This is a genomic window from Bradyrhizobium sp. SZCCHNPS1003, assembly GCF_032381555.1.
Lineage (GTDB): Bacteria > Pseudomonadota > Alphaproteobacteria > Rhizobiales > Xanthobacteraceae > Bradyrhizobium.
The window spans coordinates 158,607-268,012 of record NZ_JAUHIU010000009.1; the positions used below are offsets into that span (position 1 = coordinate 158,607).

Consider the following 109,406-nt stretch of genomic DNA (forward strand, 5'->3'; position numbering starts at 1 on the left):
CAGCGCTTCGAAGACCTCGACCGCCGAATCAACTCGAACGAAGACGGTCTTGCTGCCATCGGCGGCTTGACCTCTTACGTCGAGGGCCTCGCGCTCAACCGTCTCGATCTCGTTCTAGCGCCCGCGCTCGACAAGATCGCGCTGGTGTCCGAGCAGGGCTTCCTGCTGGCGCACGCCAACAACTCGGTGACGCTGAACGTCGCGACCACCCAGACCTTCGCGATTCCTGATGAGGCAGAGCGTGACCTCTTCGCGCCATCGCCGTTCGTCACGATCGTCAGGCAGGCCAACACCACCGACTATGCGTTCGCAAAGCTCGTCAACTGGAACCGCAGCAGCGGCCAGTTGACCCTGCAGCCTATCCAGACTTTCGGCGATGCCGGACCGTTCTCGGACTGGATCATCTACGTTGGCACCGCGCTGCCGCAGGTGGTGACGCAGACGTTGATGGATGCTCAGGCAGCCCGCGACGCAGCGAAGGGCTATCGTGACACGGCTTCGACGTACGCGACCCAGACCGGTCAGGACAAGTCCGCGGTCGCTCAGATGAAGTCGGATGCTCTTGCAGCTCGCGACCAGTGTGCGACCTATGCGGCGAACGCCCAGATCTTCGATCCGTCATTCTACATCAAGAAGGACGTCGGCGGCACGTTCAGCGCCTCCGTCAACTTCACGGTCAGCCCGACCGTCCCAACAGTCACGGCTGGCGATAACTCGCTGAAGGCGGCATCGACCGCCTACGTCAAGAACGCGATCGACGCTCTGGTCAATGGTGCTCCCGGCACCTTGGACACGCTTAAGGAGATCGCAGATCAGCTGGCGTCCGACGAGAGCGCTGTCGGCGCACTGACAACGTCTGTGGCTGGGAAGCTGCAGAAGGATCAGAACCTCGCGGACGTGCCGAACAAGGCCGCGGCTCTGACGAACCTCGGCATCTCGTTCGCGACCCCGACTGGGGCTGCAACGATGAATGCTTCGGCCGGAACGGCAACGACCTACATGCGGTCGGATGCGAGCATCAAGCTCGACATGTCGATCCAGCCGACGTGGACCGGCAAACACATTCACCAGTTCAGCTCCGGACAGACATACGGCTTCAACCACAACACCTACGGTGGCCTGACTGTCTATGCGCCTGACCTGGGTGCCGCATTCGTCACCTACCACCGCGGTGCCTATGCGGTACAGGCCGGCCTCGATGGCGATAACTGGTGGCGTATCGGCGGATGGTCGGATGGGGCGAACTGGCGGTTCGGCGTTTCTGGCGTTGGCGACGGCTACCTGCGAGGATCACTCGGCGTAGGAACCTTCGCATCGACGCAAAGCGGTTCGATTGTTGCTACTGGCGATGTCGTCTACGGCGCCTCTGACATCCGTCTGAAGGACGAGATCCAGGTGATCGAGGACGCGCTGGAGAAGGTCAAGAAGCTGAGAGGCGTGACCTGGATCCAGAGCGATCTTGCCAAAGAGGTCGGGGCCCCTGAGCAGAAGTTTCGCAAGGCTGGTTTGCTTGCGCAGGAGCTGCGTGAAGTCCTTCCTGAGGCTGTCGGCATTGCGCCGTTTGACCGTGACGAGGACGGCAACAGCAAGTCAGGGAGCGAGTTCCTGAACATCTTCTATGAGCAGGTCACTGGTCTCCTCGTCGAGGCGATCAAGAGCCTGGCGACCAGGGTGGAAGGGTTGGAGGGCGCATAATGGCCGTACCATCAACAGGCGCGGTCGGATTTTCGACCGTCAACTCTGTGTTCGGTTGGGGCAATCAAATGAGCCAGTACGCCGGAAGAACGTACTACAGGGCAGGTGGCGGCGGGACGTTCCCGACGGCCAACTTCCCAATGTCTTCGTTCTACGGGACTTCCGGACACGATGAATGGAACTGTGCGTGCGCTTGCGATTGCGGCGCATGCGGTAAGTGAGGACATGATGGATCAGGTGCCGAGCAGCACGTTTAGCTACAAGATATTGGACGTCAGCCAGGATGGTTGGGCTCGTGTCGAGTATAAGCACGGGCTGCTCGGCAGCATGATCAAGAACGTCCTCGTTCCTCTCCACTTCTCCGCAGATGAGCAGCGGGGAGCCATCGTGATGCAGTTTCCGTCACAGCCCTTCCTTGCGCGGTGGATGTCGATCTTGTCGCGCAGCTCGCCATTGGCCCCGGCGGCCATGGAAGGGCAGTTCACATACCGAATTGACCGTCCGATGGAAGACCCTGTCGGTCTGCCTCTGGAAACGCACAAGGTGTGACGATGCAGTTCAGGCGCATCCGTTTTGAGAATTTCACGATCACGATCTTCACGGCCCATGCCGGAGAAGAGCGCATCTGCCCTCCAGTAGAGCTGACGCGCGGATTGACGTGGGCAGACGCTCCGTCGATCGCCCATCTGCTCGAAGGCAAGCCTGATGCTTATCCGCTCTACACGATCCCGGTCTACACGAAGGGCGGATTTGAGGCGCTCGGCGGCGATCACGCGCCTGACCCGCGGCCGGCTGGGAGCGGCGCGACCCAGTTCGTGCGCGGCATTGACAACTATCGCCTCCGCGCCACGGCGGAAGGCAGCGAGTACCACTGCATAACGCCGAAGAGCAAGGTGCCGTTCTTCTGGCAGCGCGCTTTCGTGTCCGGCCAGGCCGGCGAGACGTTCGATGTGGAACCAGGCAACTTCATCTACCTCGCCGAGGGCCTCATCGAAATCTCCCATAGCCAGTTCCGTGGCGCGACGATGCTGGAGATCTCCAGGCCGCTCACGGCCAAGATCATCGAGCCTGTGATGGGCGCCAAGCTCTGGCGCTGAAAGGAGCCAAATGCCCAAGATCCGCTTTCTGACGCCGGCTGACTTTGGCGACATGTGCGACATCATCGACAAGCACAGCAGCGGAATGGGTGCCTGGTGCAATGACCCTGAGGCACCCACAAAGCAGAACTTCCGCCAGCTCGCGAAGGACCATGTGGACCTTTGCTTTGAGCACGCGATGTCGAGCTTCTGGGGGTATTTTGACGGCTCTGGAAAGCTTGTCTCCTGGGTCAACTTCACCCGCTGGGCCGACAACGACAACATCACGATCCGATCCGTCATCGAAGATCCAGAGGCAGCACTGCCAAGGCAGGACGGCGCCGCATGGTCAGACGCCGCGGTCGATCTTGTGAATTGGGGCATCGGCTTCTTCTGGACCGATGGCATCTCGACCTTCTGGAGCCGGCTGTTCGCCGGCAGAGAGGATCGGCACATCTCGGCGCATCCGAACTGCATGCTGACGCAGTACGCGCGGGAGAAGGTCGTCGACATCCCGGGAGGCCAGCGGCCCCCGCAGGAATATCAGAGGGTCACGTGGTCATCGTTCGACGACGCCACGGCGATCTATCGGTTCAATGACCCGCTGCCCATGGCGGCATACCTGCAAAGTGCCAGATGATCCGACTTGAAATGCTGAGTAGCGATGGAGAGGTCGTGCCTCTGTTCTACGATCAGCACGCCTCACGGCTGCTCGACAATAATGGCTTCAGGGCCGTCGATTTCTCCAATAACGCGATGCTTGAGCGTGAGCCTGTGCAAGCTCGCCCGTTCATCGCGGTCGATTATGACCAGCCTGGACGCAAGGTGCGTCAAGTGAAGAAGCTGAAGATTCAGCTCGGTCTCGGATGCAACAAGGCCTGCTCCTATTGCCTTCAGGCAGCCCAGATCAACAAGGCCGCGGCGTCGTCGACGCGCGATGCCAGCGAGTTTTTGGCGAACATCGATGGCTGGATCGAAGCTCCTGAGGGGATGGAGAAGGTCGAGTTCTGGGGCGGCGAGCCGCTACTCTACTGGAAGAAGATCGAGATCCTCGCACCCGAGCTGATCAAGAAGTTCCCGAACGCGCGGTTATCGATCATCACGAACGGCGAATTGCTGACGCGGGAGATCGTCGACAAGCTGAAGGCCTGGAACTTTTCGATGGCGATCAGCCACGATGGACCGGGCCAGGCGGTGCGCGGGAGCGACCCGTGTGAGGATCCGCACCAGTTCGCGATGATCCAGTATGCGCAGAAGACGTTTCACCCGCGCTTCTCGTTCAACGCGGTGTTGACGCCGGCAAGCAACGATGTCAACGCCATCATCGATTGGTTCCAGGATTGCATCCCGGGCTGCAATGTTGGTTTTGAGGGCGTGGTTCACAGCTATGCCGGCGATCCCGCCTCGATCTTCTCAGAAGAGAAGCTCGGTCAATTCAGCGACGTTCTGTCGAGGCAGCTGATCGATGGGTCCGCGCTCCGTTCGTTCATGCTCCACGACAAACTGCGGCGTGCCGTCAGGTCGATGGTCAACGAGCGCTCCTCGGAGTCTCTCTTCCAGAAGTGCGGCATGGACATGCCGGAATATCTGGCGGTCGACCTCAAGGGCAATGTCATGACCTGCCAGAATGTGGGGGCCAACGGCAACCACAAGATCGGGCACGTCAGCGAGTTCGAAGACATCGCGCTCAACACCTCTCGCCACTGGAGCAAGCGCCCGGAGTGCCAGAGCTGCCCCGTGCTGCAGCTGTGCCAGGGTGCGTGCATGTATCAGGGCGGCGACAACTGGACCCACAGCTGCAACGCCGAGTTCTACTACAACCTGGCCTTCTTCAGGGCGGCACTGTTCATCCTGACGGGTCGCTGGATGGTCGGCTTCAGCGGGGACATCGTGAGGCCAAGGCTCAAGAAGGATCGATATGTCGAAGTTCGCTGATCTCGTCGAGAAGCTCGATAGAATCCCGCACCTCGACCTCGGTAAGAAATACGACACGAATCTCTTACAGTCGGAACTGTCGAAAATAGACCCAACGATGTTCGCGTCGTTCAGGTCCAAGAGCCGGAATGCACAGCATATCGGAAAGTTCTGGAGCGGCCTCTCGTTGGTTGCTCCTGACGGGGCGATCCACGACGACCTGACCGAGGCGCCATACCAAGGCAGGACAGGATATGTGTGGACGCCTGTTGCGGAGGGTAGCCCCTACATCAAGCAGGTGGTCACCGAGCTTGGCGGAGAGGGGCAGCGCGTCAGGCTGATGCGCGTCAAGGCAGGCGGAAGCCTGACCTGGCACCGCCACGGGTCCGAGCTGTCGATGATCATGGGCGTCAATGGCAAGCGTCCAAACTGGTACGAGCTGATCGTCCACGTTCCGATCCGGACCAACACGGAGTTCAGCTACGAGGTCATCGAGACCAGGATCTTCGAGTTGGCCGACTATTCGGCTGGCCAGCTTCAGATCCATCAGAAGAACTATCCTGCTGGAGAGGCCTGGGCCTTCAACGGCGCGCACTATCATAACGTCTTCAACCGATCGAGGACGGATGACAGGTACGCCATCATGCTCACCCTCGACATCAGGATGAGAAAGACCTTCGATATCGTCTCCGCTGCCGTCGAGCGTTACCTCGCCAACGGCGAAGGACCACTGATGCCGGCTCTGTAGCCGCATCCCACCAAACACCAACACCACCCTCCACCAGGCCGCCCCTCACCGGGCGGCTTTTTTCGTTTGGGAGAACCATACGTGACTGTTCAATATCTCCACGGCATCGAGACGATCGAACTCAATAGCCCCTCGGGTCCGGTTGAGACCGTCAAGTCGAACGTGATCGGCTTGGTCGGAACCGCCCCGAACGCCGACCCGGATATCTTCCCGCTCAACACTCCGGTCCCGGTGTTCGCCGACGCCCTGAAGGCAGGCCAGCTCAAGAGCGATGGCACCCTGCTCGACGCCGTGGACGCCATCTACAGCCAGAAGTCGGCAGTGGTCGTGGTGACCCGCGTGGCCGAAGGCCAGAGCATGGAAGGGACCTGGTCGAACGCGGTTGGCTCGCCGACCGGCAAGACCGGCATCTGGTCGCTCCTGAAGTCGCGTCCGACGCTGCAGGTCATCCCGAAGCTGCTCTGTGCACCCGGCCTCACCTCCGGTCGCCCGACCAATGGCGTCAAGAACCTGGTCATCGGCGACGTCGGCCAGAACTACGTGCTCTCCACGACCACGATCATCATCGACGCACCTCCGGCCGGCGGCCGGCAGGCCAAGGCGGTGCCCCAGGTTGTTGGGGGCAAGCTGACCGGCGCGATCATCACCGACCCCGGCTATGGCTACGTCGCAGTGCCCAGCGTGACCGTGACGGGCGCCGGCACTGGCGCAACCCTCACCGCAACCCTCGGCCACGTTGCCAATCCGGTTGGCGTTGCCTTTGCGTCGATCGTCGATCGCCTCCGCGCGGTGGCATTCCTCGACGGTCCCGGCACCTCGTATGAGGACGCTGTCGAGTACCGCGGTGACTACGGCAGCCAGCGCATCTCGATCGTCGACCCCGGCGTCCTGTCTTGGGACACCGAGAACTCGGTCTACGTGCAGAAGCCTGCTTCGGCCTACGCGGCCGGCATCCAGGCCCGCGTCGATGAGGAGAAGGGCTTCTGGTACTCGTTCTCGAACGAGCTGATCCAGAACATCGGAGGCCCCGCACGTCCGGTCGACTTCATGCCGAACGACCGCGACAGCGAAGCCAACATGCTCAACTCCAACCAGGTCACGACCATCATCCACGATGATGGCTTCCGGTTCTGGGGTCTGCGCAACACCGGCACCGACCCGCTCTGGGCTCAGCTGTCGGTCCGCCGCACCGCGGACATGGTGTACGAGAGCCTGGAGCGCGCCGAGCGCGTCCGGCTCGACAAGCCGTTCAGCTACCAGCTGCTCTCCGGCATCCAGGGCGACGTCAACGCTTACCTCCGTCTGCTCCGCTCGCGCGGCGCGCTGATCGGCGGCAAGTGCTGGATCGACAAGTCCATCAACACCCCGGCGACCTTCGCCAACGGTGAGCTGACGGTGGACTTCGATCTGGAGCCCCCGGCCTGCTTGGAGCACCTGCAGTTCCGCGCCCGCCGCAACCCGAACTACTACACGGACTTCATCGAGGAGTTTTCGCGGCAGGTTGCGACCAGCTAAGCGCTGCTTCGCCTCCGCAACGATCACATCACCAAGAGCCATCGCGGGTCGCTCGGTCCTTCCTGGGCCGGACGCGCTCCGTCATGGCCGGAGAGTTAAATGGCAAACAACAACCTTCGCGACTCCAACATTCTCCAGGACTTCACGGTCTGGATCCAGGACATCGGCAAGATCGGCGAGTCCCCCGAGTTCCAGCCCCCGGAGATCAACATCGAGGTCGAAGAGTATCGCGGTGGCGGCATGGACGGCACCGTCGAGATCCCGATGGGCATCGAGAAGATCGAGTTCGACTTCCAGCTCCACACCTGGGACGAGCAGATCTGGCAGAACCTCGGCTATGGCCCTGGCTCGCTCGACGTTCCGGTCACCTTCCGCGGCTACATGCTGACGGCTGCCGGCGGGGAGAAGGGCGTGATCATCGAGACCCGCTCGCTGATCAAGTCCATCAAGCCCGGCAAGGCCACGCCCGGCAAGAAGGTCGAGATGACGATCAATCTGTGTGCGAATTACTACGCGCACTACATCGACAACAACCTCGTCACCGAGATCGACGTCTTCAACAAGATCACCAACATCGGCGGCGTCGATAAGACCGCCAATGCCCGGCAGATCTTGGGCTTCACCTACTAAGCCCGAGATCTCCCGAACTTCAGGCCTCGCCATCCGGCGGGGCCTTTTTCTTTCCCTGTCACATAGGTGTGCAAGCCAATGACGATCAAAGTGTTCAACCTCACCCATCCCTTCGAGTATCGCGGCGCGAACTACATCGAGTTCAAGGCTCGCCGGCCGAAGGTGCGCGATCTCCGCAACTTCGTGAAGAACGTCGACCGCGACAGCGTTGCGGCCTTCGAGAAGGCCCTCGCCGATCTGTGCGAGGTCGACGAGAAGATCATCGCCGAGATCGACATCGAGGACTTCGGTCCGATGAAGGCGTGGTTCGAGGGTTTTTTGAAGCCCATGCTGAACGGATCGGACGAATAATCGAGGACTCGTTCCCAATCTTCGAGCGCTTCCACTGGACGCTTGACGCCGTCGAGGCGCTCGAATGGGACGACTTCCTCTTAATCGCCGATGGCGTTCAGTTCCTGAATAAGCGCGATCAGGAAGCGATGGAAGCCGCGCAAAAGGCCCGGGGGCGTTAACCCCGGGTCGCCCTTTCCCTCTCCAGGAGCGGTGATGGCCGACGAAACTCTCGACATTAGGGCCAGGCTTACGGCCGAAGACCAGGCCTCTGCCAATATCAAACGGCTCCTCACCCAGATCAAGCAGCTCGAGGCTCAGATCAAGAAGAGCTTCGCTGCAGCCCCGATCAAGGGATCAATCGTCGATCCCGAAGTCCAGAGCAAAGCGCAGAAGGCGCTCAAGGTCACCGAGAAGGGCTTCAACCGCCTGACCGAAGAACAGAAGCGTTGGGCTCGCGAGCAGAAGATGCTCGGGCGGATGAACACCACGGTCTGGACCAAGATCACCAACGACATCAACAACTCGGTCAGCGCTTTCCAGAAGTCGACCGGCAAGAAGCGCGCCGAGCTGGCGCGTCAGCTCCGCGACCAGGTCGGATACGCACGAGCGTTCCGATACGTCTACATGCAGGAGCACGAGAGACATCAGCGCGCTGTATCCCGGCATCATCAGGCTTTGAGCCGGCTTGAGCTGGCAAAGCAGCGCCGCGACGAGGTGATGGAGCGAGCCAAGAAGCGGCTGTCCGATAGATCCGAGGCTGAGAAGAAGCGTGCGCTCGCTAAGGCGGCCAGGGAGCAGAAGCAGCACCTGGAGAAGCTGGAGCGCCAGGAGCGCCAGGCAGCCCGTGAGCGGGCTCGTGCTGAGAAGCAGGCGCTTGAGGAGCGCGCTCGCGTTCGTCGTGGCCTGAGGCGTGGCTTCAACCGTGTCCGTGAAGTCCCGGGCAGCCTGTCCAGCATTGGACGGACGGTCGGCATCGGAGGCGCGCTGTCTGCAGCCGGCCTCGCCATGGGGACCAGGTCAGCGGTCCGCGCCGCAGTCAACGTCGACGCGGCTGAGACCTCCGCGCGCATGAACATGGACCAGTCCAAGCTCAATGCACGAGACCTGCGTGACAACTGGGCGCTCCCCACGGCTGTCAAGATGGGTATCGACCCTGGCACGCTGATGGGCGGAGCAGTCGAGGCGTCGAAGGCTGGCGTCCCTGAGGGGATGTCCAAGGCTGCCGCGGAGATGTCGTTCAAGACCGCCAAGCGCTTCGGCATCGATCCCAGCGAGATGATGACGGCCATCGGCCGTGCGGTTGCCCAGGAAATCGGCTCCGGCCGCATGCAGGGCAACGATATCACGGGGCTGACCCGCAAGTTCAACATCGCATCGACCCTCGCGGCAGAGACCGCGACCGACCCCGCTGAAACCCTGTCGTTCCTGCGATCTGGTCTCGGTGCTGGTGCATCGGTTGGCATGTCCGACGTCGGCACCATGGCATTCGGCAACGCCGCAATCCTGGCCGGCGCTCAGGCACGTCAGGCGTCGCGCTTCCTGTCCCACCTTGGAGAGCAGTTCTCCGAGCTGGAGATGAAGCGCAAGATGATCAACAGCAAGGGTCATCGGACTGAAGAGGATCGCCTCTTCATGTCGATCCCCAACAGACTCGGCTTCGGCTCGCTCGGAAACATGCGTGCGATGCTGAAGGACAACCCCGACGAAGGTCTGTTCAAGATCATCGAGTCCTTCCGCAACATCAAGGATCTCGAAAAGCGCAGCCAGGCGCTGCATGCCTTCTTCGGTTCTGAGTTCGGACCGATCATCAAGAACATGATCGACGCTCCGGGCAACATGTGGGAGAACCTGAAGATCGCCCGCAGGGCGGCGGCCGAGAACCCAGAGAACAACGGGATCACCCGGGCCTGGGCGGAATACCAGAACGGCCTTGAGAACATGATGGACCGCCTCGGTGCGGTTTGGAAGGTTCTGAAGGCCGAGATCGGTGACACGCTGAAGCCGTTCATCGAGCAGATCAGCGTCTGGGCTGGCGACATGTATGAGTCGCTCAAGACCGGCGGCATGAAGGAGCGCCTGAGGGCGTTCATCAATGGTCTGATCGAGGGCTTCACCGGGAAGAAGGGAGCGACCCTCCGAGATCTCCTGGATCAGGTCTTCGGAAAGCCTGGCAGCCAGAGTGGCTGGAGCGCCGAGAACATCGGAAAATTCGGCAAGGGCCTCGCTGAAGGAATCACCTCGATCATTTCGGCGATCGGATCTGCCGGAAAGATTATCCTCCAGATGTTCGGACAGAACTCGTCCGATCCTGAGGTGATCGGCAAGTTCGCCGGCCGTATCACCGCATTGGTGGTCGCACTGACGGCGCTGGCCCCGGTGATGAGCGTGTTCTCATCGCTGGTCGTTGGCATCGTCGCCATCGGCGCTGCGCTCAAGGGCGTTGGCAAGGGCGTGGTCAGCAAGGCTGTCTTGGCGATGCTCGCCAAGCTCGGAGTTGGTGGCCTCACCGGCGGCATGCTCGGCGGCATCGTGATGGGTGATGGCCGCGCGGACAACAGCGCCGAGGACATGGACGCCCTCCAGAAGGAGGCCGGCAAGAGCAGGGGTCAGCCCAAGGGCGAGAACAAGTTCAAGGGCAAGGGTTGGGTGCCGCCTCCGGCGATGAAGCCCGGAGAGAGCACCGAGGAGTACCTCAAGCGCCTGGAACTGCTGAAGCGGTCGAGCTACACCGGCCCGACCGACTTCTCCGGTCGTCGTCGCACCAGCCAGGTCGACGATTTGACGGACCAGCTGAAGAAGCTCGGCGGCAACGTCGAGAAGGCTGCCTTCATCGGCAGCGGCATCGGCTCAACTGGCAGTGCTGTTGCATCGTCGCTTGGAGGCGGTGGCTCCGGCGGTCGCATCATGGCCCTCGGATCTGGTAGCGGCAGCCCTACCGCGCTGTTCAGCAGCACGCCTGGCCGCATTCTGCCTGACTTCGGTGTCGGCTCCAGCGGCTCGATCCTGCATCGTGGCGGCGGACTCATTCGAAACGGTTCGAACGGGCGCATCATCAGCCCGAGCAACGTCCCCAGCTTCAGCGGCGGAGGAGGATCGTCAGCCGACGACGGTGTCGGAGCTGGCCTGGCCGGCTCTGAGTTCTTGCAGGCAAGGCGCGCTCGGTTCGCTGAGGAGCTGAAGAACGATCCGACCCTGAGGATGCACCTCGCGGCCATGCAGATGACCGAAGGCGCGAGCGGCGGCGGAACGATTGAGGCTCTGATGAACCGCATGGACATGACGGGGCAGTCGCTTCGTCACGGCCTCGGTGCAGGCCAGGACGGTCTTCCGAACACGAAGTTCCAGTTCTACGGGCCGATCAAGCGTCATGAGCTGCCGGGGGCAATCCGGAAGCTTCAGAACGATCCGAAGCTGTTTGCGAAGTACGATCGCTATACGCAGCAGGCGCTCGCCGGAAGCCACAAGATCGGTGGCTTTACCGACCAGGGACTGCCGACCGACCCGAACGGCACCGTCACGCGGCGTCGTAAGGGGTTGCCCGCGCTGCCGACCGTGAACTACGGCGGCAACGAGTTCACCGAATGGCTCGGAAATAAGCGGTCTCGCGATTATCGCCAGATGATCGAGAAGGGCATCGCTGGCGAGACCTCCAAGGTCCCGTCTGCCGGCGCAGCCACGAGCAAGGTGCCGATGCCCGCTACTCCGGGTGCTGGCGCTGGTGATGTTCGCATGGGCGGAGGCGGTCAGGTCGCGATCCACATCAACGGTGGTTCGCATGATCCTGAATCTCTCGCGCTTCTGGTCCAGCGCCGCATCGACGAGTCCATGAACTACCGCGCTCACGACAGCGAGTCCGAATACACCTAATGCGCCTGGCCCTACGGGGCCGGGACATAACTTCCACTGATAGAGGCCTCGCCATCCGGCGGGGCCTTTTCATTTCGAGAGGGTTCTATGGCCTCTGTGCTCATGGGTTTGGGTTCGCTCGAACCCAACGCGAGCGACAATGTGATCCTTTTCTACGTCCCCCTGCCGAACAACGACACTCCCGGCTTCGAGCAGCTGCAGCGCGATCGACAGTTCACCTGGGTTTCGAACGACCGCCTGTCGCGTGATCCCGCGATGCAGTTCACTGGGCCTGGAGAAGAGAACATCGTCGTCGAAGGTCGGATGTATCCGTATCACTTCGGCGGCCTCTCAACCATCAAGCTGCTCGATCAGGCCGGCCGATCAGGTAAGCCTTACATTCTGGCGCGCTTCTATCCGCTGTCGCAGCCTGGCGGTTCTCTTTCGTATGGCAGCGAGAACCTTGGCAACTTCGCCATCAAGCGGCTTCGCACCGTGGAGTCCAAGATCGGCACGATCGGCATCGCGCACAAGATCGACTTCCAGCTGGAGTTGACGCGGTATGGCGACGACCTAAACACTGCAGCTGCTCAAGATTTCTGGGCCACCTGATGTCGATTTACGTCACCAAGATGTTCGACCGGCTCGACCGCATCGTCTACGCACGATACGGCTCGACCAGCAACCGTCTCGTGGAGTGGGTCATCGAGCAGAACGACGGCATCGAGCTATATGGCATCGTTCTGCCAATGGGCGTCAGCATCAACCTCCCGGAGCCTCCGGTGAAGGTCACCGCGGTGCCTGTCCTTCCGCAACTCTTCCTCTGGAACTGAGACATACGCAGTCGCGTATAGCGGCTCAATATACGCAATCGCGTATCAGAACGAGCTTCTGATGCGCCATGAAAGATCAAGGCCGTCCTTCGGGGCGGCCTTTTTGTTTGGAGGCGTGCGTGGCTACTGGCTACACCCCGATCTACCGCATCTACAACGGCGGGGTCGACATCACCGATCACTTCAATGATCGGACCACCAAGATCAAGGTTGACCTGACGTCCGGCGGGGGCGAGGGCGACCGATGCGAGATCGAACTCGATGACCGTGACTGGCGCATTGCCAGGCCGTTCGGTGGAGAAATGATCCAGGTCTGGTTGGGCTACAAGGAGATCGGCCTAGCCTATCTCGGAACCTATACGATCGACGACGTCATCTTCGAAGGTATGCCGCGGAGCATCCAGCTCACCGGCACATCGACCGGGTTCAACGATATCAAGAAGGCCCCGCAGATCGCCAACTTCAGCAACAAGACTGTTGGTGACATCCTCGGCGAGATGGCCTCGCAATCCGGACTTCAGCTATCAATCCCAAGCGACCTGGCCGGCCGGCAGATCCCATTCAAGAATCAGCAGGTCAGCAACCTGCACATGATCCACGAGCTGGAGCGCATGTTCGGCGCCGTTGGCAAGGTGGCTGACGGCAACCTGGTCTTCGTCCCGCGCGACTCGACCGAGAGCGTCAGCGGCGTCGCATTGCCGACATTGGTGCTGCATCCCGAGCACTTCGGAACGTGGCGCGTCCGCTACGCGGGCCGCAATGATGCGTCTGAAGTGAAGGCTGCCTACTGGGATAAGGATCAGCACATCCGGAAATGGATCTCGTCCGCGCTTCCCGGCGGCGATGGCGATCCCTTCACGATCGGCCAGATCTTCAACTCTCAGATGGAGGCTGAGGCTGCCGCGGCTGCCAAGGCCGGGGCGATCAAGCGCGCCTCCGTCGAGGCGATCTTCGATCTCGCGAAGGGGGATCCCTGGATCCGCGACGCGCAGACGATCCTTGTGACCAACATGCGGGACGGCATCAACGGCTCCTACGTCGTTGAGAAGGCAACCCACACGTACATCAAGAGCACCGGCATCCGCTCCAGCCTGCAGTGCCGAGCCCCCGGCGACGGTGTCGATTACAGCGACCGCGCCGACGACCTTTTCCTCAGACCCATGCCCGGAGAGCCGATGGGCGGTGTGCTTCCCGGAGCGCCCGGAAGCGGCAACGAGGCTCCCTAAACCACGGAATCCAACATGTTCAGTCAAGAGATCATCGACGCCATCGTGGCGGCGGCGAACCAGCACGGCTGGCCGGCATCTTCGCTGCTGGCCGTCGTCGAGTGCGAGACCTCCGGAAAGCCGTTCGAGGAGGACAATCACACCCCGACGCTGCTGTTCGAGCGCCACAAGTTCTATTCCGAGATGCAGGCTCATCAGCCGAGCAGGCTGAAGACCGCGATCGCCGCCGGCCTCGCGATCCCGAAGTGGTCGCCGAAGACCCAGTACAAGGATCAGGGCAAGTCCGCCGGCCGTCTGTCGCTGATCGCCAAGGCGCGTCAGATCGACGAGGAGGTCGCCAACCGGGCGGCGTCCTGGGGTCTCGGCCAGACCATGGGCTTCAACGCTGAGGGCCTGAAATACGAGAGCGCCACAGCGATGGTCGCCGAGCTGTCGAAGGGCATCGCCGAGCAGGTCGACGCGCTCTGCCGCGAGATCCGGCACGCGAAGCTCGACAGGTTCCTGGTCGCCAAGGACTTCACCAGCTTCGCCCGGGGGTACAACGGTCCCGGATACGCCCAAAACCACTACGACACCCGCATGCAGGCCGCTGACATCGCCTGGGCGCGGCGCCTGGCGAGCGGGGATTACGAGGCCAAGCCCGGCAAGTCGATCACGCTGGTCTACCAGCAGAAGCTGAAGGGCCTGAATTACAACGTCGGCAAGGTCGACGGCGACTGGGCAGACCTCACCACGGGCGCCTGCGCGGCGTTCCAGCGGCGCGAAGGCCTGAAGGTCACTGGTCACCCGAACGCCGAGACCACGGCGGCTCTGGATAAGGCCATAGCGCCCCGTCCGGCCTCGCCTGAGCGCGCAACCGCCACGGCTGGTGATCTTGCCGCCGCTGGTTCCAAGACGATCAAGGCGGCCCAGAAGGGCTCCACGCTGACCAAGGTCATCGTCGGCGCCGGCGCGATCGGCGGAGCCAACACGACCGGCGTCCTCGACAAGGCCAAGGACGTGGTCAGCCAGGTGCAGGTTGCCAAGGGCATCCTGGACTCCGCCCAAGACGTTGTTGTCGGGCTCCTGCCGTACTGGTGGGTCGGTGCGATCGTCGTCGGGTTCGTGCTGTGGCGCTGCTACGGCGATGTCATCGAGGCCCGTCTCAAAGACCACCAGACCGGCCAGAACCTCAACAGGTAATCATGTCCATCATAGAGAAGATCGTGGGGCTCATCCCCACGGTCCGGGAGAAGGCGAAAGCCGTCCTGGACATCATCACCTCGAAGGAGGGCCAGATCAGCCTGGCTGCTCTGCTCGCCATCTTAGCGCTCGCCGCTGCGCATTACGTCGGCGCCGCCAGTCGGCATGGAGCCATCGAGTCCCTGAGGCGGGAGCTTGGAGCATCAAAGCTTCAGCTCGCTGCTGCCGAGCAGGAGAGGTCCGCAGCCCCTCAATGCCCATCGCCGCAGCCTGAGCAGCCGACCGCGCAGCCTCAGCCGGTCCCTCAACCCAAGGCAAAGATCCATGCACCACGTCCTGCGAAGCGCCCTGCGAGTAGCGGCGCTCGTCTCTCTCCCGCTGACTCTCGCTGGCTGCTTGACATCAGGTGACCTCGTCCACGGGGCGCCGGCCGGCCTGGCTGAGTGCCAGAAGGTCGCTCACAAGGTGGCTCTGCCGCCGATCGCTCCAGGCTTGGACAAGGTCGCGGTCATTGCCCGCTACCAAGCTGCCCTCATCACCGCGAACAACCGTATCGACGGCGTAGCCGAGTGTCTCGCCCAGATCGATGCTCTACAGATTGGAACCAGATAATGGTCGCGCCGACCCCTCCCGTTGACGCCATCACCATGGAAGGCATCGTCAGCGTTGCCGGCCCCTTCATCGCTGCCGTTGGCCTCATCCTGGGCGTCTGGTGGCGCGTGGACGGGAAGATCGACGAGGCTGCCAAGAAGGCCCTTCAGAACGAGCGGGAGCTTGCAGCTTTCAAGCTGAAGGTCGCCGAGGAGTACGCATCCTGGGAGACCGTGCAGGCGATCGAGAGTCGTCTGACCGCCCGGATGGACGACATCTCAGATCAGGTGATGAAGCTTCCCGACGTCATGGTCGATAGGATCATGAAGTTCCTGAATTTCAAGCCGGGCAACTAAGAACCCGGCACTTGGCCCCAGTTCAGTCCTCAGTGACTGGCTGGGCCTCCGCTTCGCTAGGGGTACACTATTCCGTAGAGGTACGTGCTTCGGGCCGAAGGTTCAGACGTTTGAACCAGATCTGCGCGATACACGAGCTTCGCTGATTCGATTGCGTGGTATCCGGGCAACTTGTTGTAGAACCCGCAAATTGGTGCTCTAATCGAGATGGCATCGCCCGGTCTGATATCAACAGATGGATATGTAAAGCTTCTACCGCTTTCCAAATCTTTGAACTGAGGCGCCATAGTGTACGCGGCAATCGTCTTCCCGTCCTTGGTTGCAAGGCATGTTGCATACGTTTCGAACTGCTTTTTCGAGCGTTTAACGGGAGCAGGCGCGGGCCCAGGTTCGGGTAGTGGGGGTGACTTCCTCCCAGACTTTTTCAGCAAAACGGTTGCCACCGCATCAGCTCCGACCAATTCTAGACTTCCGCCGCTCACGAGGATGAGAATCCCCCGCCCGACAATCTCATTCGCCAGATCTTGGTCTTGTTGACTAAGTAGGGTTCTAGCAACTTCACCGCATCCTAGGCAGGTTGGGCTGTTGAGAAAGGCTTTTCCAAGCTCTTGAGTGAGATTCTGCACGTTGCCAGTACGAGCAGCCTGTATGACGTCTGCGGCGCTTTGGAAGGTCTGCTTAGCAGCGCCAGCCGCCTGCTCGGTGGCATGTTCCACTGTCCGTTGACCTCCTCCAACGAAACCTCCTCCACCGTCATCGCAGATCCCGATGCACAAAGCGTTAGCGGACGAGACAATGCAAACAAGCGACGCGGCAAGTATAAACCGAAGAACTGCAATCATAGCTAGCCTCATGGCGAAGAGGTTGAAAAGGAAATCGTACAAAGCTAAAAGTTGAAGTCAAGGTCCGCGATGTTGGGCGTGTTGTCGGTAGATCACTGTGCGGTATTACGCTGCGGTGGTACCAAGGCAGTGATGTCTCGTTCTCTCGCCGCGCCGAGCGGCCCGTCTAAGAAGACCGCGCTACCGGCCCCTGGCTCTCTTCGGAGCTGGGGGCCTCTTTTTTTGTGCCCAAAATCCGCGACTGCCCTCTTGGGCGCCTGTTGTCAACCTGGAATTTGCATGAATGCAAGTGATGTGCTAGTGCAAATCCACAGATATTCCCTCCGAAGTGGGGTTCCATGATACTTTCGAACGAAGAGCGTGCGCGCAGAAAGAAGGTCGTCGAAGACCTGCTGCGGCTCGGCTATCACCCTCAGGGGTCGCGCGGTGGACTGGCTTCTGCCACAAAGACCGCGGAGCGCCGCGAAGGCATCAACTATCCGAACTGGGTTCGCGCCGAAGAGGCCTTGAAGCGGAAGCGCAAGCCGCATTTCTCCGTCGACTGGTCTCTCTACGTTGCGCCGCAGCCCGCCGCCACCGTGACCCGCGGCTCGGACGAGGCTGGCGAGGAGCTGTCTGCCGAGGATCACGCGCATATGCGTGCCCAGGATCTGTCGATGGAGGTGACCAGCCTTATCACCGGGTCACGCTATCCCGTCGTTAATCCCGACGCCATCATCATCGACTCCTACATGGTCCGAAAGTACGACCGCAATCTGCGCGGCTACATGACTAAGGAGGGGACTCCGCGAACCTGGATGACCGACACCCTGCGTGTCGCTCCCATCAAGGACTCCCGCAACCGGAACTTCATCTTCACGGGCGCGCAGAACGATGCGCTGCTGCACGAGGAGTTCTGGGCCAACCTGCTGGCCTATGCGGCATTCATCAACGCCGAGATCGTCGTCGGTCCCTGGACCTACGAGACCCAGTGGTGGGCCGAGAACAACCCGACCGCACGCGCGTACTCGAACGAGCTGACCGAATATCTGTGCTTCGGCCAGATGAAGATCGGCGACAACTTCATGTTCTGCGGCGAGATGAACACGCTGCCGACCGCGTCGCAGCCGATCTCGGATCTCGTGACCTACAGCCGGGGCCGTTGGGCCGTTTTCCCGCACGCCAAGCGTCAGCTGAAGAGCGTTCCGTCCACCGATCCGAACATCCAGGCGCATCAGGTCATGACGACCGGCGCGGTGACCCGGCCGAAGGTGATCCCCCGCAAAGCGGGCGTGAAGTCCATCTTCCACCAGGTCATCGGGGCGACCGTTGTTCAGTTCGACAACGACGGCGATGTCTTCTGCCGCCAGATCACGGCGAACGAGGACGGCTCATTCTACGATCTCGATGCCCATGTGGCGGATGGCGAGGTCACGACCGGGCACCGCGCTCGGGCGGTCACCTATGCCGACATCCATGTCCGCAAGCTCGACGCCGCCAACACTATGGCGACCTTCGGCTGGGACATGCGCGGCAACATCGCCCGCTATCGCAACAGCCTGACCGATGTGCTCAATCCCGAGTACCAGATCTTTCACGACATCTTCGACAACGAGCCGGGCAACCATCACCACGTCCACGACGTCGCCTACCAGTACGAGATGGCGTTCCGCGGTCGCGACAATGTGGCCGACGAGGTCAACCAGTGCGGCGACTTCCTGTACCGGACGATCGGCGAGGACCGCAACGGCATCATCGCCGAGGGCAATCACGACATAGCGCTGGAGAAGTATGTCCGTGAGGCTCGCTATCGCGGGCACGGCACCAACCTGCGTTTCGGCCTGCAGCTCGAAGACGCCTACATGGCTCATGTCGAGAAGCGGTCGTTCGCGATCGACAACGACCTGCCGATCCCACGCTTCTCACTGCTCGAATATGCGATCCGCCAGATGTGGCCGCAGATCGGCGACAAGATCGAGTGGTGTCACGACGGCTATAGCAAGCTGATCGACGGCATCGAGGTCGGTAACCACGGCTTCCGCGGCGCGAACGGCGCCAAGGGCACTGTGGCTGGCTTCGCCCGCATGGGCCGCAAGATGACGATCGGCGACAAGCATAGCCCCGAAATCAATGAGGGCGTGTACGTGGCCGGCGCGATGAACCTGCGGCACGGCTACAACAAGGGGCCGTCCGGCTGGACTGTCTCGCACGTCGTCCAGTACCAGGACGGCAAGCGCGCTCTGATCACGCTGCAAAAGGGCAAATGGCGTCCGGAGAAGCCCGTCATCCGTATGCCGGCGGCTTCTGCTGCCTAGCGATTTGCATGAATGCAAATGGAGAATTGAACCTATGAGTTTCCCGTATCGTATGATGGTCGTCGGCCACGGTCGGCATGGCAAGGACACCGCAGCCGAGATCCTGCGTGACGATTTTGGCGCGACGTTCGTCTCGTCGAGCTGGTTCATGGCCGAGCGTGTCGTGTTTTCGTGGTTCGAGGAGAAGTATCCCGGCAAGTACGCATCGGTGCAGGAGTGCTACGACGACCGGGCGAACCACCGGTCAACGTGGTTCGATCTGATCGCAGAGTCCAACAAGGCCGACCTCACCACGCTGGGTCGCGCAATCTTCAACGAATACGACCTCTATGTCGGCAATCGAAACGCCAGGGAGTTTCACGCTCTGCGAAATGCCGGCGTTTTCGACATCTCGATCTGGATCGATGCATGCGAGCGCCTGGAGTATCGCGAGCCGCGAACCTCGCTGACGATCGAGCCCTGGATGTGCGATTTCGTAATCGACAACAATGGGACACTGGATGAGCTGAAGCGGAACATCGCTTCGTTCATGCGCGGTGCCCTGAAGCTCCGGAAGGCAGCCTGATGGAGCAGTCCCGGGTGATGTCCCTGGTGGAAGTTGTGACGAATGCCATGGTCGGCTTCGTCACCTCCGTTCCGGTGAACTTTGCGATCCTTCCGCTATTTGGCGCTCCGGTGAAGCTCGGTGCCTCCATGGGGATCACGTTGGCGTTCACGGTCGTCTCGGTCGTGCGCTCATACCTGGTTCGCAGGTTCTTCGCCATCCACATCAAGAGGTTCGCTCACTGGTGTCAGGACTTCCACGACGGGATGCGCAGTCTTGGGAGCATGACCTGATGGCCGAGCAGGTCGAAATCCGAGACCTCTATAAGCGCCGGGAAGAACTCCGGCGCGAGCTGGAGGCCGTCAATGTCGCGATCGAGCGCTGCAACCACGACTTCGCCTGGACGCCGGACTCCGCCTTCGAGGACAGGGGTGGCGCCTGGGCTCAGGTCTCCTACCGCACATGCAAGCGATGCGGGATCATCCACGAGAGGGTCACCACGGCGCCTCGCGGTCCTCTCGGTGAATGGGAACGCACAGCAAAATTCAAAGCTGAGGCGTGATGGCAATCGATCTGAAGGAACTGGTCAAGGGCTTCGGTTCTTAGGCAAACGCTTGGTGGGACTGCCGTTCTCCAGATTTCCGAGCCAGCCGTTTCGTGCAGCGAGAGTACAGCCACCTCACGACCGACGATCTTGACTGGAGCAAATGCACACACGAAAATCCTCAGATTTAGGGAGGAAGAAATGCGCGGCTGCTTGGTCCTACTCGCTTGTATGCTCGGTGCGGTCACGACTGCTTTAGCAGATATGCCAAACGACAAAAGGGTTCACCCATGGACAATGGATAAACCAATTAAGATCGGCGTTGATTTCCAACCCCAGCATTTTGCGACCGTCGAGATAAACCCGCAAGGCGGGAATGCGTTTCAGCTTGTCTGGACTTGCGAGAATGGCGAACGAGGCAGCAGTCATGATGCGACTTACCACCTCGACTTCATGAATGGTGACCAGGTCGCAGATACATGGTATCGGACATGCCATCTCGGTCGGTCCGCAGTTCAGTTCAAACAACGAAGGGACACGGTCGCGCAAATAGTCGATCTTTCCAACCTCGCCGGGAAGGTGACCGGCGTTAGAATCTGGGCAGAAGGTGCGCTTCCGGTAGCAAAACCATATGAACGTTGCCCTCCAGGAACTGAGCGTCCCGGAGGGCCGTGGGGACCTGTTTGTCACTAGAGTGGTGCGATTTGAGGCTTAGCCCAGTGCGCCGCCATTGGGGCGGGTGCTTTGTTCAGCGCCTTAGCCTGCCTGTCGTGCCGGCAGTCATCGCAGCACTCGCAGGATGGCGCTGTGGATGGTCTGAGTGACAATCTCGCCGTTCTCGAATGCGGTCCCAGGGCTGGCGATGAAGTCGAGGTGATCCTCTGTGACCTGCCGGCGGATGTTCATGATGGCCTCCTTCCGGAAGTCTGTGCAGGGCGGGAATGGCTCGATTCGATTCCAGGACAGAACCATGCGTGCGCGGCTCTTCGGGAGTACCCTGTATTCGCGCCGCTCCAGCTCCTTGATCAGTGCCTCATCGCTTTGGAACATCAGCTCGTGGGGGTAGCTCATTTCAGCTCAGCCTCCTTATCCCCATCTCGTACAGCTCACGCCTGTCCATGCTGTGGTGGACGAAGACGCCGCATTCCTCCGTTGGATTGCACCAGCACGGCTTGTCGGAGTCCGTGCTGTGATCGCGATAGTCGTTGATCGGGACGACGTGGTATTTCTCGACTTCCCAGCTCACAGCTTCACCAGATCGCCATCGCACAGAATGGTCAGGAACTCGCTCGGCTCCGCGAAGTACGGGTGGTCATAGTAGAGCTTCCCGCAGGTCTCGCAGACGCAGCCGCCGCCGGCCCTTTGCCAATCACCTGCGTCGATCTTTGCGAGCTGTTCAGGCGTTGGCGTCGGTCGTGGTCGCAGCGGCATCACATGCCCCCGAATACGCGCTTCTGGACCGACAGCTTCTTGTCAGCCTCCTCGCGAGCCTCCTTCATCACCTCGGCGACATAGTCTCGAACGTCGACCGGCGGCTTGCCTGAAGATGCCGGAGCGCCGGAATCCTTCGGCGCATCCCACATATCGAGTATCGCGGCTGCCTTCTCCTCGATCGGCAGCTCATGCCAGCGCGAACCAGTGGACCAGCTGAAACCGGTGCAGCCCTTCTCGATCATGTCGATGATCCGGTCTTTCAGACGCTCAACCGCGCTCATTTTCTTCCTCTCTCTCGACTTCCGTGCTGCCTTCTTCCAACCATTGTGCGGCTGCCCTGGCTTTAGCCTCTGCAATGCAGGCTCTCCTGATGAAGTTGACCATCTTGATCCGCTGTGCCCTGCGCCTCACCGCTGAAACGTCGATGACGGATGGCTGTGACCATCGATGCAGATCGTATTGCCGTTCGGCCGCTTCTCCATCATGTGGCCAGGCTCTCCACAGGTCGGGCAGCGACCGAGTCCGATCTTCTTCTCACGCCCCTTGAACCAGCCCTCGATGAAGTGGTGGAGGTGTGGCGCACGCCGCGGCAGCTGCGACAGGCCTGTGCCGATGCCGTCTGTCGGAACCACAACAGTCCTGCCGGCGCGCAGCAGCTCATCTATCTTCAGCAGGTCGCGCTCGACGATGGCCCTGCATGCGGGGGTCTCATCGAAGAAGGAGCGAGGATCCATGCTGGGAGACCACTTGGTGGCGACTCCGATGGCATTTTGCTCGCCACGCATCTGCTTCGCCTGGCCGCCATAGCCGGAGCGCTGCACGTTATCGCCGAAGACGTAGAACTGGCTGGGATTGTCCCGGAGGTCCTTCCGAGATATGAATTTCTGTCGGACGATCGGCATCAGGGGTGCTCCTTCGTGCCGTAGGCGCAGTCGGCGCAATGGATCGCACCCTTGTCGCCGATAAACTGCTCGTCGCAGATGAAGCAACGTGAGATGTAATTGCCGGGCGCCCAGCCGTTCAGCTTCGGCCGCTTGTCGCCGTTCCAGTTTCTGATCTCGATTTTGTTCAGCTTCTCGGCTTGTTCAGTGGCGTAACACATGCGATCTCCCTTTCAGAAAACGTCGGCCTCTGATGCTTCTTCGGTCTCGTACTCAGGAATGTCGGGCACGATGATCGGCTGGCGGCGGAGCAGGCTGACAACCAGCTGCCAGGAAGGTGCGTCCTTCGATCGGATCGGCGCCGGCACGATGGTCTTGAAGGTCGGCCAGTTGCCCCAGAAGTGCGACTCCTGGGGCTCCAGCAGGCCTGCCCAGTCCGGAATCTCTTCCGGCTTGAGGAGGCCCGGTGGCGTCACGAAGAAGAACTGATCCGAGAACAGGCGAGCGCCGCGCTGCTTCAGCGGCTGCTGCACGTCCTTCAGGAAGTCGGAGCGCGAGACCTTGATCTCGTAGCTCGTCGCCGTGCAGCCCTTCGTCGCGTTGGCTTCGATCACCCACAGGTCGATCGAGCGCTCAGCTCCGCCGGCATAGCCGCAGCCGACGCGCAGCTCGGGGATGGCGATACAGCCCCGGCTGTGACGCCGAGGCAGCTTCTGCTTGAACACTTGAGCGGTGTACTTCCGCTCGGTCGACTTGATGGGCATCTGGTGCTCCTCAGGTCGGCGAGACCCAGGCGCGGATGCGGTGGCGCGGATAGACGCTCTCCGCCACGCGATGGCCGTGGTTGCCGCTGATGACGATCGGGTCACCCTTGGCGGTGAAGCCAGAGACGATGCCGACGTGCCCACCGCCGCGGCGACCCATGGTCACGACAGCTCCGACCTGCGGCGCAATGTGGCGATGGCTCTCCCAGGACAGGGCGCGGTCATCGACGCCCGTGGCGCCTGTGATCTTGCGCAGGAATGCGGAGCACCACAGGGCGCTACGGACGCCGACTTGATGAGCCGTCTCACCAACGAACTGGCGAGCACGTTCGACGAAGCCTGTGCCAGCGCTGAAGCCCTGCTGGAGTCCGCTCTGGATGCCACCGAACAGGATCGGCTGCTCCTCCTGCACGGCAACGGCCTGATGCAGGTGATGGTGGCGATGATGGCGATGGGGACGGGCTTCAGCCACACTGATTGGCGCGGCCAAGGCAGCGGCGCAGAGCAGCGCCGAGATTGCTCTCTTCACTTCATTCTCCTGACTAGGCGGCTAGGATTGCTGGTTCGCCAGCGACGTTCAGAACCGGCTCAGCGGCCGACTCGGAATTGAATTTCTCGATCTCGTTGCCCCAGGCATCCCAGCCTGGGCGCACCTGACGGCTGAAGATGTCCGCCTTCGGATACGGGCCTGCCATCTTGGCTGCGTTGAAGTAGCCTTCCTCGGGCTTGCGCGAATGCTCGCGGCGAGGCTGCAGGATGGCGGAACGGACATCACGGGCATGCACGCGCGGCTTGCCGATTTTGCCGATCAGGATGGGTTCATGGCAGTTGCGGAACACATATCCGGTCCCGAACGTCGGGCGGCTGTTGTCCTTGGTCATCTTCACCCAGACGCCCTGGGTGACGTACTTCACGTCCCAGCGGCGAAAGGCCTCGCGGGCCTCGTCGTACATGACGCCTGTGGCGTAGAGCCAAACCCACATCCCATCTGGATGCGCCAACTCGGCGATCGGCAGCTCGTAGATGTCTTCGAGCGTCATGCACTTGTAGTGACGCTCTGCAGACTTGCCTTTGCCCTTTTGAGAATAGGTCTGGAACGTCCACGGCGGGTCGATCTTCGCCAGGCCGTAGTGACGTCTGAGCAGGGGGGCGAGTTGGAACTCTGTCATTTGCATTTTCGTCATTTGCATTCATGCAAATGCCAGAGCAAGCCAAGGCTGTCAACTTTTGGTCGTCAATCGATCAGACGCAGCTGCTCAGGATTGTAGATGTGAAGCGCGCCTGCGACTTCAGGGACGGTACACTCGACAACCAGACGTGGCTCGCCCTTGAGTGTCGAGAACGTCGAGACGACGACGCCGGGCCACTTGTAGCCCTTGATCTTCTCGACCTTGTCACCGACCTTCATGTTTCAGCCTCAGCGAGCGCTGAGCGGCCGGCATCGGTGATCCGCCACTGCATGCCGTAGCCGCTCAGATTCTCCTTGATGAAAAAGCCGCGCTCCGCCAGCTTCGCGGTCGTCTTCGGGTTGAAGAGTCCCCAGCCGCCGGGCCGCTCAACAGCGTCCTTCAAGGCCAGCTTTTCCCTGCTCGTCAGCTTCATCAGTCCTCCTTCTTCAGCCACCGCGGCTGATATTGCATCGCTTCCTCGATCAGCTCTGGTTTGAGCACATCTTCCTTGCGCTCTGCGAGGATCGCCTGGACCAGCATGGCATCCGGCAGGATAGACATGCATGGCTGCTTCTTGTCCTTCCGATCGCAGGTCGGCTCCGTCAGCTTGGCTCTGACCACGAACATCTCGCGGTCATGACCGAAACGCTCCAGCAGCTTGACCTTGCTCGCACGACCCTCGCGGTCGCACTGCGTGCACTTCACGCGGACATGTGCCAGGGGCCAGTCTTCAAGTCGCATCGACGCGCTCCGTAGCTGCCTTCACTCGGATGCGGGGCTTCGTTTTAGGAGGCCCCCAGTTCTGGACGAGATGGTAACGGTAGCAGTCATCGCCCTTGCGGATGGCGCACTCACGAAAATCCCATCGCTCGTTGCCGCACGGGCAGCCGCGGTCATGCGACATCTTCGTCCTCCGGCAGGTCGATGATGTCGCACTGGATGCCGCATTCGTCGTAGATCGAGCGTGACTTTGCCATCGAGTCCTTCCACCGTTCGCGCTTGTCTTCCGGCAGCCCAGGCGCGACGACGCGCTTGATGCCTGCCTGCACCATGTGGAGGGCGCAGCGGTCGCAGGTGAGGAACGGCCAGGTGTAGAGCGTGTAGCCGTGGAGCGGCTCACGAGCAGTCAGCACCGCGTTGATCTCAGCGTGGATGACCAGGGCGATCTTGGTGTCCCGGTCATGCAAGCGCTCGAAGGTGTCAGCGATTCCGCGCGGGAAGCCGTTGTATCCCGTTCCCGCGATCGTTCTGTCCGGTCGGACGATCACCGCGCCGACTTGCGTGCTCGGGTCCTTCGATCCGCTGGCGATCTCGCGAGCCACGCGCAGGTGGTAGCGATCCCAGTCGAGGTTGTTGCGCTTGATCTCGGTCCTAACTGGCGCAGCGACCGGAGCGATTCGGGACGCCTGGCAGCAGATATCGCAGATCGAATTTGGATTGCGCTGCTGATGGGAGCAGGGACTCACGGCGGAACAGCAACCCAGCATCAACCGGCTAAACACCTTGCCTCTCCATTTGCGTTGTTGATTTGCAATACAATACAAAATGCAAACAAGCAAGTTTTGGGTTGGAACCCAATGAAGGAGCTTTCAAGCCGGAAATGTTGGGTTTTGGATGTTTTCAGTTCCTGCCGGAATAGCATTGTGGTCGCGGTGAAAACTTGCATTTTGCCGCAAGCCTAGCTAATGCAAACGACGGAACCGGGACGTTGGCGTCTCGGCTATGGTCTGGCGGCGGAACACCATGAAGCGTTCTTTTTGTTATCGGGGTTACGAAATTTCGGCTGAAGACGGCCGTTACCAGGCGAAGTCCTTGGATGGGGATGAGTTTTTGATGACGTCCAACCACCTCTTGCGGGTCCTGAGAAGCGTGGATGCGCTCTGGGTCGCCACTGAAGAGCTTCTCGACCAGGGGATCTCCAAGAGCCAAGCGCCGTCATGGATTCGGGATCTGCTGGAGAAACCGATCATCCACATCGACCTCGATCTCGCTGATGGCGTCGCTCCGTCGAGCAATCCGGCAGGTGTCATCCAGTTCCGCCGCCGCTTCAGCATCATGGCGTCAGGGCCCTCGGCAGCAACAGCCTAAGACACGGCGTGCCAGATCTGATCAAGATGGCTTCGGAAGCCAAGTCGAGAGTCCGAACTCCAAGCACCTGACGGTCATGTCGCGGGTGCCGGTGCCGCCCGGAAATCCGATTGCGAGCTGGGGCCGCCCTACGCGGAGCATCAGCTCATTCCGGACATGGCCGGCGAGAGCATCATAGAGCTTCCCTGCCTTGTTGCGGCGAACCAAAGCGCCGGGACGCTCGATGTTGCTCCAGTCTGCGGGGTAGGGGTCGACAGCAACGCCTCGATCCTTCGCCCATAGGCGGGCCAGGGTGTCTGCTCCTGAGGCTTCGCCCTCGATGATACAGGTGATGGCACGGCGCGTGTGGACGCGGTCCAGAGCGCGATAGAGCCATCTTCTGTCCGAAAACTTGCGGCCTCCGAACACGACCACCCTGTGATTCGCCTTCAGCAGAATGTCGTCGCCGTGACAGCGGTGCGGCGCACAGAAGCAGACCAGGTCCTCACCGGTCAGGCCGGACACATCCATCTCAGGCAGCTGCTCGCAGGCGAAGCGGTTGCAGACCTGATCTCGATCGCCGTGCTCTCCGATGACGAATCGATTGCCCCATGGCGAGCCGCGCCCGATGTAGATTGCACCAGGGGGAGCGTCCCCATGGTACTGGTTGTAGACCCGAGGTGCTGGCATCATCACCTCTTCATGTCGCAGTCGTGGCTAACCCCGTCCAGTTCGAAGTCCGCAACGCCCTGCGTGGCGGTGCAGAAGTCGAACCCCACACCATCCTTCTCGGCGTGCCAGCCGTACCTACCACAATCCTCCTTGACCTTGATGCTGTAGGTGGTGCCCTTCCAGGTCAGGGTGTTGTTCGTCTCGTCGATCTTCACCGGCAGTTTGCGGCCATGATCCTTGCACATGTAGGTGTAGGTGGGGGCGGCCTCTGCCTGGGTGATGCCGAGAGCAAGAGCAATAAGCAAGAGTTTCTTCACGTTAACCTCCAAGCAGATTCTTCATCCAGCTGAGCTGTTCGCCCATCTGAAGGCCTTTCATCGGAACGTCAACGGTGTCGAATCTCGCAGTCAGCGGATTCATCAGGAACTCCCTGTAGTTCTGTCCGGCCAGGACGACCGCACGGGTGCCGCGCAGATCCCACTCGGCGATCTCGCGGATGACGCGGGCGGCCCATTTCTGTCGATCGGCAACGCGCATGTGGTTCAGCGTCGTCTCATACGGAGCGATCAGTCGCCCAGGCTCGACCAGCCATGCTGAGCCGCCAGGATGAACCATCGGTTGGCATTGCGCCTGGCGTATTCCCTCGCCATCCGAAACCACGGCGAGATGTAGAGGCTCTCCGCAAGCTCGGGAGTTGACGACTTTGTCTTCACATAGGATACGAACGCAACCTTCATTTCACACTCGGGTCACTTCTGCAGCGCGGTCTCAAGTTCCTTAGCGCAAACCGGAGCTACCGCATTTATCACAGGCTGCATACGCTTGATGCGATCCGCGGCGGGTATTCCCTCGGCGGATTTAAGGTCAGAGTCCGAAATTCTGTCGGCCATGCCGTTAGCGAAGCAGACGCAGTAGCTCGTGAGCAGGGCTTTTGGTATCGATGCGTTCTCTGGTGCGGCGGTCTGGGTCTGAACGCACGTTCTCACGGCGCCTCCGACAAAGCCGTCCCTGTAGCCGCTGCTCAAACCAGGCGCCGTAGGAGACGTTTGAGCGTCCGCGGCCCGAAAATAACGAACACCATCGCGGGCCGCCCAAAACGCGATTGCGAACGCGATGATGTATCCAGCCGATCCAATAAGTTTTTTCACCACACCCCCCTCAGTTGTAGGAAAAACTTGCCGCAATTTGGCAGGGAATGCATCATCGCCCATGCCGGATTCCCCATGTTCCGACTGTCGGCGGGGATAATTGAGCTGATGATCAATTTCTCCCCAAATTTCCTCGAAGAGTGTTCTGACCTGAATTTCGCAAGAAAGCGGGGAATCCGGCCGCGCGACGCGCGTGGATGGCGTCGAGAACGGCGTAGAGCTATCTTCTGTCCTTGAAGTCTCGGCCATCGAACACGAGCACCCGCATTAGGGCTTGTCCTTCTGGGGGCCGACCGTGAAATAGCTCTCACCATTCGGATCAATGACCAACACGCCTAATTCCAGAAAGCGCGTTCCAAAAACTGCCTGATAGGACCTCTCGCCAGGCGCATAGTCGGACGAAATGACTTGCGTTCGAAGTCCAAGTTGAGCGGCCGGGAAGTTGATAAAGGCTTCGTAGACGGCATGATCCTTGGTGCCGTGCGCTGATCGAACGCTAGTTCTATCGGACGCAACCGGGCAGCCACACTCAATCAGGACCGACTCATCGACAAAAATGTCATCCGCTCCGGTATCAATCAATGCGCGAACTGTCTTTAGCTTCGGGCCAGCTTGACTGACATAACCGATCTGGACCTCGACGACAGGCGATTTCTCGCTCAGATATTCGCTAGTGAAGCCAGGGCGGTCGACGTAGTGAACTGGAATCTTCATTTCAAATCCTTGCTGTCAACCAGCTCAGCTGGTTGCCCATCGCCAATCCCACGATCGGCAGTGCGACTCTCCGAAGGGGTGCAGCAGATTACCATGAACATGTTCGCTGATCCCTCCGCTTTGGTCTTCACTGGGGAGACGAACGCGACCCGCGTCATTGGTCTTTCCGCCAAGGGTTCTGCTTGCCTGTGCCGCCGTGCGCTTTGTCCCAATGCCAAGCATTGACGGCGCGGCTTTCCGCAGCCGCGATCGCGTCCTTGACCTTGGTGTAGATGTCCCGCTCCTCGTTTGAGAAGGACCGATACGCTTCGTTGCGGGCTTCAGCCTTGGCGTGATACAGACTCTCGTCGTCTTGTTCCTTCCGCCGCTCCTCTTCGGTCAGTTTGGACAGCCGCGCGTTTTCGCGGGCGATCTCTCGACGGGCTCGACCCGGATTGTTGTGACCCATCGTTATTCTCCCTTGTCTGATTCAACCATTTGGTTTGCCGTGGATTTCTACAACAGACTTCATCGGAATGCCTTGCAGGCGTCGCCGCTACGGAAGGTCCCGGAGGGGCAGGCGGTGCCCGGGATGTAGGGGTAGGCGCGGGGTGTGTCCTGGTGAAGCGCCTCGCACTTGTCGCCCTTGCCTACGTAGCCGGTCGGGCAGGTGCCGGTCCGCTGGATGCGCTCCCTGCCGTCGCGGGTGGGCGTGGGATACTGGCTCTCAGCGTGGGCCGTCGTGGCCACGAGCATGACAATTGCCACCATGGTTTTGGTCATGATCTACTCCATAGAACGGATACAGGACGGTGGGGATGGGGTACAGATTGGGTACAGAATGAACGTGAACAAACATAGAATATCACGGCCAAAAGAAGCCGAAAAGCTCAATGATTTCAATGGATGACAGGAAGGCCCTCAAGTTCGGGACGCAGGGGTCGCAGGTTCGAATCCTGCCGCTCCGACCATTTGTTGGCGTGACAACTCACGCTTTTCCCGATGTCACCTTGCGCCTGCTACGCTGGTCCAGCGTAGCTCGATGAAGCGAGGTGTTCCCGACATGACAGCGCGATCTCCACGCACGGCGCCGCTTGCGGGACGAACCGGAACGGCCTGGCGGCACGCCAATGTCGGCCGGTTGCTCAACAATGCGGTGCGCCGGTTCGAATCCCGGGTTCTCCAGCTGATGGCGGAGAGCGGTCACGGCGAAACGCGGATCGCTCATGTCAGCCTCACGCGAAATCTCGACGTCGAGGGCACGCGGCTGACCGAGCTCGCGCGGCGGGCCTCGATGAGCAAGCAGGCGATGGGCGAACTGGTCGATCAATGCGCCGAGCTGGGACTGGTGTCGCGCGAAGCCGATCCGAGCGACCGGCGCGCGCGCCTCGTCCGCTTCACGCCGGCCGGACTGAAATGGCTGGAGGCGTTTGGCGATGCCGTCGATGTGGCCGAAGCCGAGATGCGCAAGGAGCTCGGCAAGGCGGCGATGGACGCGATCCTGCAAGGATTGCAGGCCTACGGCGCCCGCTTCGATACGCTCGACGACACCAGATAGTCAGGTTGCTTGACTATTTTGCGGGGCGCGGTAGCATTCCTCCATTGCGAGGAGAAGCGCCGTGATCGAACGTCTGAGCGCCTCGGTGCTGATCGCGGGTGGCGGGCCGTGCGGGCTGATGCTGGCCAACGAGCTTGGCCGCCGCGGCGTGTCCGCAATCCTCGTCGACGAGAAGCCGGGAACGGCCTTCAACCCGCAGGCCAACGCGACGCAGGCGCGGACGATGGAGCATTTCCGCCGGCTCGGCTTCGCCGACGAGGTCCGGCGCGCCGGCCTGCCCGCGGACTACCCGACCGACGTCGCCTATTTCACGCGCTACACGGCGCATGAGCTGGCACGTTTTCAATTGCCGTCCGCAGCACGCGCGACGGAACTGGTGAAGGGTCTGTCCGGCTCATGGAGCGCGGCCGAGCTGCCGCATCGGGTGTCGCAGAAGTTCGTCGAGGCGATCCTGCGCCGGCACGCAGCGCGGCTTGCAGGCATTCAGCTGCACTACGGGCATCGGTTGATCGGCTACGTCGCCGATGACGGCGGCATTGCCGCCGAGGTCGAGCGTGTCAGCGACGGTGCGCGCTGCGAGGTCGCGGCTGATTTCCTGATCGGCGCCGACGGTCCGCGCTCCCGGGTGCGACAATCGCTCGGAATCTCCTATGGCGGAACGACGGGAATAGAGCGCGATTTCATGGGCGGCCGCATGCTCGCGGTCTATCTCCGCTCGCCGGAGTTCTACGCCAGCATCCCCCATGCGCGAGCCTGGATGTATGTCTGCTTCAACCGCGACCGCCGCGCCTTCATGGCCGCGGTGAACGGCCGCGACGAGTTTGCCTTCCACACCCAGCTGCGGCCGGGCGAGGACGAACGCGCGATCACCGCCGATGATGCAAGGACAGCGTTCCAGCGTGCCTGCGGTGCGCCCATTCCCTGCGAGGTGCTGTCGCACCTCACCTGGACCGCGGGTCATGCGCTGGTCGCCGAGAGCATGCAGCGCGGCCGGGTCTTCCTTGGCGGTGATGCGGCGCATCTGTTCACGCCGACCGGCGGACTCGGCTACAACACCGCGATCGAGGACGCGGTCAATCTGGGCTGGAAGCTCGCGAGCGTCGTCAAGGGAACGAGTCCCGTCTCGCTGCTCGACAGCTACGAAGCCGAGCGTCGTCCGGTGGCGCTGCGCAACACCGACTACGCGCGCCGATTTGCGGATTCGCTCGGCCTGTTTGCCGCGGTGCCCGAGATCGAGGACGCGACAGCGGCCGGCGACGAGGCTCGGCGCATCGCCAGCGCCTATCTCGATCGGCATGCGCGCGCCGAGTTCAACATCCCCGGCATCACTTTCGGCGGCCGCTACGACGGCTCACCGATCATCGTCCCCGATGGCACTCGACCGCCGCCGGATGCGGCCAACGTCTACGTGCCGAGCGCTTGTCCCGGCGGCCGCGCGCCGCATGCCTGGCTGGAGCAAGGTATCTCGCTGTACGACCGCTTCGGCTTCGAATGGACGCTGCTGCGTTGTGAGGGCAGCGACGTCGATGAGGATCAACTCCGCGAGGCCATGGGGCCGCTGCGTGCCGACGTCGAGATCGTCACCTTGCCGCGGGCCTTGCGTGATCTCTACGAGGCCGACCTCGCGTTGATCCGTCCCGATCAGATCGTGGCCTGGCGCGGGAGCGCTGCGCAGGCCGGCATGCTTGGCAGCGTGCTGGCTCGGGCACTCGGAGGGGATGCACGCACTCCCTGAGCTCTCGGTCGTGCGGGGCGAAATGGACCCGCGGCGGCGCGCCGCCGATCGGCTTCTACGCCCTCACGATCAGAACCTCTTGGACATCCGGCGCGTCATCGACACCAACGTCATCGGCAGGGTTGAGCTGAGGAGCACGTCGGCGCTGCGCGTTCGGCATTGGGGCGCCGTCTGCCCAAGCATTGCCCGACCTTCGTCCGGCTGCTAGCGTTCTCCCGTGAGGCACGGGCGAACGAAGCGACGATGACCGACGTGATGACCGAATCGGAAAAGGCGCAGCAGATCGTGGCTGCGCTGAGGGCGGCGGAGGCGAGCCCGCCGGAAGCGGCCCTGCAGACGTTGAACGGCCTGATGGGCCTGGTCCGCAGCCCGAGCGCGGAGCAGCCGCTCGAGGTGGAGGAGGCGCGCTCGGCGGCCTTCATGTCGATCTGTGAGGTCGGCAAGGCGCTGCATCGCGGGCAGCCGACGGAGGCGCTGTGGCCGGCGGCGCTGTCGGCCGGCGAGCGCTGGCTGGCGCTCGCCAAGTGAGCAACGACAAGTGAGCAAGGACGAGTGAGCGAGAACCAGCCCGGCGCGGGCCGCATGAGTTGGCGTGCAATGGCGCCAGGCGATCTTGCTGATGTCGATGGGATCGCGGCCCGCCTGCACCCGAACTATCCCGAGGACAGGCGTGTTTTCGCGGAGCGCCTGCGTCTCCACCCCGATGGATGCCGCGTGCTGCTCGCGGCTGGCGCCTGGATCGCCGGCTATGTGCTCAGCCATCCCTGGCAGCTCGGCCGGCCGCCGGCCTTGAACGTGCTGATCGGAAGCATTCCGTCGCCCGCATCGACCTACTACATCCACGATCTCGCCTTGCTGCCCGAGGCCCGCGGCAGCGGCTCGGCGACAGTGATCGTTGAGGAGCTGATCCGACACGCGCGTGCGCTCGGCCTGACGTCGCTGTCGCTGATCGCCGTCAACGGCTCGACGCCATTCTGGGAGAGGCAAGGATTTGCAGTCGACAAGGCAGCCGCCGCCACCGATCCGACCGGCAGCTATGGCGGCGACGCGAACCTGATGCTTCTGCGGCTCGCCTGAATTACACGCGCTTCTTTCGCGGCGGCGGTGCCATGCGAAGCGGCCCGGCGATGGGCCGGGCCACTTGCGGTTCATGACGTGCTCTATTCCGGCATCGACATCGGCCGGCGCCACATCTCGCGCCGCCGGCTGAAGCGGTTGGCGTGCAGCATCCATCCGGTGACAGGCTTGCCGTCGCGGTGACGGCCACCGCTCTCCGCGGCCGCCCAGGCGGCGACGGCGCCGAGCAGCAGCGCGGTGGCAACCGAGAACGCCAGGATGACGGTGCCGGCGCGCGTGCGCGAGATCGCGCTCTTGGCTTGTGCGATCACGCCGTCCACCCGCCGCTCGGCATCGGGAGCAGCGAGACCGGTCGTGCCGCTGACCATCTGCACGAGATAGCCGCGATCCTCCGGGCTGACGCCATTGTGGCTCGACGCCGTGAGCAGGATGCGTCCGGCTTCGCTGCGCGCGGGTGCGAGATCCGGGCTGGGCGCCCGCCGCGGCGCGCGGAACAGATGGTCGAGCTCATAGCTCAGGACCGACGGCTCATTGGCCGTCGCCGGCGCAGTGAGCGGATTGGTCCGTGTCGCCGTGGACGCGCCGAGCACGGCCAGGGTGGCGCCGAGCACGACCGCCAGCGCCCAGGCTGCGACGCCGTGCAGACCGTCGCGCTTTTCGATCTCTTCGCTTTCGGCAAGCCCGTGCGGCGCGCGCAGGCGGCCCGCCATGTAGCCGCCGCAGCCGAAGCTGATCAGCGCCTGCAGCACCAGATACAGTCCTGACAGGAGCCAGAGCGCCACCGAGGCGTCGCGCCATGTCGGCGCAGTGGAGCTGACACCGAGGCCGACCGACATGGCAAAGCCGATCAGGATCGAAGAGACCGCAGCGGCGGTGATGGCTCCTGCAACGACCGGCGTCCATTGCAGGGTCCAGCTATCGGCCGTCGCGCTTGCAACGGGTGACGTGACGACCGGCGCGGTTTCCATGGCCATGATGCCGTCTCAGCGCAGGCCGAAGAACGACAGAACGGCCATGATGACCACGATCAACCCCACGAGATAAATCAGTCCGTCCATGATGGTCCTCCTCCGGTTCGACATTGGTCGCCGTATAAGCGACAGCGAGGCGCAATGTTCCGCGCACGGAGCGGCGGAGGAGGAGAGGACGCGCGGCTGCCGGCCTCAGATGGGAGTTGCCGCAACAGCTAACGGATCATGGTGCCATTGCGCGACGCAATAGAGCAGGGCCAGGGGGCGTGGCGGCCAGAGATGTCGCCGCCAGCCATGTTTCAATCGCAGCCACCTTCCGATCGCAACCATGTCTCGATCGATGGCGCTGCCCGTTCACCGCGCGAGAGGCTGATGCAATGACCCGCGCTCAATAGCGTCGGTCGTAGCCGCGCTGCCGGGCATAGGCGTAGGTGGGGTTGATACCGCAGCCGGCATCGGTGCCGGAGGCCGCAGCCAGGCACTGGCGATAGGTGGAGAATTGGCAGTTGCCCGGATAGCCCCAGATCCTGCCTTGCAGGCAGTAGCGGTCCTGCGCGGCGGAGGCGGGCGAGATCGCGGCGAAGCCCGCGAGGACGGCGGTGGCAGACAGCGAAGCAAACAGCAGGCGGCGCATGCGTTCATCCTTGCGTTGAAAAGTACCGTTGCAACGCGAGGGTACGCAGGCCCGTTCCTCGCGCGCAGCATTAACTGTTGTGTCGGCGTCGCAGCTTCGCGTTCACCGACGAACGAAAATATCTGCATGTCGGCGCTTGCCCGAGTTGGCCTTTTGAAGATCTGAGGCAGCCCCACCGTCGCGGAGCTCGGCAACGGGCGTCATGGCGTGATGCCGGAACATTCGTCCACCGCCCCGGTTGCCTTTTTCGCCGCTAGTGATGGACCGATCCCATGTTTCGCCGATCCAGGACGTCAGACGCCGCCCATCGCGACTCCCCAAGCGTTTTCGCGAGCAGCCCGCGCGCACCTGGCACCGGCGGGATGCTGGCTCTGCTCGGGTTCGCGTTCCTGATCCACTATTTCGATCAGCGGCCCGAACAGGCCGGGCGCACGGGACGCGCGAGCAGGGTCGACGATGGACACGGCCGGTTGGCGCGTTCGCCCTCGGAGATTCCCGCGCGCAGCTGGAAGGACGTCTTGTTCCGGGTCTACGAGAACGTCACCGAGCACAGGATCGTTGCGCTCGCCGCAGGCATGACATTCTACACCCTGCTGGCGATCTTTCCGGCGCTGGCCGCGCTGGTGGCAATCTACGGCCTGTTTTCCGATCCGGCCAGGATCACCGGACATCTGGAGCAGTTGCAGGGCGTGATGCCGGGCGGCGCCATCGACATCGCGCGCGACCAGTTGACGCGCGTCTCCGCCAACGGCACTCAGGCGCTCGGCATCACTTTCCTGGTCAGCCTCGCGATCTCGCTATGGAGCGCCAATGCCGCGATGAAGTCGCTATTCGATACGCTCAACGTCGTCTATCGCGAGCCGGAGAGGCGTGGCTTCATCAAGCTGAACGCGATTTCGCTGCTGTTCACCGGAGGCGCGATCCTGTTCGCGCTGCTCGCGATCGGAGCCGTCGTCGTGCTCCCGGTGCTGCTGAACTATCTCGGCATGTCCGAGGCCGGCGACCTGGTGTTGCGGATCGGCCGCTGGCCGGTCATCTTCATCTGCGTCGCGCTCGGACTGGCTCTGATCTACCGCTACGGGCCGGACCGCGAGGAGCCCAGATGGCGCTGGATCAGCTGGGGCGGCGCGCTGGCAGCGGTGCTGTGGCTCGCAGGGTCGGCGCTGTTCTCCTGGTATGCGGCCAATTTCGGCAGCTTCAACGCGACCTATGGCTCGCTCGGCGCCGCCATCGGCTTCATGACCTGGATCTGGATCTCCGCCATCGTGATCCTGATTGGCGCCGAGCTCGATGCCGAATTGGAGCATCAGACCCTGCGCGACACCACCACCGGCGCCGCGGGACGTCCGCATCCTGTCGAAGCCGTATCGCATCGATGAGCCGGCGGCCGCGCTCGACGCGGTGAAGATGGAAAACGTCTGGTCGCAGGCGCACATCTCCTGAGGAATACCTGATCGATGCAGGTTGGGTGGACGGAGTCAGTTGATCATCTATCATTTCAGGATGGCGCCGGGTGATCCGCACCGCCGTCCGCCCGCTCGTGGCTGTGCGACCATATCGAGGGCGCCAAACAGCATCTCCGGCACCATGACGTCAGCCTGGTCGTCGACGCGGGCGATATCTGCTGCACGTTCCAGGTCCGCTCCCGCGGCGGCGATCCGCTGATCGGCGCCTACCGCGATCCCGACCTGACGCGCCCAAGGGCCAACGAGATGGGCTGCGGCAATCTTTCCGACCGGGTGCGCCTGCAAAATGAATATGACGGGAGCGGCGGTCCGCCCTGTCAGTGCGGATCGCCGGATCCTTCCGCCCGCGATCTCTGGATGCAGCATCGTACGCTTCACCTTTGATGTTGGGGCGCCGCAGCGCAGCTTCCGCGCGGCGTCATTGTATGTCTGACATCATGCCACAACGGTAGAACTACGGAAAAACCGGATTTCTCAACGCGCTTTAACGAGAGTGGAACAAGTTGCATCAATCTTTGCGCAGACATGTCGTCGGTCGCATGGGCAACCGTCACCGTCGCCGATCATCTGAAAACGTACTCATCATCTGGAGGTCACCTTGTTGTTTCGATCGAATAGCCGCGCGGACGCCGAAGCGCAGCTTGCAGCAATCAGTCGTGCGATGGCCGTGATCGAATTCCAGCTCGATGGCACGATCATCACCGCCAACCAGAACTTCCTGAACGCGGTCGGGTATCAGTTGCAGGAAATCCAGGGCAGGAACCACAGCATGTTCGTGGATACTTCGGAGCGCGACAGTGCCGCCTACCGCGAGTTCTGGGCCGCACTGCGCCAGGGCGAGTTCAAGGCTGCCGAGTTCAAGCGGATCGGCAAGGGCGGTCGCGAAGTCTGGATCGAGGCGTCCTATAATCCCGTCCTCGACAGCGCCGGCAAGCCGGTGAAGGTCGTCAAGTTCGCGACCGACGTCACCGAGAAGAAGCTGCGCAGCATGGCCGACGGCTCCAAGCTTGCCGCCATCGATCGCGCGCAGGCCATGATCGAGTTCAAGCTCGACGGCACCATCGTCAGTGCCAACAAGAATTTCCTCGATGCGCTGGGCTACCGCCTCGACGAGATCCAGGGCAAGCATCACAGCATGTTCGTCGAACCCGCGCTGCGCGACAGCCCGGCCTACCGCGAGTTCTGGGCTGCGCTCAATCGCGGCGAATACCAGGGCGGCGAATACAAGCGCATCGGCAAGGGCGGCAAGGAAGTTTGGATCCTCGCCACCTACAATCCGGTGCTCGATGCGACGGGCAGGCCGATCGGGGTCGTCAAGTTCGCGACCGATGTCACCGCGCAGAAGCTGAAGAACGCCGACCTCGCCGGGCAGATCGAGGCCATCGGCAAGTCCCAGGCGGTGATCGAGTTCAACATGGACGGCACGATCATCACCGCGAACGACAACTTCCTTCGCGCGCTCGGCTACACCCTGGCCGAGATCCAGGGCAAGCATCACAGCATGTTCGTCGAAGCGTCCGAGCGGGAGAGCGCTGCCTATCGCGATTTCTGGACGAGCCTGAACCGCGGCCAGTACCAGTCGGCCGAGTACAAGCGCATCGGCAAGGGCGGCAGGGAAGTCTATATCCAGGCCTCCTACAATCCGATCCTCGACCTCAACGGCAAGCCGTTCAAGGTGGTCAAATATGCGACCGACGTCACCCGGCAGGTCTTCGTTCGCATGGGCAACGAGCGCGTGCGGGCCATGATGGAATCGGTGGCGGCGGGCGCAGAGGAGCTCAACGCGTCCGTGCGCGAGATTTCCGAAGCGATGACGAAGTCGCGCGAGACCGCCATGGGCGCGGTGGACCGTGTCACCGCAGCCGACGCGCAGGCACAGCGGCTCTCCGATGCCGCTCAGTCGATGAGCGGCATCGTCGAGATGATCCACAACATCACCGGCCAGATCAATCTGCTGGCGCTGAATGCCACCATCGAGTCCGCCAGGGCCGGCGAAGCGGGCAGGGGCTTTGCCGTCGTTGCATCCGAGGTCAAGAACCTCGCCACCCAGGCGAAGACCGCCACCGACAAGATCGCGACCGAGATCGACAGTCTCAACAATATCTCCGGGGGCGTCGTCACGTCTCTCGGCTCGATCAAGCAGGCGATCCAGAACGTCAGCGAGTATGTGACGTCGACGGCCGCCGCCGTCGAGGAGCAGAGCACCGTCACGAGCGAGATGTCGTCCAGCATGGCGCGTGCCGCTGCAGAAGCTCAGGCTCTGGCCGAGCGCGCCGCGGCTTGAGGCTGGATCGAAAAGCGCCGACGCGCGGCGGCCTGTCAACCCGGGCCGCCGCGCGGTTGCAGGCGATGCCGCCGGCCGGCGCGTCATGCGCCTGTCGCCCCTTTGCCGAATTCCACCACTCTCACCGGGGTGATCCGTGGCCGATATCCTCGCATTTCCCGCCCGGGCCTCGTTGCGGATCGTCGGCGCGAAGGCAGAACGGCTGCGCGATGCGGTGGCAACCAGCGAGGTCGGACGGCTGCGGTGCGAATTGGAGCTTTGGCGAAGCGCGGTCGACAATCTGGATCGGTGCATCAGGTCGGATCCGGCCCTCGCATCGCTTGCGGCCGAGTGCGACAAGATCCGCGACCTGATCTCCGTCACCGCGGGCAAGCTTGATACATTGCTGTAGAACCGGCCGTCCCAGGAGTCGCGAGGAGTCGTGGTCAGGTCGGGATCGGCTGCTCCGGGCAGTTCGTCAGGCGAGCCGGCGTGCCCACGGCGGTGCAGCCGGCCGGCACATCGGTGGTGACGACGGCACCGGCGCCGATCTTGGCGAAGTCGCCGACCGTGACGTCGCCCAGCACGGTCGCGCCCGAGGAGAGCAGCACGCCGCGGCCGATCCGCGGGGCGCGGCCGGGCAGCGCGTCGTGTCGTCCGATCGTAACGTTCTGCAGAATGGTGACGTCGTGGCCGATGCTGCTGTGGGCGCCAATGACGATGCCGGTGGCATGATCGAGAAACACCGCGGTCCCGAGCCGCGCCGAGGGATGGATGCTCACCTGCAGGGATGTTGACGAGTCCGCCTGCAGCAGTAGCGCCAGGTCGGGTTGCCCGTTGCTCCAGAGCCAGTGCGAGACGCGATAGGCCTGCAACGCGATGTAGCCTTTGTAGTTCAGCAGCGGCGGCAGCAGCGCTGTCGTCGCTGGATCCTGCGTCGCGATCGCGCCGAGGTCGCGACCCGCCGCCTCGACGAGCTCAGGCGCGGCGGCATACGCCTCGCGCGCGACCGCGGCAAATCGGGCGCGCGCGGCATCGCCGCTGCCGAGGCGGATGCCGATCTGCTGCGCGACGGCACTGCCGAGATCAGAATGGTCGAGGATTGCAGCCGACAGGGCGCGGCTGAACACGGGATCGGCCGCGGCGATGCGCCGGGCCTCGTGCTGGATCGACGGCCAGAGCTCGGGACTGGATGGGTGTGTGTCGGCCATGGCAAAGCCTGCTCGATAACAGGTGACGGCGGCAATATAGCCTGACCTGCGCGTTGCAGAAACCTGGACGACGCCTCGCGGGCGTTGTCAGCCGATGTGGCCGGCGACAATCCCTGCCGAAGGTCGCAGCCCGTTCAGTTCTGCGCCGTCCGCGCCGCCGCGGCGGCGACGCCCGCACCGATCAGAAGGGTGCCGCCCGCCTTGTTGAAGATGCTGATCACCTTCGCGCTCCGTACGAGCGCGCGGGCGCGCGAGGCGATCAGCGCATAGCCGACGGCATTGGCGAAGGCGAGCACGACGAAGGTCGATTCGAACACGATCATCTGCTTGAGGAAGCTGCCGTTCGGACTGAGGAACTGCGGCAGGAACGCAACGAAGAAGGTGATGCTCTTCGGGTTCAGCGCCGTGACGATCCAGGCGTGACCGAGCATCTTCAGCGCCGAGGTCCTGTCGGTCCGCGGCACGGCGTTCAGCACGCCGCCGGCCTGCCACAGCTTGATCCCGAGCCAGACGAGATAGGCCGCGCCGATCCATTTCAGCACGGTGAACAGCAGCGCCGAGGTCGCCAGCAACGCACCGACGCCCAGCATGGACAAGGTCATGGCGGTGAAGTCGCCCAGCGCGACGCCGACGGCCGTCGGCAGCGCGGTTCGCCACCCCTGGCCCAGCGCATAGGAGACCACCAGCAGAACCGTCGGCCCAGGGATCACCAGGAGGATGATGGACGTTCCCGCAAATGCGAACCAAGTCTCGATCGTCATGCTGATCGTCTCTCGCGAGGAGATATGCGACGTTGGTATATCGAGGCGGATCGGGCCGCAATGATCTTTGTTACGAGAGCCACTTCGCAGTTCTCCTCGACGATCACAATCCGTCTGCCAACGCAAGACGTGTCATGGACGATCTTCGGTCGCTGCGGCGCTCCAAAAAACGCTTTCGCTTTTCCAGAAAATGTGCTCTACTGCGTCCATCCTGCTTCGCCACGAGGGGCGTATCGCGATCGTCACGACACGTGAGGCGGGGAGGCGATGGCCGCTTGTCTGCCGCAGCGTGCTTGCACGCGGACGAACGGCAGCTGGCGGACGTGAAGTCGTGTGGTCCTGGCGCCGCGACGCTGGCGCCAAGCTTTCGGGCGATGATTCCGAGGGCGACGGTGGCTAAAGAGCCGTACACCGGGGAGAGCACGATATAATCGTGAAGACCATCGCGCGGGGAATGCCGGGATGTCTCGGCTGAACCTGTGGTTCCTGCCGCCTGCATTTTTTTCGCAGGCGGGCCATGGGGGCGGCCAGCTCCCGGCATTCCCTGCGCCCTCGTGTTTCGCGAGGGCTCATCGATCCCATCAGCCCGGGCGCGTTGCGTCGCGGGATCTCGGCGATGCGCGCCAGAAGGCTCAGCCTGCGCGCGCGAGGCAGAACGAGCGGGAGGATGCCCCATGAGCCGACGAGCGACCTTCCCAGTGGCCGTTTGCCCAGCGCCCGGGTGCTCGCGCCGCAGCCGGATTTGATCTACACGGGGGCGTTTATGATGGACCATTCATGACGTCTCGCGCGCACCGGCGCGGGGGACAATCCGGAGTTGCATATGTCGCCCAGCCAAGCATCGCCCCTGACCCTCGTTGCGGAAGCGGCCGAGATCCTGACCTCGCTCGGCGTTGCGCCGGAGCGGCTGCGCGGTGGGACGCGCGCCGCGCGTTCGCCCGTGACCGGCGAGGTGTTGGCCCATGTGCACGACGACACCAGGGCGGATGCGACCGCGGTGATCGCGCGCGCCCATGCCGCGTTCTTGCAGTGGCGCCTCGTGCCCGCGCCGAAGCGTGGCGAGCTGGTGCGGCTGTTGGGCGAGGAGCTGCGCGCCCACAAGGCTGCGCTCGGTCGCCTGGTCTCGATCGAGGCCGGCAAGATCGTCTCCGAGGGGCTCGGCGAGGTCCAGGAGATGATCGACATCTGCGACTTCGCCGTCGGCCTGTCGCGCCAGCTCTATGGGCTGACCATCGCGACCGAGCGCGCCGAGCATCGCATGATGGAGACCTGGCATCCCCTCGGCGTCACCGGCGTGATCTCCGCCTTCAACTTCCCAGTGGCGGTGTGGGCCTGGAACGCGGCGATTGCGCTGGTGTGCGGCAACAGCGTCGTCTGGAAGCCGTCGGAGAAGACGCCGCTGACCGCGCTCGCGACCGACGCGCTGCTGGTGCGCGCGCTGCAACGTTATCGCCGCGAGGGCGGTGAGGCGCCGGAGGGGCTTGCCGGCCTGCTGCTCGGCGGCCGCACGGTCGGCGAGATGCTGGTCGACGATGCCAGGGTGCCGCTGGTGTCGGCGACCGGCTCGACCGCCATGGGCCGCGTCGTCGGCGCCTGCCTTGCCGGCCGCTTTGCCCGCGCCATCCTCGAGCTCGGCGGCAACAATGCCGCGATCGTCACGCCCACGGCCGACCTCGATCTCACCCTGCGCGCCGTGGCGTTCGCGGCGATGGGTACCGCGGGCCAGCGCTGCACCAGCCTGCGCCGCCTGTTCGTGCATGCCGACGTCTACGCCCAGCTCGTGCCACGGCTGAAGCAGGCCTACGCCTCGGTGGCGATCGGCAATCCGCTGGAGCAGGGCACCCTGATCGGCCCGCTGATCGATCGCGGCGCCTACGACGCCATGCAGGACGCGCTGAGCGCCGCGCGCGATCACGGTGGCCGCGTGTTCGGCGGCGAGCGCGTCGCCGTCGGCGGCTTCGAGCAGGCCTATTACGTCCGGCCGGCGCTGGTCGAGATCGAAGCGCAATCAGGCCCGGTGGAGCGCGAGACCTTTGCGCCGATCCTCTACGTGATGCCGTATCGTGATCTCGATGCCGCGATCGAGCTGCACAACGCCGTGCCGCAGGGCCTGTCGTCGTCGATCTTCACCAATGATCTGCGCGAGGCCGAATTGTTCGTGTCCTCGCGCGGCTCCGATTGCGGCATCGCCAACGTCAATATCGGTCCCTCGGGCGCCGAGATCGGCGGCGCGTTCGGCGGCGAGAAGGAGACCGGCGGCGGCCGCGAGTCCGGCTCGGATTCATGGAAGGCCTATATGCGCCGGGCCACCAACACCGTGAACTACGGCCGCAGCCTGCCACTGGCGCAGGGCGTCAAGTTCGACGTCGGCTGATCGATGCGATGGGCCTTCCTCATCGGCGGAACCGCTTCGATGGGTCGTGCGTTGCGCGCTGAGAAGGAGATGCACCATGGCAACGAAGAAGAAGGCCTCGACCGCAAAGTCAGCGCGCGGACGCAAGCAGGATCGCGCCCGCGTCGCGGGTGGACAGGACTACGAAGTCCGCTACGAAGCCAAGAAAAGCGGCCGCTCGGCGTCCGCGGTGAAGAAGGCGGTCAAGAAGGTCGGCAACAGCCGCAAGAAAGTCGAGCGCAAACTTACGCGCCAGTGACGTCAATGTTGCTTCGGCCGCTCCGGCGGCCGAAGCGATCCCCTCGCCCAGCGGAGCGCCTTGGGCGAGTGCAGCGGATCGGGCCCATCGCAGGTCGGGCAAGTAAGCTCGCGGCGCCCGCCCTTGCCCTCGCGCACCGCGAGCGCGCGACCGCAGGTCGGGCATGGCTTGCGCAGCAGCCACGGGACCGGATGATTCGGCATGATGGCGTCTCCCGCTGGAGGCCTCAGGCTAGGGCATCTTGGGGTAGCTGCGGAATCACTTATTTGAATCGCGGCGGATCTTCCGGCTCTCCGTGCCGTGAACAATCAGGGCAGGTGTCGCCGGTCGCGGCCAGGACGTCCTCGATCGCCGCGACCGCTTCCGAGCTACACAAGCCGCGTGGCGGATCGTCGCGTGCGATGCGAAGCGCAAGAGCCAGCGCATGCGGATCGCCGCGCTCGCGCATCCAGCCGTGCTGTTCGCATTCGACGATCGCGCCGGCCTCGCGCAGGGTGGCGACCGCCCAGCGCTCGAGACGCTGGCTCTTGGAATGGTGTGTGACGGCAGTCTGCATCGGCCATTCTCTCCCGCCGGGAGAATCCATGAATCGGCTGGCGTTTCCAGGCCCGGCCTGCAGGGCAGGGATTCCAAAATGGAGGGGCTGGCTTGCCGCGGATTGTTCGGCGGTCCGGCTTGAGATTGCCGCGGGCTGGGGCCATCCTTGACGGAGTACGCGTGAAACGGATGCAGACCGGAATGCAGATCAAGGCCAACGAGGATTTGCTGCTCATCATCGATGTGCAGAACGATTTTTGTCCCGGCGGCGCGCTCGCCGTGGCCGACGGGGATGCCGTGGTGCCGGTGATCAACCGGCTGAGCGGGAAGTTCGATCACATCATCCTGACCCAGGACTGGCACCCGGCGGGACACAGCTCGTTCGCCTCGAGCCACCCGGGAAAGACGCCGTTCGAGTCCGTCACGATGCCCTACGGGCCGCAGACCTTGTGGCCGGACCATTGCATCCAGGGCACGCCGGGCGCGGCCTTCCATGCCGATCTTGCGACCGACAAGGCGCAGCTCATCATCCGCAAGGGCTTTCGTGCCGCGATCGATTCCTACTCGGCGTTCTTCGAGAACGACAAGACCACGCCCACCGGCCTCGCCGGCTATCTGCGCGAGCGCGGCCTGAAGCGGGTTTTTCTCGTCGGTCTCGCCACCGATTTCTGCGTGCACTATTCGGCGGTCGATGCACGGCGGCTCGGCTTCGCGGCCATCGTCGTCGACAACGCCTGCCGGGGCATTGACCTCGGCGGCTCGATGGCGGCGGCCAAGGCGCAAGGCGCGGAGGCCGGGGTCGAGCGGATCGCCGAGCTGGCGTGATGACAATGGACTACGCCGCCGCGCCGATGGTCGGCTCGGCGATGGCGCCGGCGACGCGAACACGGACGCGCAGCGCGTTGCCGGGGAGGTAGGCGATGGGCATGTCCTCGACGTCGACCGTCTTGAGCGTATCGGGGGCGGCGCCGGCTTGCACGGCGCGTGCCTCGGCGATGCCGCGCGCGGCGGCGATGGCCTCGTCGCGGGTCAGGTCGCGGAAGACCTGGTCGGCCTCGCCGGAGACCTGGGCGATGGCGGCGCCGACCGCATTGGCGCAGTCGCCATGGTCGACGCGGACGATGTTGGAGATGCCGGCGAGGCGCTCCGGCACCAGGAAGGCACCGCCGCCGACCGCGAGCAGCGGCACGTCGCCGGCCTCGGTCTTCATGCGGTCGATGTCGCCCTCGAGCTTGCGGTGGGCGTCGGCGAGCGCGGCGTCGATCAGGCCTTTCGGCAGATGCGCGACGCGCGATCTGTCGCCGATGTCGATCAGCCCCGCGGCGACCGCGATGTCGGTCGCGGTCAGACGGTCGCCGCCAAATACCAGCGCGTCGGATGTCAGCCGGTATCCGACGCTGAGCGGGCCGACGCGGACCGGATCCTGCTCGACATGGCTGCCGCCACCGAGCCCGATCGAGAGCAAATCGGGCATGCGGAACAGCGTGCGGACGCCGCCGACCTCGACGACGGCGTTGGCCTCGCGCGGAAAGCCGTGGCGCAGCTGGCCGATGTCGCTGGTGGTGCCGCCGACGTCGACCACCATGGCGTCGTCGAGGCCGGAGAGATACGCGGCACCACGCATCGAGTTGGTGGCGCCGGAGGCGAAGCTCATGACCGGGAAGGCGGTCGCGATCTCCGCCTGCATCACGGTGCCGTCGTTCTGCGTCAGGAACAGCGGAGCATCGATGCCGGACTCCGCGATCGCCTTGCGGAAGGCGGCGACCGTCGTGACCGCGAGGTCGTGGAGCGCGGCATTGAGCAGGGCGGCGTTCTCGCGCTCCAGCAGTCCGATGCGGCCGAGGTCGTGCGACAGGGTGACGGCGACCTCGGGGCAGATCTCGGCGAGGATCTCGCGCGCAGTGTTTTCGCAGCTCGGGTCGAGCGGCGAGAACGACGAGGCGACCGCGACCGCGCGCAGGCCCTTGGCCTTGATCGCGTGCGCGGCGGCCCTTAGTCCGGCCGTGTCGAGCGGCATGAAGGGGCGGCCATCATAATCGTGGCCGCCTTCGAGCATGAAGGTCTCGGCGCTGACCAGCGCGGCGAGATCGGCCGGCCAGTCGCAGAACGGCGGCAGCGAGGCGGAGGCGGGCATCCCGATTCGGATGGCGCCGATCCTCTGCAGGTGCCGCCGCTGCACCACCGCATTGATGAAATGCGTGGTGCCGATCACGACCGCGTCGACCGGCACGGCCGCCGCGGGATTTTCTCGCAGCGCCTTGAGCGCGGCGAGAATGCCGGAGGTGACGTCGGCGGTGGTTGCGCTCTTGACGGAGTGGACGACCTCGTCGTCGGCAATCAGGACGGCGTCGGTGTTGGTGCCACCGACGTCAATGCCAATCCGCTTCATTCTCAGGGAGCTCCAGGGGTCGCAAACAGCGACCGGAAATCGAGGTCATAGCCGAAGGCGCGCGGGCCGACGAATTCGAGCCCGCGCGGGCTGGTCAGCACGGCCGGTGCGGGCAGCGCGATCACGGTGACGCGCTGGCCGTAGCGCACCGTCTCGGTGCCGATGCCGTGGCCGTTGACGCTGTCGAGCACGCAGATCAGGTCCGGCGCCATCGCGATGGCTTCGCCATCGCGCCAAGCCACGATCCATTCGTTCTGGAACGACAGCTTGAGCCGGGTGCCGCGATCGTCGTCGCTGCCTTCCACGACGGCGCTGCCGCGCAGAAATCCTTCGGTGGTGCGGCGCTCGACGTCGACGATCTTGCCATTGAACAGCCGCTGGCCGCCCTCGCAATCGAGGATCGCCGCGATCGGATCGTGGTGGCTCCTGTTGGCGGCCTCGACCGCGCGGCCGATCGCGATGGCCTTGGTGGTGGTGAAATGGATGCCCCAGTCCTTGACCTCGCGGCCCGTGCGCGGCGCCTTGCTGGTCGAGGCGATCGAGCCCATCTCGACGCAGATCTTGCGGCTGGCGCGCTCCATCCACTTCCAGCTCGGCACCTTGGTCACGACGGCCTCGATGCCGCGCGGATCGTAGAGCGTGCAGGGATAGGGCTTGAGGTCGCCGATCGCGACCGACGTCATCTGCGCCTCGGGAAAGGCGCGGCCCATGCAGTCGGCGTCGACCACGGGGATGTTCAGATGCGCCGCCGCCATGAGCGCCTGCATGCCGTTGCCGCCGCCGATCTCGACCGACATCACGGCGCGAAATGTGATGCCGTTGATCTCCTCCTGCATGCGCACCGCACGCGCGATGCTGCGGCTGTCGGCCAGCCGTTCCTGCCCGACCAAGGGGGCGCCCATGTTGGAGACCACCGCGACCCAGTCGTCGTCTGCGAGGTCGAGCGGCGACATCATCTGCACGCGATGTCCTTCCGCATAGAGCCGGCGCAGGTTGAGCAGGCCGAGATAGGGACTGCCGCCGCCGCCGGTGCCGAGGATCCAGGCGCCGACCGCGAGCGACTCGATGTCGTCGAGGCTGATCGTCTCCATGCCGGCCGCGCTCACGGCACGAGCTCCTCGACGGTGCTCTGTGACTGCGGCGCACGGTACTGCTGCGGGAATAAGAATTTAACGTTCACAATATCAATCCTCGAGAATGACGAGATCGGCCGGACGCCAGTCGAGCGTGACCGTTTGACCCGGCGCGTGGAGCGGACCAGCCCCGGAATTCGGCTGTTGCGCCAGCACGTGCTGTCCGCTCTCCAGGGCGATGCGGTACAGCACCGCGCCGCCGAGGAAATTGGTGCTCTCGACGGTGCCGCGCACGGACATGCCCGTCCGCTTGGCATCGGCCACCTCGGCTGGCGACACCGATATCTTCTCCGGCCGCAGCGCGACCGACAGAACCTCGCCCTCGGCTGCTGCGACCGTGTCCGCCAGGGCCAGCACCAGACCGTTGCCGGCGGCTATGCCGACGCCATTGTCCAAGGTCACGCGCTGGCCGCGAAAAATGTTGGTGTCGCCGATGAAATCCGCGACGAAACGCGTTCGCGGCTGATCGTAGATCTCGACCGGGGTACCGATCTGCTCGATGCGGCCGGCGTTCATGACCGCGATACGGTCCGACATGGCCAGCGCCTCTTCCTGGTCGTGGGTGACGAACACGAGGGTGAGGCCGAGCGTCTTCTGCAGCTGCTTGAGTTCGAACTGCATCTGCTGGCGCAGTTTCTTGTCGAGCGCGCCGAGCGGCTCGTCGCAGAGCAGCACGCGCGGCGAGATGACGATGGCGCGGGCGAGCGCGACGCGCTGCTGCTGTCCGCCGGACAGTTGCGCCGGCCTGCGGTTCTCCAGGCCTCCGAGTTCAACCATCGCCAGCGCTGCCTTCACCTTCGCGGCAATCGTCGCCTTGTCGATCTTGCGCATGCGCAGGCCGAAGGCGACGTTCTCGGCCACGGTCCGGTGCGGAAACAGGGCGTAGTTCTGGAACACCATCGCCATGTCGCGCTTGTGCGCCGGCACATGGGTGATGTCGGCGCCGTCGAGGCGGATCTCGCCGGCGCTTGGGCTGTCGAAGCCGGCGATCATGCGCAGGGTGGTGGTCTTGCCGCAGCCGGACGGGCCGAGCAGCGAAAAGAACTCGCCAGGCCTGATGTTCACGGCAACCGCATCGAGTGCGCGTACGCCGCCGTCATAGATCTTGCTGACCGCGGCGATCTCGATGGCAGCGCTCATGCGCGGAAGATCCGGTTGACCCGGCTGTCGATCTCGTCTTTTCGTGCATTGTACCACTTCCAGTCGACCTGGATCAGCTTGCTGACCTTCTCCGGCGTCGTCAGCAGCTTGGCGTCATACTTGGCGTCGAGCTTGACCTTCTTGTTGGCCGGCGAATACCACACCGTCTCGGCGAGGCGCTTTTGGACCTCGGGGCGCAGCATGTAGTTGATATAGGCGTTGGCGAGCTCCTTCACCTTGCTGCCGGGCGTGATGCTCAGCACTTGCTCGAGCGACAGCACGCCCTCGTTCGGCGTGACGAAGTCGACCGGCTGGTTCTGACCGTCGTAACGATAGATGCCGGAATCATGCAGGATGCCGAGGCCGACCTCACCGGACAGGATCAGCTTCTCCATCGCGCCGGTGAAGTCGACCAGCTTGATCGGCTTCAGCTTCTCCAGCGCTCCATAGGCGGCGTCGAGGTCGGTCTGGCCCTTGCCATACAGCGCGCCGCACATCATCACGAACGCCTGTCCCAGGCTATTGGCTGGGATCACATAGCCGCCGCGCGCGCCATTGAATTTCGCATCCCAGTAGTCTTTCCACGACGTGACGCTCCCATAGCCCTTGTCGGTGCGCATGCCGAGACCGATGGCGCTGGTGAAGATGCAGACGCCGACGATCTTGTCGCTGACGGCGTAAGGGTAGACGTCGGCAACGTTCGGAACCAGCTTGGGGTCGACCTTGGGCTCGACGAGACCCATCTCCACGGCCGCCCACTGCTCGTTGGAGTTGGTGTGCAGCACGTCGTAGACCGGGGCCGAGCGTGAGCTCGCCTGCAGTTTTGGCAGGAACGGCAGCGCGGTGTCGGTCTTGAGCTTGCACTTGAACTCGCTCTCGAAGGCCGGGCCGATCTCGGCCTTCATCACGTCACCCCATTTGCCACCCCAGCCGGTGACGTTGAGAACGGGCTCATCCGCACGCGCGACATAGGGAGCAGCGACAACGCCGGCGCCGAGCGACGCAGCCGCGGTCAGCAGGCGGCGGCGGCTCAGAGGAAAACGACGCGATGAGGCGGTCATGTCCGGGATCTCCCTTAGAGTTTGACGTAGGAGCGAAGACCTACGGTGCGGTCGAGCGCGATGACGACGATGAAGGCGAGCAGGATCGAGACCACCGAGGCCGCGCCGATGGTGCCGTCGAGATCGAACTTCAGATAGTTGAACAGCGTGATCGGCAAGGTCTCGCTACCCGGCGCGACCAGGAACAGCGACACCGGAAACTGGTCGAACGAGACGATGAAAGCAAAGATCGCGCCTGCCAGAACGCCGGGCTTCACCAGCGGCAGAGTGATCTCGAAGAAGGCCCGGGTGGGGCTGGCGCCGAGATTTTGCGCGGCTTCCTCCAGCCTGACATCGAAATTATGCAACACCGCGAGCGTGGTGCGCACGACGTAGGGAATCGTCACGAGCGTATGGCCCGCGACGAGGCCCCACAAGGGACGCCCGACATCGAGCAGCACGTAGGACTGGAACAATGCAAGACCGGTCAGGATCGCGGGCAGCATCAGCGGCGACAGCATGGTCGCCACGATCAGCCGAGAGCCTGGCAGGTTGCCGCGGGCGATCGCCAGCGCGGCCGACGCGCCAAGCACGGTGGCCGCGACCGTGGTCATGGCCGCAACTTCGATGCTGAAGAGCAGCGCGTGCATGAAGTCGCGCGAGGCGAAGAACTTCTCGAACCAGCGCAAGGAGACGCCGACCGGCGGAAACTGGATGAAAGGCGTGGGGTTCAGCGCGAACACGATCACGATCGCGATCGGCGTCAGCAGGAAGGCGAGGATGCCGGTATTGGCGGTGAGATAGAGCCTGCGACCCCACCGGAGCGGCCGCGTCTTGCTGCGAAGGGCAGGTGTGGCCGCCAGATCGATCGGCGCAGCAAGCGGCGGCCGCGATCCTGGAGCAAGGCTCGTCATATTGGCCCTCATTGCAGCTCGCGCTGGCCCGAAACGAGGCCGAGCACGTGATTATACGCGACAACGAGCGAGAGCGAAATGATGAGCAGCACCATGCCGAGCGCAGCCGCGAATCCGACGTTGAAGTTCGCGGAGATCTGCTGGTAGATCAGGATCGGCAGGGTCATGATCTGGAAGCCGCCGAGCAGGATCGGCGTGACGTAGGCGCTGATCGCGAGCGCGAAGACGAGCAGCGAACCGGCGAGGATGCCGGGCAGGCTGAGCGGCAGGGTGATTTCGAGAAAAGCGCGCCACGGGCTGGCGCCGAGATTCTCCGCCGCCTGCTCCAGCCGTTCGTCGATGCGGCCGATCACGCCAGTCAACGTCAGCACCATGAAAGGCACATAGATGTGGACGAGGCCGATGATGATGCCGGTCTCATTGTACATCAGCTGCAACGGCCTGGTGATCAGCCCGAGCGCGGTCAGGATCTGGTTGATGACACCCTTGTCGGACAGCAGCGTCATCCAGGCGAAGGTGCGCACCACGATGCCGGTCAGCATCGGCGCCAGCACGGCCATCAGCAGCAGCGCATGGCCGGTGCGGCTCTTGATCCGCGCCATCCAATGCGCGAGCGGGTAGCCGATCACGAGCGCGGCCAGGGTCGTCCAGAGGCCGATCCGGATCGTGGTCCAGATCACCTCGAGATAGTAGCCGTCATCGCCCATGCGGGCATAGTGTTTGGCGGTGAGGGCGACGTTCGGCATGACCACGGGGTTGCCGGTCAGGACGCTCATCAGCGCCATCAATCCGATCGGCAGGAAGAAGAACAGCGCGAACAGCAACGCGCTCGGCAGGATCAACAGCGCCATGCTGTTGACGCGCGGCGCGCTGCTGCTCGTCATCAGGAGGCCAGTCCGGCCAGTTGCTCGATGGTCTGGCCGAGCGGATCGCCGGTCATGCGCCGCAGCTTGGCGGCCATCGCGCCGAGCTCGCGGCGGACGTTGGCGCGCTCGATCTCGGTGGTCGCCTGCACCGAATAGGAGACGGCGATGCCGATCAGCTCACCGCTCTCGCCGCTCGCCAGCGCAAAGCCCTGCGAGCCGACGCCCTCGATGGCCTCGTCGGCGGCGTCCGAGATGCCGGTCCGGCGGATCTCGTTCAGCCGCGCCATCAGCTCGGTGAAGTTCTGCGGCGAGTTGGCTGGGACCTTCGGGTAGTCGAGCGGCACGCGCGCCCGGATCTCCTGGTCTGACAGACGCGCCAGCATGGCGCGGCCGTTCGAGGTGATGATTGCCGGCGTGCGCTGGCCGGGCGGGTTGACGACGCGCAGCGGATTGGAGCCGGGCACGATCCGCAGCACCACCTGCTGATAGCCGTCGAGCACGGCGATGTAGCCGGTGTGGCCAGTGCGCGCGCAGACATCACGCAGTTCGCCCTCGGCGGTGGCGATCAGGTCGTCATGGGCACGGTGAAGCCGCCCGAGCTCGAAGGTCAGCAGGCCCGGGCGGTAGCGTCGGCTATGCGGGTCCTGCTCGAGCAGGCCGCAATCGCGCAGCGAGCGGAGCAGACGTGAGGTCGAGCTTTTCGGCTTACCGGTCAGGACCTGGACGTCGGCAAAGGAGAGGTCGGGTCGCGCGGTCGAAAAGCAGCGCAGGATGTCGATGGCGTTGGTCAGGGCGCTCATGATGATACCGTTTGTTCCATTTTTTGGAACATAGTCTCAAATTCTAGAAGCGGCAGGGCGACTGCCGCAAGGCGAAATTACTGGCAAGGAGGTGCCCGAATGCGCGTCAGGGTGGTGGTCGGGGCGCCGGGCGCTGAAGGAGCATGCTCGGCCTCACTGCGCCACGGCGGACCTGATGCGACCGACGGCGGCGTCGACGCCCGTCCAGGCCGGCTTGTCCGGGGCAAATTGCTGACGGAGATAGGCGACGAGTTCGGCGAGCTGGACGTCGCTGAGATGCTCCTTGAACGCCGGCATGTAGCCGAGGTCGGACGAGGCCGGCTTCATGATCCCGTGCAGGATCACCTGGATCAGATTGTCGGGTGTGGCGCTGTGCAGGTTGCTGTTCAGCGCCAGCGAAGGCCGGCTGCCGAACAATGGCAGGCCGCCGACCTCGTGACAGACCGCGCAGGCGCCGAGATAGAGCCGTGCCGCCGGAGACGGCGTCGAGGTCACCTTGGTGCGCGCTTCCAACTCCGCGGCCATCGCCTCCAGCTTCGCTGCCGCGGGCGAGGGCGTCTGGAACGAGGCGAGATAGATCGCCATGGTCCGAATGTCGGCATCGGGCAGCGTCGCGAGATCCTTGACGATCGGTGCCATCGGACCGGCGGCCACGCCATGGAAGCGCGACTGACCGGAGCGGAGATAAGTGTAGAGCTCGTCCTCGGTCCACGGGATCGGGGCACTCGAGAGCGAGGTCAGCGCTGGGGCTTCCCAGCCATCGGCGAAGCCGCCAGCGAGATATGCGTTGCGTTGCTCGGCGCCGAGCGCGTTGCGCGGCGAGTGACAGGCGCTGCAATGGCCGAGGCTTTCGACGAGATAGAAGCCGCGATTCCACTGCTCTGATCGTGTTGGATCACGCCTGAACGGCTGCGTGTCGTGAAACAGTGCATTCCACCCGGCGACCAGCGGCCGCAGGTTGAACGGGAAGCGCAGCGCGTTGTCCGGCGCCTGCTGTCGGACCGGTGCCTGTGCCATCAGGTAGGCGTACAGCGCCTGCAGGTCGGCATCATCGGTTCGTGCGAAATGCGTGTAGGGGAACGCCGGATAGAGCTGCCGGCCGTCGCGATGCACGCCCTCGCGCATCGCGCGCTCGAAGGCGGGATAGGACCAGGCGCCGATCCCGGTCTCGACGTCGGGCGTGATATTGGTGCTGAACAGCGTGCCGAACGGCGTCTCCAGTGCGCGGCCGCCGGCATTGATCAGGCCGCCATCCGCGGTATGGCAGACCGCGCAATTGCCGAGTGCCGCGAGCGCCTCCCCGCGCGCGATCGTCGCAGCGGAATAGACCGAGGGATCGGGGCGGGTGATCGGCGCGATGGCGCGCCAGGGCAGCACGGCGGCGGCGACGCCGATCGCCGCGGCGCAGGCCGCGACGGCGGTGGCGATCACGCCGCCCCGCTTGGCAAAGGGCTTGAGCCACGTGGTCGCCGGTCTTTCGGGGGCGGGCAGCGACTGCGGCGCCGGCGTCTCCACCCGTTCGCCGCGCAGTCCTTTCAGGATGCGCTCCGGCGTGAATGGCGGCTCGCGGAAGCGGACGCCGGTGGCGTCGTAGATCGCATTGGCGATCGCGGCGGCGCTTGGCACGGACGCGGACTCGCCGACGCCGAGCGGCGGCTGATCCGGTCGCGGCAGCATCAGCACGTCGATCTCAGGCACGTCGGGGAAGGTGATGATCGGATAGGCGCCCCATTCCCGCGCCGCGACCTTGCCGCGCGTGAAGGGAATCTCCTCCATCAGCGCCCGGCTGGTGGATTGGATGACGTTGCCTTCGATCTGGTGGCGTACCCCGTCCGGATTGATCATCAGGCCGGAGTCCTGGCCTGCGATCACCCGCGTGACGCTGACATCGCCGGTCGTCGTATTCACGGCGACATCGGCGATCCAGGCCGACCATGCCGCGCCGTAGCCGGGAAACTTGCTGTGGACGTAGAGCGCGTAGGCGAAGCCGCGGCCATGGACGACGCCGTTCTCGGGCGTCTTCTCTTCCCGCACGGGGCGCGGCGTCCAGCCGGCGCGTTCGGCCACGGCGTTCACGAGATCACGCGCGCGCTCGTCTTTCAGATAGCGCAGCCGGTATTCGATCGGGTCGACGCCGGCCTCCGCAGCGAGCTCGTCGATATAGGACTCGTGCGCGAAGGTATTGGGCAGCGCCGAGACGCCGCGGATCCAGGAGGCGCGCACGATCGGCGGCATGTCATGCGCTGTGATGCGCATATGGTCGTAATCATAAGGCGGAATGGCGGTGCGGTCGCCCATCTCGAACACGGCGGGCTCCGGCGCGATGCGGCCGGTGAGCAGCAAGGCCAGCGTCGGCGCGCCGTTCGAGGGATAGCGCGTGGCGAATTCATAGGCCGCAACCGAACCGTCGGCATTGAGGCCGCCATTGACGTCCATCAGCTGCGCGGTGCCTTTGGGCTCCCACAGATGCTCTTGCTCGCGCGTCAGCTGCACGCGCACCGGGCGGCCGACCGCACGCGACAGCAGCAGCGCATCGGCCGTGACATCGTCGGCGCAGTTGCGGCCATAGCAGCCGGCGGCCTCCAGCCGGACCAGCTCGATGTGATCCTCTGGACAGTCGATCAGCATGGCGAGATCGCCGCGCAGGATGTGCGGATTCTGCGTGCCGGAATAAATGCGGATCTGCCCGTCGCGATAGTCGGCGACAGCGCAGGACGGACCGATCGAGCCGTGCATCTGATAAGGCCAGAGATAAGTCCGCCGCATCGGCTTGGCGGCGCCGGCGATGGCGGCATCGACATTGCCCTTGTCGAGCAGCCGTCGCGGCTCGGACGGATTGGCCCGCAGCGCGTTCTCGACATCGTCGAGATCGCGCAAGGTCGGCACCGGCTTCCAATTCACCTCGAGGCGCTCGGCGGCCAGGATCGCGTTCTCCTCGCGCTCGGCGACGACGCCGATGAAGTCGCCGATGACGACGACGTCGATCAGGCCCGGGACGCCGCGCACCGAGTCTCTGTCGACGTCAAGCAGGCTGGTGCCGATGAACGGTCCGGCATCGACGCCGGCATAGGGTGGGCGCACGACGCGGCCGTGCAGCATGCCGGGCACGCGCACGTCATGTACGTAGGTGAGCTCGCCGGTCGCCTTCGCCGGCAGATCGACGCGCGGCACCGAGCGGCCGACGACCTGATAGTCGTTCACCGACTTGACGATGATATCGTCGGCGAGCGCGAGGCTGATCGTCTCATCGCCGATCAGTTCGCCATAGCTGAGGACGCGGTTGTTGGGCCCGCGGATCAGCCCGTCCTCGACCGTCAAATCCTGAACGTCGAGGCCGAGCTGCGTGGCCGCTCGCGCCAAGAGGAAGGCGCGCGCCTGCGCCGCCGCCTTGCGCAGGGGCACGGCGGTGATCTGAATTGTCTCGCTGGCGATGGTCGCGCCCTGGTTCGGCACGACCGCGGTGTCACCGAGCACGACCACGACGCGGGCGAAGGAGACGTCGAGCTCTTCTGCAACGATCTGTCCCAGCGCGGTGCGGATGCCGGTGCCGAGATCGACATGGCCGTTGAAGGCCGAGACCTCGCCTGCCGCCGTGATCCGGATGAAGGTTTCGAACCGGCCATTGTTGCCGGCCATGGGACGCTCGACGACCAGCCAGCCGCGAGGCATGTCTTCGTCCTTGGTGAGGCGATCGTTCATCAGTCCAGCGCCTCGAGCGTGTGGCCGGCCGCCCGCATCGCCGCGCGGAGGATCTCGACATGGGCGCCGCAGCGGCAGAGATTGTAGCGCAGCGCCTGCTTGATCTCGTCGCGTGACGGATTGGGCTTGATCGCCAGCAGCGCCTTGGTCGTCATGATCATGCCGTTGAGACAATAGCCGCATTGCGCAGCCTGCTCGGCGATGAAGGCCTGTTGCACCGGATCGGGCGCCTCGCACGAGCCCAGCCCTTCCAGCGTGGTGACATCGCGGCCGATGCAGCCTTCCACCGGAATGACGCAGGAGCGGGCGGCGCGGCCGTCGATCAGCACGGTGCAGGCGCCGCATTCCCCCAGGCCGCAGCCGTATTTCGGACCGTTCAGGGCGAGGTCGTTGCGCAGCACATGAAGCAGGGGCGTGCCGGGCGCGGCGGCGACGTCGTGCGCCCGTCCGTTCACGGTCAGCCGAATCGTTGCTGGCGTCATGCCCTTCTGTCGTCCGCTATGCTATCGTTAACGAGGATGCGATGGCGATCGCTCCGAGCGTATCGTTTGTGTACTAACATGCAAGTGCCACGTTTTGCGCTGCAGCGTATGCACGATTTGTCGTCATTGTGCAGGGCAAACTGATCGTTTATCCGGCAATCGTGCTTTTCGTTCGCGGTGGCGCTTGACAGCCGGCGGAGGGGCGCGACATCATTCGTGTACGAACGAATTGCCGCGGCGTGTGGACGTTTGCCGCCAGCTCCGCTTCAAGATAGGCTTCTCTGCATGGTGACCGAAACGGCGAGCGACGGTGCCGCGGACAAGATCCGCTGCGATGCCTGTCCGGTGATGTGCTACATCAAGCCGGGCGCGGCAGGTGCCTGCGACCGTTATGCCAATCAGGACGGTGTGCTGGTGCGCGTCGATCCGCATATCCTGCTGGAGCGCACGGTGTCGCATGGCGGCAAGCTGGTGCCGTTCCAGGCGAGCGGCGACTGGGACGGCAAGATCGTGCATCAGCCCGAGCTGTTCGTTACCGCGATCGGCGCCGGCACCACCTATCCGGACTACAAGCCGGCGCCGTTCATTGTGTCGTCGGTGGTCGATGGCGTCGACATGGTCACGGTCGTGACCGAGGGCATCTTCAGCTATTGCGGCGTCAAGGTGAAGATCGACACCGACCGCTATCTCGGACCGGAAGCGGCGACGGTGCGCGTCGACGGCGAGGCGGTCGGTCACGTCACGACCAGCGAATACGGCTCGCAGATGCTGTCGCTCGGCGGCGTGCATCATCTCACCGGCGGCTCCAAGAAGGAGGGGCGTGTCACCTGTGACGCGCTGATGGACCTCAGCAACCGCAAAGCCGTGGAACTCGTGGTCGACGGGGGCTCCAGCGTGATCGTGCAGGCGGGGCAGTCCCCGATCGTCAACGGCGTCAAGGAAGAGCGCATGCGCGTCGGCTGCGGCTCGGCCACGATCGGCATGTTCGCCAAGCAATGGCAGGGCAAGGTCGACGAGGTCGTCGTGGTTGATGATCACATCACCGGCGTTCTGTCGGAGCACCAGGCCGGCAAGCTGCTCGACATTCCTGCGACCGGCATCAAGATGAAGGGACGCCGCTCGACGCCGGGCCGCTACTTCCAGGTGGCGCAGCCCGGAACCGGCTGGGGCGGCACCGACATCTCCGATCCGCTGTCGATCCTCGGGCCGTTCGATCCGAAGACGGCGAAGCCGGGAACGACGCTGCTGATGGTGTCCACGACGGGCGAGCATGCCGGATACTACGTGCTCGACGAGACGCTCAGGCCGGTGCAGCGCGAGATGCCGCCGGAGCTGCAGTTCTCGGTCGAGCGCATCCAGGAGAACTGCGAGCCGGCGCTGTGCACCGTGCTGTTCATGGCCGGTGCCGGCGGCTCGCTGCGCGCTGGCGTCACCGACAATCCGGTGCGGCTGACGCGTTCGGTCAAGGATACGCTGACGCGGGTGACGAGCGGCGGTGCGCCGGTCTATGTCTGGCCGGGCGGTGGCATCACCTATATGGTCGACGTGACCCAGATGCCGGCCGGCGCCTTCGGCTATGTGCCGACGCCTGCGATCGTCGCGCCGATCGAGTTCACGCTGAGGCTATCGGATTATGCGGCGCTCGGCGGGCACATGGACTACGTCCAGCCGCTCGCTTCGCTGAAGGATGTCAGCAAGGACATTCGCCAATTGCCGTGGCCGAGGCCGGGCGCATGAGCCGGCGGCCACAGATCGCCTTGTTGCCCGACCGGCGGCTGCATCTGCAGGACGGCCCGATCGATCTGATCATCGGCGCAGATGCGGCCGATGGCGATATTGGTGCGGCCTATCGTGCGGCGGCCGAGCGTTTCACGGGTCTCTTGGACGAGCTGTGTGCCGAACTGTCCGATCTGCGCAGGGGAGCCGATCACGATCGATGCCAATTAAAAGGTGTCGTCGCGAGGCGGATGCATGCGGCCGTGTCGCCGTTCGCGCGCGAAATGTTCATCACGCCGATGGCCGCGGTTGCCGGGAGCGTCGCCGAGGAGATCCTCGGCGCCATGTGCGGCGCGGCGAAGCTGACGCGGGCTTATGTCAACAATGGTGGTGACATCGCACTCCATCTGCGGGATGCCGCCACCTTCAGCGTCGGGCTGATGGACCGTCCCGACGGCGCGGGCGTGATGCGGAGGATGACGCTTCGTGCTGCCGACGCGATCGGCGGTGTCGCCACATCGGGCCGCCACGGTCGCAGCTTCTCACTGGGCATTGCCGATGCGGTGACGGTGCTCGCGCGTAGCGCAGCGCAGGCCGATGCGGCTGCGACGGTGATCGGCAACGCGGTCGACCTTCCGGGTCATCCGGCCGTGCTTCGCCGACCTGCGTGCGAGCTGCAACCGGAGAGCGATCTCGGTGACCGCCTCGTCACATGCGAGGTCGGAGAGCTCCGTGATGTCGAGGTTGCCGAAGCGCTGGCCGCGGGCGAGCATCGTGGGCAGTCGCTGCTGTCGGCCGGTCTGATCGAAGGCGCTGTTCTGCAGCTCCGCGGCAACATTCGCGTTGTCGGTCCGCGCGCGCTCGAGATCGTTCGTCGGCCGCAGTTGCGGGCGGCGGCGGCGTGAGGTTTGATGCATGATGTGCCAGAATACGAAGGGTCGACGATGAGCGCCGTCATCAGAAAGATCGTGACCGTGGTCGAGGAAGTCCATCAGGAGATGGGCCGGACCGTGTCGCCGCCGACGCGGCGCGCGGCGGCGGTTGCCGTGATCGAGAATCCGTTTGCCGGCCGCTATGTCGAGGACCTGTCGCCGCTGATCGCGATCGGCGAGGAGCTGGGCGCGATGCTGGCCAAGCGCGCGGTTGCCGCGCTCGGCATCGAGGGCCCGGCCGCGCACAGCTATGGCAAGGCGGCGGCCGTCGGCAGCGACGGCGAGCTGGAGCATGCGGCCGCGATCCTGCATCCGAAGATGGGGGCGCCGGTGCGCAAGGTGCTCGGCAAGGGCGCGGCGCTGATCCCCTCGTCGAAGAAGCGCGGCGGCGTCGGCTGCACGCTCGACATTCCGCTCGGCCATAAAGATGCGGCCTTCGTGCGCAGTCATTTCGACGGCATGGAGGTGCAGATCAACGACGCGCCGCGCGCCAATGAGATCATGGTCGCGCTCGCGGTCACCGACAGCGGCCGTCCGCTGCCGCGCGTCGGCGGGCTCACGGTCGCCGAGATCAAGGGCGAAGACGGTCTACGGTAATTCGACTCAACATGGAGGCTGAAGGGATGCGACGGAGAACGATGCTTGCGGCAGGCCTGGGCCTTGCCGTCGCGGGACTGACGGGCGCGGCGCGCGCCGAGGACGTCATCAAGATCGGCGAGATCAACAGCTATTCGCTGCTGCCGGCGTTCACCGAGCCTTATCGCAAGGGCTGGCAGCTTGCGGTCGAGGAGGTCAATGCAGCCGGCGGCATCAACGGCAAGAAGCTCGTCGTCGTCTCCAAGGACGACAGCGGCAAGCCGGCCGATGCGCAGACCGCAGCCAACGAACTGGTCTCGAGCGAGAACGTCGCGATGCTCGCCGGTACGTTCCTGTCGAACATTGGCCTCGCCGTCAGCGACTTCGCCAACCAGAAGAAGGTGTTCTTCCTGGCGGCCGAGCCGCTGACCGACGCCATCACCTGGGCGAAGGGCAACAAATACACCTTCCGCCTGCGTCCGTCGAACTACATGCAGGCGGCGATGCTGGTGGAGGAGGCTGCCAAGCTTCCCGCCAAGCGATGGGCCACCATTGCGCCGAACTACGAATATGGCCAGTCGGCCGTCGCGGTGTTCAAGAAGCTCTTGTCGGAGAAACGGCCCGACATCCAGTGGGTGGACGAGCAGTGGCCGCCGCAGGGCAAGATCGACGCCGGTCCGGTGGTGCAGGCCGTCGCCGCCGCCAATCCGGAGGCGATCCTCAACGTCACCTTCGGCGCCGATCTCGTGAAGCTGGTCCGCGAAGGCAACACCCGCGGCCTGTTCAAAGACCGCAAGGTCGTCAGCTTCCTGACCGGCGAGCCGGAATATCTGGATCCGCTCAAGGAGGAGACGCCCGAGGGCTGGATCGTCACCGGCTATCCCTGGTACTCGATCAAGACGCCCGAGCACGACGCGTTCCTGAAGGCGTATCAGGCCAAGTACAACGACTATCCGCGGCTCGGCTCGATCGTCGGCTACCAGACCATCAAGTCGGCGGCCGCCATTCTCGCCAAGGCCGGCTCGACCGATACCGACAAGCTGATCGCCGCGGCCGAGGGACTGTCCGTGCCGTCGCCCTTCGGTGAAATCACGTTCCGTAAGATCGACCACCAGTCGACGCTCGGCGCTTACGTCGGCAAGACCGCGCTGAAGGACGGCAAGGGCATCATGGTCGACACTGTCTACCGCAAGGGCTCGGACTATCTGCCTGGTGACGCGGAAGTCGGCAAGCTCCGGCCGAAGGACTGATCCACACGATCCTGCTTCTCCCTCTCCCGCAGGGGGAGAGCGGGCGGGGTGAGGGAATACGACGCCTGATCTACAGGTTCGGGCCGAGATCCCTCACCCCACGCTTGCTCGTCAGCTCTCTGAAGGAGCGCCCGAGCGCAAATGCGGCTCATCGATTCGACGATCTCCTCATGCGGACCGCCCATGGCCTTCTACTTCGTCCAGTTCCTGACCGGCCTTGCCAGTGCAGCCTCGCTGTTCCTGGTGGCGTCGGGACTGTCGATCATCTTCGGCGTCACCCGCATCGTGAATTTCGCCCATGGCGCGTTCTACATGCTCGGCGCCTATGTGGCCTTTTCGCTCACTGAGAGGCTGTCCGGTCCGCTCGGCTTCTGGGGCGGCATCGTCGTGGCGGCGCTCGCGGTCGCCGCCATCGGCGTGCTCGTCGAGGTCGTGCTGCTGCGCCGGATCTATCACGCGCCGGAGCTGTTCCAGTTGCTCGCGACCTTCGGCTTGACCCTGATGGTCGAGGATCTCGTCGTGCTGATCTGGGGACCGGATGATCTGGTCGGCCGCCGCGCGCCGGGATTGAAAGGTGCGGTCGATTTCTTCGGTCAGAACATCCCGAGCTACGACCTGTTCCTGATCGCGCTCGGTCCGATCGTGCTCGGTGTGCTCTGGTTGCTGTTCCAGCGCACCCGCTGGGGCATCCTGGTGCGCGCGGCGACGCAGGACCGCGACATGGTCGCGGCGCTCGGGGTCAATCAGAAGTGGCTGTTCACCTCGGTGTTCGCGGTCGGCGTCTTCCTCGCCGCGCTCGGCGGCGCGCTGCAGATTCCGCGCGACGCGGTCCATCACGCGATGGATCTGCGCATCATCGTCGAGGTGTTCGTGGTCGTCGTGATCGGCGGCCTCGGCAGCATCCTCGGCGCCTTCGTCGCCGCCGTGCTGGTGTCGGAGCTCAATGCCTTCGGCATTCTCATCTTCCCCACGATCTCGCTGATCCTCGTGTTCCTGGTGATGGCCGTCGTGCTGGTCGTGCGGCCTTGGGGCCTGTTTGGCAAGAAGGAGGCGCCGGCGCGGCGCACACCCGGTCTCACCGTCATTCCCTGGCGTCCGCTGAGCTCGGTCGAGCGGCTGGCGTCTCTCGTCGCGCTGGCGCTGGCGGCGATGCTGCCCTTCATCGCCGGCAACTACGCGCTGACCGTCGGCGCCGAGATCGCGATCTTCGTGATCTTCGCGGCGTCGCTGCATTTCCTGATGGCGGTCGGCGGGCTCGCCTCGTTCGGTCACGCCGCCTATTTCGGCCTCGGCGCTTACGGCGTCGCCTTCCTCGCGAAGATGGCGGGGCTGCCGATGATCGCCTGCCTCTTGCTGGGGCCGCTGCTCGGCGCGCTTGGTGCGGCCGTGTTCGGCGCCTTCGCCGTCCAGCTTTCGGGCGTGTATTTCGCGATGCTGACCTTGGCCTTTGCGCAAATCGTGTGGTCGATCGCGTTCCAATGGGTCGCGGTCACCGGCGGTGACAACGGCATTCTCGGGCTCTGGCCGGAGAAATGGGCCGCGTCGCCGTCGCATTTCTACTGGCTCGCGCTCGGCGTCTCCGCGTTGGTCGTCAGCGTGCTGCGTCTGATCACCTTCTCGCCGTTCGGCTACGCCTTGCGCGGGATGCGCGACTCTCCGCTGCGCAGCGAGTCGATCGGCATCAACGGCAAGCGCATCCAGTGGACGGCGTTCATCATCGCCGGCACGACGGCCGGCCTCGGCGGTGCGCTGTTCGCCTATCTCAAGGGCAGCGTCTTTCCGGACAACATGGGCATCTCGCTGTCGGTCGATGCCCTGGTCATGGTGCTGCTGGGCGGCGTCGAGACGGTGCCCGGCGCGATCTTCGGCGCCATCGTCTACAAGGCGCTCAACATCTGGCTGGTCAGCCAGACCGACTGGTCGAAGCTCGTGCTCGGCATCTTCATCGTGCTGATCGTGGTGGTGTTCCCGAAAGGCATCGTGGGCGTGGTCGAAACCGTCATGCATCGGCGCCGCGCAGCGGCCCCCAAGGGGGGGGCGCTGTCGGCCAAGATGGAGGGCGCACAATGAGTCTCGGCGTGTCGCTGCTCTCCGTCGAAGGCCTGTCGAAATCCTATGGCGGCATTCACGCCGTCCGCAACGTGTCGTTCACGCTGCAGGCCGGCGAGATCCTCGCGCTGATCGGGCCGAACGGCGCCGGCAAGAGCACCTGCTTCGACATGCTCAACGGCCAGAACGTGCCGGACAGCGGCCGCATCACCGTGATGGGGCAGGAGACCACGGGGCGCAAGCCGCGCGAGGTCTGGCGGCTCGGAGTCGGGCGGACCTTCCAGATTACCGCGACCTATCCGACCATGACCGTGCGTGAGAACATCCAGGTCGCGCTGGTCTCGCATCATCGCCGCCTGTTCGATTTCTGGAGCCCGATGCTTGCCATCGAGCGGGACGAAGCAGATCGCCTGCTCGATCTCGTCGGCATGGCCGGCTATGCCGAGCGTCCCTGCGGCGAGCTCGCCTATGGCGACCTCAAGCGGCTGGAGCTCGCGATCGCGCTCGCCAACCAGCCGAAGCTGCTGCTCATGGACGAGCCGACCGCCGGCATGGCGCCGCGCGAGCGCGTCGAGTTGATGCGGCTGACCGCCGGAATCGCGCGTGAGCAGTCGATCGGCGTCCTTTTCACGGAGCACGACATGGACGTGGTGTTCGAGCATGCGGACCGCATTCTCGTGCTCAATCGTGGCAGTCTCATTGCCGAGGGATCGCCAGCCGAGGTGCGGGCCAATCGCGAGGTGCAGGCGATCTATCTCGGCGAAGGCCTGCTGTATGATGCCGATCATCGCGAGGGAGCTCCGGCATGAAGCTGTCCGTCGCCAATCTCAACAGCCACTACGGTCCTGCGCATATCCTGTTCGACATCGGCCTCGAGGTCGGCGAGGGCGAGGTGGTGGCACTGCTCGGGCGCAACGGCGCCGGCAAATCGACGACCTTCCGCTCGATCGTCGGCCTGGTCGAGCTGCGCGAAGGCCAGATCATGTTCGAGGGCAAGGACATCTCGTCCGCGCCGACCCATGAGATCGTTCGCGCCGGCCTCGGCTATGTTCCGGAAGAGCGCAGAATCTTCACCGAGCTGACGGTGGAGGAGAATCTCGAGGTCGGGCGCCAGAAGCCGCGGCCCAATGCCCCGCAATGGACCCGCGAGAAGTTGTATCAGCTGTTTCCCAATCTCGGCGAGATGAAGAGCCGCCCGGGCGGCCGCATGAGCGGTGGTGAGCAGCAGATGCTGACCATCGCCCGCACGCTGATGGGCAATCCGTCGCTGGTCCTGCTCGATGAGCCCTCGGAAGGCTTGTCGCCGAAGATCGTGGAGCAGATGGTCGATGCGATCCTGACCATGAAGAAGGAAGGCGTCTCGCTGGTCGTCTCCGAGCAGAACCTGCATTTCGCGAAGCTGATCTCTGACCGTGCCTACATCATCGAGCGCGGTCGCATCTGCTTCTCCGGCACCATGGCCGAGCTCGACGCGCGGCCCGACATCCGCGACGCGCATCTGTCGATCTGAGGCGAGGAAAGATATGGCCAAGAGCGCCCCGCTGAAGCGGTCGACAAAAGCGGCGACCAAGACGACGCCGAAGCCACAGGCCAAGCAAGCCGCGAAGGCTGCGCCGAAGCCGGCCCGCACGGCCTATGTGCTGGACGACCAGATCGGCTTCATCCTGCGGCAGGTGTGGCAGCGCCACACCATGATCTTCGCGCGCGACATCGGCAGCAACCTGACGCCGACGCAATGGGCGGCGCTGTCGAAGCTGGTCGAGACCGGACCGTGCTCTCAGAACCAGCTCGGACGGTTCACGGCGATGGATGTCGCGACCATCAAGGGCGTGATCGATCGGCTGACGGCGCGCGGTCTCACTGAAACCAGCCCGGACCCGCAGGATGGTCGCAGGCTGTTGGTCAGCCTGACCCGCGCCGGCCAGCAGCTCGCGGAGAAGACCGCACCGCTCGCGCTGGCGATCTCCAAGGAAACGCTGGCGCCGCTCGATGCGAAGGAACGCGAGACGCTGCTGGGGTTGTTGAACAGGCTGCGGTAGTCGCCACGAGCGCAGGTCGTGTAGGGTGGGCAAAGACGCATTCGCGTAGCGAATACGTCGTGCCCACCATCCATGCTGCGACGAAGACGCTGGGTGCGTCGCACACGGTGCTGGCGCGTCGCGCGCGCCTTTGCCCAACCTTGCTACGCAATCTTCATCAAACTCACGGCGTCATTGCGAGGCGCCCTTGCGCCGAAGCAATCCAGAGCTTCACATGCGGCCCTGGATTGCTTCGCTGCGCTCGCAATGACGGCGGAGAAAGCCGGTCGATCCTACTTCGCCACGATCTCCGGGATCTTCGTGGCCGGCGGCGTGTTCCGGCTGCGCTGGGTGCGGACGATGCCGTCGATGATGGTCATGCCGATGCCCGGGAGGTCGCCGAGCTGGACGCTGTCGAGCAGCGTCTTGGCCGGCGAGTGCTGCGCCTTGTCCATGATGACGAAATCGGCGGAGCGGCCGATTTCGATCAGGCCGCAGTCGAGCTCGCGCATCCGCGCGGTGTTGCCGGTGGCGAAGCAGAACGCGATCTCGGCCGGCACGTCGCCGAGCGAGGACAGCAGCGACACCATGCGCAGAATGCCGAGCGGCTGCACGCCGGAGCCGGCCGGCGCGTCGGTGCCGAGGATGACGCGGTTGAGCTCGTTCATCTCGCGCGCGGTGCGCAGGGTGAACAGCGCCGAGCGCTCATTGCCGTTGTGCACGAGCTCGAGCCCGGCCTTGCAGCCCTCGCAGATGCAGCGGATCTGATCGTCGGGCAGGGCGGTGTGGCCGCCATTGATGTGTCCGATGACGTCGGTGCCGGCCTCCAGCACGATGTCCTTGTCGATCAGGCCGGAGCCGGGGATCGAGGGGCCGCCGGTGTGGATGGTGCTCTGGATGCCGTATTTGCGTGCCCAGCCGACCATCTTGCGTGCGGTGGGGCCATCCTTGACGCCGCCGAGACCGACCTCGCCGAGCAGCTTGACGCCGGCCGCGGCGAGCTCCTTGAAATCGTCCTCGACCATCTCGCATTCGATGACGGGCGCGCCGGCATGCACCTTCACGCCGCCGGGCCGCAGCGTCCAGAACGCGCGCTGCGCGAAGATCGCCATCGCCTTCAGGCCGACGACGTCGCGCGGACGGCCGGGCATGTGCACCTCGCCGGCGGAGATCATCGTAGTGACGCCGCCATGCAGATAGGAGTCGATCCAGTTGGTCTGGTTCTGCCGCGGCGTCCAGTCGCCGGCGACGGGATGGACGTGGCTGTCGATGAGGCCCGGCGCCACCGTCGTGCCATGGGCATCGACGATGGTCGTCGCGCCTTCGGTGTCGAAGTCCTTGAAGCGGCCGATTCCCGTGATCTTGCCGTTCTCGGCGACGATCGTGTCGGCATCCAGGATGGGCCGTTCCAGCGCGCCGGACAGCATCAGGCCGATGTTGCGGATGACCAGCTTGCTGGGACCGGTCGCTTGCGGCGCGTCATGGGCCATCGGGATATCCTTCTCTCCTGGCAAAGCATTTGCGGCAGTCTGCGCCTGCACGCGGCGCAGCATCAAGCCGGTTTCGGTCATTCGTACACGAATGATCAGGGCCGGCAAGCTGCGGCCTGCACGAAGATTTGGCGCGGGTTGCCTACCCTTCAGACACAGCGCGGGCCCTATGAGTGCGGCTTCGGTCGCGTGTTCGACATTCCCGTCCCCTGTGCTTGTGGCGGTGGTCTACGCGCTGGTGATGAACCACACCCCTCGACGTTGCTGCCGCAATCCGGCATCACCTCGTGCGATTCTTTTGCGACGTCGGTGACGGCAATGAGCGACGACCTTCACACGATCAGCGCGGGCGGCATCACTGCCGCGGTCAAGGCTGATGGCGCCGAGCTGTGCTCGTTGAAGACGGGCGGGGGCCTGGAGTTGCTTTGGCAGGCCGGAGCCGTCTGGCCGCGCCATGCGCCATGGTTGTTTCCGATCGTCGGCCGACTCAAGAATGACCAGCTCCACCACCGCGGCCAGACCTATCCGATGACGCAGCACGGCTTCGCCCGCGACCTCCGATTCACTTGGCTGGAGCGCGGGGCCGAGTCATGCGTGTTGCAGCTGACCGACAACGAGACGACGCGGGCGCGCTATCCGTTCGCCTTCCGTCTCACGGTGAGCTACCGGATCACCGCTGATGCGCTGGACGTGGCGGTCGAGATCGCCAACCCCGGCGCGGAGGTTCTGCCCGCCTCGTTCGGCGGCCATCCCGCCTTCAACTGGCCGCTGCTCCCCGGCCAGCCGAAGGAGAGCTATCGGCTGATTTTTGCAGAGCCGGAGCCGGCGCCGATCCGCCGTCTGACTGGCGGTTTGCTGCGCGAGCGGCCGGAGCCCTCACCGATCGAGGGGCGCGTTCTCCCGTTGAGCGAACGTCTGTTCGACGACGATGCCGTGATCCTCGATCAGCCGGCCAGCCGTTCGGTTCGCCTCGTCGGAACCACAGGACCGGCGCTTGAACTAACTTGGGATCATTTTCGTCAGCTTGGAATCTGGTCGAAGCCCGGCGGCGTGCCCTTCCTGTGCATCGAGCCGTGGCGCGGTTTCGCCAGTCCGCTCGATTTCGACGGCGAGTTCGCGGCCAAGCCCGGCGTCATGCACATCGCCCCGGACTCTGCAGAGACGCTGCGATGCCGCATCCGGGTCGACGGATTGGTATGACTGATGCTCGCAGCGCCCATTTGCGTGCACAGCGGTAACTGTGACTCGCAGTTTTGGGCCTGGAAATGACGGCGCCGTGACCTACATCAGAGACGAGCGCGGAACTTTGGCTATGATGCGTCGAACGACCGGCGGTTGGTGGGCGCTTTCTCCGAACTGATAACGGTCGATCATCGAACATGATGTGCGGCGTGATGTCAGGCGCTCTTAGCTGGCTCTTGCAGCCGGGCAGCGCTGCGAGTTCGCCATCAGCCGGCGTGCAGAGATCTCGCGGCGGGGCGCGTAAGTGGCGTTACCCGGGGAACGGGAGGATGGGATGGTGTTGAGAGCTGTTATCGGCACGATTACATGCGCCGTGTTGCTCACGGCGAGCGATGCTGTGGCGGGGGCCTATCGGCCGGGTGACTTCCTCAAGCTTGATCTGTCGAAGGCCGTGTTGTCGCCGGAGCCGCTCGGCCCCGAGGCGCATTTCGAACCTGTGCCTATCGAAGCCAAATCAGATCGACCTGCGGTCGCCGTCCGTTCCGCGATCGACCCGGACGAGCGCTCCGGCATCCCGCGCGCCGTCGCCACCCGGCGCGCTCATGGCACCAGGACGGCCGAGCGGCCCCGCGGCGCCGCTCGCACCAAGCTCGTCCATCGGCGCGGCAATCCGCTGGACGCGCAGGCGATGGATACGCGCATCCAGACCTGGCCGTGCCGGCCCGGCAGCGGCGGCATCTGCAACTGGCGCTGAGCAGACAGGCTCGGCGTGCGCCTGCACGCCGGAACCGACCTCCCGACATCTTGATTGAGGTGGATGCCGGCTCGCTTGAACTCGCAAGCGGAGCGACGGCAAGCTGAGCACTTCCCGCCAAGGTCTTGATGTTTCGAGGCTGCCGCCGGCGTTCGCTGGCGAGTGGTTCGCGCGATTCCAGGAGAATTCATGAACGCCATCGACACCCAGGGTATTCGTCTGCCCAAGCTCGGGCTCGGCACCTTTCGCATGCAGGGCACCGTCTGCCGCGAGGCCGTCGAGAGCGCGCTCGCGCTCGGGTACCGCCACATCGATACTGCCGAGATGTACGCCAATGAGGATGCGATCGGCGCCGCGCTTGCGGCCGCGTCTGTACCGCGGGCTGAATTGCATGTCACCACCAAGGTCTGGCCGGAGAACCTTGCGCCGGATGCGATCCGCCGCGCGTTCGACACGAGCTTGAAAAAGCTCAGGCTGGAGTTCGTCGACCTCTATCTCATCCACTGGCCGGCCAAGGGAATGGACCTGCCGGCCGCGCTGGAGACACTGTTGAAGCTGAAGGAGGAGGGGCGCACGCGCGCGGTCGGCGTCGCCAATTTCACCGTCGCGCTGCTGAAGCAGGCGGTCGAGGAGATTCGGGCGCCAGTGGCGTGCAATCAGGTCGAGTATCACGTGATGCTCGATCAGTCGAAGCTGATGGCTTACATGGCGAGCCGGTCAATTCCCCTGGTGGCTTATTGCCCGCTGGCGCAGGGACGCGCCGCCGCCGACGAGACGTTGGGGGCCATCGGCAGGAAGCATGGCGCCAGCGCCGCCCAGGTCGCGCTGAAATGGCTGTTGGACCAGGATGGGGTGGCGGCGATCCCCAAGGCAGCGCGCCCGGAAAGTCAGCGGGCGAACTGGGATGCGATGAAGCTTCAACTCGATGATGAGGATCGTGCCACCATCGCGTCCCTCCCGAAGGACAAGCGCTTCGTCAATCCGGCCTTTGCGCCGGACTGGGATCGCTGACGACCGTGCCATCGGCCCGGGGTGAATGGACCACAGAAAATGGCCCCTTGCGGGGCCATTGCTGCGGCGAAGTCCGCGGATCAGTCGCGCTTGATGATCACGGTGCGGTCATGATGGCGGTGGAGCGGCCGGACATAGCGGTGAGGCCGGTACTCACGATGCATGCGGTATTCGGCGTGGGAGCGATCCCAGCCGTGGTGGTAGTGATGGCCGCCACGCTTGATGACCACCGTCTCGGCGTTGGCGATCGACGGTGCCGCGAGCGCGACGACCGCAAGGGAAGCGAGCGCGAGAGCGATTTTCTTCATGTTGTCCTCCAGAATGAAAGTGCGGGATCAACTTGAAGTGTGAAAGAACGTTCCGCAGGACCTTCCACGAAGTTGCTGAATACACGTTCAGATTTGGTCTTCACGCTTGCGGGCGAGCTGCGTCTCGAGCCTGCCGCGTCAGTCGCACTTCCTGAGCGCTGGCGTCGGCTTGCCGTTGGCGACGAAGCGCGCCTCGCGAATGGTATAGCTGCCGTCCTCGCCACGATTGAACACCGAGCGGATGCCGCCGTCCGTCGTCTTGATGATCCCATTCTCGCGCGTCTGGCGCGCCCTCGACAGGACGATCGAGAGGACTAGAGTCTGGTCGGGTTCGATCCGCGCGGTGGCGACCTCATTGACGTCGGAGGGATCATGGTCGCGGCGATAGACCAGGCTGCCGTCCGGCGAGATCTCGTAGGAGATGATGGCGCCGCGGCCTCTGACCGGAGGCGCACTGCAATCAGCAGCCCAGGTTCCGATCAGGCCCCACGCACGTGCCACCTCGGCCGTATCGTCCGCCGAGGCGGCCGGCGCAAAGGATGATGCGAGCAGGAGGATTGCGAGCAGGCGTTGGGAGATCGAGGTCATGGGGTCTCGCAGGAATGTCGTCCGTCCATCTTAATGCACCGCGTCAACGGCGCAATGTCGGACCTGCGAGATAGGCCCGAAGCGTCGATCTTCCGGTGCGGGTCTTGCCGGAGCCGCCGACAAGGCGCATGCTATCGGCAACTACAAATAAGATGTGGGGGAGGCCGAGCATGTCCGCGCTGTCGCGCCGTCATTTCCTGTTGTCTTCCGGAGCGGCCGCCATGGCTGCGGTGTCGGGCCCGGCTCACGCGGCGATGGGGCCGGCCGACAAGTTCGACCTTCTCATCAAGGGCGGCGACGTCATCGATCCCAGCCAGGCCCTGCGCGGCCGGCGCGACATCGGGATCCGCTGGGGCGTGGTCGAGGCCCTCGAACCGGACATTCCGGTCGAGCGTGCGCTGCGGTCGATCGACGCTGCCGGCCGGCTGGTGATGCCGGGCCTCATCGACCTCCACAGCCACGTCTATCCCTATGGCTCGGCGATCGGGATTCCGCCGGACGAGCTCGTGCAATTCCAGGGCACCACGACGGTCGTCTCGGCCGGCGATGCCGGGGTGAACAATCTGGCGGCGCTGCGCCGCTTCATCGCCGCCCAGTCGCGCGCCCGCATCTACGCCTTCGTGCATATCGCCAACAATGGTCTGTCGGCATTTCCGGTCGCGGAGCTCTATAACATCGACAACGCCCAGGTGGATGCCTGCGCCATGGCGCTGGCCGAGAACCCGGACTTTCTGCTCGGCGTCAAGGTGCGGATGTCGGAGAACGTGATCTTCAAGCATGGGCTCGAGCCGCTGAAGCGCGGCATCAAGGCCTGCGAGTTGTGCGGCTGGCCGGCGCGGATGATGGTGCATATCGGTGGCGTCGAGACCGGTGAGTTGATGTCGCAGATCCTGGACCTGCTGCGCCCCGGCGACATCCTGACCCATGCCTATTCCGGCGCGCCGAACATGGGCGGCGCCTTCACCAACATCGTCCAGGACGGCAAGCTGCTGCCCGCGGCGCTCGCCGCCAAGCAGCGCGGCGTGCTGTTCGATGTCGGCCATGGCGGCGGCAGCTTCGATTTCACCGTGGCCGAGGTCGCGATCCCCGGCGGCTGCGGCCCGGACACCATCTCCTCCGACATCCACGTGTTCTCCGGCAACAGCCCGGGCATGCCGTTCCTGCCCAACGTGATGGCGAAATTCATGGCGATGGGACTCTCGCTGGAGCAGGTGGTGAGCATGGCGACCTCGGCGCCGGCCAAGATCATCAACCGTGCGCCGAAGATCGGCAGCTTGCAGGTCGGCGCGCCGGCCGACGTCGCAATCATGGACCTGGTCGAGGGTCCCGTCAGCTTCGTCGATACCCGCGGCAACAAGCGCGAGGGCAAGCTGCAGCTCAAGCCGGTGCAGACGGTGATCAATGGCGTGCCGTTCGGACGGCCCTACCAGTCGCCATTTTCGGTGCGATGAGCAGCGCGCGATCACTCGATCGCGCGCGTCCGCTCCACATTGGACGAGCGCAGTGGCACGCCGAACTCCTCCCGGCAGACGTCGGCGAGCACCGCGATGCCCTCGCGGATGTCCTGATGCGAGGGGCTGGCGAAGCACAGCCGCAGGCGGCTCCGCGCATGCGCGGCGTCGGTGGACCATTCCGGTCCCGGATTGATCGACACGCCGCGCTTGAGCGCGGCCTGTGACAGCTTCATCGCGTCAACCTGGTCCGGCAGCTTGAGCCAGAGGAAGATTCCGCCCTTCGGCGCCTCGAACTCGGCGGCGGTGCCGAACTCGGCGTTGAGCGCCTCGATCAGGGTGTCCAGCTTGGCGCGCAGGCCCCGCACCAGCTGCGGCACGTGGGTCGCGAAATGCGGCCTGCAATATTCCGCAAGCACCATCTGTTCCAGCGCGCCCGAGCCGGCATCGGTCTTGAGGGACAGCAGCACCGACATGATCTCCCAGGGGGCGACCAGGAAGCCGACCCGCAACGCGGGCGCGACCGACTTCGAGAACGACCCGAGATGGATCACCCCGCCATGGTCGGACATGCCGTGGATCGCGCGGGGCCGTTTGCCATCCCAGATCAGGTCGGCGTAGCAGTCGTCCTCGAACACCGGTACGCCATAGGCGCGCGACAGCCATAGCAGCTCGGCCCGGCGGCTTTCCGGCATGATGGTGCCGGTCGGGTTCTGTACCGTCGGAATGGTATAGATGTATTTCGGCCGAATGCCGCGATCCCTTAGATCGGCCAGCACCGTCGCCAGCGCATCCGTTCGCATGCCGTCGCGGTCGAGCGGGATGCCGATGACCTTGACGCCCAGTCGCGCCAGCCGCGTCAGCGTGCCCTGGTAATTGTCCTGCTCGACCAGCACGGTGTCGCCGCGCGTGAGCAGCGCCTGGTTGACGAGGTCTAGGCCCTGCAGCGAGCCCGAGAGGATCATGATGTCGTCGGCGCGCGCCGACATGCCGGCGTCCCGCGTCAGCTTGGCGGCAAGGAAGTCCCGTAGCGGCCGGTAACCTTGAGGCCCATGCGCGAGGCCGTAGGTAGCCAGCGCGCGTCCCTCGCGGGCGAGCACGGCGTCGGCGGCCGCGCGCAAGCCCTCCACGGGCACGGCATCGGCGTCGTTGTTGCCACCGACGAAGCTGTATTTTGCGAGTCCCGTCCAGCGCGCGGCCGGTGCGGGCAGGCCGGGGCTGAGGAGGGGTGCAAAATCGAATGCGGCCATGAGGCGCGGCTCCCTTGTTCTCGATTTGAGGCGACTTTAAACAGATACCGGGGCGCTTGTCCTCGCAGGGTAGGTCCTTTTCCCGGGGGAAGGCGACCTTCGAACGGCGGTTCCACCGCTCTGGCGCGCGCCTGCGATCCCGGCTAAAGCAGCCCGGAAAAGCAGCGAGACTTGCAATGGCCGACTCGATCCAGGAAGTTCTGTACGCCTTCGCCAAGGGTGAGATGGTCGTCGTGACCGATGACGACGACCGCGAGGGCGAGGGCGATCTCATCGTCGCCGCCTCGCTCTGCACGCCCGACAAGATGGCGTTCATCATTCGCCATACCTCGGGCATCGTCTGCGCGCCGATCACGGCCGACGACGCGCGGCGGCTGCGGCTCGACCCGATGGTCGCGCACAATGATTCCAACCACACCACGGCCTTCACCGTCTCGATCGACTACAAGCCGGACGGTGGCACCGGCATCTCGGCCGAAGAGCGCGCTTCCTGCTGTCGTGCGCTCGCCAACCCGAATGCCGGCGCCGCTGATTTCGCGCGCCCCGGCCACATCTTCCCATTGATCGCGCGTGACGGCGGCGTGCTGCTGCGCTCCGGCCACACCGAGGCGGCGGTCGATCTCTGCAAGCTCGCGGGGCTCCCGCCGGTCGGCGTCATCTCCGAGTTGATGAACGACGACGGCACGGTGATGAAAGGCGAGCAGGTCGTTCGTTTCGCCGCGGCCCACAATCTCAAGCATGTCACCATCGCCGATCTGATCTCGTACCGGCAGGCGCGCGAGAAGCTGATCGAACGGGTGTCGACCTTCACGACCGACAGCCCGATCGGGCCGCTGCAGGGCTTCGCCTACCGCTCGCCGTTCGATCCGATCACCCACGCCGCGTTCGTCTATAACGGCATCGGCGACGGCAAGAACGTGCTGACGCGGCTGCACAAGCCCAACATCGTGAAGGATCTGATCGCAGGTCCGCAGCGTATCCAGGCGGTGCTGCAGCACTTCAAGCAGGCCGGTCGCGGCGTGCTGATCTATCTGCGCGACGGGGCGGCCGGCGTTCCCGTCGAGCCGGTCGAAGAGCCGCACACCGCGGAGGCCGATCGCCATCGTCAGTGGCGCGAGGTCGGCGTCGGTGCGCAGATCCTGCGTGATCTCGGCGTGACCTCGATCCGGAACCTGACGTCGTCGGCGCATGACTACAAGGGCCTGTCGGGTTTCGGCATCGAGATCGTCGCCAACGAGCGGCTTGAAGGCTGAACCTCCAGGATTTAACCTCTAGACTGCTGCGACCCGTGCGCAGCGAGACGCGAAAGGACCATTCATGAGCGCGCGCCCTCAGGCAAAGGACAAGCCGGCCCAGTCGAGCTTCCAGTGGGACGATCCCTTCCTGCTGGACGATCAGCTGACCGAGGACGAGCGCATGGTGCGTGACACCGCGCGCGCCTACGCCCAGGACAAGCTGCTGCCGCGCGTGACCAAGGCCTATCTCGAAGAGAAGACCGACCGCGAGATCTTCAACGAGATGGGCGAGCTCGGCCTGATCGGCATCACCTTGCCGGAGGAATATGGCTGCGCCAATGCGAGCTACGTCGCCTATGGCCTGGTGGCGCGCGAGATCGAGCGGGTCGATTCCGGCTATCGCTCGATGAATTCGGTGCAGTCCTCCCTGGTGATGTATCCGATCTACGCCTATGGCGACGAGAGCCAGCGCAAGAAGTATCTGCCGAAGCTCGCCAGCGGCGAATGGGTCGGCTGCTTCGGCCTCACCGAGCCGGATGCCGGCTCCGATCCGGCCGGCATGAAGACGCGCGCCGAGAAGGTCGCCGACGGCTACCGCCTGACCGGCAGCAAGATGTGGATCTCGAACGCGCCGATCGCCGACGTGTTCGTGGTGTGGGCCAAGTCGGCCGCGCATGACAACCAGATCCGTGGCTTCATCCTCGAGAAGGGCATGAAGGGCCTGTCGGCGCCGAAGATCGGCGGCAAGCTCTCCTTGCGCGCCTCGATCACCGGCGAGGTGGTGATGGACGGCGTGGTGGTGCCGGAGAGCGCGCTGCTGCCCAACGTGTCCGGTCTGAAGGGGCCGTTCGGCTGTCTCAACCGCGCCCGCTACGGCATCTCCTGGGGCGTGCTCGGCGCCGCCGAGGATTGCATGCATCGCGCTCGCCAGTACACGCTCGACCGCAAGCAGTTCGGCAAGCCGCTGGCTGCCACGCAGCTGGTCCAGAAGAAGCTTGCCGACATGGAGACCGAGATCGCGCTCGGCCTGCAGGCCTCGCTTCGCGTCGGCCGCCTGATGGACGAGGGCAAGATGGCCCCGGAGATGATCTCGATCGTCAAGCGCAACAATTGCGGCAAGGCGCTCGACATCGCCCGCGTCGCGCGCGACATGCACGGCGGCAACGGCATCTCGATCGAGTATCAGGTGATGCGCCATGCCGCCAACCTCGAGACGGTCAATACCTACGAGGGCACGCACGACGTCCATGCGCTGATCCTCGGCCGCGCCATCACCGGCATCCAGGCGTTCTTCTAGTCTTCGTCGTTGCGGGGGCTCTGCAGGAGTCCCCAACGTCATCGTCCGCCCCGGGTCTCGCCTTTGGCGAGCTTGAGGACAGGCTCCAGCGGACGATCCGGCTCGGAAACAACAGGATCAGTCGAGATGGTGCGGCGTACCGAATGCCCCGCCTGCGCGGGGCATGACGTCCGAGAAACGGGTCATCAAGTGCCCGTCGAAAGATGAGGCAAGCGATGGCCGAGGAAGACGTCCCGTTCAACCGTCATTTCCCGCTTCCCGCGGGCGTCGTCGAAGAGGTGCGCCCCGGCATTCGCCGCGTCCTCTGCAACAATCCGAGTCCGTTCACCTTCACCGGCACGGTCAGCTACATCGTGGGCACCGGCAACGTCGCGATCATCGATCCCGGCCCGGACAACGAGGCCCATGCGCAGGCGCTGCTCGATGCCATCAGAGGCGAGACGGTAACGCACATTCTGGTGACGCACACCCATCGCGATCACTCGCCGAACACCGGCCGGCTGAAGGCCGCGACCGGCGCCACCGTCTATGCGGAGGGCCCGCATCGCGCCTCGCGGCCGCGCTACGAGAGCGAGAAGCACAATCCGGAATCCGGCGTCGACCGCGACTTTGCGCCGGATGTCACCGTTGCTGACGGCGACGTGATCGAAGGGCAGGGCTGGCAGCTCGAAGCGGTGGCGACGCCCGGCCATACCGCCAACCATCTCGCCTTCGCCTGGGGCGAGCGCAGCACCACTTTCGTCGGCGATCACGTGATGGGTTGGGCGACATCGATCGTGGCGCCGCCCGACGGCGCGATGGTCGACTACATGGCCTCGCTGGAGCGGCTCGCCGCGCGACCTGAGGAGCTGTATTTCTCAGGCCACGGCCCGGAAATTCCGGAGGGACCACGCTACACGCGCTTCCTGATGCGCCATCGCCAGGCGCGCGAAGCCTCGATCCTGCATCGTCTCGCCAAGGGCGAGGCTGACATCCCGACGATGGTGCGCGCGATCTACATCGGCATCGACCCGCGGCTCACCACGGCGGCGGGCTACTCCGTTCTCGCCCATCTGGAAGATCTCGTCGCCCGCGGCATCGTCGCAACGGAGGGCGATCCGGTGATCGGCGGGACGTATCGGCTGGTGTAGCGGATAGCGAGTAGGGGAAGAGTGCGAGCCGGGAAGACTTCATTCCCTATTCGCTACTCCCTATTCGCCATTCGCCCCGCTCACTTCTTCACCGTCTTCGCATTCCCCTTCGCCGCCACCGGCGGCGGCGTGACCTTCTTCACCGGCTTCTGCGCCTCGGCCTCGCCGGCGTTGGACAGGTCCTCGATCAGCTTGGTCACGCGCGCGGCGTTGCTGCCGATATCGGACTCGAAATAGCGCGAGGCGGAGCGGACGTCGACGCGGGAATCCTCGCCGTCGGGCTGGATGCGGATCGAGATGTCCTCGCGGAAGCCCATGATCGGCGTGCGTGCGACCGCCTCGATGCGGCCGACGCGGCGCGGCGGCTGCGGCGCGCGCTCGTCGACCACGAACCATTTGCGCCGGTTGACCAGCTTCAGGGCGATCGCGTAGGCGCGATCGGGCGGCAGCTCGATCTGCACCGGCTCGATGTCCGGATAGAATTTCTGCTGCTGCTCGGCTGAATACAGCCCGGCATAGACGGCCGTGTTGGTGCCGTCGCCGTTGCGGAGCGGCGCCAAAGCCTCGAAGCGCGGCGGATCGATCGGGTCGGTGGTGATGTCGTAGATCTTCGGCAGCTTGCGGTACTGGAGCGCGAGGTAGGCCGGATAGGCCAGCACCACAGCGTCGATCATGAAGGCGAGCAGAATCCGGCTCATGCCGCGGCTGCCGTTGCGCCAGATCGCGACGAAGGCGGCAAGTCCGAGCAGGATCGACAGCGCGGCAAGCCCCAGCGCGCCGAAGAACGTCGCCAGCGCCGGCTTCATCTCCAGAAAATCGAAGCGCAGGATCAGGATCGAGACCAGCACGGCGACGACCGAGAACACCGCCAGATTGCGGGTCCAGGTCGCGAGGCTGGAGATCGGCTCCGACAGATAGGGGGCGTGAAACCTGCGTGCCATCGTGTCAGGAACTGCCGGGTTGGGCCGCTGCCTGCATTGCGCCGGGCGGCCGGGTCATCCGTGTGAGACCACGCGGATGGGGTAAATTCAAGAGGCGTCTGGTCCGGAGAGGGCGGATGATCCGGACACCGTCTCAGGTGCTTTCGCTGGGGCGGATACGCAAGGCCGTCAGCATCAACAGGACGGTCGTGATGGAGAATGCTGCGCCGGTCGTGAACGTCGCCCGCGGCCCATAGGCGTGCCACAGCCAGCCCGCCAGCAGGCTTGCGACGAGCAGCGCACCGCCGGTGACGAGGTTGAAAAGGCCGAAGGCGGTGCCGCGCAAGTCCGGTGGGGCGGTATCGGCGACCATCGCCGAGAGCAGCCCCTGCGACAGTCCAAGATAGAGGCCCCAAAGCGCGACGCCGATCGCGGTGCCGATCAGGCCAGGCAGGAATGCCAGCGTCAGGTCGGCGGCTGTCAGCACGACGAGGCCACAGGTCAGCACGTTGCTGCGGCCGATATGGTCGGAAAGGATTCCGGCCGGCATGGCCACGCCGGCATAGACCAGGTTCATCAGCACGTAGACCAGCGGGATCAGGAATAGGGGAAGGCCGTCGGCCTGCGCCTTGAGCACCAGGAACGCCTCGCTGAAGCGGGCCAGCGCGAATACCGCGCCGATGGCGACCACGATCCAATAGGCGCGTGGCAGCCGGCGCAGCTCACGTGGATGGATCGGCCAGCCGCGGCGCGGTGCAGGCGCTATCTCCACCGGCTCGCGCACGCCGAACAGGATCAGCAGCACGGCGAGCGCGGCCGGCAGTGCCGACCACCAGAACACCGCGCGGAAGTCGTTGGCGTAGAGCGCCATCAGTGCCACGGCGAGGAGGGGACCGGCAAAGGCGCCGACCGTGTCGAGCGCCTGGCGCAGGCCGTAGCTCGCGCCGCGGATGCCTTCCGGCGTCACGTCGGCGATCAGCGCGTCGCGCGGCGCCTCGCGGATGCCCTTGCCGATGCGGTCGACGAAGCGTGCGGCGAGGATCTGCCACGACGTGCTGGCGAGCGGAAACACCGGCTTGGTCAGTGCCGCCAGCCCATAGCCGATCCCGACCAGAAGCTTGCGCTTGCCGATCCGGTCCGACAGAGCGCCGGAGAACACCTTCGTCACCGCCGCGGTGGCCTCGGCCACGCCTTCGATCAGGCCGATGGTCACCGTAGAAGCGCCGACCACGGTCGCGAGGAAGATCGGCAGCAGCGCGTGGATCAGCTCCGAGGAGATGTCCATCAGGAGCGACACCAGCCCGAGCGTCAGCACCGTCGACGGCACGTCGCGCCATGTCGTGCGCGCGGTCCGTGGTCCTGTCGTGTTCATCACGGCATTGTAGCGATTGGATCTCGTCGAGCCTTGCGCCACGTCAACGCTGTATGCCGGCTGCAATGCAGAACGGCCTCCCCGGTGATGGAGAGGCCGCTCGTAGTGATGCGCCGTTGGAGGTGGCCTGCTCAGGCCGCGGCGTTGGGGAAGCGATAGCTCTTGAACTGGTCGCGCAGCGCGGTCTTCAGGATCTTGCCGGTTGCCGTGTGCGGAATGCCGTCGACGAAGGCGACGTCATCGGGCATCCACCATTTGGCGATCTTGCCTTCCATGTATTTCAGGATGTCCTCGCGCGTCGTCGTCTGGCCGGGCTTCAACTGCACGATCAGCAGCGGGCGCTCATCCCATTTCGGATGATAGACGCCGATGACGGCAGCCTCGGCGACGGCGGGATGGCCGACCGCGAGATTCTCCAGGTCGATCGAGGAGATCCATTCGCCGCCGGACTTGATGACGTCCTTGGAGCGGTCGGTGATGCGCATATAGCCATGTTCATCGACGGTGGCGACGTCGCCGGTGTCGAAGAAGCCTTCATCGTCGAGGATGTTGCTGTCGACCTTGTAGTAGGCCTTCGACACCGCGGGTCCGGACACCTTGAGCCGGCCGAAGGTCTTGCCGTCCCACGGCAGCTCGGTGCCGGCATCGTCGGTGATCTTCATCTCGACCCCGAACGGGGGGAAGCCCTGCGTCTGCAGCACATCGAGCTTGGCGTCGCCGTCGGCGCCGAGGAACGGCGGCTTCAGGGTGGCGAGCGTGCCGATCGGGCTCATCTCGGTCATGCCCCAGGCGTGACGCACGCCGATGCCCATGTCGAGGAAGGCCTGGATCATCGAGCGCGGCATCGCCGAGCCGCCGCACACCACCATCTTCAGATGCGGCAGTTTGAGGTTATGCGCCTGCATGTGCTGCAGCAGCATCAGCCACACCGTCGGCACGCCGGCGGTGTAGGTCACCTTCTCGGTGTCGAGCAGCTCGTAGACGGACGCGCCGTCGAGCTTGGGGCCGGGCATCACCAGCTTGGTGCCCATCGAGGGAGCGGAGAAGGCAATGCCCCAGCTGTTGGCATGGAACAGCGGAACCACCGGAAGCATTGTGTCTGCTGCGGACGTACCGAGTGAATCCCGGCTATTGGCCATCAACGCATGCAGCACGTTGGACCGATGCGAATACAGCACACCTTTCGGATCGCCCGTGGTGCCGGACGTGTAGCACATCGCGGCTGCGGTGTTCTCGTCGAAGGTCCCCCAGGCGAAATCGCCGTCGGCCTCGCCGATCCACGATTCGTAGGCGACGGCGTTCTTGAGCGTCGTCTGCGGCATGTGTGCGGCGTCGGTCAGCACGATGTAGCGCTCGACGCTCGGCAGCTTGTCGGCGAGCTTCTCGAGGATCGGCACGAACGTCAGATCGGTGATGACGATGCGGTCCTGGGCATGGTTGATGATCCAGCCAATCTGCTCGGGAAACAGGCGTGGATTGACCGTGTGGCAGATCGCGCCGATTCCCATGATGCCGTACCAGACCTCGAGATGGCGGCCGGTATTCCAGGCGATGGTGGCGACGCGGTCGCCCAGCTTGATGCCGTCGCGCGTCAGCTTCTGCGAGACCTTGAGAGCGCGGTCGTGGATCTGCCGATAGGTGGTGCGAACGATGGGGCCTTCGACCGAGCGGGTCACGACCTCCTGGGAGCCGTGGATTGTCGCCGCATGCTCGATGATCCGGTGACAAAGCAGGGGCCAGTCTTGCATCAAACCAAGCATCAGGTCGTTCCTCCGGTATTCGCTTGCAGCGAGGGTCTTTTGGTCTCTTTGGTCAATTTTAGCGCGTGCCGCATCCGACGCAAATGGACTTGTGATGGCCACGACGTCGCGCCGGGCGTGATGGTTAGCGCTGTGGTCGTGGCGATCGCATTGAGCTGGCTCATGGCGGCGCCGGCGGCGGCCGCGAAATCAGCGCACCGCAGCCCGCCCGCGGCCTCTGAGCCCGCTGCGAAGCTGGCCGATGGCGTTGCCAAAGTGCCGCTTCCGCAGCCGCGGCCGGCCGACGCGCCGGCGCGGGAGGCGGCCAAGGGCGAGGATGCCGCTCCGCGCGACGAGGCCAGCACCGGTCCGAAGGCGGATGCCAAAGCCCCGCCGCCGCCTTCGGCTTGCAGGCTGGCCCTGACCGAAGAGGTCGCGATCGCGCCGTCGATTCCGCCGATCAAGGGTCCTGGCGGCTGCGGCGGCGAGGATCTGGTGCGGCTGGAGGCGGTGGTGCTGCCTGACAAGCGCAGGGTGGCGCTGACGCCCGCGGCGACCATGCGTTGTCCGATGGCGACTGCGGTCGTCAATTGGGTGCGCGACGATGTGGCGCCGCTGGCCGAACGGCTCGGCAGCGCGGTCACCGCGCTCGACAATTTCGATTCATATCAGTGCCGCGGCCGCAACAATGTCAGCGGCGCGCAGCTATCGGAGCACGGCCGTGCCAATGCGCTGGACGTCCACGGCTTCAGGCTGGCCGACGGCCGCATGATCGATCTCACCGACCGCACCCAGCCGCGCGATTTGCGCGAGGCGGTGCTGCACGCGGTGTGCACCCATTTCTCCACCGTGCTCGGCCCCGACTCCGACTGGTACCACGAGGATCACATCCATCTCGACCTGATGGAGCGGCGGAACAATTACCGGATCTGCCAATGGGACGTGCTCGACCCGCTGCCGAAGGTCGCGCCCTTGATGCCGGCCGCCCGGCCTGACGATGCGCCGCCGCGCGAGACCGAACAGGCCGGCACTGAACGCTCCAGGAAGACCGCGAGCACCCCGGCCGAGCGCAACGGCACCAGTCGCGGCGTCTCGGCGGAGATGAAGGCCGGAACGTCTACCGCAGCGGACGGCACCGCTCCGTCAGCTGACGAGGGGACCGAACGGTCCGCCGTGGAAGAGCGCTCTCCCGCGCAAAAACCAGCTGATTCGGCCCGCAATCGGCGCACGGCGTCAAAGCCGGCGCCCGAGCAGCAAAAGGTCGAAGCCGCTGCGCCAGAGGCGCGATCCTCGACCGCCAAGCCGCCGGCAGGCGGTCCATCCGCAGCGTCGGACAAAACCCGCGATGCAGCCGGGCGCGACCAGCGCGCGCAGACGAGCCAGAATGGGGAGCGAGCCTTGCCCTCGAAGCCGGCGTCGCGGAAGCGCCATCACAGTCGCCGAAGCTGGGATCCGTTCCGTGGATTGTTCTAGCGCGTGATGAGACGAGGTCTGGTTGCTAGCTGCGAACGAAGGTGCGCTCCCTCTCCCGCTTGCGGGGGAGGGCGGGGGGGGTGCCGCGATTGAGGCTGCCCGAGCGGAGAGAGCCCCCACCCGGCGCTTCGCTTCACCTCCCCCGCAAGCGGGAGAGGTGAAGCGAGCCTGCGGTTAAGTCGATTCAACCAAGAGGCATCGCGCTCTAGCGCCCAAAACAAAAGAGCGCCGGTTGCCCGGCGCTCTCAAAGAAGGATGCTAAACGCGTTTCTCGGCTTTTGAATTTCGTCCGCCGCAGCCGAGGCTCACTGCATCGCAGCGTAGGTGCCGCCGCCCTGCAGTGCCATCTGCGGCTTGTAGGGCGAATCACCCTTCTTCGGATCCAGCACCACGACGATGGTGCCGACCTTCACCCGGTTATAGAGATCGATCGCATCCTCGTTGGTCAGGCGGATGCAGCCCGAGGAGATCGAGGCGCCGATATATTCCGGCTGGTTGGTGCCGTGGATGCGGAACAGCGTGTCCTTGCCGTTGGCATAGAGGTACATCGCGCGCGAGCCCATCGGATTGTCCGGACCGGCCGCCACGAAGGTCGGGACGCCCAGGCGCTCGATCTCGCTCTTGGTCGGATGCCAGGCCGGCCATTCGGTCATGGCCCCGACCTTGGCGATGCCCGACCACGCCATGGCCTCTTCGCCGACGGTGATGCCGTAGCGAATCGCCTTGCCGCCATCGAGCACGTAATAGAGGTAGTGGCTGTCGGAATCGACCACGATGGAGCCCGGGGCTTCCTTGCGGTGATAGTCGACGATTGCGCGCCGATAGGGCTCGGCCACCGGCGTGTTGGTGTAGCGGATCTTCGCGAGAAGCTCCTTGTCCTTCGGCTTGAAGGCCTGGGTGTTGGTCGCCTCGTACGTCGTGGCCTGCATGCAGCCCGACAGCATCAGGCCGGCGGCCAGGAGTCCGAGTTTCACCTTCAGCGACATGTCACCAATTCCAATCGACAGCTGACGTTGCAATGACACGGCCGCGCCACTGCAGCGCGATTCCACATGTCCCATTATCGTCAAAATCGTTCTCAATTCCAGCCGCTACACGCATAGGTCACGCTGCAGCGCCGCGATTGTTGCTTTTTTGCCGCAAAGTTGCGGGCAGTCATCCACAGCTGTGCTCCGAATGGCACGGTCATGCTCCGCTGGGCGTTGCGCGAGCGGCTGCGGGGCATTGGCGAGAAAAGCCCATGGACCGGGCCCGCAGGCTGCGTCACAAGGCAGCAGCATCCCACCGCTAAGTCCCCGAAATTCACGTTTCGCGATTCGGAGTTTGTCCATGTTCTCGGTGTTCGTCCCGTCGGAAGCCGCGCTGAAGAAGATGGCGGTCACCGATCCCGCGGCTCTGCCCGAGAATGCGGTGTGGGTCGACCTGGTCAACCCGAGCAATGCCGAGGATCGGGCCGTCGAAAAGCTGGCCGGGATTGCGGTACCGACCCGCGAGGACATGCAGGAGATCGAGATCTCCAGCCGTCTCTACATCGAGAACGGAGCCCGTTACATGACGGCCACGCTGATGTGTCACTCGGATTCCGATATGCCCAGGACCACGGCCGTCACCTTCATCCTGGCTGGCCACCGTCTCGTGACGGTGCGCTACGACCAGCCGCGCCCGTTCGCCGTGGTGGAGGCCAAGCTCGCCCGCAACTGTGCGCCCGGGATCACCGGCGAGATGGTGCTGATGGAGTTGCTCGATGCCGTGATCGACCGCTGCGCCGACATTCTCGAGAAGGTCGGGGCTGATATCGATCAGGTCAGCCACGAGATCTTCGAGCCTAACAATGAGCGTCACGGCCATGCCAAGCAATATTCGCAGATCCTGATCGCGATCGGCCGCAAGGGCGACCTGACCTCGAAGGTACGTGAGAGCCTGGTGTCGATCGGCCGCCTCGTCACCTTCCTGTCTGCGGTGGTCGAGGGCGTGAAGTGGTCGAAGGACATGCGCGAGCAGCTCAAGACCATGCAGCGCGACGTCGCCTCGCTGACCGACCACGCGTCCTACCTCGCGAGCAAGATCACCTTCGTGCTGGATGCGATGTTAGGCGTCGTCAACCTCGAGCAGAACAACATCATCAAGCTGTTCTCGGTGATGGCGGTGGTGCTGATGCCGCCGACCTTGATCGCATCGATCTACGGCATGAACTTCAAGATGATGCCGGAGCTCGAATGGGTGCACGGCTATCCGATGGCGCTGGTGCTGATGCTGATCTGTGCGATCGTGCCGTACTACATCTTCAAATTGAAGAAGTGGCTGTAGTGCCGCTGGCCTGAAAATCCAGGCTCTACGCGAGAGGGACGAATCTGCGCGAGGCCTGCGGCATTGTGCCGTCATTCCAGGCGATGCCTCATTCGCGCCCTGTTGTTAGCAGCGGCGTAGACATGTCATTGATCGATCGTCATGCTGTCCGTCGCTATGCACTTAAGGTGACACAAGCGGTGAGATGCAACACATAATAGGAAATACTTGTTAGGCCGGCTGCAATGCCGCTGCAAAGCCGCCCCAATTCCTCAGGTAAAATTTGATGGGAACGCTGAACGTTTGATCGAAACTTCTCTGCGATAAATCTGCACCAGCATGACAAACAACGAGCGCCTCGGCGCGTGGCATGCAAGGCAGAGCTCGAGGGCGCGTTCATCGCGCCTTATCCAAGAGGCGGCGGCAATGGTTGAGAAACGCATAATGGCATCGAACAACGTGATCGATCTTGCCAGCTATCAGCGCAGCCGCGCCGACATTGTCGTGGCGTTGTCGCCGCGTACCTGCCGCTACTGCGGCGCCGAACTCGAGGACGACGAGCGCGATGATGATTGCTCCAGCGCTCTCAACGTCGAGTCCGACCGCCTGCGCTGGCGCGCCGCGCAGATTCTGCGCGGTTTGGTGTGCGAAGGCTGAACGACCGTTCTCGACCGGGCGGTATTCAGGCAATGCCGCCCGCGCTGCCAATGATCGGAAATTCGGTGCGCCGATCCCATCCCATGAACAGCGTTCCCTCCGGGAGCGCTGTCTTGTTTGTGGTGGTCGGTAGGTTCCGTAGCGATCTTCGGAGATGGCGTTAATCACGCCTTCGCCCGGTCATCCAGAACTTGCCGAACGTGGCAAGCCGCTATGAACCAAATCGCCGCTATGAACCAAATCGAAGACGGGCAAGCGTCTCTGCGTCGATTGCCTCAGACGTGCTGACCGCCGTTGATGTGGATCTCGGCGCCGTTCACGTAGGAGCTGGTCTCCGAGCACAGCACATAGATGATCTTGGCGACCTCGTCGGGGGTGCCGAGGCGCTGCATCGGGATCTGCTCCTGGACGATCTTCTCGGTGCCCGGCGACAGGATCGAGGTGTCGATCTCGCCGGGGGCGATCGAGTTGACGCGGACGCCGACCCGGCCGAAATCCGACGCCATCTCGCGGGTCAGGGCGGCCAGCGCCGCCTTGGAGGTCGCGTAGGCCGCGCCGGCGAAGGGATGCACGCGCGAGCCCGCGATCGAGGTGACGTTGACGACGGAGCCCCTGGCCGCCTTCAGCTCCTTGATCAGGCCGCGCGCCATCATGATCGGCGCAAAGAAGTTGACGCGGAAGACGTGATTCCAGGTGTCGAGGTCGGTGTCGACGGTGCCGAGCCGGGCGCCGCCGGCGCCCTTCGGCGAGATCGCGGCATTGTTGACCAGCGCGTGCAGCTCGCCGCCGTCGATCCGCTGTTTGATCTCGGCGATCGCGCGCACGGTGTCCTCGGGATCGGACAGGTCGACCTGGACATGGTCCTCGGGGCCGGCGCCCCACGGGCATTCTTCGGGAAAGGGGTGCCGTGAGCAGGTGAGGACGCGCCAGCCGGCAGAGGAGAAGCGGATCACGGTGGCATGGCCGATGCCGCGGCTGGCGCCGGTCAGCAGCATCGTGCGCCGTGGCTGGTTGGAAGAGGTCGGCATGAATTGCGTCTTTCACGATCCCGGACGGATCAACTTACCACAATGGTTGTGTGATCGGCGCCTGATTCACGCGCGCGATAGCGATTCGTTGGCGCGTCGGACGTCTAGAGGCCGGGCGCAAGCGCGCGCGCGATCCCCTACGGATACATCCGCACTTTGGTCCAGGGCTGGCCCGAAGCCTCGCGCCGGAATTCGATGCGGTCGTGCAGGCGGAATGGCCGGTCGTGCCAGAACTCCATGCTGACGGGCGTGATGCGCCAGCCGCTCCATCCTGGCGGGCGCGGCACGTCGCCGATGATGTATTGCGCGGCGACCTTGGCGATCGCCTGCTCGAACGCGAAGCGGCTTTCCAGCGGCTGCGACTGCTTGCTGGCCCAGGCGCCGAGCTGCGCCTGCTTCGGCCGGGTCGCGAAATAGGCGTCGGCCTCTTCGTCGGTCACCGGCGTCACGAGGCCGCGGATGCGGACCTGGCGGCGCAGCGACTTCCAGTGAAACAGCAGCGCGGCCTTCGGATTGGCGGCGAGCTCGCGGCCCTTCTGGCTGGCCTTGTGGCTGTAGAAGACGAAGCCGTCCGCGTCATAGCCCTTCATCAGCACCATGCGCACGTCAGGCAACCCACTGTCGTCGACCGTTGCCAGCGCCATCGCATTCGGATCGTTGGGCTCGCTCTTGCCGGCTTCGGCAAACCACGCCGCAAACAGCGCAAACGGCTCGCCGGCCTGGGTAAAATCGGCCGATGTACCGGATGTTAAGGTTGTCTGGTGTTTGATGCTCGTGGGGTCGGTCATGTGTATGGGGAGTCCGAGTTTTGCGTTCACCCGCGGCCAGGCGCGTGCAAGTCCATTCTGGTCCGGCCCTATATAGGGCATCGGTCCGGCTTGGCCTATCCGCGATCGGTCATGCCGGCACCGCTTTGACACTCATTCTAATCGGCTTGTCCGGCAGCGGCTGCAGCCTGTCGCACCCTGAAACGGCCTTTGCCAAGATGGACGATGCAGAGGTCACCGGCGCGATCAGCCCGCCGCCCGAGCGCGAGCCGACCGAAGCCGATCTCGCTTTTGCCCGCAACGCTGCGTCGGACGTGCTGACCAAGGGGACCAAGGATTCCAGCCAGCCCTGGCAGAATCCGCAGACCGGCGCCCGCGGCTCGGTGACGCCGATCGCCAAGTCCTACACCGCGGACAACGGCCGTACCTGCCGGGATTTCCTGGCGAGCTACGTCAACGGCAAGACCGAGCGCTGGCTGCAGGGCTCGGCGTGCCGGATCGAGCGGGGGCGATGGGACATCCAGACGCTCAAGCCCTGGCAGCAAAGCTAGCTGGGATCGTCTGAAACCCGTTGCAAAAATACAACGGACTCCCCAGATGAAATGCAAAGCGGGCGGGGAGCCCATAGGTTAGTATCTGACTTTCTGTAAGGAGACGTGACGGATGCGCGACCCCTATGAGGTCTTGGGGGTGCCGCGAAGCGCCAGCGCTGCGGCCATCAAGAGCGCCTATCGCAAGCTCGCCAAGAAGCACCACCCCGACAGCAACAAGGATGATCCGAAGGCATCGGCAAGGTTTGCCGAGATCAGTTCTGCCAACGAGATCCTGGGCGACGAGGAGAAGCGCAAGCAGTTCGATCGCGGCGAGATCGATGCTGACGGCAAGCCGCGCTTCCAGGGCTTTCCTGGTGGCGGCGCCGGGCGCGGCGGTCCAGGGGGCGGCTTCGAGAACTATACCTTCCGCAGTGGCGGCGGGCCGGGCGGCGGCTTCGGCGGCGGCGGTTTCGAGGACATTCTGAACAGCATGTTCGGCGGCGCCCAGCGCGGCGCGCGCGGCGGGGGCAGCCCGTTCGAGTTCGACGCCGGCGGTGTCGGCCTCGATCTCGATCTGAAGGTTGCGATGTCGGTCTCGCTCGAGGAGTCCGTCAAGGGCGGCGAGAAGCGCGTGCGGCTGCCGTCGGGCAAGGAGCTCAACGTCAAGGTCCCCGCCGGCGTCACCGCCGGCCAGCAGATTAGGCTGAAGGGGCAGGGCGAGAGCGCGCCCGGACACCGGCCGGGTGATCTCCTGATCACCATCCAGATCGCGCCGCATCCGTTCTTCAAGGTCGAGGGCAGCGACCTCAGGCTCGATCTGCCGATCACGCTTTACGAGGCGGTCCTGGGCGCCAAGGTGAGGGCGCCGACGCTCGGCAGCGCGGTCGAGCTGTCGATCCCGAAGAACACGTCCAGCGGCCGGACCTTCCGGCTCAAGGGCAAGGGCTTGCCCAAGAGCGATGGCTCGGCCGGCGATCTGTTCGTCACCACCCGGATCGTGCTGCCCGACGGCAACGACGCCGAGCTCGAGGCGCTGATGACCAAGTGGCGCGATCGCCATCCCTACAATCCGCGCAGCAACCTCTCCTGAGGTTGCATATTGTGGACGTGTAGGCTAGAAGTTGAAGTGCGAGCTGGAAAGCCGAGAAAAAAGTGCGGCCTCGAAAGGGGGACCAGCGCGGTACAAAACCCCAATCGAGGCCGCTTCCGTGTCGATCGGCGGATCGAACACTCCTCATTTTTTCGTGAACATTTGGCGCTATATTGAGACGTGCCGGTGACCGGATTCCAGATTTCCGGTGACCGAATTGCGGCGCCGACCTTGGCGTGTCCCCCTGCGCGGGAGGACGCAGGCACCGCTTCCCCTCGCTCATCTCCTGCAGCCTGCGAGCAAGCCCTTCAGATCGTATCGGGAATTGTGACGGTACTCGTGGGGGCCACAATCTCCGGCGTCTCGCCGCTAGCCGCCCGTCCGTTCGGACTGATCATAAACAAGGCGCGCAACCTGGGTGAGACGCGTCCGGTCGCTGCTGCCGCTGACGACGTAGCTGACGCCGCGCTCCGCCCAGGACAGCGCAGCGGTGGTGCCCTGCGCCGTATAGCGCATCTCGGCCGCCTCGATCCCGACCTTGGTCGCATACACCGTGAAGCGCTCGCCGGACGTGCTCTCATACATCAGGAAGGAGGCCGGGCCGGTCGGTCCCGGCAGCAGCCGGCCACCGACGAGCTTCAGTCCGGTGGTTTCCAGCTCCGGCGCCTGCACGGTGCGACCGCAGCGCCGCGTCAGCCATTGCTGCAGATGGGCCTTCTCGTCGCCGGGGACCTCGACCGGATGGCGCACCTCCACGACGTAGAGCCGGTGCGCATCGAGCGCCTCGCCGGCGAGGGCCTGCAGCGGCGACGGCGAGGACGCGGCGCCACGCGCGACCCAGCCGACCGCGCCGCCGACCGCGAAGGCCGCCACGCTTGCAGCCATCGCACCGATGACCCAGCGCCGCGGCTGGCGGTCCAGACCGTCGAGGTCGAGCCGCGGCGGCACCGGCTCGTTGACGATCGAATCGTAGCGGGCGTGAAGCGCCTCGGCCATGCTGCGCCAGGATTGCACCCGCTCGGCGTCCGCCGGATGCTCGGCCAGCCAGCGCTCGACGTCGCTGCGGCGCTCGGCCGGCAGCTCGCTGTCGACATAGGCGTGCAGCTCGTCTTCGGTGACGGGAATGGTCGGGTCGGTCATCATCGGGATCTCATGGCAATCGAGCGGCTGCGGCGATGCGCGGTCGCTGCAGGCTTGAGCAGGCGAACATGGCAGGGCGGCTTTTGTGCAGTGGTCATTTCACCCTCCGCAGCGCCGGCCGCTCGCCCTCGAGCACGGCACGGACATGGGCGCGAGCGCGGGCGAGGCGGGACATCACGGTGCCGATCGGGACACCCTGGATGTCGGCGACCTCGCGGTAGCTCATGCCTTCGAGCACGACGAGGAGAAGCGCTGCGCGCTGCTCCTCCACCAGGGTCGCCAGTGCGCGCTCGATGTCCCGGCCCTCGGCCTCGGTGCCGCTGGCGTCGGGATTGTCGTCCCGAAGCGGCATGAAGTGGGGCCGCCGCGCCAGTGAACGCCGGCGGTTCTTGTTCAGATTGGTCAGGATCGTGTACAGCCAGCTCCTGATGTCGCCGCCCAGGAACAGCCGTTCCGAGCGCAGCGCCCGCACCAGCGTGTCCTGGACCAGCTCGTCGGCCGCGTCCATGTCGCGCGCCAGCGCCCGGGCATAACGGCGCAGTGCCGGAATCATGGCCTCGACGCTCTGGCGGAACGCGTTCATGGAATGCCCTGCGGCTGTTCGCTGCGATGACACGGGCGCAGGCCGCAGCCTGTGCCTTGCAAAGATCATAACACCGCGATGACGCGCCTATTCCGGGCCGCAAGCCCTGCGGGGAGTTTGCCACAGAGCGGGCGGAATGGGGCTGTACCGGGCCAGACCGGTGGTGTACGTCCAGTCCTTAATAATCAGTTCGATGGGAAGCCGCATGGCGCAGATTTCAGGTTTGATGCAGGGCAAGCGCGGGGTCGTTCTCGGCGTGGCCAACAACCGCTCGATCGCCTGGGGCATTGCCAAGGCGGCGCGTGCGGCGGGCGCGGAGATCGCGCTGACCTACCAGGGCGACGCGCTGAAGAAGCGGGTCGAGCCGCTGGCGGCCGAGCTCGGCGGCCTCGTGCTCGGCCATTGCGACGTCACCGATCCCGCCACCATCGATGCGGTGTTCGACGTGCTCAAGGAGAAGTGGGGCAAGATCGATTTCGTCGTCCACGCCATCGCCTTCTCCGACAAGGACCAGCTCGACGGGCGCTACATCGAGACCACGCAGGACAATTTCTCCAAGAGCATGCTGATCAGCTGCTACTCGCTGACCGCGATCGCGCAGCGCGCCGAGAAGCTGATGACGGACGGCGGCTCGATCATCACGCTGACTTATTACGGCGCCGAGAAATGGATGCCGCACTACAACGTGATGGGCGTCGCCAAGGCCGCGCTGGAGGCCAGCGTGCGCTATCTCGCCGCCGATCTCGGCGAGAAGAACATCCGCGTCAACGCGATCTCGGCAGGACCGATCAAGACGCTGGCCGCCTCGGGCATTGGCGACTTCCGCTATATCCTGAAGTGGAACGAGTACAACGCGCCGCTGCGCCGGACCGTGACCATCGACGAGGTCGGCGACAGCGCGCTGTATCTCTTGTCCGACCTGTCGCGCGGCGTCACCGGCGAGGTGCATCACGTCGATTCCGGCTATCACGTCGTCGGCATGAAGCGGCCCGAGGCGCCCGATATCTCGCTCAGCAATTCCGTCGGCGCCAAAGAATAGCGTTCAAGGAATAACGTCAACGCGCGATGCCACGGCCCACGATCTACTACATCCGCCACGGCGAGACGGAATGGAATGCGCTCGGCCGCCTGCAAGGCACGCAGGACATTCCGCTGAACGCGCTCGGGCAGGTGCAGGCGGTCCAGGCCGGCAACATCCTGGCCGAGATCGTTGCGCGCAACGGCCATGATGCGGCGCGCCTGCCTTACGTCGCGAGTCCGCTCAGCCGCGCCCGCGCGACCATGGAGCTGGTGCGGGAGACCCTGAGGCTGCCGGCCGAGGGCTATGCGCTCGATGCCCGGCTGCGCGAGATCGGCTACGGCAAATGGGAAGGGGCGACGCTGCCGGAAATGCAGGCGGCAGATCCCGCCTTCTATGCCAGGCGGCTGACCGACAAATGGTCGCTGGCGCCCGAGGGCGGCGAGACCTATGCCGACGTCGAGCGCCGCGTGCGCGACTGGTACGATGGGCTGTCTGGCGATATCGTGGCGGTCGCCCATGGCGGCACGGCGCGGGCGCTGATGGTCGCGCTGGGCTTCGAGACGCCGCACGGCGCCGTCGACCTGCCGATCCAGCAGGGCGCGGTCTATGTGTTCGGCGAGAACGGGTTCGAGAAGTACAGTTAGTTATCCCCGTCATTCCGGGGCGCCTCGCAGAGGCGAACCCGGAATCTCGAGAGTCCGGGTCTGGTCCTTCGGACCATCCCGGAATGACGGTTTTTCCGATTGGGTGATCAGATCATGTCCTTCAACACCTTCGGCCACATGTTCCGCGTCACCACCTTCGGCGAGAGCCATGGCGTCGCCATCGGCTGCGTCGTCGACGGCTGTCCGCCACGCATTCCGCTGACGGCCGAGGAGATCCAGCGCGATCTCGACCGCCGCCGTCCCGGCCAGTCGCGCTTCACCACCCAGCGCCAGGAGCCGGACCAGGTGAAGATCCTGTCCGGCGTGATGGCCGATCCCGACACGGGAGCGCAGGTCACCACGGGCACGCCGATTGCGCTCCTGATCGAGAACACCGACCAGCGCTCCAAGGACTATTCCGAGATCAAGGACAAGTTTCGTCCGGGTCACGCCGATTTCACCTATGAAGCCAAATATGGCCTGCGCGACTATCGCGGCGGCGGCCGCTCCTCGGCGCGCGAGACCGCGACGCGCGTTGCGGCCGGCGCCGTCGCGCGCAAGGTCCTGCCGGACGTGAAGGTGCGCGGCGCGCTGGTGCAGATGGGCCCGCACAAGATCGACCGCGGCAACTGGGACTGGGACGAGGTCGCGCGCAATCCCTTCTTCTGCCCCGACAAGGACAAGGCGGCGTTCTTCGAGGACTATCTCGACGGCATCAGGAAATCCGGCTCGTCGATCGGCGCCGTGCTCGAGATCGTCGCCGAGGGCGTGCCGGCGGGACTTGGCGCGCCGCTCTACGGCAAGCTCGATGCCGAGCTCGCCGCGGCGATGATGAGCATCAATGCGGTGAAGGGCGTCGAGATCGGCGCCGGCTTCGGCGCCGCCGAGCTGACCGGCGAGGAGAATGCCGACGAGATGCGCTCGGCCAATGACGGCACGCGCTTCCTCTCCAACAATGCCGGCGGCATCCTCGGCGGCATCGCCACGGGGCAGCCGATCGTGCTGCGCTTCGCAGTCAAGCCGACCTCGTCGATCCTCACCCCGCGCCAGACCGTCGACCGCTCAGGCCAGGAGACCGAGATCCTGACCAAGGGCCGGCACGACCCGTGCGTCGGCATCCGCGCGGTTCCGGTCGGCGAGGCGATGATGGCTTGCGTGCTGGCCGATCACCTGCTGCGCCATCGCGGCCAGGTGGGGTAGAGGCACGCGGCCGCCGCGGCTGTTTGCTGTTGTCACGCTGCTCGCTTAATGTTGTCCCATGGACATCCTCAAGCTGCAGGAGATCAAGGACTGGCTGGTCGACGGTGCGCGTTCCGCAGCGACGCCGGGCCAGATGATGTCCGAATGCTGCGAGCGGCTGGTCGGGCTCGGTGTGCCGTTGTGGCGCGTCGGCGTGTTCGTCCGCACCCTGCATCCGGACATTGCGGGCCGCAGCTTCATCTGGCGGCCGGGAGCGGAGGTCGAGACCTCCACCGTTGATTTCGGCTTTGAGAGCCGCCCGATTTACAGGAGCAGCCCGCTCGCGCTCGTGTTCGAGAGCGGGGCGGAATTCAGGGCTGATCCTCGCGGCTCGGAGGCCGAGCGCTTTCCGATCCTGATGGATGTGCGCGCCGAGGGGGCGACCGACTATCTCGCGCTGCCCTTGACCTTCGTCGATCGGGCGATCCATGCCTCGAGCTGGACCACGAGGGATCCCCGTGGCTTCAGCGAGCAGCACGTGAACGCAATCCGGTCGCTGATGCCGGCCCTGGCACGCTACACCGAGATCGTCACGCTGCGCCGGACTGCCTCGATGCTGCTGGACACCTATGTCGGCAACAGCGCCGGCGAGCGCATTCTCGGCGGCCAGATCCGCCGCGGCCATACCGATACGATGGATGCGGCGATCTGGCTGTCGGACCTGCGCGGCTTCACGCCGTTGTCGGACCGGCTGCCGGCCGAAGACGTGGTCGAGATCCTCAACAACTACTTCGACTGCCAGGTTGCCGCGATCCGGGAGCAGGGCGGCGAAGTGTTGAAGTTCATGGGCGACGGTCTGCTCGCGGTGTTTCCGATTCCCGAACAGGACGGTGATCCGAGCGCGGTCTGCGGGCGCGTGCTCTCGGCGGCGCGGACCTCGCGCGCCAGTGTCGATGCGCTGGAATATGCGGTTGGCGGCCGGGTCGAGCGCTTTCGCTTCGGCGTCGCCCTGCATGTCGGACGGTTGCTCTATGGCAATATCGGCGGCGGCAACCGGCTCGACTTCACCTGCATCGGCCCGGCCGTCAATCTCGCCGCACGGTTGGAGAAGATGGCCGCGCGGCTGCAGCGGACGGTGGTCGCGTCCGAGGCCTTTGCCGGCGCCTGTCCCGAGCCGCTGACCGATCTCTGGACCGATCTCGGTGAATTTCCGATCGCTGGCCTCGCGACCGCACAACGTGTGTATGGGCTGCGTGAGGAAGGGAATTAGTTCGCCGCCGGCTCAGGTCTCCGGCTCGGTAGTGAACAGCAGCGGGTATCCCTTGGCGCGGCCGGCATCGGTCGCGCGGGTCGCCTTGGTCTCGGCAACGTCCTTGGTGAACACGGCCACCACGCAGACGCCCAGTCGATGGGCCGTGATCATGACCTTGTAGGCCTGGTCCTCGGTCATGCGGAATTCCGCCTTCAGGATCATCACCACGAAATCGCGCGGCGTGAAATCGTCGTTGACGAGGATCACCTTGTAGAGCCGCGGACGCTCGGTCTTGGTGCGTACCTTCGTCTTGGGCTTGGTGACGGCATCGTTCATTCTAAGGGCGCGCCCGTGTTCCTGATGCGGCAGTCGAGCCACGATACAGGCTTCGGCCGCTCCGGGAAACCACGGGCTGCATGCCTTGCGCGATGGGCGCACGCGGCTGCCTGACATCCGGGCAAGCCCAGGGGACTAACCGGAATGTGAATGGGTGGGTGCGTTCCCGCCTTGCTGTCTGCGGATTGCATGTCACCATCATCAGACGCGATTGGAGGGCAGCTCATGCGCTGGTGGATCTCGATCGGGGTGGCGTGTCTGGCGGGCGCCTTGGCCGGCGGCGACGTCGCCACCGTCGTGGCAGCGCCGAGGGCCCAGACGGCTCAGCAACTGAGCGAGAAGGAAGCGTCCGTCGACGTCGAACTGATCCTCGCCGTCGATGTGTCCTACTCGATGGATCTGGACGAGCTGGCGATCCAGCGCGAAGGCTACGCCCAGGCGCTCAGCTCGCGCGAGTTCCTGCAGGCGCTGAAGAACGGCGTGCACGGTCGCATCGCCGTGACCTATTTCGAATGGGCGGCTTCGAGCGACCAGAAGATCATCATTCCCTGGCGCCTGATCGACGGACCGGAAAGTGCCGACGCCGTGGCTACCGAAATCATGAAGACGCCGATCCGCCGGGCGTCGCGCACCTCGATCTCGGGCGCGATCTACTTTGCCATGCCGCTGTTTGATGAGAGCCCCTATCGCGGGCTGCGCCGTGTCATCGACATCTCCGGCGACGGGCCCAACAACAACGGTCCCTCGCCGGTGACGATCGCGCGCGACGAGGCCGTCAACAAGGGCATCACGATCAACGGCCTGCCGATCATGGTCAAGGAGCCGTCCTACTCGACCATGGATATCGAGAACCTCGATCTCTACTACAAGGATTGCGTCACTGGCGGCCACGGCTCGTTCGTGATCACGATCAAGAGCCGCGACGAATTCAAGGAAGCCATTCGCACCAAGCTGCTGATGGAGGTCGCCGGACGTGCACCGCCGCCGCGGATCGTGCCGGTCGCCGGCGATGCCGACAAGGAGCCGCGCGTGTCCTGCATGATCGGCGAGAAGATCTGGCAGGACCGCTGGGGGCGGTGACTCGGCTGCGCCACCTCGGCGCCCTGATCCGCCATCGACCAGCGCGCAGCGCTTCAGATCGCTTGTCCTGGTCCGAGGCGTGCACCGCGCACCCGTCGGACGCGTGTCGGGTGCAAGGATTGGTACCTCGATCTCGTGTGGAAAACCCTTTCCCGCTGCCGATCCGACGAATCTGTGACCTCACAGCCACACATGATCCAAAAACCAGAGGTTGTGGGCCGCCAAAATTCCCTTTGCCACTGTGCTGCCGCGATTGGGCCGCGACCATGAGCGGGTTGAGGCGGAGGCGCACAGAACATGCGTATCATCGACCGGGCAGCACGTCCCGCGCAGCGCGTCAGGCGCTCGTCAGTCATCCAAGGTCCGCGTGCAGGGCTCGCTTGCCAACTTCTCAGGGCAGCGCTGGTGTGTGCGGCGGCGGCTTCGCTCGCAGCCTGCGCGCAATCATCGGCGGTCCGGCAGTCGCGCTGGGCGGCGCCGACGAAGCAAGCCGGAGCCGAATTCCGGCCGCAGGTGCAGCGTGCGGAGACGGCGCCGGAGTCAGTGGTGCGCGTCCGGCGGGCCGAGCTCAGCCCGCCGCCGGCGCACTCCGGAGCGTCCGGTCTCGCCAGCTACTATTCGGAAGGCCAGAAGACTGCGAGCGGCGAGCGCTTCAATCCCTCCGAGCTGACGGCCGCGCATCGCAGCCTGCCGTTCGGCACCCGGCTGCAGGTCACCAACGTCAAGACTGGCCGCTCCGTGGTGGTGCGCGTCAATGATCGAGGACCGTTCGTGCAGGGGCGGGTGGTCGACGTGTCCTACTCAGCCGCGCAGGCGCTCGGCATGGTCAACTCCGGCGTCGCGCCGGTGAAGGTCAGCGTGGTCAGGTAGACATGTCCTCGTCATCGCGAGCGTAGCGAAGGATCCAGGGCCAAGAAGAATGCCTGCGTTGCTTCGCCGCTTCGCTCGCGATGACGTGCAGGCATCGAGATCAGTTCACCGCACCAGCCGTGCCACCAGCTCCACATGCGGCGTGTGGCGGAATTGGTCGACCGGCACCACGGTCTCGAGCCTGTAGCCGCCGTCGATCAGCATGCGCACATCGCGCCCGAACGTCGTCACGTTGCAGGACACCGCGACGATCACCGGCACCTTGCTGGCCGCGAGCTGCCTGGCCTGCGCCTGCGCGCCCTGGCGCGGCGGATCGAACACGACAGCGTCGATGTCGCGCAATTCCGGCGGCATCAGGGGACGGCGGAACAGGTCGCGCGTTTCGGCCTTGATCGGCTTCAGGCCGGGCGTACCGGCCGCCTTCTGCAGCGCCGCGACCGAGCCGGCATCATTGTCCATGGCGGTGACGCGCGCCCGCGTGGCGAGCCGGAGCGCGAACGGGCCGACGCCGCAGAACAGGTCGGCGACGTGCTTGGCTTTGCCGATCCGCTCCAGCACCAATTGCGCCAGCGTCTCCTCGCCTTGCACGGTGGCCTGAAGGAACGAGCCGGGCGGCAATGTCACCTGCGCCGTGCCCATCGTGACCACGGGCGCATTGCGCATCAGCACCAACTCGCCATGGCGCGTCAGCCGCGCCAGCCGGTGCTGCTCGGCGACGACGGACAGCGCCGCGATGCGCGGCGGCGGCAGCGGGCCGGAGCCGCGGATGTCGATGTCGAGGCCGTTGCTTGTCGCGGTCGCCTGGATGTCGAGCGGCTTGCCGGTCGGCTTCAGCGCCTCCGCCAGCGCCCACGCGGCTTCCAGCGCACCGTCCAGCGCGGGGTCGAGAATCGGACAGCGGTCGATCGGAACGATGTCGTGGCTGTTGGCTGCCGAGAATCCGACGCGGAGAACCTCGTGGGTGCCCATCCGCGCGTGGAAGGTGGCACGGCGGCGGCCAGCGCCGTGGGCATCGATCAGATCGGCCACTTCGCAGTCGACCTTGGCGGCTCGTAGCGTCTCGACGACGATGTTGCGCTTCCACTGCTGATAGGGCCCGGGGACCCAGTGCTGGATGGCGCAGCCGCCGCAGACGCCGAAATGCGGACAGAACGGTCCGATGCGCTCCCGGCTCGGCGTCTCCACCGCCAGCAGCTTGCGGCGATCGGGATGGCCGGGCACGACGGCGGTCTCGACGGTCTCGCCGGCGAGCGTGTAGGGCACGTACAGCGCCTCGCCCGATGATAGCGACACGCCGTCGCCGCGATGGCCGACATGGTCGATGACGAGACGCTCAACCATGGCGGCGTGCTCCCAGGAAGAATTCGGCGTTGCCGTCACCGCCCTTGATCGACGACGGGAAGATCGCGATATCGCTGCAGCCGAGCGAGGCGGCGAAGGCGGCGATGTCAACGCATACGGCTTGATGGACGGCTGCATCCTTGATGATGCCGCCCTTGCCGTGTGCGCCCTTCGCCTCGAATTGCGGCTTGATCAGCGCCAGCAGGCTCATCGGCGAGGCGGCGAGCGATAGCGCGACCGGCAGCACCGCCTTGAGCGAGATGAAGCTGCAGTCGATCACGACGATGTCGGGGCGCTGCGGCAGGCGCTTGCCGTCATAGCTGCGGATGTCGGTCTGCTCCATCGACACGATCTTCGGATGATTGCGCAGCGAGGGATGCAATTGGTCGCGGCCGACATCGATGGCGAATACGACAGCCGCGCCATGGGCCAGCAGCACCTCGGTGAAGCCGCCGGTGGAGGCGCCGACGTCGAGGCAGACATGGTCCTCGACCTCGATGCCGTAATGCTCCAGTGCGGCCGCGAGCTTGACGCCGCCACGCGACACCCAGGGATGCGCCGGCTCCGCCTGCAGCACGGCATTGGCGGGAACGGTCTCCGAGGCCTTGGCGACTTGCTTGTCGTTGGCGAAAACCAGCCCGGCCTCGATCGCCGCCTGCGCCCGTGCGCGGCTTTCGAACAGGCCGCGTTCGACGAGGAGGACATCAGCGCGTTTGCGGGCAGGGGACATGGGCCGGTTCGCGAGATAGGTGAGACGAGGGCGACGCAGTGAATTTCGAACTCCGTCATTGCGAGGAGCGAAGCGACGAGGCAATCCAGACTTTCTTTGTAGCCCTGGATTGCTTTGCTTCGCTCGCAATGACGGGTGTTGCAAGCTGTTCGCGCGTACTCGCGGCTTCGGAGGGGCCCGGGATCAAACTGTCCTCGTCGTCAGCCGCGCCGCCGCCAGCTCCACGCAAGCCTCGAACGCCCTCAGGTCATGCCACACATCCGCCGGCCGTTCGCCCGCGAGGACCAGCGGGGCACCGTGCAGGTCGAGCGCGTGGATCATCATCAGGTTGTCGGGCAGGCCGAAATCCTCGACCGTCAGGCCCTCGGCATCGACCACGCGGCCGTCCTGCTCCATCACCGTCGTGAAGCGGCGGGCGCGGTCGGCATAGACGGCCGGCTCATTGCAATAGCCCAGGCAGAGCTTGCCGCGGCCGGCCATGTAGCCGAGCTCGTAGACGGTGCCGGCATCGGCGCCGGGCCCGCGGAACGGCGTGAGATTGGCGATGATGGCATCGGCGTCGTCCATCATCGCCTCGTTGCCATGGAAGATCTGGCGCGAGGCGTCGGAGGAGGCGAGGTCGACGCTGTTGTCGAGGGGGTAGAGGCCGATCAGGCCGTGGCGGTCGCAGATCGCGACCTTCCGCCGGCCGATTTCAATGGCTTCCGGCAGGAACACGTCGGGACCTGCCAGATAGATCTTCATGGGCCCACCGTCGCGGGACGCATGCTCGCCTCAGGCGAGCTTGACGGACTCGGTCGTGTAATCCTTGCCGAGCGCCTCGAACACCTTGCGGACGATGCCCTTGGCGTCGAGCCCGGCGCGGGCGTACATCGCCGCCGGCGTGTCGTGGTCCTGGAACTCGTCGGGCAGCACCATTGTCCGCATCTTCAGGCCGCCATCGAGCATGCCCTGGTCGGAGAGGTACTGTATCACATGCGAGCCGAAGCCGCCGACGGAGCCTTCCTCGATGGTGATCAGGATGTCGTGCTCGCGGGCGAGCTTCAGCACCAGCTCCTCGTCGAGCGGCTTCATGAAGCGCGCATCGGCGATCGAGGCGGACAGGCCATGGGCGGCGAGTTCGTCGGCCGCCTTCTCGCACTCGGCGAGCCGGGTGCCGAAGGAGAGCAGAGCGACCTGCTTGCCCTGGCGGATGATGCGGCCCTTGCCGATCGGCAGCGGCACGCCAACCTCCGGCATTTCCACGCCGCGGCCCTCGCCGCGCGGATAGCGCACCGAGCTCGGACGGTCGTTGATCGCGACCTGGGTCGCCACCATGTGCACCAGCTCGGCCTCGTCGGAGGCGGCCATGATCACCATGTTCGGCAGGCAGCCGAGATAGGCGTTGTCGAACGAGCCGGCATGGGTTGCGCCGTCGGCACCGACCAGGCCTGCGCGATCGATCGCGAAGCGGACGGGCAGGCTCTGGATGCAGACGTCGTGCACAATCTGGTCGTAGCCGCGCTGCAGGAAGGTCGAGTAGATCGCGCAGAACGGCTTGAAGCCTTCGGCCGCGAGGCCGGCGGCGAAAGTCACGGCATGCTGTTCGGCGATGCCGACGTCGAAGGTGCGCTTCGGGAACGCCTTGGCGAAGATGTCGATGCCGGTGCCGGACGGCATCGCGGCGGTGATGCCGACGATCTTGTCGTCCTTCTCGGCCTCCTTGACCAGGCTCTGGCCGAACACGTTCTGATAGGCCGGTGCGTTCGGCTTGGCCTTGGCCTGGGTGCCGGTGGCGACGTCGAACTTGACGACGGCGTGGTACTTGTCGGCGGAAGCTTCCGCCGGGCCGTAGCCCTTGCCCTTCTGGGTCACGACGTGGACCAGGATGGGGCCGGTCTCCATGTCGCGGACGTTCTTCAGGACGGGGAGCAGGTGGTCGAGGTTATGGCCGTCGATCGGGCCGACATAATAGAAGCCGAGTTCCTCGAACAGCGTGCCGCCGTCCATCATGAAGCCGCGCGAATACTCCTCGACGCGGCTGGCGCGGTTGGCGATCACCTTGGGCAGATGCTGGCCGAGCTGCTTGGCGGCATCGCGCAGGGTGCGGTAGGTCTTGCCCGAATAGAGGCGGGACAGATAGGCCGACATCGCGCCGACGGGCGGGGCGATCGACATGTCGTTGTCGTTGAGGATCACGATCAGGCGGGAGTTCATCGCGCCGGCATTGTTCATGGCCTCATAGGCCATGCCGGCGGACATCGCGCCGTCGCCGATCACGGCGATCACGTTGTTCTTGCCGCCCGACAGGTCGCGCGCAACGGCCATGCCGAGGCCGGCGGAAATCGAGGTCGACGAGTGCGCAGCACCGAACGGATCGTAGTCGCTCTCGGTGCGCTTGGTGAAGCCGGAGAGGCCGCCGCCGGTGCGCAAGGTGCGGATGCGGTCGCGGCGACCGGTCAGGATCTTGTGCGGATAGGCCTGGTGGCCGACGTCCCAGATCAGGCGGTCGCGCGGCGTGTCGAACACGTAATGGATGGCCGTGGTCAGCTCGACCACGCCGAGACCCGCGCCGAAATGGCCGCCGGTCACCGAGACCGCGTCGATGGTCTCCTGGCGCAATTCGTCGGCGACCTGCCGGACCTGCTCGACCTTCAGCCGGCGCAGATCTTCCGGAGTCTTGATGGTGTCGAGAAGCGGCGTCTTACTAAATGTGGTCACGGTGACATTCCAATTTTGCAGGTCGGGTTCAAGGGCCGACATCTGAGAGGTTCATCGTAACGGGCGGCGAAACCTGAAGTCTTGAAGGTGACATCCGCGCGGATCGAAGCCGCAGTCCGGAACCTAGCCGGGTTTTGGATCGATCTATGTGATGTAAGTCACTCTTGGTGGCCTTGCCGTCCTCGTTAGTCGCCCAAGATCGCCAAGTCGTTCAGCCAAGTCAGTTTTGCTAGCTCCTGCAAGCGCTTAGTTTCCTCTCTCCAGAGAGGATCAACACTTCCAAAAACCCGCAGTTGCGAGAAGCTTTACACCAAAGTGCGTCTTAAAGCCAACCCGACGGGAGTTGGCAAGCCCGCAAACGGTACCCTTGCGCCACGTCTCAACCGCGGCGGCGTGCCGGAGGTTCCATTCAGTTGCTCAAATCGACGGCAGCCAGCGTTCTGGAATAGACCGGGGAAACCGGCTCGGTCCAGGCCCTTTCCCCGCGGCGCAAAATCCGCCGATGCGGTGATTGCGCACGCCGCGGCGCCGTGAGCCATGCGTTCGCGTAAGGGATTGGTCCGTAGACGATCATGAAGAAGTCGTCGGCGTGCGGCCTTTCGTTGGCCGTCAAGTCGATGCGAAAGAGCTGCGAGCGAAGCACGTCGTCATGATTGCGCCGGATGATCGCGGACCCCGAGCGGCACGATCACAGGATCAGGGGCGAACTGCCGATTCAAATCGTGTCGCATGGTAAACGAAGGACGCACCTCTGGGTCTCAAGTGGCCAACGCGGCGGCCGAGACTTCGCCGAGGGGCACCTCGCGGCCGAGCTCTTCGATGCAGTTGCACCGATCTGCGGCTGAATTGCACGATTGAGAGGCGCGCTTTGCCCGCGTCAACTCGCGCCCGGCGGCAGCGAAATAAATCCGGACTGTTGCTCGGAGAGGGCCGTTCGGCCGCAAGCCGCTATTGCACGTCGAGCGGCACGGTTCCCGTCGCATGGCCGCTGGCGTCGGTCGTGATCTTCTCGACCCGGGCCTCCGCCTGGCGCAGCAGCTCCTCGCAGCGCCGCTTCAGTGCTTCGCCGCGCTCATAGATCGCCACCGACTCCTCGAGCGGCACCTTGCCGTCCTCGAGCCGCTTCACGATCGATTCCAGCTCCTCGATCGCGCGCTCGAACGACAGCTTCTTGACGTCGGTTACGGTGTTGTCCGCCATGCGGGTTCCCTGCAGCTCACTCAACTCCGGGGCCGTGCTTTTACACCCCGGTCGCGGCCATGTCAGGCCCCGCCGGGGGTGGGATCGGCTGGAACCTGGGGATCACGCCCCAGTCAGGGCCGCAACGTGGGCTGAGACGGATTCTTTAAGCCCCTGAAGGTCATAGCCGCCTTCCAGGACCGAAACGACCCGCCCGCCGGCGGATTTGTCGGCGAGATCCATCAGCTTGCGGGTGACCCAGCCGAAATCCTCCGCCCGCAGGTTCAGCGACGCCAACGGGTCGCGGTAATGGGCGTCGAAGCCGGCCGAGATCATCACGAGCTCGGGGCTGAACTTGGTGAGCTGCGGCAGGATCAGGTTTTCGAAGGCGGAGCGGAACTCGAGGCTGCCGTCCTCGGAGGCCAGCGGCGCGTTGACGATGGTGTCGTGCTCGCCGCGCTCGCCGCGGGCGCCGGTGCCCGGGAACAGCGGCATCTGGTGGGTCGAGCAGTACATCACGCTCTTGTCGGCCCAGAAGATGTCCTGGGTGCCGTTGCCATGGTGGACGTCGAAGTCGACGATGGCGGCGCGCTCGATGCCGAAAGTGCGCTGGGCATAGCGGGCGGCGATCGCGACATTGTCGAAGAAGCAGAAGCCCATCGGCTTCGCGATCTCGGCATGGTGCCCGGGCGGACGCACCGCCACGAAGGCGTTGCGGTGGCGGCCGGACATCACGGATTCGGTTGCCGCGACGGCGCCGCCGACGCCGCGCATCACGGCTTCCCAGGTGCCCGGCGACATCGAGGTGTCGCCGTCGAGATAGATGATGCCCGAGGTCGGGGCCATCTGGCGCAGCTCGGTGACGTAGTGCTCGTTGTGGCAGAGCAGGGCCAGCTCGATATCCGCCTCCGGGGCCTCGTCGCGATCGAGCAGGGCGAAGCGCTCCTCGGTCAGGGCCTCCTCGACCGCCCGCAGGCGGTCGGCGCGTTCTGGGTGGCCGGACGGCGTGGCGTGATCGAGGCAGGCTTCATGAGAGAGATACAGCGTCGACATCAGGGCTCTGCCACTCGCGCGTTGCGGGAGTGCCCAATCTATGCGCTGAACGCAGCCTCGGAAAGAGCCCCGCGGGCGATATGACCGGCTTTCCGGCGGGCGCGGCAGGCGTCACGAAGCCTTGTTGACGATGCGGCCACGCGGCGGCGGGGCCAGCGGGCCATTGGACTTGAGATAGGCGAACAGCGCCTCGTCGTCATAGGGTCCCGTGATCGGATCTCGGCCGCTCTTGAATGCGGTGAAGCCGTCGCCGCCGAGCGCAAGGTAGTTGTTGATGGTGACCCGGTAGGACGCGGCGAGGTCGATGGCCTTGCCGTCGAGCATCATGCTGGCGGCGTCGATCCGAGCGCCCGCGGACTGTTTCGCATCGAAGGCATAGGAGAAACCGCTGGAGACCTGCAGGATGCGCGGCCGCGCCGGGTCGAGCCATTGCTGCTCCAGCGCGGCCTTGATCTCGGCGCCGGTCAGGGTGACCGTCGTCAGCTGGTTGCGAAACGGCTGGCTCGCGAACACGTCGGCATAGGTCACCGCGCCGCCGTCGCGGCGAACGAGATCGGTCCGGATGCCGCCGGGATTGGTCATCGCGATGACCGCGCTTCCCTTGTCCGCCGCGGCTGTCGCTGCGAGCTGGGCATCGGCGATGACGTCGCCGAGCACGCTCTCGCCGGAGGCGTTCGGCAGCCGCGACAGTGTCGCGGCGAGCACGCCGGCGGGGCGGTTGGCGTAAGGGGCGGAGAGCTTCTCATAGGCGTCGATCAGCGCGGTCTGCGCCGGATCCTTCGGCAGGGTGGTGTCGACGACGATGTTCGTCGCGGTGGCGCTGATCACGTCGCGCGTGGTGCGGTCGAGCTTGACGTCGATCGCGGTCACCAGCGTGCCGAACTTGTCGCCCGAGGTGACGAGCCGCTTGTCGATGGTGCAGACATAGGCCTGATGGGTATGGCCGGAGATGACGATGTCGACGGCGCTGTCGAGCTCCTTGACGATGTCGACGATCGGTCCGGACAGTCCGGGGCATTCGTTCATGCCGCCCGAGGGCCAGCCGCCCTCGTGGATCAGCACGACGATCGCCTGCACGCCCTTGGCCTTCAATTCCGGGATCAGCGCGTTGACGCTCTCGGCCTCGTTGCGGAAGTCGAGGCCGGCCGCGCTCGCCGGCGAGATGATGCCGGCGGTCCCTTTCAACGTCAGCCCGATGAAGGCGACCGGGATGTCCTCGAAGGTGCGGATCTCATAGGGCGGAAACACCGTCTTGTCGGTGCCGGCTAGGAATGTCGACGCCGCGAGATAATGGAATTTGGCGCCGGTGAACGGCTGCGGCCCGCCGCAGCCATCGGTCGGATGGCAGCCGCCGTTCTGCATCCGCAACAGCTCGGCCTTGCCCTCGTCGAACTCGTGGTTGCCGACCGCCGACAGCGCGAGTCCCATCTGAGACATCGATTCGATGGTCGGCTCGTCGTGGAACATCGCCGACAGGAACGGGCTCGCGCCGATCAGGTCGCCGGCGGCGACGAAGATCGTGTTGGGCTGGCCGTCGGCGAGCAGCTTGACGAGGCTCGCCATGTGCTCGGCGCCGCCGGCAGGAACGACGGTGGTCTTGGTTGGATCGGCGGGATCGGCGACGCGGATGCCGGAGGAGGGCGGCTTCAGATTGCCGTGGAAGTCGTTGATGGCGAGGATGCGCAACGCCACCGGCTCGTCCTCGGCCGATGCCGGCGGGCCGGCGATGCTGGCAACGGCGGCACCGGTCAGCAGGCAGGCGAGGGCGAAGCGGGAGAGACGGCTCATGGCAGGGTCACGTGTGATGCAGGGGCCGCGGGACGAAGCGCGATTGCCCCGCCGCGGTCGCAATGACATAAAATGATTTCATAACAACAATACATCGGGAGGCCGGAATGAAAAGAATGATGCTGCTCGCCGCCACACTGTCGCTCGTGGCCGGCTCCGCTGCAGCGCAATCGCTGCCGGACCTGATGAAGCAGATGGTCGCGGCGTGGAATAAGCCGACCGAGCCGTTCAAGGTGATCGACAACGTCTATTACGTCGGCACCAACGGGCTCGCCTCCTACCTGATCACCACACCGCAGGGCCACATCCTGATCGATACCGTGATGCCGGAATCGACCGCACAGATCGAGGCCAGCATCGGCAAGCTCGGCTTCAAGGTCGCCGACATCAAATACATCCTGAACACCCACGCCCATATCGACCACACCGGCGGGCTGGCGCAAATCAAGCAGGAGACCGGGGCGCAGATGGTGGCGGGCGCCAAGGACGTGCCGCTGCTGGAAGGCGGCTTCTATCCGGGCCGCGAGGAGGAGCGCTATCTCGGCTTCCCGCCGGTCAAGGTCGACCGCGCCGTGCGCGAGGGCGACACCGTCACGCTCGGCGGCGTCACCTTGACGGCGCACGAGACGCCGGGCCATTCGCCGGGCTGCACCAGCTGGACGGCCGACGTGAAGGATGGCGACGCCACCCGCAGCCTGATCTTCTTCTGCAGCGCCACCGTGGCGCTGAACCGGCTGGTCGGCCGTCCCACCTATCCGGGCATCGTCGACGATTACAAGAAGACCTTCGCCTGGGCCAAGACGGCGCATCCCGACATCCTGCTGGCGCCGCATCCGGAGATGTACGACATGGCCGGAAAGCGAGCGAAGATTGCCGACGGCGCGCCCAACCCGTTCGTCAAGCCGGGTGAATTCAACGCCTATCTCGACAAGCTCGAGACGCAGTTCAACGAAGGCCTCGCCAAGCAGACGGCTGCGCTGCAGTCCGCAAAGTAGTTGCGGCGTCCGCTATGCTGGATCGGCGGCGGCGAGCCGGTCCAGTGTGAAGCCGGAGAGGTCGACGCACGGCGTCTCGCCCCCGGCCATCGCCGCGAGCGCCTCGCCGACGGCCGGCGAATGCTTGAAGCCGTGGCCCGAGCAGGCCGAGGCGTAGATCACGTCGGCGTCGCCCGGATCGTGGTCGATGACGAAGCGGCCGCCCGGCGCGTTGGTATAGAGGCAGACCTCGCTGCGCAGGCAGCGCGGGCCGAGATCCGGCACGAAGGGGCGGACATAGGTCTCATAGGTCGCGGCGATTTCGTCCGCGGTCACCTCGCGCGCCGCGTCGTCGGGATCGGTCTCGCCGGTCATCACTTCATTTGCGATCTTCACGCCATTGTCCTGCGAGCCCAGCCAGGGAAAGCCATAGATGTCGGAGGCCGCGCGATCGCGGCCGGTGACGTCCCAGATGAACACCGGCGTGCCCGGTCCAAAATGCTGCGGATTGGACAGGAGCTCGAACCAGTACAGCACTTGCCGGGTGACGTGGACGCGGCGGCGCAGCGGCGCGATCATCTCGGTGATCCATGGTCCGGTGGTGACGATCAATTTGTCGGCCGACGCCGTCGTGTCGTCGTCCATGGTCACGGTGAGGGCGCCCGCGGCACGGCGAAACGCTGTCACGCGCCGGCCGGTCAGCAACTCGGCGCCATGGCGCGCGGCGACCGCGAGCTCGGTGCGCACGCAGTCCTCGACCAGGAGATAGCCGCCTTCTCGATCGAGAAAGGCGCGATCGCCGGGCGCGGTGGCAAAGGCCGGATAATCCGCGCGCAACCGCTCCGCGGAAAGCGTCTCGCCGTCGACGCCGTGCAGCCGCGCCGCGGTTTCGATGTTGCTGAAGAACTGCGCGCTGCTGACGCCGTGGACCTCGCCGCCGTGCTGGCTCGGAATGAACAGGCAGCCGCATTGTTCGAACAGCCGCGTGCTGGTTTCTCGCTCCAGCGCGCGCCAGATCGCGTGCGAGCGCTGCGCCAGCGGCGTGTAGTCGACGCCTTCGCCGATCGCCGCACGGGTGATGCGGGTCTCGCCATGGGTCGAGCCGAAGCGGTGCGGCGGCTGGAAGCGGTCGATGCCCAGCACGCGCCTCCCGGCCTTGGCAAGATGCAGCACGGCGGCGCTGCCGACCGCGCCGCAGCCGATCACGATGACATCAAACTGCGCCATGCGCGCCCGCCGCGGCCTCGCTCATTTCTTCTTCTTGCGCGATAGGAACGCCTTGAACGCGCTGACCGCCTCCTCGGAGGTCATGCGCTCGGCGAACAGATAGGCCTCCTGGTCGATGCGCCGGGTCAATTCGTCCGGCGCGGTGCGGATCAGCTTGCGCCCGATCGCCACCGCCTCGGCCGGCAGCCGGCAGATGTCGCGCGCCACCTTGTGCGCCTCGACCTCGGTGTGGCCCGGCGCCACCACCGTGTTGACGAAGCCGGCGATCTGCGCATCCGTCGCCGTCATGGTGCGCCCCATCACCAGCATCGCGAACGCCCGCTGATAGCCCATGGTCTGCGGCATCAACAGGCTCGAGGCGCCCTCGGGCACCAGGCCGAGATGGATGAAGGGCGTCGAGAACGTCGCCGTGGTGGAGGCCAGCACGTAGTCGCAGTGAAACAGCATCGTCGTGCCGATGCCGATCGCGACGCCGTCGACCGCGGCGATGATCGGCTTGACGTTATGCGCCAGCGAATACAGGAACTTGGTCGCCGCCGAGGTGCGCGCGGCGTCGTTGCCGGCCGACCCCGCATGCAGGAAGTCCTCGAGATCGTTGCCGGCCGTGAACACGCCGGAGCCGCCGGTGATGATGATGCATCGCACCAGCGGATTGTTCTGCGCGGTGTCGATCGCATCGCTCATGCCGAGATACATGGCCTGGGTGATCGCGTTCTTCTTCTCCGGGCGCCTGAGCTTGATCGTCCGCGTCTCGCCCTCGTCGGTCACGATCAGATGGTCGGTCATGGGCCCCTCATGCGTGTGCGCCGGCCGCTGCGTTGCCGCCGATCATTCGTCCAGTCCTGCGTCTCGCCGCAGCCTACATCATCCGCTGGTCGCGCCAAGGGCTGAAGCGGTCATTGGTCGCGGAGGGAATGCGGGCGTGATCGCAGGCGAGCGCTCGCCATGATTCTCGTCGTGGTTTACGACTGGTTTGCAACAGCATCGGCGTCCGCTATCGTCCCGCGCAGAACTGCGATCTTTTGCAAGGCAATTCGATGACCAAGGTCTTTTCAGTGCTGCTGTCGCTGCTGCTGCTCTGTCACGCCTTCCCGGGGATCGCTGAGGCTGCCGCCACCAACCGCGCGCTGCTGTCGCTGTTCTGCGCGTCCGGCGCGATCGCGGGCACCACCTGCAAGCGCGCCAGATCCTATCCCGACTCCGAGGGGCGCCGCTGTGACGTCACCCTGAAGCCGGAGCGGCAGCAGGGACGTTTCCTGGCCTCCAGCAATCCGCTGCTGGTCGTGAGCTATGGCAGCGGCTGCGAGCCGCACGCGACCGATTTCGGCGGCGCCGTCGTGTTCGAGCAGGTCGGCGGCGCCTACAAATTTCGCGGCTTCCAGCCGGGCATGCAGGTGAATGAATGCGTCATCTCCACCGTCAGGGACGAAGCGCAGGACGTGCTCGTCTGCCTGACCGGGCATATGGGGCAGGGGGTGGTCGAGACCGGCGTGGCGCGCGTCGGCTTCGCCAGTGCCAGCGGCGGGTCCATCGAGATGTCCTACGATTTTCTGCTGCAGACCGAGGACACGACGGGAGCCTACCTGACCAACATCGTTAGCTGTTCGGAGCAGCTCAAATATTTCGGCCTGTCGAAGCTCGCGGCCGGGCCAACCCCCGGCAGCGTGGTCGCCGCCGTCAGCTACGCCGATCGCGAGACGATCAGCACGGCCTGCGCCAAGGGCTTTCCGAAGCCGAAGGACGCGGAGGACATGCGCGAACTCGCACCGGGTGAAGCCTTTGTGCCGGACGGTTACGCCAAGAGTGGCAGCGTCATCATCGAGATTGCAAGCCGCTCGGCAAAGTTGCGCTGAGTCTGCCGCGGTCCAGTTGTCGCGCCTCAG

Annotated in this window: 118 protein-coding genes and 1 pseudogene (2 of these 119 cut by a window edge); 58 read left to right on the plus strand and 61 right to left on the minus strand. The window is 64.7% G+C overall.

Annotated features, from left to right (window positions below; translation table 11 throughout):
- The 9 genes from QX126_RS16835 to QX126_RS16875 all read left to right on the plus strand — a co-directional run.
- Positions 1-1,695, plus strand: the 3' portion of a protein-coding gene (locus QX126_RS16835) for a tail fiber domain-containing protein (protein ID WP_315782392.1). 72 nt of this gene lie to the left of the window's left edge; the window shows 1,695 of its 1,767 coding nt (coding positions 73-1,767); its start codon lies off the left edge, out of view; the stop codon is at positions 1,693-1,695.
- A 171-nt stretch (positions 1,696-1,866) separates the two neighbouring features.
- Positions 1,867-2,244 (plus strand): hypothetical protein, encoded by a 378-nt coding sequence (locus QX126_RS16840; protein ID WP_315768363.1) that lies wholly within the window; start codon positions 1,867-1,869, stop codon positions 2,242-2,244.
- Between the two features lie 2 nt (positions 2,245-2,246).
- Positions 2,247-2,792, plus strand: a complete 546-nt coding sequence (locus QX126_RS16845) for a hypothetical protein (RefSeq protein WP_315782393.1) — start codon at positions 2,247-2,249, stop codon at positions 2,790-2,792.
- Between the two features lie 10 nt (positions 2,793-2,802).
- Complete coding sequence (locus tag QX126_RS16850) at positions 2,803-3,411, plus strand: hypothetical protein (RefSeq protein ID WP_315782395.1); 609 nt, start codon at positions 2,803-2,805, stop codon at positions 3,409-3,411.
- Positions 3,412-3,446: 35 nt separating this feature from the next.
- Positions 3,447-4,706 (plus strand): radical SAM/SPASM domain-containing protein, encoded by a 1,260-nt coding sequence (locus QX126_RS16855; protein ID WP_315782396.1) that lies wholly within the window; start codon positions 3,447-3,449, stop codon positions 4,704-4,706.
- On the plus strand, positions 4,690-5,433 hold the full coding sequence (locus QX126_RS16860; protein ID WP_315782398.1) for a hypothetical protein: 744 nt from the start codon (positions 4,690-4,692) through the stop codon (positions 5,431-5,433). The genes QX126_RS16855 and QX126_RS16860 overlap by 17 nt, the downstream gene beginning before the upstream one ends.
- 81 nt (positions 5,434-5,514) lie before the next feature.
- Positions 5,515-6,948 carry a phage tail sheath subtilisin-like domain-containing protein gene (locus QX126_RS16865; RefSeq protein ID WP_315782400.1) on the plus strand — a complete coding sequence of 478 codons (1,434 nt, stop codon included), beginning with the start codon at positions 5,515-5,517 and terminating at the stop codon, positions 6,946-6,948.
- A 99-nt stretch (positions 6,949-7,047) separates the two neighbouring features.
- Positions 7,048-7,578 carry a phage major tail tube protein gene (locus QX126_RS16870; RefSeq protein WP_315782402.1) on the plus strand — a complete coding sequence of 177 codons (531 nt, stop codon included), beginning with the start codon at positions 7,048-7,050 and terminating at the stop codon, positions 7,576-7,578.
- A gap of 78 nt (positions 7,579-7,656) precedes the next feature.
- Positions 7,657-7,929 (plus strand): phage tail assembly protein, encoded by a 273-nt coding sequence (locus QX126_RS16875; protein WP_315768351.1) that lies wholly within the window; start codon positions 7,657-7,659, stop codon positions 7,927-7,929.
- A gap of 336 nt (positions 7,930-8,265) precedes the next feature.
- Here the strand turns inward: QX126_RS16875 and QX126_RS16880 are convergent, their stop codons facing one another.
- On the minus strand, positions 8,266-8,718 hold the full coding sequence (locus QX126_RS16880) for a hypothetical protein (RefSeq protein ID WP_315782404.1): 453 nt from the start codon (positions 8,716-8,718) through the stop codon (positions 8,266-8,268).
- Positions 8,719-9,186: 468 nt separating this feature from the next.
- Between QX126_RS16880 and QX126_RS16885 the strand changes: the two genes are divergently transcribed.
- The 10 genes from QX126_RS16885 (at position 9,187) to QX126_RS16930 (ending at position 20,187) form a co-directional block, all read left to right on the plus strand.
- The gene (locus tag QX126_RS16885; protein WP_315782406.1) at positions 9,187-11,778 is read left to right on the plus strand and encodes a phage tail tape measure protein; all 2,592 of its coding nucleotides are present in this window, start codon (positions 9,187-9,189) and stop codon (positions 11,776-11,778) included.
- Between the two features lie 87 nt (positions 11,779-11,865).
- Positions 11,866-12,369, plus strand: coding sequence for a phage tail protein (locus QX126_RS16890; RefSeq protein ID WP_315740144.1), 504 nt, complete (start codon positions 11,866-11,868; stop codon positions 12,367-12,369).
- The gene (locus QX126_RS16895; RefSeq protein ID WP_315740145.1) at positions 12,369-12,590 is read left to right on the plus strand and encodes a tail protein X; all 222 of its coding nucleotides are present in this window, start codon (positions 12,369-12,371) and stop codon (positions 12,588-12,590) included. Before QX126_RS16890 ends, QX126_RS16895 begins: the two co-directional genes overlap by 1 nt.
- A 68-nt stretch (positions 12,591-12,658) precedes the next feature.
- A complete protein-coding gene (locus QX126_RS16900; RefSeq protein WP_315782407.1) occupies positions 12,659-13,816 on the plus strand; it encodes a hypothetical protein in 1,158 nt (385 codons plus the stop codon).
- A gap of 15 nt (positions 13,817-13,831) precedes the next feature.
- Positions 13,832-14,998: an N-acetylmuramidase domain-containing protein gene (locus QX126_RS16905; RefSeq protein WP_315768345.1), complete on the plus strand. Its 1,167-nt coding sequence runs from the start codon at positions 13,832-13,834 to the stop codon at positions 14,996-14,998.
- 611 nt (positions 14,999-15,609) lie between these two features.
- On the plus strand, positions 15,610-15,945 hold the full coding sequence (locus QX126_RS16910; protein ID WP_315782410.1) for a hypothetical protein: 336 nt from the start codon (positions 15,610-15,612) through the stop codon (positions 15,943-15,945).
- A gap of 1,180 nt (positions 15,946-17,125) precedes the next feature.
- A complete protein-coding gene (locus QX126_RS16915; protein WP_315782411.1) occupies positions 17,126-19,081 on the plus strand; it encodes a hypothetical protein in 1,956 nt (651 codons plus the stop codon).
- 34 nt (positions 19,082-19,115) lie between these two features.
- Positions 19,116-19,646: a hypothetical protein gene (locus tag QX126_RS16920; RefSeq protein WP_315782413.1), complete on the plus strand. Its 531-nt coding sequence runs from the start codon at positions 19,116-19,118 to the stop codon at positions 19,644-19,646.
- A gap of 17 nt (positions 19,647-19,663) precedes the next feature.
- Entirely contained in the window at positions 19,664-19,918 is a 255-nt protein-coding gene (locus QX126_RS16925; protein ID WP_315782414.1) for a polysaccharide biosynthesis C-terminal domain-containing protein, read from the plus strand.
- Positions 19,918-20,187, plus strand: a complete 270-nt coding sequence (locus tag QX126_RS16930; RefSeq protein WP_315782416.1) for a hypothetical protein — start codon at positions 19,918-19,920, stop codon at positions 20,185-20,187. Before QX126_RS16925 ends, QX126_RS16930 begins: the two co-directional genes overlap by 1 nt.
- 237 nt (positions 20,188-20,424) lie before the next feature.
- On the opposite strand, the gene QX126_RS16935 is transcribed toward QX126_RS16930, so the two are convergent.
- The 14 genes from QX126_RS16935 to QX126_RS17000 all read right to left on the minus strand — a co-directional run bounded on the left by QX126_RS16935 (position 20,425) and on the right by QX126_RS17000 (position 25,919).
- On the minus strand, positions 20,425-20,718 hold the full coding sequence (locus QX126_RS16935; RefSeq protein WP_315782417.1) for a hypothetical protein: 294 nt from the start codon (positions 20,716-20,718) through the stop codon (positions 20,425-20,427).
- Positions 20,719-20,949: 231 nt separating this feature from the next.
- The gene (locus tag QX126_RS16940) at positions 20,950-21,240 is read right to left on the minus strand and encodes a hypothetical protein (RefSeq protein ID WP_315782419.1); all 291 of its coding nucleotides are present in this window, start codon (positions 21,238-21,240) and stop codon (positions 20,950-20,952) included.
- Between the two features lies 1 nt (position 21,241).
- Positions 21,242-21,415, minus strand: coding sequence for a hypothetical protein (locus tag QX126_RS16945; protein ID WP_315782421.1), 174 nt, complete (start codon positions 21,413-21,415; stop codon positions 21,242-21,244).
- Positions 21,412-21,600: a hypothetical protein gene (locus QX126_RS16950; protein ID WP_315782422.1), complete on the minus strand. Its 189-nt coding sequence runs from the start codon at positions 21,598-21,600 to the stop codon at positions 21,412-21,414. Before QX126_RS16950 ends, QX126_RS16945 begins: the two co-directional genes overlap by 4 nt.
- Positions 21,600-21,884 carry a hypothetical protein gene (locus QX126_RS16955; RefSeq protein ID WP_315782424.1) on the minus strand — a complete coding sequence of 95 codons (285 nt, stop codon included), beginning with the start codon at positions 21,882-21,884 and terminating at the stop codon, positions 21,600-21,602. The genes QX126_RS16950 and QX126_RS16955 overlap by 1 nt, the downstream gene beginning before the upstream one ends.
- Positions 21,885-22,010: 126 nt before the next feature.
- Complete coding sequence (locus QX126_RS16960; protein WP_315782426.1) at positions 22,011-22,505, minus strand: hypothetical protein; 495 nt, start codon at positions 22,503-22,505, stop codon at positions 22,011-22,013.
- Positions 22,505-22,705, minus strand: coding sequence for a hypothetical protein (locus QX126_RS16965; RefSeq protein WP_315782427.1), 201 nt, complete (start codon positions 22,703-22,705; stop codon positions 22,505-22,507). The genes QX126_RS16960 and QX126_RS16965 overlap by 1 nt, the downstream gene beginning before the upstream one ends.
- 12 nt (positions 22,706-22,717) lie before the next feature.
- Positions 22,718-23,248 (minus strand): hypothetical protein, encoded by a 531-nt coding sequence (locus QX126_RS16970; protein WP_315782429.1) that lies wholly within the window; start codon positions 23,246-23,248, stop codon positions 22,718-22,720.
- Positions 23,249-23,258: 10 nt separating this feature from the next.
- Positions 23,259-23,777: a TIGR02594 family protein gene (locus tag QX126_RS16975; RefSeq protein WP_315782432.1), complete on the minus strand. Its 519-nt coding sequence runs from the start codon at positions 23,775-23,777 to the stop codon at positions 23,259-23,261.
- A gap of 13 nt (positions 23,778-23,790) precedes the next feature.
- Positions 23,791-24,417, minus strand: a complete 627-nt coding sequence (locus QX126_RS16980; protein WP_315782434.1) for an MT-A70 family methyltransferase — start codon at positions 24,415-24,417, stop codon at positions 23,791-23,793.
- A gap of 65 nt (positions 24,418-24,482) precedes the next feature.
- Positions 24,483-24,656 (minus strand): hypothetical protein, encoded by a 174-nt coding sequence (locus QX126_RS16985; RefSeq protein WP_315782436.1) that lies wholly within the window; start codon positions 24,654-24,656, stop codon positions 24,483-24,485.
- Positions 24,653-24,850, minus strand: coding sequence for a hypothetical protein (locus tag QX126_RS16990; RefSeq protein WP_315782437.1), 198 nt, complete (start codon positions 24,848-24,850; stop codon positions 24,653-24,655). The genes QX126_RS16985 and QX126_RS16990 overlap by 4 nt, the downstream gene beginning before the upstream one ends.
- A complete protein-coding gene (locus tag QX126_RS16995) occupies positions 24,850-25,158 on the minus strand; it encodes a hypothetical protein (RefSeq protein ID WP_315782439.1) in 309 nt (102 codons plus the stop codon). The genes QX126_RS16990 and QX126_RS16995 overlap by 1 nt, the downstream gene beginning before the upstream one ends.
- Positions 25,159-25,310: 152 nt before the next feature.
- Entirely contained in the window at positions 25,311-25,919 is a 609-nt protein-coding gene (locus QX126_RS17000) for a deoxycytidylate deaminase (RefSeq protein ID WP_315782441.1), read from the minus strand.
- A gap of 241 nt (positions 25,920-26,160) precedes the next feature.
- On the opposite strand from QX126_RS17000, the gene QX126_RS17005 reads away from it, so the two are divergent.
- The gene (locus tag QX126_RS17005; protein ID WP_315782444.1) at positions 26,161-26,505 is read left to right on the plus strand and encodes a hypothetical protein; all 345 of its coding nucleotides are present in this window, start codon (positions 26,161-26,163) and stop codon (positions 26,503-26,505) included.
- 21 nt (positions 26,506-26,526) lie between these two features.
- Here the strand turns inward: QX126_RS17005 and QX126_RS17010 are convergent, their stop codons facing one another.
- The 7 genes and pseudogenes from QX126_RS17010 to QX126_RS17045 all read right to left on the minus strand — a co-directional run bounded on the left by QX126_RS17010 (position 26,527) and on the right by QX126_RS17045 (position 29,780).
- A complete protein-coding gene (locus QX126_RS17010) occupies positions 26,527-27,177 on the minus strand; it encodes an SLOG family protein (protein ID WP_315782587.1) in 651 nt (216 codons plus the stop codon).
- Complete coding sequence (locus QX126_RS17015; RefSeq protein WP_315782446.1) at positions 27,177-27,473, minus strand: hypothetical protein; 297 nt, start codon at positions 27,471-27,473, stop codon at positions 27,177-27,179. The genes QX126_RS17010 and QX126_RS17015 overlap by 1 nt, the downstream gene beginning before the upstream one ends.
- A gap of 1 nt (position 27,474) precedes the next feature.
- Positions 27,475-27,893 (minus strand): annotated as a pseudogene (locus QX126_RS33570) (DUF6884 domain-containing protein).
- A gap of 12 nt (positions 27,894-27,905) precedes the next feature.
- Complete coding sequence (locus QX126_RS17030; protein ID WP_315782452.1) at positions 27,906-28,553, minus strand: hypothetical protein; 648 nt, start codon at positions 28,551-28,553, stop codon at positions 27,906-27,908.
- An 18-nt stretch (positions 28,554-28,571) separates the two neighbouring features.
- Positions 28,572-29,018 (minus strand): aspartyl protease family protein, encoded by a 447-nt coding sequence (locus QX126_RS17035; RefSeq protein WP_315782454.1) that lies wholly within the window; start codon positions 29,016-29,018, stop codon positions 28,572-28,574.
- Positions 29,019-29,172: 154 nt separating this feature from the next.
- Positions 29,173-29,466, minus strand: coding sequence for a hypothetical protein (locus tag QX126_RS17040; RefSeq protein WP_315782455.1), 294 nt, complete (start codon positions 29,464-29,466; stop codon positions 29,173-29,175).
- Positions 29,467-29,525: 59 nt separating this feature from the next.
- Positions 29,526-29,780 (minus strand): hypothetical protein, encoded by a 255-nt coding sequence (locus QX126_RS17045; RefSeq protein WP_315782457.1) that lies wholly within the window; start codon positions 29,778-29,780, stop codon positions 29,526-29,528.
- A 280-nt stretch (positions 29,781-30,060) separates the two neighbouring features.
- Between QX126_RS17045 and QX126_RS17050 the strand changes: the two genes are divergently transcribed.
- From QX126_RS17050 to QX126_RS17065, 4 genes are all read left to right on the plus strand, one after another.
- The gene (locus QX126_RS17050; protein ID WP_315782459.1) at positions 30,061-30,555 is read left to right on the plus strand and encodes a MarR family winged helix-turn-helix transcriptional regulator; all 495 of its coding nucleotides are present in this window, start codon (positions 30,061-30,063) and stop codon (positions 30,553-30,555) included.
- Between the two features lie 61 nt (positions 30,556-30,616).
- Positions 30,617-32,290, plus strand: coding sequence for an FAD-dependent oxidoreductase (locus tag QX126_RS17055; protein ID WP_315782461.1), 1,674 nt, complete (start codon positions 30,617-30,619; stop codon positions 32,288-32,290).
- Between the two features lie 255 nt (positions 32,291-32,545).
- Entirely contained in the window at positions 32,546-32,818 is a 273-nt protein-coding gene (locus tag QX126_RS17060; RefSeq protein ID WP_315740183.1) for a hypothetical protein, read from the plus strand.
- Positions 32,819-32,872: 54 nt separating this feature from the next.
- Complete coding sequence (locus QX126_RS17065) at positions 32,873-33,367, plus strand: GNAT family N-acetyltransferase (RefSeq protein WP_315782462.1); 495 nt, start codon at positions 32,873-32,875, stop codon at positions 33,365-33,367.
- A gap of 83 nt (positions 33,368-33,450) precedes the next feature.
- Here QX126_RS17065 and QX126_RS17070 read toward each other — a convergent pair whose 3' ends face one another.
- Together QX126_RS17070 and QX126_RS17075 are read right to left on the minus strand one after the other, a co-directional pair.
- The gene (locus QX126_RS17070; protein WP_315782464.1) at positions 33,451-34,341 is read right to left on the minus strand and encodes a hypothetical protein; all 891 of its coding nucleotides are present in this window, start codon (positions 34,339-34,341) and stop codon (positions 33,451-33,453) included.
- Between the two features lie 385 nt (positions 34,342-34,726).
- Positions 34,727-34,972: a DUF3551 domain-containing protein gene (locus QX126_RS17075; protein WP_315773929.1), complete on the minus strand. Its 246-nt coding sequence runs from the start codon at positions 34,970-34,972 to the stop codon at positions 34,727-34,729.
- A 362-nt stretch (positions 34,973-35,334) separates the two neighbouring features.
- Between QX126_RS17075 and QX126_RS17080 the strand changes: the two genes are divergently transcribed.
- On the plus strand, positions 35,335-36,351 hold the full coding sequence (locus tag QX126_RS17080) for a YihY/virulence factor BrkB family protein (protein WP_315782466.1): 1,017 nt from the start codon (positions 35,335-35,337) through the stop codon (positions 36,349-36,351).
- A gap of 114 nt (positions 36,352-36,465) precedes the next feature.
- On the opposite strand, the gene QX126_RS17085 is transcribed toward QX126_RS17080, so the two are convergent.
- Positions 36,466-36,804 carry a hypothetical protein gene (locus tag QX126_RS17085; RefSeq protein ID WP_315782467.1) on the minus strand — a complete coding sequence of 113 codons (339 nt, stop codon included), beginning with the start codon at positions 36,802-36,804 and terminating at the stop codon, positions 36,466-36,468.
- A gap of 232 nt (positions 36,805-37,036) precedes the next feature.
- On the opposite strand from QX126_RS17085, the gene QX126_RS17090 reads away from it, so the two are divergent.
- Both QX126_RS17090 and QX126_RS17095 read left to right on the plus strand, forming a co-directional pair.
- Entirely contained in the window at positions 37,037-38,722 is a 1,686-nt protein-coding gene (locus tag QX126_RS17090; protein WP_315782469.1) for a PAS domain-containing methyl-accepting chemotaxis protein, read from the plus strand.
- Between the two features lie 136 nt (positions 38,723-38,858).
- Positions 38,859-39,113, plus strand: a complete 255-nt coding sequence (locus tag QX126_RS17095; protein ID WP_315782471.1) for a hypothetical protein — start codon at positions 38,859-38,861, stop codon at positions 39,111-39,113.
- A gap of 34 nt (positions 39,114-39,147) precedes the next feature.
- Here the strand turns inward: QX126_RS17095 and QX126_RS17100 are convergent, their stop codons facing one another.
- Both QX126_RS17100 and QX126_RS17105 read right to left on the minus strand, forming a co-directional pair.
- Positions 39,148-39,912 carry a serine acetyltransferase gene (locus QX126_RS17100; protein ID WP_315782473.1) on the minus strand — a complete coding sequence of 255 codons (765 nt, stop codon included), beginning with the start codon at positions 39,910-39,912 and terminating at the stop codon, positions 39,148-39,150.
- 134 nt (positions 39,913-40,046) lie between these two features.
- Positions 40,047-40,673 carry a LysE family translocator gene (locus QX126_RS17105; protein WP_315782476.1) on the minus strand — a complete coding sequence of 209 codons (627 nt, stop codon included), beginning with the start codon at positions 40,671-40,673 and terminating at the stop codon, positions 40,047-40,049.
- An 823-nt stretch (positions 40,674-41,496) separates the two neighbouring features.
- Here QX126_RS17105 and QX126_RS17110 point away from each other — a divergent pair.
- Positions 41,497-43,047: an aldehyde dehydrogenase family protein gene (locus QX126_RS17110; RefSeq protein ID WP_315776205.1), complete on the plus strand. Its 1,551-nt coding sequence runs from the start codon at positions 41,497-41,499 to the stop codon at positions 43,045-43,047.
- A 76-nt stretch (positions 43,048-43,123) separates the two neighbouring features.
- On the plus strand, positions 43,124-43,324 hold the full coding sequence (locus QX126_RS17115; protein ID WP_315740928.1) for a DUF3606 domain-containing protein: 201 nt from the start codon (positions 43,124-43,126) through the stop codon (positions 43,322-43,324).
- A gap of 2 nt (positions 43,325-43,326) precedes the next feature.
- On the opposite strand, the gene QX126_RS17120 is transcribed toward QX126_RS17115, so the two are convergent.
- Together QX126_RS17120 and QX126_RS17125 are read right to left on the minus strand one after the other, a co-directional pair.
- Entirely contained in the window at positions 43,327-43,527 is a 201-nt protein-coding gene (locus QX126_RS17120; RefSeq protein WP_315740927.1) for a hypothetical protein, read from the minus strand.
- 59 nt (positions 43,528-43,586) lie between these two features.
- On the minus strand, positions 43,587-43,880 hold the full coding sequence (locus QX126_RS17125; RefSeq protein ID WP_315782478.1) for a hypothetical protein: 294 nt from the start codon (positions 43,878-43,880) through the stop codon (positions 43,587-43,589).
- A 170-nt stretch (positions 43,881-44,050) separates the two neighbouring features.
- Between QX126_RS17125 and pncA the strand changes: the two genes are divergently transcribed.
- Entirely contained in the window at positions 44,051-44,686 is a 636-nt protein-coding gene (gene pncA / locus QX126_RS17130) for a bifunctional nicotinamidase/pyrazinamidase (protein WP_315782589.1), read from the plus strand.
- 10 nt (positions 44,687-44,696) lie between these two features.
- On the opposite strand, the gene QX126_RS17135 is transcribed toward pncA, so the two are convergent.
- The 9 genes from QX126_RS17135 to QX126_RS17175 all read right to left on the minus strand — a co-directional run bounded on the left by QX126_RS17135 (position 44,697) and on the right by QX126_RS17175 (position 56,324).
- The gene (locus QX126_RS17135; protein WP_315774190.1) at positions 44,697-46,250 is read right to left on the minus strand and encodes a hydantoinase/oxoprolinase family protein; all 1,554 of its coding nucleotides are present in this window, start codon (positions 46,248-46,250) and stop codon (positions 44,697-44,699) included.
- Positions 46,251-46,252: 2 nt separating this feature from the next.
- Positions 46,253-47,341 (minus strand): DUF917 domain-containing protein, encoded by a 1,089-nt coding sequence (locus QX126_RS17140; protein ID WP_409998090.1) that lies wholly within the window; start codon positions 47,339-47,341, stop codon positions 46,253-46,255.
- Positions 47,342-47,434: 93 nt separating this feature from the next.
- Complete coding sequence (locus tag QX126_RS17145; protein ID WP_315782480.1) at positions 47,435-48,523, minus strand: ABC transporter ATP-binding protein; 1,089 nt, start codon at positions 48,521-48,523, stop codon at positions 47,435-47,437.
- Entirely contained in the window at positions 48,520-49,584 is a 1,065-nt protein-coding gene (locus tag QX126_RS17150; RefSeq protein WP_315782482.1) for an extracellular solute-binding protein, read from the minus strand. Before QX126_RS17150 ends, QX126_RS17145 begins: the two co-directional genes overlap by 4 nt.
- 14 nt (positions 49,585-49,598) lie before the next feature.
- Positions 49,599-50,477: an ABC transporter permease gene (locus QX126_RS17155; RefSeq protein WP_315776213.1), complete on the minus strand. Its 879-nt coding sequence runs from the start codon at positions 50,475-50,477 to the stop codon at positions 49,599-49,601.
- A gap of 8 nt (positions 50,478-50,485) precedes the next feature.
- Positions 50,486-51,361, minus strand: a complete 876-nt coding sequence (locus tag QX126_RS17160; RefSeq protein WP_315758074.1) for an ABC transporter permease — start codon at positions 51,359-51,361, stop codon at positions 50,486-50,488.
- Positions 51,361-52,143 (minus strand): IclR family transcriptional regulator, encoded by a 783-nt coding sequence (locus tag QX126_RS17165; protein WP_315740919.1) that lies wholly within the window; start codon positions 52,141-52,143, stop codon positions 51,361-51,363. The genes QX126_RS17160 and QX126_RS17165 overlap by 1 nt, the downstream gene beginning before the upstream one ends.
- Positions 52,144-52,296: 153 nt before the next feature.
- The gene (locus QX126_RS17170; RefSeq protein WP_409999105.1) at positions 52,297-55,842 is read right to left on the minus strand and encodes a molybdopterin cofactor-binding domain-containing protein; all 3,546 of its coding nucleotides are present in this window, start codon (positions 55,840-55,842) and stop codon (positions 52,297-52,299) included.
- A complete protein-coding gene (locus QX126_RS17175) occupies positions 55,842-56,324 on the minus strand; it encodes a (2Fe-2S)-binding protein (protein ID WP_315782484.1) in 483 nt (160 codons plus the stop codon). The genes QX126_RS17170 and QX126_RS17175 overlap by 1 nt, the downstream gene beginning before the upstream one ends.
- Before the next feature lie 285 nt (positions 56,325-56,609).
- On the opposite strand from QX126_RS17175, the gene QX126_RS17180 reads away from it, so the two are divergent.
- From QX126_RS17180 to QX126_RS17215, 8 genes are all read left to right on the plus strand, one after another.
- A complete protein-coding gene (locus tag QX126_RS17180) occupies positions 56,610-58,061 on the plus strand; it encodes a 6-hydroxynicotinate reductase (protein ID WP_315782486.1) in 1,452 nt (483 codons plus the stop codon).
- Positions 58,058-58,945: a UPF0280 family protein gene (locus QX126_RS17185; protein ID WP_315782488.1), complete on the plus strand. Its 888-nt coding sequence runs from the start codon at positions 58,058-58,060 to the stop codon at positions 58,943-58,945. Before QX126_RS17180 ends, QX126_RS17185 begins: the two co-directional genes overlap by 4 nt.
- Positions 58,946-58,984: 39 nt before the next feature.
- Entirely contained in the window at positions 58,985-59,569 is a 585-nt protein-coding gene (locus QX126_RS17190) for an amino acid synthesis family protein (RefSeq protein WP_315782490.1), read from the plus strand.
- 26 nt (positions 59,570-59,595) lie between these two features.
- Positions 59,596-60,798, plus strand: coding sequence for an ABC transporter substrate-binding protein (locus QX126_RS17195; protein ID WP_315740915.1), 1,203 nt, complete (start codon positions 59,596-59,598; stop codon positions 60,796-60,798).
- Between the two features lie 183 nt (positions 60,799-60,981).
- A complete protein-coding gene (locus tag QX126_RS17200) occupies positions 60,982-62,868 on the plus strand; it encodes an ABC transporter permease (RefSeq protein ID WP_315782492.1) in 1,887 nt (628 codons plus the stop codon).
- Complete coding sequence (locus QX126_RS17205; RefSeq protein WP_315740913.1) at positions 62,865-63,656, plus strand: ABC transporter ATP-binding protein; 792 nt, start codon at positions 62,865-62,867, stop codon at positions 63,654-63,656. Before QX126_RS17200 ends, QX126_RS17205 begins: the two co-directional genes overlap by 4 nt.
- Positions 63,653-64,357: an ABC transporter ATP-binding protein gene (locus tag QX126_RS17210; protein WP_315740912.1), complete on the plus strand. Its 705-nt coding sequence runs from the start codon at positions 63,653-63,655 to the stop codon at positions 64,355-64,357. The genes QX126_RS17205 and QX126_RS17210 overlap by 4 nt, the downstream gene beginning before the upstream one ends.
- A 13-nt stretch (positions 64,358-64,370) precedes the next feature.
- Entirely contained in the window at positions 64,371-64,886 is a 516-nt protein-coding gene (locus QX126_RS17215) for a MarR family winged helix-turn-helix transcriptional regulator (RefSeq protein ID WP_315740911.1), read from the plus strand.
- A gap of 272 nt (positions 64,887-65,158) precedes the next feature.
- Here QX126_RS17215 and QX126_RS17220 read toward each other — a convergent pair whose 3' ends face one another.
- Positions 65,159-66,355, minus strand: a complete 1,197-nt coding sequence (locus QX126_RS17220; RefSeq protein ID WP_315782494.1) for an amidohydrolase family protein — start codon at positions 66,353-66,355, stop codon at positions 65,159-65,161.
- Positions 66,356-66,673: 318 nt separating this feature from the next.
- Here QX126_RS17220 and QX126_RS17225 point away from each other — a divergent pair, with 318 nt between their 5' ends.
- From QX126_RS17225 to QX126_RS17235, 3 genes are all read left to right on the plus strand, one after another.
- The gene (locus tag QX126_RS17225; RefSeq protein ID WP_315782593.1) at positions 66,674-67,555 is read left to right on the plus strand and encodes an aldose 1-epimerase family protein; all 882 of its coding nucleotides are present in this window, start codon (positions 66,674-66,676) and stop codon (positions 67,553-67,555) included.
- A gap of 316 nt (positions 67,556-67,871) precedes the next feature.
- Positions 67,872-68,291 (plus strand): hypothetical protein, encoded by a 420-nt coding sequence (locus tag QX126_RS17230; protein ID WP_315782496.1) that lies wholly within the window; start codon positions 67,872-67,874, stop codon positions 68,289-68,291.
- A 189-nt stretch (positions 68,292-68,480) separates the two neighbouring features.
- Positions 68,481-69,302: an aldo/keto reductase gene (locus tag QX126_RS17235; protein ID WP_315782498.1), complete on the plus strand. Its 822-nt coding sequence runs from the start codon at positions 68,481-68,483 to the stop codon at positions 69,300-69,302.
- 80 nt (positions 69,303-69,382) lie between these two features.
- Here QX126_RS17235 and QX126_RS17240 read toward each other — a convergent pair whose 3' ends face one another.
- Complete coding sequence (locus QX126_RS17240) at positions 69,383-69,610, minus strand: hypothetical protein (RefSeq protein ID WP_315758055.1); 228 nt, start codon at positions 69,608-69,610, stop codon at positions 69,383-69,385.
- Between the two features lie 138 nt (positions 69,611-69,748).
- A complete protein-coding gene (locus QX126_RS17245) occupies positions 69,749-70,198 on the minus strand; it encodes a hypothetical protein (protein ID WP_315740906.1) in 450 nt (149 codons plus the stop codon).
- A 170-nt stretch (positions 70,199-70,368) separates the two neighbouring features.
- Here QX126_RS17245 and QX126_RS17250 point away from each other — a divergent pair, with 170 nt between their 5' ends.
- Entirely contained in the window at positions 70,369-71,649 is a 1,281-nt protein-coding gene (locus tag QX126_RS17250; RefSeq protein ID WP_315740905.1) for an amidohydrolase/deacetylase family metallohydrolase, read from the plus strand.
- An 11-nt stretch (positions 71,650-71,660) separates the two neighbouring features.
- On the opposite strand, the gene QX126_RS17255 is transcribed toward QX126_RS17250, so the two are convergent.
- Complete coding sequence (locus tag QX126_RS17255; protein ID WP_315774181.1) at positions 71,661-72,899, minus strand: PLP-dependent aminotransferase family protein; 1,239 nt, start codon at positions 72,897-72,899, stop codon at positions 71,661-71,663.
- A 176-nt stretch (positions 72,900-73,075) separates the two neighbouring features.
- Here QX126_RS17255 and ribB point away from each other — a divergent pair, with 176 nt between their 5' ends.
- The 3 genes from ribB to QX126_RS17270 all read left to right on the plus strand — a co-directional run bounded on the left by ribB (position 73,076) and on the right by QX126_RS17270 (position 76,561).
- Positions 73,076-74,152, plus strand: a complete 1,077-nt coding sequence (ribB, locus tag QX126_RS17260) for a 3,4-dihydroxy-2-butanone-4-phosphate synthase (protein ID WP_315740903.1) — start codon at positions 73,076-73,078, stop codon at positions 74,150-74,152.
- A 64-nt stretch (positions 74,153-74,216) separates the two neighbouring features.
- On the plus strand, positions 74,217-75,431 hold the full coding sequence (locus tag QX126_RS17265; RefSeq protein ID WP_315715517.1) for an acyl-CoA dehydrogenase: 1,215 nt from the start codon (positions 74,217-74,219) through the stop codon (positions 75,429-75,431).
- A gap of 215 nt (positions 75,432-75,646) precedes the next feature.
- On the plus strand, positions 75,647-76,561 hold the full coding sequence (locus QX126_RS17270; RefSeq protein WP_315782500.1) for an MBL fold metallo-hydrolase: 915 nt from the start codon (positions 75,647-75,649) through the stop codon (positions 76,559-76,561).
- Positions 76,562-76,641: 80 nt separating this feature from the next.
- Here QX126_RS17270 and QX126_RS17275 read toward each other — a convergent pair whose 3' ends face one another.
- The 3 genes from QX126_RS17275 to QX126_RS17285 all read right to left on the minus strand — a co-directional run bounded on the left by QX126_RS17275 (position 76,642) and on the right by QX126_RS17285 (position 80,613).
- Positions 76,642-77,502, minus strand: coding sequence for a DUF1499 domain-containing protein (locus QX126_RS17275; RefSeq protein WP_315758050.1), 861 nt, complete (start codon positions 77,500-77,502; stop codon positions 76,642-76,644).
- A 133-nt stretch (positions 77,503-77,635) separates the two neighbouring features.
- Positions 77,636-78,853 carry an MFS transporter gene (locus QX126_RS17280; protein WP_315782501.1) on the minus strand — a complete coding sequence of 406 codons (1,218 nt, stop codon included), beginning with the start codon at positions 78,851-78,853 and terminating at the stop codon, positions 77,636-77,638.
- Positions 78,854-78,984: 131 nt separating this feature from the next.
- Positions 78,985-80,613, minus strand: a complete 1,629-nt coding sequence (locus QX126_RS17285; RefSeq protein WP_315776224.1) for a fatty-acid--CoA ligase — start codon at positions 80,611-80,613, stop codon at positions 78,985-78,987.
- A 162-nt stretch (positions 80,614-80,775) separates the two neighbouring features.
- Here QX126_RS17285 and QX126_RS17290 point away from each other — a divergent pair, with 162 nt between their 5' ends.
- The gene (locus QX126_RS17290; protein ID WP_409999106.1) at positions 80,776-82,065 is read left to right on the plus strand and encodes an extensin family protein; all 1,290 of its coding nucleotides are present in this window, start codon (positions 80,776-80,778) and stop codon (positions 82,063-82,065) included.
- 305 nt (positions 82,066-82,370) lie between these two features.
- Here the strand turns inward: QX126_RS17290 and QX126_RS17295 are convergent, their stop codons facing one another.
- Positions 82,371-83,051 (minus strand): L,D-transpeptidase, encoded by a 681-nt coding sequence (locus QX126_RS17295; protein ID WP_315740898.1) that lies wholly within the window; start codon positions 83,049-83,051, stop codon positions 82,371-82,373.
- A 343-nt stretch (positions 83,052-83,394) separates the two neighbouring features.
- Here QX126_RS17295 and QX126_RS17300 point away from each other — a divergent pair, with 343 nt between their 5' ends.
- Complete coding sequence (locus tag QX126_RS17300) at positions 83,395-84,372, plus strand: magnesium transporter CorA family protein (protein WP_315782504.1); 978 nt, start codon at positions 83,395-83,397, stop codon at positions 84,370-84,372.
- 423 nt (positions 84,373-84,795) lie between these two features.
- Complete coding sequence (locus QX126_RS17305; protein ID WP_409998085.1) at positions 84,796-85,008, plus strand: hypothetical protein; 213 nt, start codon at positions 84,796-84,798, stop codon at positions 85,006-85,008.
- Positions 85,009-85,283: 275 nt separating this feature from the next.
- On the opposite strand, the gene QX126_RS17310 is transcribed toward QX126_RS17305, so the two are convergent.
- Entirely contained in the window at positions 85,284-86,036 is a 753-nt protein-coding gene (locus QX126_RS17310; RefSeq protein WP_315758045.1) for an SDR family oxidoreductase, read from the minus strand.
- Between the two features lie 137 nt (positions 86,037-86,173).
- Positions 86,174-86,824 carry a pyridoxamine 5'-phosphate oxidase gene (gene pdxH / locus QX126_RS17315; RefSeq protein ID WP_315740895.1) on the minus strand — a complete coding sequence of 217 codons (651 nt, stop codon included), beginning with the start codon at positions 86,822-86,824 and terminating at the stop codon, positions 86,174-86,176.
- Between the two features lie 125 nt (positions 86,825-86,949).
- Here pdxH and QX126_RS17320 point away from each other — a divergent pair, with 125 nt between their 5' ends.
- Complete coding sequence (locus tag QX126_RS17320) at positions 86,950-87,354, plus strand: RT0821/Lpp0805 family surface protein (RefSeq protein ID WP_315740894.1); 405 nt, start codon at positions 86,950-86,952, stop codon at positions 87,352-87,354.
- 112 nt (positions 87,355-87,466) lie between these two features.
- Positions 87,467-88,426 carry a DnaJ C-terminal domain-containing protein gene (locus QX126_RS17325; protein ID WP_315782506.1) on the plus strand — a complete coding sequence of 320 codons (960 nt, stop codon included), beginning with the start codon at positions 87,467-87,469 and terminating at the stop codon, positions 88,424-88,426.
- A 369-nt stretch (positions 88,427-88,795) separates the two neighbouring features.
- Here the strand turns inward: QX126_RS17325 and QX126_RS17330 are convergent, their stop codons facing one another.
- Together QX126_RS17330 and QX126_RS17335 are read right to left on the minus strand one after the other, a co-directional pair.
- Positions 88,796-89,569 carry an anti-sigma factor gene (locus QX126_RS17330; RefSeq protein WP_315782507.1) on the minus strand — a complete coding sequence of 258 codons (774 nt, stop codon included), beginning with the start codon at positions 89,567-89,569 and terminating at the stop codon, positions 88,796-88,798.
- Positions 89,570-89,660: 91 nt separating this feature from the next.
- Complete coding sequence (locus QX126_RS17335; protein ID WP_315740891.1) at positions 89,661-90,149, minus strand: sigma-70 family RNA polymerase sigma factor; 489 nt, start codon at positions 90,147-90,149, stop codon at positions 89,661-89,663.
- 205 nt (positions 90,150-90,354) lie between these two features.
- Here QX126_RS17335 and fabI point away from each other — a divergent pair, with 205 nt between their 5' ends.
- The 4 genes from fabI (at position 90,355) to QX126_RS17355 (ending at position 94,263) form a co-directional block, all read left to right on the plus strand.
- Positions 90,355-91,188, plus strand: a complete 834-nt coding sequence (fabI, locus tag QX126_RS17340; protein ID WP_315740890.1) for an enoyl-ACP reductase FabI — start codon at positions 90,355-90,357, stop codon at positions 91,186-91,188.
- A 26-nt stretch (positions 91,189-91,214) separates the two neighbouring features.
- Complete coding sequence (locus QX126_RS17345) at positions 91,215-91,814, plus strand: histidine phosphatase family protein (RefSeq protein ID WP_315772909.1); 600 nt, start codon at positions 91,215-91,217, stop codon at positions 91,812-91,814.
- 114 nt (positions 91,815-91,928) lie between these two features.
- Positions 91,929-93,014, plus strand: a complete 1,086-nt coding sequence (gene aroC / locus QX126_RS17350) for a chorismate synthase (RefSeq protein ID WP_315740888.1) — start codon at positions 91,929-91,931, stop codon at positions 93,012-93,014.
- A gap of 58 nt (positions 93,015-93,072) precedes the next feature.
- A complete protein-coding gene (locus QX126_RS17355) occupies positions 93,073-94,263 on the plus strand; it encodes an adenylate/guanylate cyclase domain-containing protein (RefSeq protein WP_315772911.1) in 1,191 nt (396 codons plus the stop codon).
- A gap of 12 nt (positions 94,264-94,275) precedes the next feature.
- Here the strand turns inward: QX126_RS17355 and clpS are convergent, their stop codons facing one another.
- Positions 94,276-94,581, minus strand: coding sequence for an ATP-dependent Clp protease adapter ClpS (gene clpS, locus QX126_RS17360; RefSeq protein WP_315782508.1), 306 nt, complete (start codon positions 94,579-94,581; stop codon positions 94,276-94,278).
- A 225-nt stretch (positions 94,582-94,806) separates the two neighbouring features.
- On the opposite strand from clpS, the gene QX126_RS17365 reads away from it, so the two are divergent.
- Together QX126_RS17365 and QX126_RS17370 are read left to right on the plus strand one after the other, a co-directional pair.
- Positions 94,807-95,661: a DUF1194 domain-containing protein gene (locus QX126_RS17365; RefSeq protein ID WP_315782510.1), complete on the plus strand. Its 855-nt coding sequence runs from the start codon at positions 94,807-94,809 to the stop codon at positions 95,659-95,661.
- A 297-nt stretch (positions 95,662-95,958) separates the two neighbouring features.
- Entirely contained in the window at positions 95,959-96,531 is a 573-nt protein-coding gene (locus QX126_RS17370; protein WP_315782511.1) for a septal ring lytic transglycosylase RlpA family protein, read from the plus strand.
- Positions 96,532-96,636: 105 nt separating this feature from the next.
- On the opposite strand, the gene QX126_RS17375 is transcribed toward QX126_RS17370, so the two are convergent.
- The 7 genes from QX126_RS17375 to QX126_RS17405 all read right to left on the minus strand — a co-directional run bounded on the left by QX126_RS17375 (position 96,637) and on the right by QX126_RS17405 (position 105,322).
- Positions 96,637-97,872 carry a class I SAM-dependent RNA methyltransferase gene (locus QX126_RS17375; protein ID WP_315782513.1) on the minus strand — a complete coding sequence of 412 codons (1,236 nt, stop codon included), beginning with the start codon at positions 97,870-97,872 and terminating at the stop codon, positions 96,637-96,639.
- The gene (locus tag QX126_RS17380) at positions 97,865-98,602 is read right to left on the minus strand and encodes a TlyA family RNA methyltransferase (protein ID WP_315782514.1); all 738 of its coding nucleotides are present in this window, start codon (positions 98,600-98,602) and stop codon (positions 97,865-97,867) included. Before QX126_RS17380 ends, QX126_RS17375 begins: the two co-directional genes overlap by 8 nt.
- 183 nt (positions 98,603-98,785) lie before the next feature.
- Positions 98,786-99,346 carry a nucleoside 2-deoxyribosyltransferase gene (locus QX126_RS17385; protein WP_315782516.1) on the minus strand — a complete coding sequence of 187 codons (561 nt, stop codon included), beginning with the start codon at positions 99,344-99,346 and terminating at the stop codon, positions 98,786-98,788.
- Between the two features lie 30 nt (positions 99,347-99,376).
- Entirely contained in the window at positions 99,377-101,302 is a 1,926-nt protein-coding gene (gene dxs, locus QX126_RS17390; protein ID WP_315782518.1) for a 1-deoxy-D-xylulose-5-phosphate synthase, read from the minus strand.
- Positions 101,303-102,250: 948 nt separating this feature from the next.
- A complete protein-coding gene (locus QX126_RS17395; RefSeq protein ID WP_315740877.1) occupies positions 102,251-102,502 on the minus strand; it encodes an exodeoxyribonuclease VII small subunit in 252 nt (83 codons plus the stop codon).
- Between the two features lie 102 nt (positions 102,503-102,604).
- Positions 102,605-103,534: a histone deacetylase family protein gene (locus tag QX126_RS17400; protein WP_315740876.1), complete on the minus strand. Its 930-nt coding sequence runs from the start codon at positions 103,532-103,534 to the stop codon at positions 102,605-102,607.
- A 111-nt stretch (positions 103,535-103,645) separates the two neighbouring features.
- Positions 103,646-105,322, minus strand: a complete 1,677-nt coding sequence (locus tag QX126_RS17405; protein ID WP_315782520.1) for a bifunctional metallophosphatase/5'-nucleotidase — start codon at positions 105,320-105,322, stop codon at positions 103,646-103,648.
- Between the two features lie 107 nt (positions 105,323-105,429).
- Here QX126_RS17405 and bla point away from each other — a divergent pair, with 107 nt between their 5' ends.
- Positions 105,430-106,317: a subclass B3 metallo-beta-lactamase gene (gene bla / locus QX126_RS17410; protein ID WP_315776236.1), complete on the plus strand. Its 888-nt coding sequence runs from the start codon at positions 105,430-105,432 to the stop codon at positions 106,315-106,317.
- Positions 106,318-106,329: 12 nt separating this feature from the next.
- On the opposite strand, the gene solA is transcribed toward bla, so the two are convergent.
- Together solA and QX126_RS17420 are read right to left on the minus strand one after the other, a co-directional pair.
- Entirely contained in the window at positions 106,330-107,523 is a 1,194-nt protein-coding gene (gene solA / locus QX126_RS17415; RefSeq protein WP_315782521.1) for an N-methyl-L-tryptophan oxidase, read from the minus strand.
- Between the two features lie 21 nt (positions 107,524-107,544).
- Positions 107,545-108,309 (minus strand): crotonase/enoyl-CoA hydratase family protein, encoded by a 765-nt coding sequence (locus QX126_RS17420; RefSeq protein WP_315758028.1) that lies wholly within the window; start codon positions 108,307-108,309, stop codon positions 107,545-107,547.
- 251 nt (positions 108,310-108,560) lie between these two features.
- On the opposite strand from QX126_RS17420, the gene QX126_RS17425 reads away from it, so the two are divergent.
- Positions 108,561-109,376: a hypothetical protein gene (locus tag QX126_RS17425; protein ID WP_315782523.1), complete on the plus strand. Its 816-nt coding sequence runs from the start codon at positions 108,561-108,563 to the stop codon at positions 109,374-109,376.
- A gap of 26 nt (positions 109,377-109,402) precedes the next feature.
- Here the strand turns inward: QX126_RS17425 and QX126_RS17430 are convergent, their stop codons facing one another.
- Positions 109,403-109,406 carry the end of a hypothetical protein gene (locus tag QX126_RS17430; RefSeq protein WP_315740870.1) on the minus strand. It continues 371 nt past the right edge of the window, so 4 of the gene's 375 nt are visible here — the last part of the coding sequence; its start codon lies off the right edge, out of view; its stop codon occupies positions 109,403-109,405.

Excerpts from the sequence above, each read along its gene's own strand:
- QX126_RS16840 (WP_315768363.1), top strand. The coding sequence starts at position 1,867 with ATGAATGGAACTGTGCGTGCGCTTGCGATTGCGGCGCATGCGGTAAGT.
- QX126_RS16845 (WP_315782393.1), top strand. The coding sequence starts at position 2,247 with ATGCAGTTCAGGCGCATCCGTTTTGAGAATTTCACGATCACGATCTTC.
- QX126_RS16850 (WP_315782395.1), top strand. The coding sequence starts at position 2,803 with ATGCCCAAGATCCGCTTTCTGACGCCGGCTGACTTTGGCGACATGTGC.
- QX126_RS16860 (WP_315782398.1), top strand. The coding sequence starts at position 4,690 with ATGTCGAAGTTCGCTGATCTCGTCGAGAAGCTCGATAGAATCCCGCAC.
- QX126_RS16870 (WP_315782402.1), top strand. The coding sequence starts at position 7,048 with ATGGCAAACAACAACCTTCGCGACTCCAACATTCTCCAGGACTTCACG.
- QX126_RS16875 (WP_315768351.1), top strand. The coding sequence starts at position 7,657 with ATGACGATCAAAGTGTTCAACCTCACCCATCCCTTCGAGTATCGCGGC.
- QX126_RS16885 (WP_315782406.1), top strand. The coding sequence starts at position 9,187 with ATGATGACGGCCATCGGCCGTGCGGTTGCCCAGGAAATCGGCTCCGGC.
- QX126_RS16890 (WP_315740144.1), top strand. The coding sequence starts at position 11,866 with ATGGCCTCTGTGCTCATGGGTTTGGGTTCGCTCGAACCCAACGCGAGC.
- QX126_RS16895 (WP_315740145.1), top strand. The coding sequence starts at position 12,369 with ATGTCGATTTACGTCACCAAGATGTTCGACCGGCTCGACCGCATCGTC.
- QX126_RS16900 (WP_315782407.1), top strand. The coding sequence starts at position 12,659 with ATGAAAGATCAAGGCCGTCCTTCGGGGCGGCCTTTTTGTTTGGAGGCG.
- QX126_RS16905 (WP_315768345.1), top strand. The coding sequence starts at position 13,832 with ATGTTCAGTCAAGAGATCATCGACGCCATCGTGGCGGCGGCGAACCAG.
- QX126_RS16910 (WP_315782410.1), top strand. The coding sequence starts at position 15,610 with ATGGTCGCGCCGACCCCTCCCGTTGACGCCATCACCATGGAAGGCATC.
- QX126_RS16915 (WP_315782411.1), top strand. The coding sequence starts at position 17,126 with ATGATACTTTCGAACGAAGAGCGTGCGCGCAGAAAGAAGGTCGTCGAA.
- QX126_RS16920 (WP_315782413.1), top strand. The coding sequence starts at position 19,116 with ATGAGTTTCCCGTATCGTATGATGGTCGTCGGCCACGGTCGGCATGGC.
- QX126_RS16925 (WP_315782414.1), top strand. The coding sequence starts at position 19,664 with ATGTCCCTGGTGGAAGTTGTGACGAATGCCATGGTCGGCTTCGTCACC.
- QX126_RS16930 (WP_315782416.1), top strand. The coding sequence starts at position 19,918 with ATGGCCGAGCAGGTCGAAATCCGAGACCTCTATAAGCGCCGGGAAGAA.
- QX126_RS16940 (WP_315782419.1), bottom strand. The coding sequence starts at position 21,240 with ATGAGCTACCCCCACGAGCTGATGTTCCAAAGCGATGAGGCACTGATC.
- QX126_RS16950 (WP_315782422.1), bottom strand. The coding sequence starts at position 21,600 with ATGCCGCTGCGACCACGACCGACGCCAACGCCTGAACAGCTCGCAAAG.
- QX126_RS16955 (WP_315782424.1), bottom strand. The coding sequence starts at position 21,884 with ATGAGCGCGGTTGAGCGTCTGAAAGACCGGATCATCGACATGATCGAG.
- QX126_RS16960 (WP_315782426.1), bottom strand. The coding sequence starts at position 22,505 with ATGCCGATCGTCCGACAGAAATTCATATCTCGGAAGGACCTCCGGGAC.
- QX126_RS16965 (WP_315782427.1), bottom strand. The coding sequence starts at position 22,705 with ATGTGTTACGCCACTGAACAAGCCGAGAAGCTGAACAAAATCGAGATC.
- QX126_RS16970 (WP_315782429.1), bottom strand. The coding sequence starts at position 23,248 with ATGCCCATCAAGTCGACCGAGCGGAAGTACACCGCTCAAGTGTTCAAG.
- QX126_RS16980 (WP_315782434.1), bottom strand. The coding sequence starts at position 24,417 with ATGACAGAGTTCCAACTCGCCCCCCTGCTCAGACGTCACTACGGCCTG.
- QX126_RS16985 (WP_315782436.1), bottom strand. The coding sequence starts at position 24,656 with ATGAAGGTCGGTGACAAGGTCGAGAAGATCAAGGGCTACAAGTGGCCC.
- QX126_RS16990 (WP_315782437.1), bottom strand. The coding sequence starts at position 24,850 with ATGAAGCTGACGAGCAGGGAAAAGCTGGCCTTGAAGGACGCTGTTGAG.
- QX126_RS16995 (WP_315782439.1), bottom strand. The coding sequence starts at position 25,158 with ATGCGACTTGAAGACTGGCCCCTGGCACATGTCCGCGTGAAGTGCACG.
- QX126_RS17005 (WP_315782444.1), top strand. The coding sequence starts at position 26,161 with ATGAAGCGTTCTTTTTGTTATCGGGGTTACGAAATTTCGGCTGAAGAC.
- QX126_RS17010 (WP_315782587.1), bottom strand. The coding sequence starts at position 27,177 with ATGATGCCAGCACCTCGGGTCTACAACCAGTACCATGGGGACGCTCCC.
- QX126_RS17030 (WP_315782452.1), bottom strand. The coding sequence starts at position 28,553 with ATGGCCGAGACTTCAAGGACAGAAGATAGCTCTACGCCGTTCTCGACG.
- QX126_RS17035 (WP_315782454.1), bottom strand. The coding sequence starts at position 29,018 with ATGAAGATTCCAGTTCACTACGTCGACCGCCCTGGCTTCACTAGCGAA.
- QX126_RS17040 (WP_315782455.1), bottom strand. The coding sequence starts at position 29,466 with ATGGGTCACAACAATCCGGGTCGAGCCCGTCGAGAGATCGCCCGCGAA.
- QX126_RS17045 (WP_315782457.1), bottom strand. The coding sequence starts at position 29,780 with ATGACCAAAACCATGGTGGCAATTGTCATGCTCGTGGCCACGACGGCC.
- QX126_RS17050 (WP_315782459.1), top strand. The coding sequence starts at position 30,061 with ATGACAGCGCGATCTCCACGCACGGCGCCGCTTGCGGGACGAACCGGA.
- QX126_RS17060 (WP_315740183.1), top strand. The coding sequence starts at position 32,546 with ATGACCGAATCGGAAAAGGCGCAGCAGATCGTGGCTGCGCTGAGGGCG.
- QX126_RS17065 (WP_315782462.1), top strand. The coding sequence starts at position 32,873 with ATGAGTTGGCGTGCAATGGCGCCAGGCGATCTTGCTGATGTCGATGGG.
- QX126_RS17070 (WP_315782464.1), bottom strand. The coding sequence starts at position 34,341 with ATGGCCATGGAAACCGCGCCGGTCGTCACGTCACCCGTTGCAAGCGCG.
- QX126_RS17075 (WP_315773929.1), bottom strand. The coding sequence starts at position 34,972 with ATGCGCCGCCTGCTGTTTGCTTCGCTGTCTGCCACCGCCGTCCTCGCG.
- QX126_RS17080 (WP_315782466.1), top strand. The coding sequence starts at position 35,335 with ATGCTGGCTCTGCTCGGGTTCGCGTTCCTGATCCACTATTTCGATCAG.
- QX126_RS17085 (WP_315782467.1), bottom strand. The coding sequence starts at position 36,804 with ATGCTGCATCCAGAGATCGCGGGCGGAAGGATCCGGCGATCCGCACTG.
- QX126_RS17100 (WP_315782473.1), bottom strand. The coding sequence starts at position 39,912 with ATGGCCGACACACACCCATCCAGTCCCGAGCTCTGGCCGTCGATCCAG.
- QX126_RS17105 (WP_315782476.1), bottom strand. The coding sequence starts at position 40,673 with ATGACGATCGAGACTTGGTTCGCATTTGCGGGAACGTCCATCATCCTC.
- QX126_RS17110 (WP_315776205.1), top strand. The coding sequence starts at position 41,497 with ATGTCGCCCAGCCAAGCATCGCCCCTGACCCTCGTTGCGGAAGCGGCC.
- QX126_RS17115 (WP_315740928.1), top strand. The coding sequence starts at position 43,124 with ATGGCAACGAAGAAGAAGGCCTCGACCGCAAAGTCAGCGCGCGGACGC.
- QX126_RS17120 (WP_315740927.1), bottom strand. The coding sequence starts at position 43,527 with ATGCCGAATCATCCGGTCCCGTGGCTGCTGCGCAAGCCATGCCCGACC.
- QX126_RS17125 (WP_315782478.1), bottom strand. The coding sequence starts at position 43,880 with ATGCAGACTGCCGTCACACACCATTCCAAGAGCCAGCGTCTCGAGCGC.
- pncA (WP_315782589.1), top strand. The coding sequence starts at position 44,051 with ATGCAGACCGGAATGCAGATCAAGGCCAACGAGGATTTGCTGCTCATC.
- QX126_RS17135 (WP_315774190.1), bottom strand. The coding sequence starts at position 46,250 with ATGAAGCGGATTGGCATTGACGTCGGTGGCACCAACACCGACGCCGTC.
- QX126_RS17140 (WP_409998090.1), bottom strand. The coding sequence starts at position 47,341 with ATGGAGACGATCAGCCTCGACGACATCGAGTCGCTCGCGGTCGGCGCC.
- QX126_RS17145 (WP_315782480.1), bottom strand. The coding sequence starts at position 48,523 with ATGAGCGCTGCCATCGAGATCGCCGCGGTCAGCAAGATCTATGACGGC.
- QX126_RS17150 (WP_315782482.1), bottom strand. The coding sequence starts at position 49,584 with ATGACCGCCTCATCGCGTCGTTTTCCTCTGAGCCGCCGCCGCCTGCTG.
- QX126_RS17155 (WP_315776213.1), bottom strand. The coding sequence starts at position 50,477 with ATGACGAGCCTTGCTCCAGGATCGCGGCCGCCGCTTGCTGCGCCGATC.
- QX126_RS17160 (WP_315758074.1), bottom strand. The coding sequence starts at position 51,361 with ATGACGAGCAGCAGCGCGCCGCGCGTCAACAGCATGGCGCTGTTGATC.
- QX126_RS17165 (WP_315740919.1), bottom strand. The coding sequence starts at position 52,143 with ATGAGCGCCCTGACCAACGCCATCGACATCCTGCGCTGCTTTTCGACC.
- QX126_RS17170 (WP_409999105.1), bottom strand. The coding sequence starts at position 55,842 with ATGAACGATCGCCTCACCAAGGACGAAGACATGCCTCGCGGCTGGCTG.
- QX126_RS17175 (WP_315782484.1), bottom strand. The coding sequence starts at position 56,324 with ATGACGCCAGCAACGATTCGGCTGACCGTGAACGGACGGGCGCACGAC.
- QX126_RS17180 (WP_315782486.1), top strand. The coding sequence starts at position 56,610 with ATGGTGACCGAAACGGCGAGCGACGGTGCCGCGGACAAGATCCGCTGC.
- QX126_RS17185 (WP_315782488.1), top strand. The coding sequence starts at position 58,058 with ATGAGCCGGCGGCCACAGATCGCCTTGTTGCCCGACCGGCGGCTGCAT.
- QX126_RS17190 (WP_315782490.1), top strand. The coding sequence starts at position 58,985 with ATGAGCGCCGTCATCAGAAAGATCGTGACCGTGGTCGAGGAAGTCCAT.
- QX126_RS17195 (WP_315740915.1), top strand. The coding sequence starts at position 59,596 with ATGCGACGGAGAACGATGCTTGCGGCAGGCCTGGGCCTTGCCGTCGCG.
- QX126_RS17200 (WP_315782492.1), top strand. The coding sequence starts at position 60,982 with ATGGCCTTCTACTTCGTCCAGTTCCTGACCGGCCTTGCCAGTGCAGCC.
- QX126_RS17205 (WP_315740913.1), top strand. The coding sequence starts at position 62,865 with ATGAGTCTCGGCGTGTCGCTGCTCTCCGTCGAAGGCCTGTCGAAATCC.
- QX126_RS17210 (WP_315740912.1), top strand. The coding sequence starts at position 63,653 with ATGAAGCTGTCCGTCGCCAATCTCAACAGCCACTACGGTCCTGCGCAT.
- QX126_RS17215 (WP_315740911.1), top strand. The coding sequence starts at position 64,371 with ATGGCCAAGAGCGCCCCGCTGAAGCGGTCGACAAAAGCGGCGACCAAG.
- QX126_RS17220 (WP_315782494.1), bottom strand. The coding sequence starts at position 66,355 with ATGGCCCATGACGCGCCGCAAGCGACCGGTCCCAGCAAGCTGGTCATC.
- QX126_RS17225 (WP_315782593.1), top strand. The coding sequence starts at position 66,674 with ATGAGCGACGACCTTCACACGATCAGCGCGGGCGGCATCACTGCCGCG.
- QX126_RS17230 (WP_315782496.1), top strand. The coding sequence starts at position 67,872 with ATGGTGTTGAGAGCTGTTATCGGCACGATTACATGCGCCGTGTTGCTC.
- QX126_RS17235 (WP_315782498.1), top strand. The coding sequence starts at position 68,481 with ATGAACGCCATCGACACCCAGGGTATTCGTCTGCCCAAGCTCGGGCTC.
- QX126_RS17240 (WP_315758055.1), bottom strand. The coding sequence starts at position 69,610 with ATGAAGAAAATCGCTCTCGCGCTCGCTTCCCTTGCGGTCGTCGCGCTC.
- QX126_RS17245 (WP_315740906.1), bottom strand. The coding sequence starts at position 70,198 with ATGACCTCGATCTCCCAACGCCTGCTCGCAATCCTCCTGCTCGCATCA.
- QX126_RS17250 (WP_315740905.1), top strand. The coding sequence starts at position 70,369 with ATGTCCGCGCTGTCGCGCCGTCATTTCCTGTTGTCTTCCGGAGCGGCC.
- QX126_RS17255 (WP_315774181.1), bottom strand. The coding sequence starts at position 72,899 with ATGGCCGCATTCGATTTTGCACCCCTCCTCAGCCCCGGCCTGCCCGCA.
- ribB (WP_315740903.1), top strand. The coding sequence starts at position 73,076 with ATGGCCGACTCGATCCAGGAAGTTCTGTACGCCTTCGCCAAGGGTGAG.
- QX126_RS17265 (WP_315715517.1), top strand. The coding sequence starts at position 74,217 with ATGAGCGCGCGCCCTCAGGCAAAGGACAAGCCGGCCCAGTCGAGCTTC.
- QX126_RS17270 (WP_315782500.1), top strand. The coding sequence starts at position 75,647 with ATGGCCGAGGAAGACGTCCCGTTCAACCGTCATTTCCCGCTTCCCGCG.
- QX126_RS17275 (WP_315758050.1), bottom strand. The coding sequence starts at position 77,502 with ATGGCACGCAGGTTTCACGCCCCCTATCTGTCGGAGCCGATCTCCAGC.
- QX126_RS17280 (WP_315782501.1), bottom strand. The coding sequence starts at position 78,853 with ATGAACACGACAGGACCACGGACCGCGCGCACGACATGGCGCGACGTG.
- QX126_RS17285 (WP_315776224.1), bottom strand. The coding sequence starts at position 80,613 with ATGCTTGGTTTGATGCAAGACTGGCCCCTGCTTTGTCACCGGATCATC.
- QX126_RS17290 (WP_409999106.1), top strand. The coding sequence starts at position 80,776 with ATGGCGGCGCCGGCGGCGGCCGCGAAATCAGCGCACCGCAGCCCGCCC.
- QX126_RS17295 (WP_315740898.1), bottom strand. The coding sequence starts at position 83,051 with ATGTCGCTGAAGGTGAAACTCGGACTCCTGGCCGCCGGCCTGATGCTG.
- QX126_RS17300 (WP_315782504.1), top strand. The coding sequence starts at position 83,395 with ATGTTCTCGGTGTTCGTCCCGTCGGAAGCCGCGCTGAAGAAGATGGCG.
- QX126_RS17305 (WP_409998085.1), top strand. The coding sequence starts at position 84,796 with ATGGCATCGAACAACGTGATCGATCTTGCCAGCTATCAGCGCAGCCGC.
- QX126_RS17310 (WP_315758045.1), bottom strand. The coding sequence starts at position 86,036 with ATGCCGACCTCTTCCAACCAGCCACGGCGCACGATGCTGCTGACCGGC.
- pdxH (WP_315740895.1), bottom strand. The coding sequence starts at position 86,824 with ATGACCGACCCCACGAGCATCAAACACCAGACAACCTTAACATCCGGT.
- QX126_RS17325 (WP_315782506.1), top strand. The coding sequence starts at position 87,467 with ATGCGCGACCCCTATGAGGTCTTGGGGGTGCCGCGAAGCGCCAGCGCT.
- QX126_RS17330 (WP_315782507.1), bottom strand. The coding sequence starts at position 89,569 with ATGATGACCGACCCGACCATTCCCGTCACCGAAGACGAGCTGCACGCC.
- QX126_RS17335 (WP_315740891.1), bottom strand. The coding sequence starts at position 90,149 with ATGAACGCGTTCCGCCAGAGCGTCGAGGCCATGATTCCGGCACTGCGC.
- fabI (WP_315740890.1), top strand. The coding sequence starts at position 90,355 with ATGGCGCAGATTTCAGGTTTGATGCAGGGCAAGCGCGGGGTCGTTCTC.
- QX126_RS17345 (WP_315772909.1), top strand. The coding sequence starts at position 91,215 with ATGCCACGGCCCACGATCTACTACATCCGCCACGGCGAGACGGAATGG.
- aroC (WP_315740888.1), top strand. The coding sequence starts at position 91,929 with ATGTCCTTCAACACCTTCGGCCACATGTTCCGCGTCACCACCTTCGGC.
- QX126_RS17355 (WP_315772911.1), top strand. The coding sequence starts at position 93,073 with ATGGACATCCTCAAGCTGCAGGAGATCAAGGACTGGCTGGTCGACGGT.
- clpS (WP_315782508.1), bottom strand. The coding sequence starts at position 94,581 with ATGAACGATGCCGTCACCAAGCCCAAGACGAAGGTACGCACCAAGACC.
- QX126_RS17365 (WP_315782510.1), top strand. The coding sequence starts at position 94,807 with ATGCGCTGGTGGATCTCGATCGGGGTGGCGTGTCTGGCGGGCGCCTTG.
- QX126_RS17370 (WP_315782511.1), top strand. The coding sequence starts at position 95,959 with ATGCGTATCATCGACCGGGCAGCACGTCCCGCGCAGCGCGTCAGGCGC.
- QX126_RS17375 (WP_315782513.1), bottom strand. The coding sequence starts at position 97,872 with ATGGTTGAGCGTCTCGTCATCGACCATGTCGGCCATCGCGGCGACGGC.
- QX126_RS17380 (WP_315782514.1), bottom strand. The coding sequence starts at position 98,602 with ATGTCCCCTGCCCGCAAACGCGCTGATGTCCTCCTCGTCGAACGCGGC.
- QX126_RS17385 (WP_315782516.1), bottom strand. The coding sequence starts at position 99,346 with ATGAAGATCTATCTGGCAGGTCCCGACGTGTTCCTGCCGGAAGCCATT.
- QX126_RS17395 (WP_315740877.1), bottom strand. The coding sequence starts at position 102,502 with ATGGCGGACAACACCGTAACCGACGTCAAGAAGCTGTCGTTCGAGCGC.
- QX126_RS17400 (WP_315740876.1), bottom strand. The coding sequence starts at position 103,534 with ATGTCGACGCTGTATCTCTCTCATGAAGCCTGCCTCGATCACGCCACG.
- QX126_RS17405 (WP_315782520.1), bottom strand. The coding sequence starts at position 105,322 with ATGAGCCGTCTCTCCCGCTTCGCCCTCGCCTGCCTGCTGACCGGTGCC.
- bla (WP_315776236.1), top strand. The coding sequence starts at position 105,430 with ATGAAAAGAATGATGCTGCTCGCCGCCACACTGTCGCTCGTGGCCGGC.
- solA (WP_315782521.1), bottom strand. The coding sequence starts at position 107,523 with ATGGCGCAGTTTGATGTCATCGTGATCGGCTGCGGCGCGGTCGGCAGC.
- QX126_RS17420 (WP_315758028.1), bottom strand. The coding sequence starts at position 108,309 with ATGACCGACCATCTGATCGTGACCGACGAGGGCGAGACGCGGACGATC.
- QX126_RS17425 (WP_315782523.1), top strand. The coding sequence starts at position 108,561 with ATGACCAAGGTCTTTTCAGTGCTGCTGTCGCTGCTGCTGCTCTGTCAC.